The 99,232-nt window shown below is 60.1% G+C and carries 107 protein-coding genes and 4 pseudogenes; 57 read left to right on the top strand and 54 right to left on the bottom strand.

Annotation, left to right across the window (positions count from 1 at the left end; genetic code table 11):
• Positions 1-271 precede the first annotated feature (271 nt).
• From WA237_RS16395 to WA237_RS16470, 16 genes are all read right to left on the bottom strand, one after another.
• Positions 272-562, bottom strand: coding sequence for a type II toxin-antitoxin system RelE/ParE family toxin (locus tag WA237_RS16395; protein ID WP_263046752.1), 291 nt, complete (start codon positions 560-562; stop codon positions 272-274).
• Positions 549-848, bottom strand: a complete 300-nt coding sequence (locus WA237_RS16400; RefSeq protein WP_074838673.1) for a type II toxin-antitoxin system RelB/DinJ family antitoxin — start codon at positions 846-848, stop codon at positions 549-551. The genes WA237_RS16395 and WA237_RS16400 overlap by 14 nt, the downstream gene beginning before the upstream one ends.
• A 104-nt stretch (positions 849-952) precedes the next feature.
• A complete protein-coding gene (locus WA237_RS16405; protein ID WP_336098925.1) occupies positions 953-1,609 on the bottom strand; it encodes a DUF6927 domain-containing protein in 657 nt (218 codons plus the stop codon).
• Positions 1,609-2,202: a regulator gene (locus WA237_RS16410; RefSeq protein WP_114865679.1), complete on the bottom strand. Its 594-nt coding sequence runs from the start codon at positions 2,200-2,202 to the stop codon at positions 1,609-1,611. The genes WA237_RS16405 and WA237_RS16410 overlap by 1 nt, the downstream gene beginning before the upstream one ends.
• A 74-nt stretch (positions 2,203-2,276) precedes the next feature.
• Entirely contained in the window at positions 2,277-4,259 is a 1,983-nt protein-coding gene (locus WA237_RS16415; RefSeq protein ID WP_336098929.1) for a ParB/RepB/Spo0J family partition protein, read from the bottom strand.
• A gap of 155 nt (positions 4,260-4,414) precedes the next feature.
• Positions 4,415-4,804: a DUF3768 domain-containing protein gene (locus WA237_RS16420; protein WP_336098930.1), complete on the bottom strand. Its 390-nt coding sequence runs from the start codon at positions 4,802-4,804 to the stop codon at positions 4,415-4,417.
• Positions 4,805-4,892: 88 nt separating this feature from the next.
• Complete coding sequence (locus tag WA237_RS16425; RefSeq protein WP_336098931.1) at positions 4,893-5,102, bottom strand: DUF6330 family protein; 210 nt, start codon at positions 5,100-5,102, stop codon at positions 4,893-4,895.
• 23 nt (positions 5,103-5,125) lie between these two features.
• Positions 5,126-6,064 (bottom strand): ArdC family protein, encoded by a 939-nt coding sequence (locus tag WA237_RS16430; protein ID WP_336098933.1) that lies wholly within the window; start codon positions 6,062-6,064, stop codon positions 5,126-5,128.
• A gap of 40 nt (positions 6,065-6,104) precedes the next feature.
• Positions 6,105-6,575, bottom strand: coding sequence for a hypothetical protein (locus WA237_RS16435; protein ID WP_336098934.1), 471 nt, complete (start codon positions 6,573-6,575; stop codon positions 6,105-6,107).
• A gap of 345 nt (positions 6,576-6,920) precedes the next feature.
• Positions 6,921-8,015, bottom strand: coding sequence for a Fic family protein (locus WA237_RS16440; RefSeq protein WP_336098936.1), 1,095 nt, complete (start codon positions 8,013-8,015; stop codon positions 6,921-6,923).
• Between the two features lie 144 nt (positions 8,016-8,159).
• Entirely contained in the window at positions 8,160-9,455 is a 1,296-nt protein-coding gene (gene repC / locus WA237_RS16445) for a plasmid replication protein RepC (RefSeq protein ID WP_336098938.1), read from the bottom strand.
• A gap of 240 nt (positions 9,456-9,695) precedes the next feature.
• Entirely contained in the window at positions 9,696-10,667 is a 972-nt protein-coding gene (gene repB, locus WA237_RS16450) for a plasmid partitioning protein RepB (RefSeq protein WP_267160402.1), read from the bottom strand.
• Positions 10,667-11,851 (bottom strand): plasmid partitioning protein RepA, encoded by a 1,185-nt coding sequence (gene repA, locus WA237_RS16455; protein WP_203199954.1) that lies wholly within the window; start codon positions 11,849-11,851, stop codon positions 10,667-10,669. The genes repB and repA overlap by 1 nt, the downstream gene beginning before the upstream one ends.
• A gap of 648 nt (positions 11,852-12,499) precedes the next feature.
• Positions 12,500-12,889, bottom strand: coding sequence for a DUF4143 domain-containing protein (locus tag WA237_RS16460; RefSeq protein WP_336098939.1), 390 nt, complete (start codon positions 12,887-12,889; stop codon positions 12,500-12,502).
• A 30-nt stretch (positions 12,890-12,919) separates the two neighbouring features.
• Positions 12,920-13,804, bottom strand: a complete 885-nt coding sequence (locus tag WA237_RS16465; protein WP_336099028.1) for a recombinase family protein — start codon at positions 13,802-13,804, stop codon at positions 12,920-12,922.
• A gap of 438 nt (positions 13,805-14,242) precedes the next feature.
• Positions 14,243-15,370: a tyrosine-type recombinase/integrase gene (locus WA237_RS16470; protein WP_442970276.1), complete on the bottom strand. Its 1,128-nt coding sequence runs from the start codon at positions 15,368-15,370 to the stop codon at positions 14,243-14,245.
• Between the two features lie 126 nt (positions 15,371-15,496).
• Between WA237_RS16470 and WA237_RS16475 the strand changes: the two genes are divergently transcribed.
• Positions 15,497-16,381, top strand: coding sequence for a DUF1403 family protein (locus WA237_RS16475; RefSeq protein WP_336098941.1), 885 nt, complete (start codon positions 15,497-15,499; stop codon positions 16,379-16,381).
• Between the two features lie 3 nt (positions 16,382-16,384).
• Entirely contained in the window at positions 16,385-16,984 is a 600-nt protein-coding gene (gene scpB / locus WA237_RS16480; RefSeq protein ID WP_336098943.1) for an SMC-Scp complex subunit ScpB, read from the top strand.
• On the opposite strand, the gene WA237_RS16485 is transcribed toward scpB, so the two are convergent.
• The 3 genes from WA237_RS16485 to WA237_RS16495 are packed head-to-tail and all read right to left on the bottom strand — an operon-like array spanning position 16,968 to position 20,516.
• On the bottom strand, positions 16,968-18,002 hold the full coding sequence (locus tag WA237_RS16485) for a TniQ family protein (RefSeq protein WP_336098945.1): 1,035 nt from the start codon (positions 18,000-18,002) through the stop codon (positions 16,968-16,970). The genes scpB and WA237_RS16485 overlap by 17 nt on opposite strands.
• A complete protein-coding gene (locus WA237_RS16490; RefSeq protein WP_336098946.1) occupies positions 17,999-18,880 on the bottom strand; it encodes a TniB family NTP-binding protein in 882 nt (293 codons plus the stop codon). Before WA237_RS16490 ends, WA237_RS16485 begins: the two co-directional genes overlap by 4 nt.
• Before the next feature lies 1 nt (position 18,881).
• Positions 18,882-20,516, bottom strand: a complete 1,635-nt coding sequence (locus WA237_RS16495; protein ID WP_336098947.1) for a transposase — start codon at positions 20,514-20,516, stop codon at positions 18,882-18,884.
• A 144-nt stretch (positions 20,517-20,660) separates the two neighbouring features.
• On the opposite strand from WA237_RS16495, the gene WA237_RS16500 reads away from it, so the two are divergent.
• The 6 genes and pseudogenes from WA237_RS16500 to WA237_RS16520 form a co-directional block, all read left to right on the top strand.
• Positions 20,661-21,650, top strand: coding sequence for a hypothetical protein (locus WA237_RS16500; RefSeq protein ID WP_336098948.1), 990 nt, complete (start codon positions 20,661-20,663; stop codon positions 21,648-21,650).
• A gap of 212 nt (positions 21,651-21,862) precedes the next feature.
• A complete protein-coding gene (locus tag WA237_RS16505; RefSeq protein WP_083780975.1) occupies positions 21,863-22,453 on the top strand; it encodes a L,D-transpeptidase in 591 nt (196 codons plus the stop codon).
• Positions 22,454-22,536: 83 nt separating this feature from the next.
• Positions 22,537-23,115: a L,D-transpeptidase gene (locus WA237_RS16510; RefSeq protein WP_009815505.1), complete on the top strand. Its 579-nt coding sequence runs from the start codon at positions 22,537-22,539 to the stop codon at positions 23,113-23,115.
• Positions 23,116-23,127: 12 nt separating this feature from the next.
• Positions 23,128-23,862, top strand: a complete 735-nt coding sequence (locus WA237_RS16515) for a DsbA family protein (protein ID WP_336098952.1) — start codon at positions 23,128-23,130, stop codon at positions 23,860-23,862.
• 135 nt (positions 23,863-23,997) lie between these two features.
• Positions 23,998-24,096, top strand: a complete 99-nt coding sequence (locus WA237_RS18680; protein ID WP_083780974.1) for a cation transporter — start codon at positions 23,998-24,000, stop codon at positions 24,094-24,096.
• Positions 24,097-24,378: 282 nt separating this feature from the next.
• Positions 24,379-24,657 (top strand): annotated as a pseudogene (locus WA237_RS16520) (hypothetical protein); the annotation flags it as partial.
• Between the two features lie 337 nt (positions 24,658-24,994).
• Here WA237_RS16520 and WA237_RS16525 read toward each other — a convergent pair.
• Positions 24,995-26,176 carry a metal transporter gene (locus WA237_RS16525; protein ID WP_009815502.1) on the bottom strand — a complete coding sequence of 394 codons (1,182 nt, stop codon included), beginning with the start codon at positions 26,174-26,176 and terminating at the stop codon, positions 24,995-24,997.
• The gene (locus tag WA237_RS16530) at positions 26,173-27,381 is read right to left on the bottom strand and encodes a multicopper oxidase domain-containing protein (protein ID WP_336098954.1); all 1,209 of its coding nucleotides are present in this window, start codon (positions 27,379-27,381) and stop codon (positions 26,173-26,175) included. Before WA237_RS16530 ends, WA237_RS16525 begins: the two co-directional genes overlap by 4 nt.
• Before the next feature lie 116 nt (positions 27,382-27,497).
• Between WA237_RS16530 and mntR the strand changes: the two genes are divergently transcribed.
• The gene (mntR, locus tag WA237_RS16535) at positions 27,498-27,950 is read left to right on the top strand and encodes a manganese-binding transcriptional regulator MntR (RefSeq protein ID WP_009815500.1); all 453 of its coding nucleotides are present in this window, start codon (positions 27,498-27,500) and stop codon (positions 27,948-27,950) included.
• A 122-nt stretch (positions 27,951-28,072) separates the two neighbouring features.
• Here mntR and WA237_RS16540 read toward each other — a convergent pair.
• Positions 28,073-28,449 (bottom strand): annotated as a pseudogene (locus WA237_RS16540) (transposase); the annotation flags it as partial.
• A gap of 248 nt (positions 28,450-28,697) precedes the next feature.
• Here WA237_RS16540 and WA237_RS16545 point away from each other — a divergent pair.
• Positions 28,698-29,363, top strand: a complete 666-nt coding sequence (locus tag WA237_RS16545) for a L,D-transpeptidase (RefSeq protein ID WP_040618651.1) — start codon at positions 28,698-28,700, stop codon at positions 29,361-29,363.
• Between the two features lie 25 nt (positions 29,364-29,388).
• Here the strand turns inward: WA237_RS16545 and WA237_RS16550 are convergent, their stop codons facing one another.
• Positions 29,389-29,673: a hypothetical protein gene (locus tag WA237_RS16550; protein WP_040618662.1), complete on the bottom strand. Its 285-nt coding sequence runs from the start codon at positions 29,671-29,673 to the stop codon at positions 29,389-29,391.
• A gap of 182 nt (positions 29,674-29,855) precedes the next feature.
• Here WA237_RS16550 and WA237_RS16555 point away from each other — a divergent pair, with 182 nt between their 5' ends.
• From WA237_RS16555 to WA237_RS16565, 3 genes are all read left to right on the top strand, one after another.
• Positions 29,856-32,210, top strand: a complete 2,355-nt coding sequence (locus WA237_RS16555) for a heavy metal translocating P-type ATPase (protein ID WP_040618650.1) — start codon at positions 29,856-29,858, stop codon at positions 32,208-32,210.
• Between the two features lie 34 nt (positions 32,211-32,244).
• The gene (locus WA237_RS16560; RefSeq protein ID WP_009503851.1) at positions 32,245-32,532 is read left to right on the top strand and encodes a TFIIB-type zinc ribbon-containing protein; all 288 of its coding nucleotides are present in this window, start codon (positions 32,245-32,247) and stop codon (positions 32,530-32,532) included.
• Between the two features lie 182 nt (positions 32,533-32,714).
• On the top strand, positions 32,715-33,227 hold the full coding sequence (locus tag WA237_RS16565; protein ID WP_040618649.1) for a L,D-transpeptidase family protein: 513 nt from the start codon (positions 32,715-32,717) through the stop codon (positions 33,225-33,227).
• A 219-nt stretch (positions 33,228-33,446) separates the two neighbouring features.
• Here the strand turns inward: WA237_RS16565 and WA237_RS16570 are convergent, their stop codons facing one another.
• From WA237_RS16570 to WA237_RS16630, 13 genes and pseudogenes are all read right to left on the bottom strand, one after another.
• The gene (locus tag WA237_RS16570) at positions 33,447-34,448 is read right to left on the bottom strand and encodes a cytochrome c oxidase assembly protein (protein ID WP_009815494.1); all 1,002 of its coding nucleotides are present in this window, start codon (positions 34,446-34,448) and stop codon (positions 33,447-33,449) included.
• The gene (locus WA237_RS16575) at positions 34,445-36,382 is read right to left on the bottom strand and encodes a penicillin acylase family protein (RefSeq protein WP_009815493.1); all 1,938 of its coding nucleotides are present in this window, start codon (positions 36,380-36,382) and stop codon (positions 34,445-34,447) included. The genes WA237_RS16570 and WA237_RS16575 overlap by 4 nt, the downstream gene beginning before the upstream one ends.
• Before the next feature lie 24 nt (positions 36,383-36,406).
• A complete protein-coding gene (locus WA237_RS16580; RefSeq protein ID WP_009815492.1) occupies positions 36,407-36,574 on the bottom strand; it encodes a hypothetical protein in 168 nt (55 codons plus the stop codon).
• Positions 36,565-38,178 (bottom strand): apolipoprotein N-acyltransferase, encoded by a 1,614-nt coding sequence (lnt, locus tag WA237_RS16585; protein ID WP_336098960.1) that lies wholly within the window; start codon positions 38,176-38,178, stop codon positions 36,565-36,567. The genes WA237_RS16580 and lnt overlap by 10 nt, the downstream gene beginning before the upstream one ends.
• Positions 38,145-38,603 (bottom strand): signal peptidase II, encoded by a 459-nt coding sequence (gene lspA / locus WA237_RS16590; protein WP_009815490.1) that lies wholly within the window; start codon positions 38,601-38,603, stop codon positions 38,145-38,147. Before lspA ends, lnt begins: the two co-directional genes overlap by 34 nt.
• A 28-nt stretch (positions 38,604-38,631) precedes the next feature.
• The gene (locus tag WA237_RS16595) at positions 38,632-39,414 is read right to left on the bottom strand and encodes a ZIP family metal transporter (protein WP_088716098.1); all 783 of its coding nucleotides are present in this window, start codon (positions 39,412-39,414) and stop codon (positions 38,632-38,634) included.
• Between the two features lie 12 nt (positions 39,415-39,426).
• Positions 39,427-39,882, bottom strand: a complete 456-nt coding sequence (locus tag WA237_RS16600; RefSeq protein ID WP_040618648.1) for a DUF411 domain-containing protein — start codon at positions 39,880-39,882, stop codon at positions 39,427-39,429.
• Positions 39,883-39,885: 3 nt separating this feature from the next.
• Entirely contained in the window at positions 39,886-41,259 is a 1,374-nt protein-coding gene (locus WA237_RS16605) for a M23 family metallopeptidase (RefSeq protein WP_009815487.1), read from the bottom strand.
• Positions 41,256-41,882, bottom strand: a complete 627-nt coding sequence (locus WA237_RS16610; RefSeq protein WP_009815486.1) for an SCO family protein — start codon at positions 41,880-41,882, stop codon at positions 41,256-41,258. The genes WA237_RS16605 and WA237_RS16610 overlap by 4 nt, the downstream gene beginning before the upstream one ends.
• On the bottom strand, positions 41,882-42,349 hold the full coding sequence (locus tag WA237_RS16615; protein ID WP_040618647.1) for a copper chaperone PCu(A)C: 468 nt from the start codon (positions 42,347-42,349) through the stop codon (positions 41,882-41,884). Before WA237_RS16615 ends, WA237_RS16610 begins: the two co-directional genes overlap by 1 nt.
• A 23-nt stretch (positions 42,350-42,372) precedes the next feature.
• On the bottom strand, positions 42,373-43,032 hold the full coding sequence (locus WA237_RS16620) for a DsbA family protein (RefSeq protein ID WP_009815484.1): 660 nt from the start codon (positions 43,030-43,032) through the stop codon (positions 42,373-42,375).
• Entirely contained in the window at positions 43,029-43,451 is a 423-nt protein-coding gene (locus tag WA237_RS16625) for a disulfide bond formation protein B (RefSeq protein WP_009815483.1), read from the bottom strand. The genes WA237_RS16620 and WA237_RS16625 overlap by 4 nt, the downstream gene beginning before the upstream one ends.
• A 5-nt stretch (positions 43,452-43,456) precedes the next feature.
• Positions 43,457-43,886 (bottom strand): annotated as a pseudogene (locus tag WA237_RS16630) (SCO family protein).
• Between the two features lie 207 nt (positions 43,887-44,093).
• Here WA237_RS16630 and WA237_RS16635 point away from each other — a divergent pair.
• The 21 genes and pseudogenes from WA237_RS16635 (at position 44,094) to WA237_RS16735 (ending at position 59,441) form a co-directional block, all read left to right on the top strand.
• Entirely contained in the window at positions 44,094-44,522 is a 429-nt protein-coding gene (locus tag WA237_RS16635) for a MerR family transcriptional regulator (RefSeq protein ID WP_009815481.1), read from the top strand.
• A gap of 103 nt (positions 44,523-44,625) precedes the next feature.
• Positions 44,626-45,204, top strand: coding sequence for a cation transporter (locus WA237_RS16640; protein WP_009815480.1), 579 nt, complete (start codon positions 44,626-44,628; stop codon positions 45,202-45,204).
• A 95-nt stretch (positions 45,205-45,299) separates the two neighbouring features.
• On the top strand, positions 45,300-46,055 hold the full coding sequence (locus tag WA237_RS16645) for a transglutaminase-like domain-containing protein (RefSeq protein WP_009815479.1): 756 nt from the start codon (positions 45,300-45,302) through the stop codon (positions 46,053-46,055).
• Positions 46,045-47,010 (top strand): cation diffusion facilitator family transporter, encoded by a 966-nt coding sequence (locus tag WA237_RS16650; protein WP_336098967.1) that lies wholly within the window; start codon positions 46,045-46,047, stop codon positions 47,008-47,010. Before WA237_RS16645 ends, WA237_RS16650 begins: the two co-directional genes overlap by 11 nt.
• 55 nt (positions 47,011-47,065) lie before the next feature.
• Positions 47,066-47,342: pseudogene (locus WA237_RS16655) on the top strand (STAS/SEC14 domain-containing protein).
• 665 nt (positions 47,343-48,007) lie between these two features.
• Positions 48,008-49,447: a multicopper oxidase family protein gene (locus WA237_RS16660; RefSeq protein ID WP_442970277.1), complete on the top strand. Its 1,440-nt coding sequence runs from the start codon at positions 48,008-48,010 to the stop codon at positions 49,445-49,447.
• A 38-nt stretch (positions 49,448-49,485) separates the two neighbouring features.
• Positions 49,486-49,941 carry a DUF411 domain-containing protein gene (locus WA237_RS16665; RefSeq protein WP_040618661.1) on the top strand — a complete coding sequence of 152 codons (456 nt, stop codon included), beginning with the start codon at positions 49,486-49,488 and terminating at the stop codon, positions 49,939-49,941.
• A gap of 66 nt (positions 49,942-50,007) precedes the next feature.
• Positions 50,008-50,142, top strand: coding sequence for a hypothetical protein (locus WA237_RS16670; protein WP_009503829.1), 135 nt, complete (start codon positions 50,008-50,010; stop codon positions 50,140-50,142).
• A 202-nt stretch (positions 50,143-50,344) separates the two neighbouring features.
• Positions 50,345-50,722, top strand: a complete 378-nt coding sequence (locus WA237_RS16675; protein WP_237267629.1) for a c-type cytochrome — start codon at positions 50,345-50,347, stop codon at positions 50,720-50,722.
• Entirely contained in the window at positions 50,719-51,312 is a 594-nt protein-coding gene (locus tag WA237_RS16680; protein ID WP_009815473.1) for a DsbE family thiol:disulfide interchange protein, read from the top strand. Before WA237_RS16675 ends, WA237_RS16680 begins: the two co-directional genes overlap by 4 nt.
• Positions 51,309-51,821, top strand: a complete 513-nt coding sequence (locus WA237_RS16685; protein WP_009815472.1) for a TlpA family protein disulfide reductase — start codon at positions 51,309-51,311, stop codon at positions 51,819-51,821. Before WA237_RS16680 ends, WA237_RS16685 begins: the two co-directional genes overlap by 4 nt.
• An 81-nt stretch (positions 51,822-51,902) precedes the next feature.
• Positions 51,903-52,184, top strand: coding sequence for a hypothetical protein (locus tag WA237_RS16690; protein WP_009815471.1), 282 nt, complete (start codon positions 51,903-51,905; stop codon positions 52,182-52,184).
• A 40-nt stretch (positions 52,185-52,224) separates the two neighbouring features.
• A complete protein-coding gene (locus WA237_RS16695; protein ID WP_156783514.1) occupies positions 52,225-52,497 on the top strand; it encodes a hypothetical protein in 273 nt (90 codons plus the stop codon).
• Positions 52,498-52,558: 61 nt separating this feature from the next.
• Entirely contained in the window at positions 52,559-53,254 is a 696-nt protein-coding gene (locus WA237_RS16700; protein WP_040618643.1) for an SCO family protein, read from the top strand.
• Entirely contained in the window at positions 53,251-53,742 is a 492-nt protein-coding gene (locus WA237_RS16705; protein ID WP_009503822.1) for a hypothetical protein, read from the top strand. The genes WA237_RS16700 and WA237_RS16705 overlap by 4 nt, the downstream gene beginning before the upstream one ends.
• Positions 53,739-54,479 carry a cytochrome c biogenesis CcdA family protein gene (locus WA237_RS16710; protein ID WP_009503821.1) on the top strand — a complete coding sequence of 247 codons (741 nt, stop codon included), beginning with the start codon at positions 53,739-53,741 and terminating at the stop codon, positions 54,477-54,479. The genes WA237_RS16705 and WA237_RS16710 overlap by 4 nt, the downstream gene beginning before the upstream one ends.
• A gap of 275 nt (positions 54,480-54,754) precedes the next feature.
• A complete protein-coding gene (locus tag WA237_RS16715; RefSeq protein ID WP_009815466.1) occupies positions 54,755-54,955 on the top strand; it encodes a heavy-metal-associated domain-containing protein in 201 nt (66 codons plus the stop codon).
• 204 nt (positions 54,956-55,159) lie between these two features.
• A complete protein-coding gene (locus WA237_RS16720; protein ID WP_254655714.1) occupies positions 55,160-55,576 on the top strand; it encodes a hypothetical protein in 417 nt (138 codons plus the stop codon).
• 294 nt (positions 55,577-55,870) lie between these two features.
• The gene (locus WA237_RS16725) at positions 55,871-57,334 is read left to right on the top strand and encodes a TolC family protein (RefSeq protein WP_040618642.1); all 1,464 of its coding nucleotides are present in this window, start codon (positions 55,871-55,873) and stop codon (positions 57,332-57,334) included.
• A gap of 11 nt (positions 57,335-57,345) precedes the next feature.
• Positions 57,346-58,704, top strand: coding sequence for a multicopper oxidase family protein (locus tag WA237_RS16730; RefSeq protein ID WP_152334942.1), 1,359 nt, complete (start codon positions 57,346-57,348; stop codon positions 58,702-58,704).
• 47 nt (positions 58,705-58,751) lie between these two features.
• Positions 58,752-59,441: a copper-binding protein gene (locus tag WA237_RS16735; protein ID WP_040618641.1), complete on the top strand. Its 690-nt coding sequence runs from the start codon at positions 58,752-58,754 to the stop codon at positions 59,439-59,441.
• Positions 59,442-59,684: 243 nt separating this feature from the next.
• Here WA237_RS16735 and WA237_RS16740 read toward each other — a convergent pair whose 3' ends face one another.
• Positions 59,685-61,943, bottom strand: a complete 2,259-nt coding sequence (locus WA237_RS16740; protein WP_336098980.1) for a heavy metal translocating P-type ATPase — start codon at positions 61,941-61,943, stop codon at positions 59,685-59,687.
• A gap of 271 nt (positions 61,944-62,214) precedes the next feature.
• Here WA237_RS16740 and WA237_RS16745 point away from each other — a divergent pair, with 271 nt between their 5' ends.
• Complete coding sequence (locus WA237_RS16745; protein WP_198011701.1) at positions 62,215-62,961, top strand: hypothetical protein; 747 nt, start codon at positions 62,215-62,217, stop codon at positions 62,959-62,961.
• Positions 62,962-63,081: 120 nt separating this feature from the next.
• Here WA237_RS16745 and WA237_RS16750 read toward each other — a convergent pair whose 3' ends face one another.
• The 3 genes from WA237_RS16750 to WA237_RS16760 form a co-directional block, all read right to left on the bottom strand.
• A complete protein-coding gene (locus WA237_RS16750) occupies positions 63,082-63,309 on the bottom strand; it encodes a hypothetical protein (protein WP_009815553.1) in 228 nt (75 codons plus the stop codon).
• A 167-nt stretch (positions 63,310-63,476) separates the two neighbouring features.
• Complete coding sequence (locus WA237_RS16755; protein ID WP_009815552.1) at positions 63,477-63,734, bottom strand: helix-turn-helix domain-containing protein; 258 nt, start codon at positions 63,732-63,734, stop codon at positions 63,477-63,479.
• A 124-nt stretch (positions 63,735-63,858) separates the two neighbouring features.
• Entirely contained in the window at positions 63,859-64,110 is a 252-nt protein-coding gene (locus WA237_RS16760; RefSeq protein ID WP_336099034.1) for a hypothetical protein, read from the bottom strand.
• A gap of 210 nt (positions 64,111-64,320) precedes the next feature.
• On the opposite strand from WA237_RS16760, the gene WA237_RS16765 reads away from it, so the two are divergent.
• Genes WA237_RS16765 through WA237_RS16835 form a run of 15 tightly spaced genes read left to right on the top strand, consistent with a single transcriptional unit; the run spans position 64,321 to position 75,807 of the window.
• The gene (locus WA237_RS16765) at positions 64,321-64,689 is read left to right on the top strand and encodes a hypothetical protein (RefSeq protein ID WP_009815550.1); all 369 of its coding nucleotides are present in this window, start codon (positions 64,321-64,323) and stop codon (positions 64,687-64,689) included.
• A 43-nt stretch (positions 64,690-64,732) separates the two neighbouring features.
• Positions 64,733-65,353 carry a lytic transglycosylase domain-containing protein gene (locus WA237_RS16770; RefSeq protein ID WP_336098981.1) on the top strand — a complete coding sequence of 207 codons (621 nt, stop codon included), beginning with the start codon at positions 64,733-64,735 and terminating at the stop codon, positions 65,351-65,353.
• A complete protein-coding gene (locus WA237_RS16775) occupies positions 65,350-65,643 on the top strand; it encodes a TrbC/VirB2 family protein (protein WP_009815548.1) in 294 nt (97 codons plus the stop codon). The genes WA237_RS16770 and WA237_RS16775 overlap by 4 nt, the downstream gene beginning before the upstream one ends.
• A complete protein-coding gene (locus WA237_RS16780) occupies positions 65,636-65,914 on the top strand; it encodes a type IV secretion system protein VirB3 (RefSeq protein WP_009815547.1) in 279 nt (92 codons plus the stop codon). The genes WA237_RS16775 and WA237_RS16780 overlap by 8 nt, the downstream gene beginning before the upstream one ends.
• Positions 65,904-68,279, top strand: coding sequence for a type IV secretion system protein B4 (locus WA237_RS16785; RefSeq protein ID WP_336098983.1), 2,376 nt, complete (start codon positions 65,904-65,906; stop codon positions 68,277-68,279). Before WA237_RS16780 ends, WA237_RS16785 begins: the two co-directional genes overlap by 11 nt.
• Positions 68,276-68,443, top strand: coding sequence for a hypothetical protein (locus WA237_RS16790; protein WP_009815545.1), 168 nt, complete (start codon positions 68,276-68,278; stop codon positions 68,441-68,443). Before WA237_RS16785 ends, WA237_RS16790 begins: the two co-directional genes overlap by 4 nt.
• Complete coding sequence (locus WA237_RS16795; protein ID WP_336098985.1) at positions 68,433-69,587, top strand: lytic transglycosylase domain-containing protein; 1,155 nt, start codon at positions 68,433-68,435, stop codon at positions 69,585-69,587. Before WA237_RS16790 ends, WA237_RS16795 begins: the two co-directional genes overlap by 11 nt.
• Positions 69,587-70,396: a type IV secretion system protein gene (locus tag WA237_RS16800; protein ID WP_040618660.1), complete on the top strand. Its 810-nt coding sequence runs from the start codon at positions 69,587-69,589 to the stop codon at positions 70,394-70,396. The genes WA237_RS16795 and WA237_RS16800 overlap by 1 nt, the downstream gene beginning before the upstream one ends.
• 17 nt (positions 70,397-70,413) lie before the next feature.
• On the top strand, positions 70,414-71,067 hold the full coding sequence (locus WA237_RS16805; protein ID WP_009815542.1) for a virB8 family protein: 654 nt from the start codon (positions 70,414-70,416) through the stop codon (positions 71,065-71,067).
• 11 nt (positions 71,068-71,078) lie between these two features.
• The gene (locus WA237_RS16810) at positions 71,079-71,765 is read left to right on the top strand and encodes a TrbG/VirB9 family P-type conjugative transfer protein (protein WP_009815541.1); all 687 of its coding nucleotides are present in this window, start codon (positions 71,079-71,081) and stop codon (positions 71,763-71,765) included.
• Positions 71,762-73,144, top strand: a complete 1,383-nt coding sequence (locus WA237_RS16815; protein WP_336098988.1) for a TrbI/VirB10 family protein — start codon at positions 71,762-71,764, stop codon at positions 73,142-73,144. Before WA237_RS16810 ends, WA237_RS16815 begins: the two co-directional genes overlap by 4 nt.
• A 4-nt stretch (positions 73,145-73,148) precedes the next feature.
• Positions 73,149-74,135: an ATPase, T2SS/T4P/T4SS family gene (locus WA237_RS16820; protein ID WP_336098990.1), complete on the top strand. Its 987-nt coding sequence runs from the start codon at positions 73,149-73,151 to the stop codon at positions 74,133-74,135.
• Positions 74,132-74,320, top strand: coding sequence for a hypothetical protein (locus WA237_RS16825; protein ID WP_336098992.1), 189 nt, complete (start codon positions 74,132-74,134; stop codon positions 74,318-74,320). Before WA237_RS16820 ends, WA237_RS16825 begins: the two co-directional genes overlap by 4 nt.
• Positions 74,317-74,721 (top strand): hypothetical protein, encoded by a 405-nt coding sequence (locus tag WA237_RS16830; RefSeq protein WP_336098994.1) that lies wholly within the window; start codon positions 74,317-74,319, stop codon positions 74,719-74,721. Before WA237_RS16825 ends, WA237_RS16830 begins: the two co-directional genes overlap by 4 nt.
• Before the next feature lie 6 nt (positions 74,722-74,727).
• Positions 74,728-75,807 (top strand): type IV secretion system protein, encoded by a 1,080-nt coding sequence (locus tag WA237_RS16835; protein ID WP_009815563.1) that lies wholly within the window; start codon positions 74,728-74,730, stop codon positions 75,805-75,807.
• Between the two features lie 136 nt (positions 75,808-75,943).
• Here the strand turns inward: WA237_RS16835 and WA237_RS16840 are convergent, their stop codons facing one another.
• From WA237_RS16840 to WA237_RS16855, 4 genes are read right to left on the bottom strand one after another with little or no spacing between them, the layout of a single operon-like run.
• Positions 75,944-76,417: a hypothetical protein gene (locus tag WA237_RS16840; protein WP_009815562.1), complete on the bottom strand. Its 474-nt coding sequence runs from the start codon at positions 76,415-76,417 to the stop codon at positions 75,944-75,946.
• Positions 76,417-77,616, bottom strand: coding sequence for a nucleotidyltransferase domain-containing protein (locus WA237_RS16845; protein WP_009815561.1), 1,200 nt, complete (start codon positions 77,614-77,616; stop codon positions 76,417-76,419). The genes WA237_RS16840 and WA237_RS16845 overlap by 1 nt, the downstream gene beginning before the upstream one ends.
• Positions 77,613-78,638, bottom strand: a complete 1,026-nt coding sequence (locus WA237_RS16850) for a CBASS cGAMP-activated phospholipase (protein ID WP_233486458.1) — start codon at positions 78,636-78,638, stop codon at positions 77,613-77,615. The genes WA237_RS16845 and WA237_RS16850 overlap by 4 nt, the downstream gene beginning before the upstream one ends.
• A gap of 26 nt (positions 78,639-78,664) precedes the next feature.
• Positions 78,665-78,889: a DUF2188 domain-containing protein gene (locus WA237_RS16855; protein ID WP_009815559.1), complete on the bottom strand. Its 225-nt coding sequence runs from the start codon at positions 78,887-78,889 to the stop codon at positions 78,665-78,667.
• Between the two features lie 108 nt (positions 78,890-78,997).
• Between WA237_RS16855 and WA237_RS16860 the strand changes: the two genes are divergently transcribed.
• Positions 78,998-80,077: an XRE family transcriptional regulator gene (locus WA237_RS16860; protein WP_050754196.1), complete on the top strand. Its 1,080-nt coding sequence runs from the start codon at positions 78,998-79,000 to the stop codon at positions 80,075-80,077.
• Positions 80,074-80,580, top strand: coding sequence for a type II toxin-antitoxin system VapC family toxin (locus WA237_RS16865; protein ID WP_336098999.1), 507 nt, complete (start codon positions 80,074-80,076; stop codon positions 80,578-80,580). Before WA237_RS16860 ends, WA237_RS16865 begins: the two co-directional genes overlap by 4 nt.
• 155 nt (positions 80,581-80,735) lie before the next feature.
• Here WA237_RS16865 and WA237_RS16870 read toward each other — a convergent pair whose 3' ends face one another.
• From WA237_RS16870 to WA237_RS16900, 7 genes are all read right to left on the bottom strand, one after another.
• Positions 80,736-82,736, bottom strand: a complete 2,001-nt coding sequence (locus WA237_RS16870; protein WP_336099035.1) for a type IV secretory system conjugative DNA transfer family protein — start codon at positions 82,734-82,736, stop codon at positions 80,736-80,738.
• Positions 82,737-82,744: 8 nt separating this feature from the next.
• A complete protein-coding gene (locus WA237_RS16875) occupies positions 82,745-85,078 on the bottom strand; it encodes a relaxase/mobilization nuclease domain-containing protein (RefSeq protein WP_336099001.1) in 2,334 nt (777 codons plus the stop codon).
• Positions 85,065-85,658, bottom strand: coding sequence for a transposase (locus tag WA237_RS16880; RefSeq protein ID WP_336099002.1), 594 nt, complete (start codon positions 85,656-85,658; stop codon positions 85,065-85,067). Before WA237_RS16880 ends, WA237_RS16875 begins: the two co-directional genes overlap by 14 nt.
• A 562-nt stretch (positions 85,659-86,220) precedes the next feature.
• Positions 86,221-86,427 carry a hypothetical protein gene (locus WA237_RS16885; RefSeq protein ID WP_336099004.1) on the bottom strand — a complete coding sequence of 69 codons (207 nt, stop codon included), beginning with the start codon at positions 86,425-86,427 and terminating at the stop codon, positions 86,221-86,223.
• A 538-nt stretch (positions 86,428-86,965) separates the two neighbouring features.
• Complete coding sequence (locus tag WA237_RS16890) at positions 86,966-87,895, bottom strand: DUF2493 domain-containing protein (RefSeq protein ID WP_336099006.1); 930 nt, start codon at positions 87,893-87,895, stop codon at positions 86,966-86,968.
• A gap of 593 nt (positions 87,896-88,488) precedes the next feature.
• Positions 88,489-88,974: a hypothetical protein gene (locus WA237_RS16895; protein ID WP_132998367.1), complete on the bottom strand. Its 486-nt coding sequence runs from the start codon at positions 88,972-88,974 to the stop codon at positions 88,489-88,491.
• Between the two features lie 7 nt (positions 88,975-88,981).
• On the bottom strand, positions 88,982-90,043 hold the full coding sequence (locus tag WA237_RS16900) for a helix-turn-helix domain-containing protein (protein ID WP_336099009.1): 1,062 nt from the start codon (positions 90,041-90,043) through the stop codon (positions 88,982-88,984).
• Positions 90,044-90,224: 181 nt separating this feature from the next.
• Here WA237_RS16900 and WA237_RS16905 point away from each other — a divergent pair, with 181 nt between their 5' ends.
• Genes WA237_RS16905 through WA237_RS16925 form a run of 5 tightly spaced genes read left to right on the top strand, consistent with a single transcriptional unit; the run spans position 90,225 to position 93,731 of the window.
• Positions 90,225-91,130, top strand: coding sequence for an AAA family ATPase (locus WA237_RS16905; protein WP_336099012.1), 906 nt, complete (start codon positions 90,225-90,227; stop codon positions 91,128-91,130).
• A complete protein-coding gene (locus tag WA237_RS16910; protein ID WP_336099014.1) occupies positions 91,130-91,600 on the top strand; it encodes a hypothetical protein in 471 nt (156 codons plus the stop codon). Before WA237_RS16905 ends, WA237_RS16910 begins: the two co-directional genes overlap by 1 nt.
• On the top strand, positions 91,597-92,100 hold the full coding sequence (locus tag WA237_RS16915; RefSeq protein WP_336099015.1) for an HORMA domain containing protein: 504 nt from the start codon (positions 91,597-91,599) through the stop codon (positions 92,098-92,100). The genes WA237_RS16910 and WA237_RS16915 overlap by 4 nt, the downstream gene beginning before the upstream one ends.
• Entirely contained in the window at positions 92,097-92,996 is a 900-nt protein-coding gene (locus WA237_RS16920; RefSeq protein ID WP_336099017.1) for a CBASS oligonucleotide cyclase, read from the top strand. The genes WA237_RS16915 and WA237_RS16920 overlap by 4 nt, the downstream gene beginning before the upstream one ends.
• 12 nt (positions 92,997-93,008) lie before the next feature.
• Positions 93,009-93,731: a DUF6602 domain-containing protein gene (locus tag WA237_RS16925; RefSeq protein ID WP_289085232.1), complete on the top strand. Its 723-nt coding sequence runs from the start codon at positions 93,009-93,011 to the stop codon at positions 93,729-93,731.
• 157 nt (positions 93,732-93,888) lie between these two features.
• Here the strand turns inward: WA237_RS16925 and WA237_RS16930 are convergent, their stop codons facing one another.
• The 3 genes from WA237_RS16930 to WA237_RS16940 form a co-directional block, all read right to left on the bottom strand.
• Positions 93,889-94,617 carry a DUF736 family protein gene (locus tag WA237_RS16930; protein WP_336099021.1) on the bottom strand — a complete coding sequence of 243 codons (729 nt, stop codon included), beginning with the start codon at positions 94,615-94,617 and terminating at the stop codon, positions 93,889-93,891.
• Positions 94,618-94,741: 124 nt separating this feature from the next.
• Positions 94,742-95,044, bottom strand: a complete 303-nt coding sequence (locus WA237_RS16935; RefSeq protein WP_336099023.1) for a hypothetical protein — start codon at positions 95,042-95,044, stop codon at positions 94,742-94,744.
• 13 nt (positions 95,045-95,057) lie between these two features.
• Positions 95,058-99,232, bottom strand: a 4,175-nt coding sequence (locus WA237_RS16940; RefSeq protein ID WP_336099026.1) for a strawberry notch-like NTP hydrolase domain-containing protein, incomplete at its 5' end; no start/stop codon positions are given.

Consider the following 99,232-nt stretch of genomic DNA (forward strand, 5'->3'; position numbering starts at 1 on the left):
GGCGCCCCCGGCATCGCTGCCATGAAACGTCTCGCGCATGATGCGCGCGAGAGCTGAACTGCGCAGGGGTTGGAGGTCGACCTCCGCGCCGATCTGCGCGAGGGCAGAGGCGAGGTAAGCTGCGGAAATTGAGAGAGCCGTGTTTTCCGGATTTGGCTTGGACATGGAGATTTCCTTTGGATCAGGGTCTGAGTTCCAAAGGACAAAAAGCCCGCTCTACACTTTGAAGGGGTAGAGCGAGCAATTTCTTAGCGGAGGGCCTGCACGCCGATCATGGCCACTGCTGCGCAGCATGAAGTACGCGCAGAATGGTCACCATCTCAGGGCTTTCAGCATAAACCACGATGTAGTTTGGCCGAACAACCATCTCCCGGGTCCCATCGACACGGCCCGCGCGGTACATTTGAGGGCGTTCTGGAAGGAGGGACGTCTTGTGTTCAATCTCGTCTTTGAGAACTTGAGCGGCATCCGGGTTGTCATCGGAAATGTAGTCAATGATTGCCAACAAGTCGGCGATGGCCGTGGCTTTCCATTCAAGATCGGGCCCATCAAGATTTGGCAAGGCGCTTCCCGTCAATCAATGCCTGGGCGTCTTGCATCGCCTTGGCATGGGGCGTTGTGGGGCTTGGATCGTCCAGCGCTTCCTGTACCTTCGCCCGGAACCAGGCGTCATAGGCATCCGGATCAGCGGTCAATCCGGCAGGCAATCCGCCTTCTGCGGCCACGCGGGTCAGAAGAATACGCACCGCATCGGAGAGCGTCAGACCGACGCCCGCAAGTGCGTCCGAAGCCTGTGCTTTCAGCTGATCGTCAACACGGACATGAAGCATGGATGTTTGGGCAGGCATGGATGGTCCTCCAGTTGATGGGAGTGATGTATCTCATTTGAGATACGAATTCAAGTCGGCAGTATGTGCGCGCGTGGTCCCGTGGTGTTGTCTCAGCGGGAAACTCAGCCACCCTGCCCCGCCAGGAACTCCGCCAGCACAGGACTGGCCTCGCCTTTTGCGGAGCTGAGCAGCTCCGAGCCGGCAAGTGAGGCTTTCGACAGACGCACGAGCCCGCCGGTTTCTTCGATGCGGTAGCAGCGGCGCTTTTGCCGACCCCGCCTGTAGTGCGTCGCGGTGACGATCTGGCAGGTGGTGCCATCGGTGAGCGTCACAGGGGTGGCGAGCCTGATCTTGTCGCCTTCCTCGTAGTCCGGGATCGCAGCCCAGTCCCGGCAGCGCTGACGCCAGTGCTGGGCGTAGCTGTCCGGGTCTTTCAGATCGGAGAGGAGCTCGATCAGCCCAAGGGGAGCACGAGACTCGTTCGGGCCGGCACTTTCCTCCATGTCCTTGTAGCCCCAGCAGCCGTCATCGTATCGGGCGAGGAAGACGGCCCCGAAAGTGATCGAGCCGTCAGGATCGGTGACATGGGTCGCGTCTTCGACAGGGGTGCCGTCAATATTGGTTACCCTTGCCGCCACATACCAGGTGGAGGCTACCTTGCAGGCCTTGACCAGTTCAGTTTTGCGCGTGTCGCCATGAGAGGTGCAGAGCCGGGCGATTTCCGCTTTCTCATCCGCGTAGGTCTGTATGCGGCGATCAGTGTAGAAGAGCCAACCCATCACGCCGCCCTCCGATCATCGAGTTCCATCAGCGCATCGAGTGGCACGCGGTAGGGCTGCATAGCATCGAAATCCTCGCAATTGCCGCAGTTCTGCACGATCGCGAAGGTGTCGCAGGCATCCTTGAGGATGACCCGGAAGGTGCCGCCGAGGCCCGAGGGCACTTCGTAGGTTCCGCCGATGAGATAATCCGAGGCCCGGCGCACGAAGACGCGGATGCTGTGGCCATCGGTGGCGAGGCGGATGGCCCCCTGCCCCCGGTCGATAAGCACCTGCACATCGTCGAGGATGTCGGTGTAGAACTGGCCGGTCAGATCGCGAAACGCCATGCGGCGCTGCGCCATCCAATCGGTATCCCGAAACGGGTTCATGCCATCGGCGAAAGCGAAGGACGGATCGGCCTGCTCGGTCGTGACGATGCGGGTGGTCGTGCCATCGATGCCATTCGAGCGCAGATGCACGCCGTTGCCGACGATGAGGATCAGGGCCGGCCTGTCCACGGGCCCGTTCCAGTTGGGCAGGAAGGTTTTGCAGGCGCGCGCATGGGCGATCTGCGCCGCCACGGCGGAGGCGGAGAACTTGAGAATAGCCATGGGGATGTCTTTCCGTTGGGTATGAGAAGATAGACCCGCGCAGGCGAAAGGGCTTGCGCGGGTCGCGTGAGGACTCAGGCCGCTTGCGCGATCTCGCTGTCAGGCTCCGGGGTTTCCGCAGTGGTCTCCGCCTCATCAAAGGCGACACCGTTGGTCTGCATCATCGGCGGGCACCAGGCGGCCACAGCAGCGCGCTGCGCGTCGGTGAGGGTGGCGAAGGGTTCGGCGAAGAGCTTGTCGCAGAAGGCGACGATCTCTTTCTTGCTCGACGAGGCGAGCGTCACCGCCTCCTGGGCGAGACCAAGATCCTCGTCGAGGATCTTCAGGAGCCAGGCCTTCTTGAAGCGGTTGAAGAGCGCCGCATTCGGCGTCCAGTGGGCGCGAATGTCGGGCATGATCTCGATCTCGAAGTCATGCATCAGGCTGTCGCGCCGCGGGTCCCGCGCGAAGCAGGACTGCGTCGTGCTGGCGGTCGCATAGGCCACGAGCTTCGTCTTCTCGCCTGCCGCCAGCGCGCGAAACGCCGCGAACTGATCGGCGGGCGGGCGGCTGTCATCGAGCCAAGACAAATCAAGCGCATCATGTGCCGCCGCCACCTGCTCGAGCGAGGTCTCGTCGATCTCGTCCATCTTGGCATGGCTGCGGTATTCCTTGCGGGCATCGATCTTGATCGCCTGCGTGACACTCATGCCGCTGGCCAGAACGTCACTGACCAGCTTGAAGAGCGTCAGATCGAGCGTGGCCTCCGGATGCAGCGCCATCGCAGCGCCAAGGGCCATGGCCCGCTCGGTCTTGAGGTCCTCAGCCAGCGAGGCCGGGTAGGTGATCTCGCCGGCGTCCGGGGCCTCCTCTCCGGTCGGGCTAGCCGAGGAGCCGCGCGCGCCCTCCTCTTTGACGGTGTCTTCCGGGCGGACGAGGCCCACATGGAGCGTGATCTGCCCACCCTGCCACGACGCGATCACCCCAGACCGCGCGAGGTCCTCAGCGCTGTAGGCTTCCTGCAGATCGCGCGCTTCCTCTTCCAAGGCGTCCACTCGCTCGTAAAGGGCATTGTAGGCACCGTCCTCGAGCCCCTCATCTTCCATCTCGAACTGCAATTTCTCAAGCTCGGCGGTGATCTCATCGATGCGCTTCTGGGCAGCCTCATCCGGCTCGATCGGGCCGGGATAGACGCGGCCGTAGTCGGCCATGGTCGCGTAATCATAGCGGACCATCGCATCGGCCCAGGCAAACCCCAGCCTCATACGGGCCTCTTCGGCAGCGGCACCGAGCTTTTCAAGCAAGATGGTCTCGACCAGCGCCGCATCCTCCAGCACGGAATGCTCTTCCAGGAGATCGGCCGCGATGGCCCCACCCCGCGCTTCGTAGTCCTCGCGTACAAAGGCCCCGATATCATCGCTGACCTGCACCCCCCGGGATTTGAGCGCTTGACGCACGGTATAGGCCTGAAGGTAGCTGTCCTCCTTGGTGAGCGCCTTGTAGACCTCCTTCTGCACCTCCTGGCTCGGGTGCTCGGCAAAGGCCTTCATCGTGTCGAGCGTGATCGTCTTGGCCCGGGCCGCGGCGCGGATGTCGGGGTGGATTAGGCCATAACGCAACCGGCCTTTGACGGCGGCAACCGTCGTGCCGAAGGTCTTTGCGATGGTCTCGGGCGTCTGACCGTCGACTTCCATCATCCGCGCGAAAGCCTCGAACTCGTCAATCGCGTTCATCGGCGCTTGCGTGATGTTCTCAGCGAGCGACAGCGCTGTGGTCACATCGCAATCCTCGGGCACGATACGGCAGTCGATCTTGGTCTTGGCGGTAAAGCCCTTCGCGGACTTGTCCGAGATCAGCTCCTTCAGCGCGGCGTGACGACGACCACCCGCCAGTACGGCGTATTTGCCGTCGAGTTTCTGGACCAAGAGCGGCTGGAGGAGACCCAGCACCACGATGCTGGCTTTCAGATGCGCGATGTTCTCGGGGTCGTAGGTTTCCGGCGAGTTGCTGCGCACATTGGCAGGGTGAGCTGTAAGATCGCAGACTGCGACGGCGACGGGTTTGAAACTTGCGGTCATTGGATATCCTTCTCGATGGCTGGAATGCGGTCCGCGCGATCCTCCGCACGGCCAATCCCCGAAACCGGGGATCACGACGACAAAAGGCCCACTCTCCCTTTGAGGGGTCAGTGGGCCTTCATCGCCTGGGGTGTCGGGAGGGGGTGTCCCCTGCCCTACCAGTCGCGCGCCAGCATGATGGTCAGCACGCGCATGGTGGTAGCGGGATTGTCCGGGGCCTCAGCCCCGTAGCGGAAGTCGGAACCCGCTTCGTACAAATCCAGTTTCCAGAACACGGTTTCGCCGCGGATCTCGACCGCCCCGAAATCATGCCATCCTTCGGGATCGTTCTCGGGCTCGAAGGTCTCGAACATGCCCGTGGCCTTTACCGCCTCGGCCATGAAGCCGTCACCAGCCTCCATAATCGAACGGGTGACATGCATCCGGCCCTGGATGGGTTGCGCGGGCGGCACCCCAAGGCATGCAAGTTTGCGAAACGCGTCGTTCTGCACCGCGATCACGGTCGGGTCCGGACGGTCTGGCAGAGGTTGAACAGTCATGGACATGGGGATCTCCTTTGAGAGGTTTGAAACACCCTTCTCAAAGCCCGCTTTTTCTTTTCCGCTTGGCGGATGAATCGAGGCCGAAGGCGCCCTACCCGAACAGCCCTTTGGGTCTGTAATTCGGGTTGGGGATGGTTTCGATACAGCCGCCCTGGTCCGTGAAGCTCTCGAGCGCTGCCGAGAGCGGATAAGCGCCCTCGGACGGGCTCCACCAATAAGCCCCGCGTTTGAAGGTGATGATCTTGCGGCGGCCACCTTCGAAGCAGGCCACCCGCAGCGTCTTGGGTTCCTGACCTGACATGTGGGTTTCCGTTCTCCGTGTGTTCAGGCGGCCTCGGCACTGCGCCCTGCCCTACCCGCCTCTGATCTGGCGATCAGATAGTCGCAGGCGCGCTGCGCATCGGCGGCATGGCGGAAGATCGCAGTCTTGTCCGAACGCAAAACGCGCAACCAGTTGTGGAGATAGGCTGCGTTCATCTCGAGCGTATGCGCCGTGAAGCCAAGTTCCTGCCCCAAAAACACCGACGTCAACTCCGCCACGATTTCCTCGCGCGCGTAAGAGGTATTGCCGAACTTCGAGAGCCCGAAATCGCGGTTCAGTCGATGCCGGGCTTTTGTGGCATGGGCCAGCTCGTGCGCCCAGACCCCGTAAAAATTCTGCGGGTTCTCAAACTGCGTGATCGACGGCATGAAGACCTTATCCACGGGCGGCAGGTAGTAGGCTTCCGTCCCCGTGAAGACGGTTGTGATGTCGATGGCATCGAAAAACGCCTGCATGTGCGGGATGGGCTCGGAAGGCGGATGTTCAGGCACTGGCTCCGGGTCCGGATAGAAGCTATCAGGCAAGCCCTCGATCTGGCAGGCATTGAACACGCGGTAGGATTTCTGGAAGCGAAAGACGCGGGTTTCCTCAGAGCTATCATCCCCATCGCTGCGGTCATCCTCCCCGCCGGCGTCTTTCCGGCTTTGGCCGTAATACACCACGACGGAGGACTTCTCGCCCTTGCGCACCTTTGCGCCGAGGGCATTCGCCTGCGGAATGGTCATCCAGAAGGGCGAGGTATGGCCTACCATCACCGTCCGCATGGTCAGCAGGAAGTTGTTCACCCCTTGGTAGGGTTCACCGCCCACGCGCAGGGGACGTGAGCTGCCGCCTGCCGTCCATGGCTTGCGCCAGGGCAGGACGCCGCGCTCAATGATGCGGATGATTTCGCTGGTGATGACCTCGGAGGCATCGAATTTGGTCGTGCGGGATCGGGCCATGTCTGGCCTCCTTTCGAGTTTTGGTGAGAGGGAATGGTGATCAGATTGACTGACGGGGCCTCGGATCGTTGATGATCCTGGCAGCGAGGGCTTCGACCGTGTCGATGTAGTTGGTCAGCGAGACGGACCTGCCAAGGCCCCAGATTTCAGAGTCGTCCGATACGTCCCGCGCCACCCGCGGTAGGTTCGCGAAAGCGATGACATTGGTGACGGGTCGGATATCGATGAACGGGGTCCCTCGTGCGACTGCAAGAGCGGCCAAGGGAAAGCGCTCGATCGGCGCGAAGGTTGAAACGGTGGTCCAACCGATATGGAGGAAAGTCCCACCCTCTCCGCAAATCACATGCGCGTATGGCAATGACGCGGCCTGCTTGAGATAGCCGAGATCGCGGAGAACGGCCGTCCGCTCGAGCTGCCGTGCCAGCTCCTTCTCGCCGGTTCGGCGCAGCTCTCTGTGCCGCCACCAAGAGGCAGCGGTCGCGCGCAGCACGCGCAAGACACCTGGTTGCATGTGAATGCCCTTCATCAGGAACGGCAGACCGGAACCCGGCCCGGACCCGTCCGAGGCACCCCAAGGTCCCTCAACTGTCAGTCACAAAACCCGAAGGACACTTTCCCTTTCTGCTACCCCGGAGGCACAGGCCGAGGACTTCCAAGGCCGTCAGAACCGCGTTTCATCTTCATTGCACTCAGCACCTCAAGATCGGCAACATACATCGGCAAATAAGTCCTTAAACCTTCTGACTTACAAGCTTTATCAAAGACTTAGGTTTGCCCCAAACCGGCAAGCCTCACTGGTGCTTGGCTGATACTTCCTTGGAGCCAGCGTTTCGGGCTTCCCCTGAGATGAGCCTTTTTAGGTTGCCGTCAGGGAATAGCTGGTGCTACGTCCACCAGCCTCATCTTTCGCCAGGGCGCCCAAGCCGATGAGATCGAGGATGTCGCGATATGCCGTATCTTGTGAGCACTTTTCGATTTTCGCGTATTTCGACGTTGTGAGTTTTCCGTCGAACCCATCCAAAAGGCGGTTGAGCATGTCCCGCTGCCGGTCGTTAATGTTCGCCGCTCCATATTTCTCCCAGAACCGCGCCTTCCTGAACACGGCCTCAAGGATGATCTCGGCACCATCAAATGCGCGGTCAAGGCAAGCCAGAAACCAAACGAGCCACGCCGTGACATCAAGCCCCCCTTTTTGCGTCGACTCGAGCATGTCGTAATAATCGCTCCGCTCCTGTCGGATTTGCGTCGACATGCTGTAGAACCGCTGCGCGCTGCCTTCGGATCGCGCCAAGGCCATGTCTGCGATCGCCCGCGCGATGCGGCCGTTGCCATCATCGAAGGGGTGGATGGTGACAAACCACAGATGGGCGATGGCGGCATGTATGACGGGATCCGCCTCGGAGGACTGATTAAACCAGGTCAGGAAGCGCGCCATTTCAGGGTCTAACCGTTCGGCGTCTGGCGCCTCAAAATGCACGCGTTCGCGGCCATAAGGTCCTGATACAACCTCCATGAGACCGTCACGCCACCCCCCTACCCTGATCCGAGTCATTCCGCTTCGCCCGGTTGGAAAGAGAGCCGCATGCCAGCCGAACAGACGCTCCGCATCCAGTGGCTGGTCATACGCTTGGGTTGCGTCCAGCATCATCTCGACGACACCATCAACATGGCGATCAGGCGGGATCAGTCCGCCAATTTCCAGACCCAACCGCTTTGCGATAGATGAGCGAACCTGATCCTTGTCGAGCGTCTCCCCCTCGATCTCGCTGCTTTTGACGACATCACTGGTTAGTGTTCTAAGCATCGCCTCGTTGCGAAGATCGAAGCCAAGACCCTCCATGCGCCCCAAGAGTTTGCCTTGGCGGTGACGGACCGCAGCAAGTTGTGACGACAGTTTGGGCTTATCCCAGGTAAACTGGGGCCAATCAGGGTGTTCGTGAATGTAAGTCATATTTTACGCATTCCTTGCGGAGATTATACGGCACAATCTCCGCAAGACAACGACAAACACCGCAGAAGGCGCGGAGAATAAGGGCGACAATCTCCGCATACCCGATCTGGAAGGTCAAACGCAGGACAACTGCTTCACTTCCCATTACGCCGCCTGTCCGCTCAACCGGCCATAGAAACTGCGCTCGAGATGCAGCTCCCCTGCCCCGGCCTTCTCGACCATACCCCGCAGATATCCACCCGGAGACGCCACTTCGCCGGCACAATGCTTGTCAAACGTGAGAACGAGCGCTGCTGTCGCGATCTGGGGACCGAGACGGTCCTGTGCGAGGTTCCAAGCGTGCTCTGAGACACCGATCATCGGCCTGAGCTGCCCGACAACGCGATGAAGATCGCCCCAATCCTTCAAATACCCGCCCATATTGCGTGCCCAGGACGCGAATTCAGGACAAGCCTGCATCACAGTCGGCAAATCAAGCGCTGCACCTCGTTTCTTACGTGTTTCAGCTACCCAGTCTTCTAGCTCCCTATCCACCCTCTCTTCCGGTGGCGCATTTGGCACCACGCCCGCCGCGTTCTCTTTTTCAGAGGACTTACAGATTACAGGATTGAGTTGATTTGTAGTTAGTATATGAGGTTCAGAAATGACCTCCCTGGGGTCCATTTCTAGAGTCTTTTCACTGACTTGTTCGGTGGATTCGGCGGTGTTTTCCACAACGTCATCCGCTCGAGATGCCTTGAGATAGGTCACTTCGACACGCTCCTGAAGTTCCCTGAACCATTCTAGGAGCCGCGCAAGCACCTCAGAGGCCGTGTTCCGGCGTGGCAAGCGGTCCAGAAGATCCTCAAAGAGGCTTGAGAGCTGTGTCCAGGGGCCACTCAGAGCGCCACCTTGGGCCGCTTCGATCCTCGCGCGGATCATTCGGCGCGCAACTGTGATCTGGCGCTTCAGGCGCTGGCAGAGTTCACGTTCAGCCTGCAGTTCAGCATGTAACCGCTCAAACTCTTCGGCGCGAGCCGAAAGCGGCGATAAATCAAAGCCATAGGCCTCGATGATACGGCCGTCAGCGTCCCTGTGGCCCCACCGCTTGCCATTGGGGCTGTCCTTGAAGGCAATCACGCCGATCTCGGTCAGACGCCGGGAATGGCGCTTGAGCGCCGAGAGCGAGAAGCCTGTTCGCTCCATCAGATAAGAGTTGGACGCCCAGACGATCGGACGCTGTCCCTCTTCCCAGTCCTGGGCTTGCGTGAATGCCCCAAGCGTGTCGAGAAGCAGCATGTCGCCAGCCTTGAGGCCTATATGCGCACCAACGCGTTTCACGGCGACAAAGGCCTGTGTTTTGGGCACGGCTGCTCTTTCACCAGCTTGTGCGTGCTGTTCAGCAACCGCCAGTCCGGCCGTCGCTTTGCGCCACCCCGAGGGTTGGCTAATATTGGACATACCTCCGCCGTTCTGAGGCATGACTGTCCCAGTCGCTCCATGCGGAGCATCACTCAATTTTGTCATTTTATGTAAGCGGCAAAGAAATCCCGTTCGCTCAGAAGCGTTTTCTCTTGTGTGGTGATTCGTTGGCTGCTAGATTCTAGGTGTCTAATCTAAGAATTGCGCTCTGCGCAGCAGCCCTCGAAGCTCCGGTTTCGGGGGTTTTCTTTGTTTGCCGTTCCTCCTTTCTGCTCGTCCTCAGTTGTCATCCACTGAATTTACATCCGTAAATTCAGCATAGGATTGCTTGATTATTTCCGCGAGATTACTCTCAAGCCAGGTTGCAAACTCAGCGTTTGCGCCAGACTTCTTCACCGAAAGTGACAGTGTTGCGCGACCAGCTTTGATCGTCACTCCCTCTAAGGGTGTGATCTCCCGAGTTTCGCGCGAGTTCTTCGCGCCGCGCTTAGTCGCTTCCTTAATGAGCAATTCAAGGCGCTCGTCTGAATTCGATGTTGCCCTGATCTTAGCCAAGATATCGAGAGCCGTACGTTCAGTGAGCTTCCTAGAGAGAAAGAGCTCGGCCAACTCCGTCCACCTCGGGCGGCCGGATTTTGGCGCCGCGCCAATGAGGTCACCGATCTTGACTGGGACATTCTGCGTCACCTTCGTAAGGTGTGACTGACCTGACGCCGACAGGTTTAGAACCTGCCGAACAGTTGCTCCATCGTGGCCGGCATTTTGGATGGCCTCGGCGAACCTTGCCTTCTCGTAGAAAGACAGGTTGCGGCGCGCTGCATTCTCCAATCCTTTCGCCAGCAAGGCCGTAGCATCATCAATATCTTGGACGTTTGCACGTACCTTCATGCCGAGTTCGCGACAGGCCTTTAAGCGGCGCCTCCCGTAGATTGCTTCAAAGCGCCCGTCAGCGACTTTTGACCGCCGAACGAGTATAGGCACTTGCTGCCCGCCTTCGCGAATGCTGCTCTTTAATCGTTCGAAGCTCTCGTCGTCGTCTTCGACGTTTACAGCTGTAAACTCCTCAAGCCGGTCTACTGGCCCCCAATCGTCGATCAGATTGGGATCAATCTCACGGATAGATGCCAGAGAGCCTTGAAGAGCCCCCAAAGCCGGAGCGCTGGTCTTTGGCGGTCTCTCTGGCTGTGATCCGCCGGAACGGGCGATTGTGTTGGCAATTCCCGACATATCGCGAAGAGATTTCCTAGCCATTACTTACGCCCCCACGAATGATGGATCATCGTTTCCACTTCGAGCCCGACCGCATCCATCGAGCCCTTGGCCCGATCATATGTGGCGCGTGTCATCTCCGAACGCACCACTTCGTAAATCGACTGCTTAAGCATGGTGGCATCACTGATTGCTGTGCTCTTCAAAGCAGTTGCCGACATGACCCGGTCTTGAAACAGAGCCCGCATGAAAGAGGTCAACTGCTGAGAAGGTACGTCGGTTGGTTCGTCGCGGGTGATGAGAAACTTAAAGAAATCATACTGCAGAGATGCGCCAGCATCTTCGATCACGCCCATGTAAGCCCCAGCCAGCTCGAGAAACTGAGCTGTTGAAGAAACGTCCAACATCGATGGAGTTAGAGGAACGATAAGGGAGCTGGCGGCAGCCATCCCTGCGATGGTCAAGAAACCCAGTTGTGGCGGGCTATCCATGAGTACAATGTCAAAATCATCCTCGACCTGCGCCAAGGCATTCCGGATGCGGGTAAAGAATGGTTGGTCCGGGTTCGAATGAACGGCCGACTCCGTCTCAAATTCCGACAACATCAAGCGTGAAGGCGCAATCGAGAGCCCGGGAAAGTATGTCTGAACAACAACGTCCGCCATGCTGACCGGATCGTCGTAGCGGATCGCATCATAAACGGTCAGTCCATCAAACTCGATCTCGGGGCTAATCCCACACATTGATGTGAGCGACCCCTGTGGATCCAGGTCCAACGCCAAGACCCGGTAGCCCCGAAGAGCAAGGTAGTGAGCGAGGTGGACGCTCGTTGTGCTTTTACTTGAACCGCCTTTGAAATTCATCAACTGCCAAATCTGCAGCTTTTCCTCGCCGGAGCGGCGAGGCATATACCGCCCCTTCTTCCGAGAGGTTTTTTCCAGGATTTCGCGGGCATTCCATATCTCTTGGGCTGTGTAGTAGCGCCTGCCACCCCGGATGTCTTCGGGCTCCGGAAGTGTCCCTTCGGCGTGGACCTTTCGCATGAATTGCCCGGACACACCCAAGAGTTCAGCAGTTTCTGGGGCTGAAAAAGAACGTAGCGTTTTTGAATTGTCTGGGGCAAAAGCAGATAGTAGGTGCTCTCTGATCGCAGCGTTAAGCCGTTCGGATATCTCGGTCGCAAGTGCCGATGGGCGCTCATTTGCCAATGGTGTCACGGGAATCATCTGGTTGCCTCAATTTCCAAAATGTGGCCTTTTTCACGCCACTTGAGGATAAAAGGAGCGATTCACGCGGCTAAGTCAAGATTTTTCCTCTATTTAGTGTCTAAACATACGGCAGGGAACTATATCCACGAACGCAATCTAGGCCGAGTTTACAGCTGTAAACGTGGTGACAACGAGCATTCGTACCTTATCCTATGCTCCCTTCCTCGAGATCAGCATCGAGATGCAGACGCCAAACGTGGTGAAAACGATCTCTCCACCTTCTGTCATCGACCTGGTCGCACATCGGTTCCAGGTCGACGTTGAGCAGCCAGGTAGCTGAGTAAACATGAGCCACACCGGACACGAAGCGCCGCGGGGCAGGGGAGGGGAGTCGACGACAATTGACTAGGAAGTGTCGACTCCTGCCACATGCAAATGATGCGCCCTAGCTACATCGGAAGACACACCGAAGACCAGGCTACCGTCCACGAGCGACTGCCATTCATTCGGCCATCTTGCTGAGTAGCGGAAACTCATTCAAGTGCTGAGCCTGGTACACCATAGACAAGCACCCAATGGGGAGAACCTGCGCTGCCATAAAGTCTTCTCAGCACCTCGATTCCGTGTTCGCGAGACATTGCCCGAATGCCTTCGGTTACAAGGACGTCATGCCCGCCAGCGTAGATCAGTAGCTGCGGTACGCGTTGATATCTTCCGCACCCATATGGAAGTCGCGAGTGACCTTCTGTGTCGTCGTACGTTTGATTTCGATGGCCCAGATGTCGCCATCCGGCGGGCGAAGGACCGAATCAAGTTGAGCCCGGCAGAGGAGCGATAGAAGAATTGTTCTGGATCAGAAGGCACTGTGGCAAGATGAACTTCGATGCAAAAGCCTTCCCGATTGCTGCCAAGGACCGGGTGCCCAAGTACGCCCGCCGAAGTTCCGATATTCAATCGGGCGTGCACGATCCCGCTGTCCCGGACATAGACCTCTGGGAATTTCACAAGGAGCTTCCCGACATTTTCATACCAAGGTTTTAGTTGCCGCACTAGCATAAGGTCGACGAGCAGGCTTTGCGCCGAAATTCACCCCAACAGCCCCAGCCTTTCCGCTCGTTCAAGCAACATTTTAACCGAGGATGGCTGCCAACTGGATCGCCCACGAGGGGTGCGCTCGCGCATTGCCTCCAATCGGTCGCAGATCGCCTGCAACGTGATGTCTGGGTCCGCTCCTTTGATGCCGGCGACGATCGCGGGGAGGCGGTCGTCCGTTTCGCGGCGTCCTGCACGGCCCAGCACATCAGCGGACAGAAAGCCGTCGCGGACGTAGGCCTTAACGGCGCGCAGCAAGCGGCTTTGGGTCCAATGGCGATCTGGGGGCAGGGAGCCATTGATAATCCGCAGGACGTCTTCCCAAGCCATATCGGGACGTAAGCGGCGCACATGGGGCACCCAGTCCTGCGCGGTCTCGTTCAGGCGCTCCATGTAGCCGTCCTGTCGCGCAAGCCGCACCTTGCGCAACGCGGACGGGTCTTTGGCCCGAAGCCCAGGGTTGCCGCCAACGCGCCCTTTGGCGCGTGCCGAGGCAAGCCCGGCCTTGGTACGCTCGCGGATCAGGGCACGTTCGAACTCGGCCGCGGCGCCCAGAACCTGCAATGTGAATTTTCCTTGAGGGGAGGCGGTGTCGATGGGGTCCTGCAGCGAGCGGAAGAAAGCCCCCTTCGCCTCCAGGCGCTCGATCACCTCCAGCAAGTGCGACAGAGATCGCGCAAGCCGATCGATCCGAACGACAACCAGCGTGTCGCCCTTGGCAACTCGCTCTAGTACGCGGGCAAGCACAGGCCGCGCACGATTTCCACCTGAGGCGTGTTCTTCGAAAATCTCGGAACATCCCACAGATTGAAGGGCCTCTGACTGGGGCAGGGGGGTCTGATCCTCTGTGGATACGCGCGCATAGCCTATCAGGGGCATGAAAACGGGGCCGTTTACAATTTGAGGTATCGCTAATAAACGACCGTTTGTAAACGAATGCAAGTAGGTACTCTCTCGTCGCGCTCGTCTAAAAACCTTTGGTTTCCTTGCGCTGAGCGCGATCTGAGAGGTTTCACCGGCAGTCGCGCGCGCATACTATATAAAGAGCGAAGGCAACCGCCACAAAATCACTTGGGTAATGTGCAAAAGAACAGTATTTTGCACATATGAAGACCCACGCATCTGCTTTGACTGATAATTTCGATGACCCCCTCATCACCATCGAGGCGGATGAAGAGGCTCATGAAGACGATCTCTGGTTTCTACCTGGGCCTTTATGTCGCGTTTTGTTCCCGATTTCAATTGAAGCGGTAAGCTGGAACCCAAGCGTCCAGATTTCACCTTAGCGTTTCACTAAGGCAGCAAGGATCGAAAGCTTCAAAGCCCAGCAGCCTTGGTGAGGTTGACCCGGAACCTGTCGCGCCTGCGCTGGTACCGGCGCGTCATCTCGGCCGACGTATGGCCGAGCTGTTTCTGGACATAGCGCTCATCGACTTCCGCGGAAGAGGCGAGCCCGGCGCGTAAGGAATGGCCCGAGAACATCGCCAACCGCTTGGCTTTCGGCAGATCCGAACGGACATTGCTCTTGAGGACGGTTGTCTTGATCAGCCGTGCGACGTGTTTGTCGGAAAGCCTGTTTTCCAATGCCCGTTTGCCATCCCGAGAGGTGCGCACAAAGACCGGCCCGAAATTGATCTTCGCGAAGTGCAGCCATTGCTCCAGCGCGCGCACCGGGCAGGTCAGGTCGGTTGAGCCGCGACCGATCTCGACCTCGCGCCATCCGGTTTTGCCTTGCAGCGTGACGATTGCGCCCTGGTCCTGAACCGTGACCCAACCGCGGCCATCGTCGGTATCGTCGCGGTTCACATCAAGGGCCACGATCTCGGAACGCCGGAACCCGCCAGCATAGCCCATGAGCAGAATGGCGCGATCCCGAAGCCCGCGCAGATCATGGGGCAGGGTGGCGGTCATGGCTTTGACGTCGTCGGCGCCGATGGCGTCTTTTTGAACCGGGGGGCGGGCGTGTTTGCGTTTGATACCTGCAAGCACCGTCGCGATATGCCTGTTCTTGCGGTCCAGCGTGAAACCCCGTTGCGCATAGGTCCAGGCCAAGCCCGACAGGCGCCGTTCGATGGTGCTGACCGAAAGCGCTGGTGCGCCATTGGTCGGGGCTGCCAGTTCGGTCAGGTAGAGGCCGATCAGCGGCGCGTCGGGGCAGGGGGCTGACAAAGGGTCGGTGCCATGGCGGCGGCACCACCGCGAGAAGTGTTTCCAGTCCGCGGCGTAGGCCTTGTTGGTGTTCTCGGCCGTCGAGGCCCTGGCATAGTCGCGGGCGTTCTCGACCAGTCGGTCAAGCGTGCCGGAGCCGGCGACATGAGAGGGCAGGGCGATCGGATTGCCGTCCGAAGACTCTCTCTCGTTGCGCTCGTCATCGTTCATCGCGTCATGGGACGTTGAGGTCGATTTCTCAGGCTTTGGGGGCCGGTTTTCGGGTGTTTCGCTCATGTTTCCAAGCCTATCCCGAATATGTCCGATAAGGCAAACTTATTGGACATCTAAAGACTCGGCAAAGAGGGGCGGTTTCTACACTATGTAGTAGTCAAAAGCGCCGCCGCAAGATAGTGTTGTGGCATGACATATGCCCGCTCAACCTTCGACAGCGACCCTGATAGCCTACCCCGGATGCCGCCCTGGGTCACCTCGGTACGCGCCGAAGCCCTTGAAGATGTGGCGTTTTTGTCGGGCGCAGCACTGAGCCACCTGCATCTTGCGTTAGGATACGATCCTGTCCCCCAGGCCTTGCTGCGGGACCGGCTCGCGCTGCGCGCGACGGAGGCTTGTGTCGCGTTTTCGGGTCGCCCGGAGCGCGCAGGGGAGCTGCGCGACGTGGTGCATCTGCTACGCCCCGGCGACATGCCCGGCCCGGCAGGCGAAACCTGTCTGGCGTGGCGTCGCGCCACGGAAAGGCTGGTGACCGTGCAAGCTCTGGTCCGGGCGCTGCCTGAACTTCAGGGTGATCAGATCGCGAGTTGGCTCGATGCCGGGCAGGGGGCACCGGTCAGTCGCGCGGCAATGGTGCTGGAGGCGGTACTAAACGATGCCCCCCGTGCCGAGGTGCCCGCACTCGTCCTTGCTGACGCGACCCTCGCTCAGGCGCTTGGTTGGGATCATGTCGTGCCGCTTCTGGCCGCAGGCCTGAAGCGCGCCGACATGCGCAAGCGAGGCGAAGACCTACGCTCGGCTTGTCATCGTGCGCTCGTCTCATCGGCGGTCGACGCCGTGCGTCTCTCAACTGACCTCGCGCGGCGGGCAGCGCATCTCAAATCGGTCGCGCCGAAGCTGCGCGCCAAAGGCGCAGAGGCCGCCGTCGCGATGTTCCTGACCCAAGATGCCGTCGCGCCTGCAGCCCTCCCACTACCGGACCGGTCTGCACGGCGGCTCTGTGACCGGTTGGTCGATCTCGGCGCGGTGCGCGAACTGACCGGCCGCGACACGTTCCGGCTCTACGGGATCTGAGCGATGGCCAAGGATCACGCCGAAACTGACCTCGACCGGGAATTGGACGATCTGCCGGCCGAATTGCGCTGGCGCGAATGGATGCGGCGGATTGAAGCCGTTCTCTTCGCCAGCGCATCGCCGGTGCCGCGCGAGGACCTGGCTCGGGTGGTAGGGCAAGGAGCTTCGGTTGAGCTTCTGATCGAGGACCTGGCAGCTGACCTTGACGGCCGATCATTCGAAGTGACAAAAGTCGCCGGCGGTTGGATGCTGAGGACAAGGCCCGCCTACGCCCCGGCGATCCGGACCGCCGCTGATATAGGTGAACAGGATCTCGATCTGCGCGAGTACGATGTCGCTGTCCTGGCCGCCATCGCCTACCACCAGCCGATCACACGGGACGGCCTGAAAGACATCTTCGGCAAAGAGATCAGCCGAGATCTGATCGGAAGATTGCATGCGCGTGGATTGATCGTCACCGGGCCACGGTCGCCGCGGCGCGGGGCACCCTATACCTATGTGACGACGGAGCAGTTCCTGGTCGCGTTCGATCTGGAGTCGCTGGAGGACCTGCCCGATCGGGAGCAGATGGAAGATGCAGGTGTCATCAATTCGCAGGCATAGCCGTTGCCAATGATGTGCGGCGGTTTGAATGAAGGCGAACGATGACCTGTTGTAAGTCCGCCAAATCAGGATGTCTGGAGCGCGTCTTTGTTCCCGGTGTGATCTGTGACGTGATCTCTGCACTCAATGACGCCACCAAGTCGGAATGCTTGGGCGCAGCCCGTGCAATGCAGGTCCAGAGATCAATTGCAGGATGCACGGAACGTTTTTGGAGGTGCGTCATTCCATCGGCCAACTGGCGGAACAATATGTAGCGGACCCGGTGCGGCAAGCGCGAAATTGACGTCGGCTGGCCATTGAACGTGAAACAAGCCGCCCCAAGTATGGCGGGCAGGGATGTCTTTCCATGCCGTCCATGTCCTGCAACATGCATTCGAAGCAAATCGTCGATGAGCCGTTCGAGACGCTGCACATCATACTCGGCGGGCAGGGTGGGTTTTCGGAGATCAGCATCACACCAGACGCAGAAATGTTGCGGCAGAAGCCGGTTTTGTCGTGAAGGCGCAATGCCGCCGCCGCAGGCAGGGCATTGGTCGCGCAAGCGGCATCCATGCCGAAAGCAGGAAACGCGCGTCGCCAGGCTCCAGCCGCGCCGGAAGAACGGTGCGCGATCCTCTTTCAGGCATGCCGGGCAATATTGCAGGCGATTAACCCGGGCGGTCGATGCGCGGGCATCTCCTGATCCTGTGGTCTGCCGCATGCGCAACCTGGTCAGTGGGTCGCGGATCAGAGTCAGGCCATCAATGTCCTCGGTAGGCAACCGCGTTCGCTCGACCAGCAAATTGAGGATTCGCCCGGGAAGTTCTCGGTCAAGCTTCGCAGACCAATCTCCACCTGCGACATCCAAAACCCGCCCAAAATATTGAGGTGGAATTCCATTGGCCATGGCCAGCCGATGCAGCCAGCTCGACAGAAGCTCTCCGGGTGCCGGTGCAACAACGACGGGCCAGCCTTGCCCCACCTCATTGCCGTAGTCGCGCGCAGGTGTGACTGTGATCTCGGAAGCAGACTGGGTCACATCATTTCGCGGCGCAAAGGCGCATTTCGGCGTTTCGACAGGGGCGTGTAACCAAGAGAGGTGATGGTCGCTTCAGAGATGTGTTCCTCGCCGCTCCTTATCGCCGTGATAGCCGCGTTGCTCACGATATCGACGACCTCTCCGATCAAGCCCTCTGACAATTCATGGATGATCTCAGCCAGTGACGGTCGCGACAGGTCCGAGGCTCGGGCGAGAGGCATACTGGTCTCAAGACTATCGAGGAGCGTCGCGAAATCCTCGTCATACGCCCATCTGGGAATAGGGATCGTATCGAACCGCGAACCCATTTCCTCGGTGTCGTGTACCGCGTCATAGACCGCAACCTCGCCGACCAATACGGGCGAGATGTCATGGACACGTGCGATACGGCGCAGGAACGAAAAGATAGCTTTCACGTCCTGTCGGCGCCCTCGAAGGGCGCTGTGAAACTCATCGAAGATGAGCAGGCGGGGTTTCAAGCTGTCCAGCAAATGATCCACCTGCTCGCCCGCGCGCGACAGGCTTCGCCAACCAGATGCCTGAGGCGCGCGCAACCCGGCAAGAATGCTGGCATAGAAGTGAGACATTCCGGCACCTTCTCGGGTCTGGATCACCCAGATACTTTGACGTTCTGACTGACGCAAATGTTCGATCGCGAAGCGTTCGGCGATCATCGTCTTGCCATTGTGATAGGGGCCCGTCAGCAAGAGCCCTCTGGGGCGCAAAGTTACTGGCCGATCGAGTAGCAGACGCATGGCGTTATGGGCGCGACTTGCAACCGGATGGCTGATCCAACGGGCCGTCCGGATATGGGCGATGCGGCACGCGTCACCGGCATCGAGAAGTGATGCGGCGGAGTCCAGGAGGTGATCCGTCATTTCACCAATCCTCAACCGGAAAGACGCGGCGCGGGCGCTCAGGGTCAGGCGTTTCGCGGATTGGTGTCGGGGAAGAAGTGAGGCTCTGGTAGGGTTTCGGCGCATTAGTCGCATGCCTGGCCCGTGCGATTTCCTTCAGCCTTTGCTTCTTCGTTGCTGAGGCATCCACGGTCGCCGCGATTTCGCGGCGGATCGCGGTCTTCTCCTCAATCGGGCGCCGACCGGTTTCGCGCGCTCGGCTTCTCTCGGCCCTGTGCTGCCAGAGGGTGACCCCTTCAAGCAGTCCATCCCGACGCGCCACAGGGCGCCAGGCTCCTGTATCGGGATCCTTGATGTAGATGTGGCTAATGTCCCGAGGATCATAACGAACATCGAGAGCATCCAATCGATCACGGCGGGCGACCAATGGACCCAGCCATGGATCGAAATAGTCGTTGGCAAACAGGCTGACACCTTGAGGAGAAATCCTGCGTGTCTTGTTCGGGAAAAAGCTGAGCAATACGTCGAAAGGGCTGTCTTCCGGGCCATCCGGCTGACGGCATTTTCGTATCCATTCAATGGTCGGGACCGTCAGCTTGCGTTCATTCTGGCTAAGATTGTGATCGATGATCGCCAACGCGATACAGCGTTCGAGGTCTGCAAAGCTGAGCCTCGCACGGTCTTCGGACAGATATTCACCCCGATCCGCGATGGAACGCCCGGTCTTGCCAGGCAGGGAGCGCAGCACCGTATTCACCTTGCCGAGAAGCCGTTCGACAACCCCGCCACGATGGACGGTCCCCTTGTTCCGGCTTTGAATTGCAATCCCGTACTCGGCACAACCCCGGATGAAACTGGTGCTTCTGAATTCCATGGCGGAATCCACGACGACCTTCTTCGGGCGGCCAAACATCGGCCAGGAATGATTGATGTCGCGCGCTGCCAGCCAGTCCTCCTTGCGGCACATCGCCTGCGCCAGACAGAGGGCGACCGACAGGCGTGAAGGCTGTTCAAGGGTCAGGCAGAAGCCGATAATCGCGCTTGTTGCAACATCGGCTGCGATAGTGAGATAGGGGCGTCCGATATAGATGCCCTGACCATCGATGACTTCCACAAACTGGATGTCGGCGGGGGTATGGTCTATCTGGACGACATCGAGTGCGTGGTTGGCCCGGATATAGCCTGGGCGGGGTTTCAGACGCCGCAGGCTTTTCCCTCCTGAATGTCGCCGTCGGGCAATCTCCTCGGGCGAGAACAGGCGCGGGATACGCTTGGATACGGTGACATAGGCAGGCGGATCAAGACCCTCGCTGACACAACGGGCACGGATTTCATCGACAATCGGCGCAAGGTCCGGTTGCTCGGGCTGAAGCCACATCTCCCGAAGGGTTGCCGAAATGATTTCCTCAACAGCCGGGCTGATCCTTGCGCGCCTAGCTCCACCTGTCTTTGGCAACAGCGAAGACACCCGACGTTCGGTACGATATCGGCGCAGGTGGTTGTAGACTTGGCGCGTCGAGAGACGCAATTCGGATGCGGCCCGAGAAACTGCGGTGCGCATAGGCTCTTGCCCGTCCAAAATGCGATCCAGCTCTCGCGCGATACGCGTTGCCTTGGCCCAAGCCTCGTCAGACGCTTCATTTTCGCGCAGCGTCATGAACCCGCCGCTCCACGGTTTCTAAACCCCATCTTCTGCCCCATGTTCTCGCTTGTTGAAACGCGAGCTAAAAATTGAAATCGGAACATAAAATACCACGTCGGATTACGCTTCATCCTACTGAAATCCTGTAAGAACTTTTTGATGAAACGGCAAAGCAATTGCGACACTTTAGAAAGAGAACCGGATGATTTGCCTCCCGGGCCGCGGGCAGAACCGCCTGACACTGCTGTCATCGAAGACTGGGCAAAGGCAGAAGGCGTTCACTCTGCGCGACTGGCAAGAGTGGCTGGACGCCTGGGAGCTCTAGATGACCGGCTGCTGCGCGGCCCGGAAGGCTGGCGGCATCGGCTCGCTTTGATTGAGGCAGCGGACCTCAGCTGGCTCAACGGAGATCGGGTGAGAGCTGATCGTCTGGCGCTCTGGATATCGATGCGGTTGTCAGGCGCACAGGATAACCCAAATGCACTGGCAAGAGTTGGATGGGCTGTTCGGCGCCTGACAGGCGGTCCCGGGCCGGAGGCTGACTTGGCTGCCTTCCTGGATCGCCGCGATCCCGAGAACATTGAAGACAGCGCTGAGCGGCTCAAAGATCGCGCCGGCGGATGGCTGGAAGTCATGACAGCCTCAACCGATCTCCACCCGATCACCAGGGCTTGCATGGGTTTTCATCTCTGGAGTCTGGCGGGCCTCGGACAGCACGGCGACCAGATCGAAGCCGCCGCCACCGCGTCCAGGATTGCGGCGAGCGATGGAAGCGGCGCCATCTTCGCGCCGCTCGCCATGGGCGGGGCAGGGGGGCTGTGCGTTTCGGGTTCGCCAGCCGAACGCTTGGCCCGCTGGCTAGATGGGATGAACAGTGCAATTCTGACGGCGATGCGAACACTTGATGATATTGAAGCGTGGACCGGGCGGGCAGAAAACGTCATGGCGCAATTATCTGGCCGCACGCCGGTTGCCTTGCGAAAGGTTTTCACGGAATGGCCCTTGGCCTCCGCCCCGATGGCTGAGGCCATGACCGGAGCCAGCCGCGCCGCCGTTCAGCGCAATCTCGCATGGATGGAGGCAAGCGGTTTGATCCGCGAGGTGACGGGCAACGGGAGGTATCGCATGTGGAAAGCTGACCTAGTATAGGTCATTTGTCGAGGCTGACACAGGCTTGACCTGGCACGCTTTAGTGCCGCCCCAGATGATCGTTTAAGCCACTTTCCGTTCGAATGCGACAGGGCTTTTCCAGCCCAAAGCGTTCGTTCGCCATTCGTCTCACGTTTTTGTGACAATTGATCGCTTGAAGCTCCAGTGGGTGAAGGTTGCAAACAGACGGAGGCACAACCGAAGGATTGATCATGAAGCTAATTAAGGACTCATCTATCTCACGTCGCGGAGCGCTGCTCGGTGCGGCCGCAAGTGGGGTGTTCCTAGGAGCAGGCGTTGCAACCGCGCAAACCACAGCACCACTTGGTACACCACCAGTGCGCCGCAATATTTCATCCTTCAGCACCTCAAACTGGCGGGATCACTTCGATAATCTAAACCACGGTGCAATCCTGTGCGACATTGATTCCCGAGCGGTGCAATATTGGTCAGAGGATGAAAGTGTCTATAAGCTGTATCCGTCGAGCGTTCCGGAATCCGAAGAACTGACAAAACGCGGATACACTAGCGTTATCAAGAAAGTGGAAGGACCAAGCTGGCGCCCCACGCCTTCGATGAAGATCCGCAATCCGGATTGGCCAGACTATTTTCCACCCGGTCCAGACAACCCCTTGGGCACACACGCCCTCTACCTTTCATGGCAATATTACCGCGTCCACGGAACGGGCGACACGCGGAAAATTGGCCGCCAATCGTCGAACGGATGCATCGGCCTTTACAACGAACATATCAAAGAACTGTTCGCTTTGGCTGAGGTAGGAACACAAGTGAAATTGTTCTGATCGCGCACCCAGCATGACTTGTTGAAGTCTTTTCTCGTGTACCGGCGTTCATTCAACGTTCACCGTTCGAAAGCCACAGCTTCATGAATCGAAGAAAATTCCTCCTTGCCGCCGGGGCTGTTGGCACTTTGGCCAGTCAGCCAGTTTCAGCCCATGTAGTGCTGCCAAAGTATGATTTACCGCCGGAGTATTTACCTCAAGTAGTGAGCATTCCAGAGGGCTCCGCTCCATACGAAATCCATGTTGTTCCAAGCCAGTTTGCCCTGTTCTGGACCCAACCCGATAACACTGCAATTCGCTACGCTGTCGGGATCGGTCGCCCGGGCCTTTACGAGGCAGGCGAATTCTATGTGGGGGCAAAGAAGGAATGGCCCAGCTGGACACCGACCCCGGGCATGTTGCGTCGTGAACCGAAGAAGTATGGACCGTTTCGGAATGGAATGCCTGGCGGTCTGAGCAACCCTCTAGGTGCGCGGGCCCTCTACCTTTTTCAACCGGGACGCGGGGATACCTTTTTACGTGTGCATGGCACAAATGACCCAAGCACTATTGGCAGTGCCGTTTCAAACGGATGCGCCAGATTGGTGAACGATCAGATTGTCCAGTTGTATGATATGGTTCCGCTGGACACGCGTGTGATCCTGTACCCCGCAACTTTCTAGGAAGTATTTAAGATGTTATCAGCGCGACGCGACCTTTCAAAAATTGTTCTTGCAACAGTCTTCACTGCATTTTCTTTCACTACTGTGGCCGCACAAGAACTCAATGAGGCAGATATTAAGCGTCTGGCGCTTGAAGCGATCTTGGAAAAACCCGAAATCTTGATCGAAGCGCTCTCAATCCTACAAGAACGTGAAAATGCAGCACTTGCTGAAGCGCAGTCTACAGCTTTAACTGAATTGCGCGACGACTTCGAACAGAACGCTCCCATCTTCGGAAATCTGGATGGTAGCGTCACGCTAGTCGAATTTTTTGACTATAACTGTGGATATTGCCGCCGCGCAGCACCTGAAGTCAAAGCCGTGCTGGAGACAAGCAAGGATGTCCGCATTATTTATCGTGAATTTCCGATCCTAGGGCCCGGTTCCGAAATTGCGGCGCGCGCGTCACTTGCCGCGAGAAACCAAGGTAAATATCAGCAGTTTCACGAGGCAATGATGGCATTGAACGGGCAAGCCGTTGAAGCAAGCGTTATGAAAGTTGCAGGCGATGTGGGGCTCGATCTCGAAGTTTTGAAAACAGACATGCAATCAGATCCGGTGAACGATCACATTGCTGGCTCTCTGCGTCTGGCAGAAGCTTTGGGTATAACTGGAACGCCGACGTTCGTATTGGGTGATGAAATAATCCCCGGTGTGATCGAGCGCGGCACCTTTCTTGAAAAGATTGCAGCCCTCGTCCCCGAGTGAAACGGACGACGATTGTGAAATCGCACCTTAAAGTCCTTGACCTTCCGCCTGCTGGACCCTCTATCTCTGAAGTTGTCCGGAGCAAGAGGTCTCAATATCGAAAACGAAAAATCATTCACGTACGGCACTCAAAAGATGAGTTGTTCATCTTGTGTTGGCCGTGTGGAAAAGGCTTTGAGCGCGGTATTGGGTGTCTCTGAGACGCACGTAAATCTGGTGTCGCGTAGCCCTTAACTGTGAGATGAGAAATCCAACAAGATCAACGGCTGTCCTTTGCCCCTGAATATGAGATTTTGCTTTTTGCTCCGATATTCTTGCCCTTAATCCTGAGACAGAGTTCACAGACTTGTGCGGCAGATATCGATGGAGAATGATGGCGACGACTCTGTTGCCGATGGTGATGAGGAAGCGCGCGGGGCGGCCGTTTTGCGTCCGCTTGTTCAGGTATATCTCAAAAGAACTGGCACCAATTGGGCGGCCTTGGGTCACGCTGGCGATTGACGTCGCAACGCCGATATGGAAATAGCATGCCTGACCGCGATGCGGCACCTCGACGATATCCAGGCATGGTCAGCGCGGGCGGAAACCATGATGGCCCCGCTTTCTGGCAAGACACCACCAGCATTGCGCGCGGTGCTGACCGAATGGCCCGTCGTCTCCGCTCCAATGGCCGAGACCCTGACCGGTGCCAGCCGGGGCGCCGTCCAGCGCAACCTTGCTTGGATGGAAGCACAAGGTCTAATCTGCGAGGTGACCGGAAAGGAATGTTTCCGCATGTGGCGGGCGATGCCATGAAACACCTCTAAAGAAGCACTCGTTTTGGTGTGTAGCATCTGTTGATAGTTCAACGGAGGCCCAGAATCGTGACAGAACAAAAATATCAGACAGTCGATTTCGACGGCGGCTCAGCAATAGTGGTCAGATGGATTTGCAGTGTTTTCACCTATCTGTGATATCTAGGTGGATCCTCGAGTCGCTCTAGCCTCAAATTCTTCATTTCGAAATCACGAAAGAATAAGTCTCTTGGGCGCACAAACTGGGGCACGAAAATTGCGATTTCCCCGTGGACAAAACGGGGTCAGTTTATGGTGCTGGGCGACCGCCCCATGAGGCCGAAACAGCCGATCACCGCTCAGATCTTGATCAATGCCGCCGTCGCATACATGAAGGCGATGCCGCCCAGAAACCCGACCAGTACGGCTGGTGACATCAGCGCCGCCTGCCTGTCGGCGTTTTGACGTACAAGGTAGGCGCTGACCTCGACCATGACTTGCAGAATGGCACCGGCTCCGACAGCGAGCGCCAGTGCCGACCATTGCGGCGCATAGGCGAGGCTGCCCGCCCACATTCCGAGGATGGCCGGGCCACCGGCGAGCAGGGTAAGGGCGGCAAACGTCCAAAGCGTTGGCCGGGCACGAAGCATCGGGGCGGCGATGCCGATGCCCTCGGTGACATTGTGCAAGGCAAAGCCTAGGACGAGGAAAGTGCCAAGCCCGGCCGACCCGGCAGCGAATGCGCCGCCGATTGCCAGCCCTTCGCCGAAGTTGTGAAGCCCGATCCCGAGGGCAATGTAGAACGCAAGCGCGATGCCTTCCGGATTGCCGCGCCAGCGCCCGATAGCCATCAATAGAAGAAAGCTTGTAAGCGCCGCCAGCCAGACCATGGCAGAACCTTGGAATATCGCGGCCGCTTCTGCCGATAGCTCCAGTGCCTCGGATATGGTGTCGATCAGCAGGAAGGCCAGCAACCCGACCGTCAGCGCCAGCAGAAAGTTCATCCCCCTTCGCCCGACGCCCTTCATGGCCGGATAGAACATCAGGCCAAGCGCTACCGGCAAAAGGCCGACGATCGCCCCGATCACCGCCTGGAGCCGAAGTTGCCCCCAGGTGGGGCTTGGCGTCGAAACAGCAACCGCGATCTCGTGCCCAAAGGTCGCGCCTGTGTTCGTCAGCAGGTTGACATGGTGGGCCTCGCCAATAACCCACGGATAGGGAATACGCAGCCAGACCGCGTCGCCTCGGGCAATCGGCCCCGCCGGTTCCTGCGTGAAGGTCCAGTAGGCATCGTCGACTGCGACCTGCGCGACCACCATCGGCTCCGATCCGCCGGCGCGCGCCCTGAGCGATATCCCCGACCCATCGAGGATCGTCCGTTCGACGGTCAGCGCCTCGACCGGGGGGGCGCCGTTGTTGAAGCCGCGCAAGGGATCGAGCGAGGCGATCCAGACAAAGGCGCCCAGCATGACGGCCAGCGGCACGAGGACGAGAAGCAGACGGGTCATTGGCGGGCGGCTGCGTTGAATATGATCGGTCATGCTCCGGCCTCCCGCAAGTCGAAAAAGCCCATCCAGCCAAGTTCGGTGAACTCGGCCTGGTGCGCATGGAACATATACATCCCGTCCTCGTGATCGGCGAAGCTGAACTCGAGGATGCCGCGCTGCGCCTGACACTGCATGATCACATCGACCGTGCGCAGGGTCGGCGTGAGCTGGGTGCCGGTGTCGTAATAGTCGAAGAAATTCCCATGCAGGTGGAACGAGTTGATCGGATCGAACTCGGTCGCATTCATGAGGTAGATACGTACCGGGCGCGACTTGTCGATCCGGATCGGCGCGTTCATGTAAGCTTGGCCGACCGTGTTTACGGCATAGACCTCGTTCTCACCATCGAAATTGGTGTCAAAGCCGTTCATCACCATCGCCAGTTCCTGCCATTCGGCGTTTTCCGGGCTGCCCAGCACACGCGACGCCGCAACGGCCGCAAATTCGGGGTGGCGCGCCGGATCCGGATCGACCACGAAAAGGCCGTACATGCCCTTGTGCATGTGCCGTTTCAGTGGCAGGGCATGGCAATGGTAGAGGTGGCAGCCGAAGGGCTTGGCATCGAATTCGTAAACGAACTCCTCGCCCGGATCGATCAGCCCGGCGCCTTGAACGCCGTCCATCCGCGCCGAGTGAATGCCGTGAAAATGCATGGAATGCGGGTGTGACCCGAGGTTGCGAAAGACGATCCTCAGTCGTTCGCCCTCCTTCGCTCGCAGGGCGGGGCCTGGCACGCGGCCGTTGAACGTCCAGGCGGGAAAGAAAACGCCGGGAGCGATCTCGATCTCCACGTCGATGGCGTCCACCTCGAACGTTCGCAACGTGCGCCCATCCGGCAGGACTTCGGTGCGACCGGTCTCCCAGTCGGTCAGCATGGCCGTCGGGTCGAACCCGTTCCGGGCGTGGTCGACCTGGCCGACCATCGTCATGTTGCCATGCGCCATGCCACTGTCATGGGCCGAATACGGATCGACCGCCCCGCCGGGCATAGCATGCCCCGCCATCGGGTCGGGCGTTGCCTGGGATTGCGCGCGGCTCGCGGCCACGGCCGCTCCGCCGGCAGCCACCAGACCGCCGACCAACAACGCGCGTCGCGACGCCGATACTGGCTCCGTGACCATCGCAGGTGGCGCTGTGGGCCGAGATGTCTCCACGGCGGACGACACATCGCGCCCTCGCTTGCTGGTATCGACAGGCATGGACGTTGTCCCCTCAGATGACACGCAGGCCAAAGTCCCGGCGCAAAAAGTTAGCTTCGGCTAATAATCATCGCTTAGGCTTTACGAGTCAATCCCGATCGTGCGAGGGTGACGGCATGACGGATGATGAGAACCTTGATTCAACCGAGGCAGAGGCACGTGCGGTCGAATCACGCGCCGAGGCCTTCATCGGTGTGCGCGAAGCGCGGCGCAGCGAAGTGGCGGAAGATTATGTCGAACTGATCGCCGAACTCATCCACGAGAACGGCGAGGCCCGGCCGGTCGATATCGCGACACGGATGGGCGTGACTGCGCCGACGGTCGCAAAAACACTTGGCCGTCTGGCGCGGGACGGCTTGATCACCCGTGCGAAGTATCGCTCGGTCTTCCTGACCGAGGAAGGCCGGGCGCTCGCCAAGGAATGCAGGCACCGCCACGAGATCGTCTTGCGGTTTCTCCTGAGCCTCGGGCTCGACCCCGAGACGGCTGAACGCGATGCCGAAGGCATCGAGCACCATGTCAGCGAACGGACGCTTGCGCTGTTCGCGGCGTTTTCCCAGCGGTCATAGTCGGGTGGTTGCCGTTGAAGTAAGCGGGTTGACCTTAGACTTTAACTTACCAATCGAGGGGTCCTCGATGCAATGTTCTACAAATAGGCTGATAGGCGGTGTTAACCATTCTCCGGACGGACTTATTCCAAAGCTTCTGTGACGGGGATGCCAAGGGCGGTGTAGCTGTTGACGACTGCTAAGCGGAACTGAAGCTTCGCACCATGGCGGCCAAAGTCCGACGCGATGAGCGGCTGACCAAGCAGTTTCACACATTGCATCTTCGTCTCGGCGCGGCTTCGGCGGGGATATCCGCTCCATTGTCGCCAGAGCGCACAGCCCAGATACTGCGATGCCCGTATGGCCTAATTACGAGCCGCCGCTACAGCTATGATCTCCATCCAAGCTTTGCGTTCTTACGGGGTGAAATAACGGAATGAGAGCCGGAGCCAGAGATGGCATCGTAGTATTTGCGAGTGGCGTAAGTTCCGTGTGCCGTGACGCTCCCGATCTCATGGTCGCGATATCGAAGCCGCTGTGCCTAAATTTCCAGACAATCTGCGATTTCACGAAGTGTCGCTGCGCAACTTCGGACCAGGTATCGTGCGAGCAGTTTTCTCCTCCCAAGCAAACTGGAAACTGCCAGGATCGCATGTTTGCTCACGAAAATTTGCCCTTGAACCTCTAGCCACTAGAAGTCCTATCTATTCAATGAGAACACATACCGTTCTTGCCATCAATCGCCGGCGGGAACCGAAAGGGTACAAAATGCTGACAAGACGACACTTCATTCAGACAACAACGGCGCTTTTTTCGGTGACCGGTCCCGGTATGGCTTTTGCCGACACTTGGCCCACCGAGGCTCAGAAGGCTGAATGGGACGCACAGGTGACGCCTCAGGATTATGTTGCCGAGACTTCCAACCCATGGGGATTGCACCCGCGGTTCCTACCGCAACGTGTGGTCGCGAAGGCCGGTCTCGTGCCGGGAGATATCCATGTCGACGCGGTCGCACGATATCTCTACCACATTGAAGAGGGTGGAACCGCGATGCGCTACGGCGTGGCCATCGCGCGGGGGAACCTCTATGAGCCGGGTGTCTATATCATCAAGCGCAAGGTCAGGTGGCCGCACTGGCAACCGACACAGAGCATGATCAATCGCGACCCCGAACTTTATGCTGACATTGCCGATGGCATGGAACCCGGACCGGAAAACGCGCTTGGTTCAAGGGCGCTGTATCTCTACGTCGGGGATCGCGATACCCTTCTGCGCATCCATGGCACTCCGAGCCCACGGAGTATCGGTGGCCGCGCAAGTTCGGGCTGCGTACGGATGGTTATGGCCCATATCAATGACCTTTACCTGAACGTCGAAACCGGCTCTACGGCCTATCTTTACTCGGCAGAGGACAGCGTCACTGCCCGCAGCTAAGCCAAGCAGCGGTCGGCAAACGTAGCTAAGTTTCGCGAGGGGTGCAGATACGATTGCCGTTCGCCGTGCGCAGCGGCAGCAAGGTCGTTTCGACGGGGCCGCTGTGTTCGTACCAATAGCAGCCGTCTTCCGGCACCAAGCGCGCGGTCGCAACATTCTGATCCGGGGCAGCCATCGCAATCACGGCTTCGGGAACGTTGCCCGGCTGGTCTGCCGCGTCGCCCGGTCCAGTCGGCTGGACTGCGCACCCGGCCGTAAGCGACAGCGCCACTGCGACCATCATTTTTTGCTTCAGCATCAAAACCCGCATCAAGCTTCCTTTCATGTCTGTTTTTCTTTGCAGCGGCTGTTCATGCCTCAAGGCGTGATGGAGCCGGTCACCGCATCCTCTAGCAATAAATCAAACTGAATTACCACCGTATTTTGCTCTTGAAGCTCTAGCTACTGTAGGGGCTATGTCATGGTAAAGCACCCGAATCCAGAGGTCCATTCATGCCGTCCGACACCCATCGTCACGACCACGATCACGCCGAAGATGCCCAGACAAGCGGCGGCAGCTGCTGCGGGAGCGCCGGAACGTGCGGCGACACCGTTCCGGCGACCCCCGCGCCAGCGGGCGGGCGCAGTTTTCAGGTGTCCGGCCTCGATTGCGCCGAGGAGGTAGCAATCCTGAACAAGGTGGTCGGCCCGAAGATCGGCGGGGCCGAACATCTTGCGTTCGACGTGATCAATGGACGGATGACTATTCTCGACAGCGCCAAGAGTGTATCGAACGGCGAAATTGCAGAACTGGTCGCAAGCACCGGCATGACCGCCAAGCCTTGGGATGCCGAAAACGCGTCGGTCGACCAGGCGGCCCATCTTGCACGCCAGCGGCTGTTTACGGCGCTCAGCGGCGGCTTCTGGGCCGCGGGATTTCTGTGGCACATCATCGAGACCGGCATGGGGGGGGCACTCGGCCTCTTCGCAGGGCACGGCGAAGCGCCGATGCCACTGGTCGAGGCAGGGTTATTCGCGGTTGCGATCCTGTTCGGTGTTTGGCTCGTGGCGCCCAAGGCATGGTCGTCCGCACGGCGGCTGTCGCCCGACATGAACCTGCTCATGGTCATCGCAGTCGCGGGTGCAATTAGCCTCGGCGAATTTTTCGAGGCGGCGACGGTTGCGTTCTTCTTCTCGCTCTCGCTTTTCCTCGAAAGCTGGAGCGTCGGGCGTGCGAGGAATGCGGTTTCAGCTCTGCTGGACCTGGCGCCGCCGACGGCAAGAATTCTTTATGATGACGGTTCGGAAGCGGACGTACCGGCTTCCGCGGTTGCTATCAACGCACGTTTCGTCGTGCGCGGCGGAGACCGCATCCCATTGGATGGTGAGGTTGTCGATGGGGCAGGGGCCGTCGATCAGGCGCCAATCACCGGAGAGAGTGCGCTGGTCCCAAAGGAACGGGGCGACGAAGTCTATGCCGGTACGATCAACGGCGAAGGCACACTGACGGTGCGCGCCACGAAGGCCGCCTCGGACACCGTATTGGCCAAGATCATCCGCATGGTCGGTGACGCCCATGCCCGCCGCGCGCCGGTGGAGCAGTGGGTGGCGAAATTCGCCCGCATCTATACGCCTATCGTCATGGCTCTCGCCATTGCAATTGCCCTGCTGCCGCCGCTCATTTTCGGGGGGGCCTGGGATTATTGGTTCTACAATGCACTCGTGCTGCTGGTGATCGCTTGCCCATGCGCTCTGGTCATCTCGACACCGGTCTCCATCGTCGCTGCACTCACCGCCTCAGCGCGGGCCGGGGTGCTGATCAAGGGCGGTGCATATGTTGAGGCACCGGGCAAGACCACTGCACTGGCCATGGACAAGACCGGCACGATCACCATGGGCGAGCCCGAGGTGGCGGCGGTGCATCCGCTGGGCAAAGCATCGGCGCAAGATCTGATGACCCTCGCCGCTGGGCTGGAGGCACGTTCCTCGCATCCCTTGGCGCGCGCCATTCTTGCGCGGGCAGAAGCCGACGGCATCAAGGTATCCGCCGCGGAAGATACCCGAACCGTTCCGGGCAGGGGACTTGAAGGACGCACAGACGGCCGGTCGATCTGGCTGGGGTCGGACCGGTTTGCCGAGGAGAAGGGTTTCGGCGACGCCATTCCGAAGGATTTGCGCGACCGCATCGAAGGGGCTGGCAGCACCCTTGTTGCCGTGGGCGACGACACCGGTGTCACCGGCATCTTGGAATTGCGCGACCGTATCCGCCCGGATGCCAAAGGCATCGTGGCGCAGCTTCACGCGCAGGGTGTGAAGACCATCGTCATGCTGACCGGTGATAACGAGCGGACAGCGCGCGCTGTTGCAGCCGAGGTCGGCATCGACGAGGTCCGTGCCGAGCTTCTGCCCGAAGACAAGGTGACTGCCATCGAAGAACTGGTCGAAACGCATGACATGGTGGCCATGATCGGCGACGGGGTCAACGACGCCCCGGCCATGGCGCGCGCGCATTACGCCATCGCAATGGGTGCCGTTGGTTCGGACGCGGCAATCGAGACGGCGGATATAGCCCTGATGACCGACGATCTCGGCAAGGTGCCTTGGCTGATCGGTCATTCGCGCCGGACAATGTCGATTATCCATCAGAACATCGGTATTTCCTTGGCGACCAAGGGCGTTTTCGTCGTCGCTACTGCGTTCGGAGTGGCATCGATGTGGGGCGCTATTGCAGCCGATGTAGGAGTGTCATTGCTGGTGGTGGCCAACGCCCTGCGCCTGCTGAACAGCCAAGAGGCCAAGGCACCGCCGTCCGGCGGTGAGCAGGTTGGCGAAGGCTTGGCCAAAGGGGCGCTGGCACATGGTCATTGAACTGGGAGAACCCGGAAAGGAGCCGAGACGAGACATGAGCGTGAAGGGCAGGATGATGTGTCCGGTTTGCGAGGTGCCCTTGAGCATGACCGACCGCCAGGGGATCGAGATCGACTTCTGTCCCGATTGCCGGGGTGTCTGGCTAGACCGGGGCGAACTGGACAAGATCATCGAGCGTTCGGCACCCGATGTGGCGCCTCAGCGGGTGCCTGAGCCGCGCGGCTACGACGATGATCGCGGCTACCGGCGCGGAAAGCACGGCGGCGGCGACGGCAAGCACGGCTATCGCCGCAAATCCTGGCTTCACGAGTTGTTCGATTAAGGCTTGCCGTGGCCTCCCTGCCGGTCGCCCTCAAGGCGCTGCGGTAGGCCCGCAAGGCATTCAGCGGTGAGCAGGTTGGTCCAGAGATGGCAAAGGCCGCGCTTGCCCACGGACATTGATCACGCAGCATTTGCAAGGTAACGTAATGTCCATATCAGACCTCACGAAAGAGGCATCGAGCAGTGAAAACCATCCGATTTCCCCGCCGCGCCGTCCTGTTGGGCGGGTTGGCAGCGTTTTTGTCTGGCTGTGCCAGCAAGTTCCGCAGCTATGGCGGACCCGAGGTGACCCGTGTTCGGCTTTACAAGGGGCAGCGTTTGCTTGTTCTGGACGGAGCCGATCGCGTATTGCAAACCTATCCGGTCGGGCTGGGTTTCGCTCCTGAGGGTCACAAGCAATTCGAGGGAGACGGCCGGACCCCTGAGGGCGCTTACGTAGTCGATAAGCGCAACCCCGAAAGTACGTATCATCTTTCGGTTGGCATCTCCTATCCGAATGAGGCCGACATCGCCTTTGCTGAAGCGCAGGGCCTTTCCCCCGGCGGCGACATCTTCATCCATGGTGGTCCACGCCCAGGCATCGACCCAACGGACGTCCGCGACTGGACAGCTGGCTGCATCGCGGTCACAGATCGGCAGATCGAGGACATCTATGCAATGGTGAAAGACGGAACACCGATCGACATCTACGCCTGATGGGAGGAGATGATCTTCCGTCAGATCAGGCAAATCGTCGGCACAGGGCCACGTTGATCGCTTCGATGGCGATCACGGCCAAAGTGACGCTCGCCGCCGTGGGCCAGCGCAAGCACCCGGTACGCGTAAGGACACTACAATATGTGTCCAGCCGTGGCAGTGGCGAAACAGGCGGGCCCTAGCGGGGAAGAATACGTCTGGTATCATGTCGAATTCAATCTATCCGAGGGCATAGACGATGGTCACGACGGTAATCATGACAACCATGAACATGGCGAATGCGCCAAGGGCGAGGGTACGGCCCATGTCCCGGTTCGGCTTCTCTACTTTCAGACGCAGTTCCTCCGCGGTTTCCGGAAACTCGAGCGCCGCCGCATTCGATTGGCGCATCAGGTCGTAGCGGGACGTCCAGCGCCGTTCCTCCGCTGCGTTCCAGCCGTTCAGCACCAGGATGATTGCCACGATGAGAACCATCGACGACGGGACCCAGATTACGTAGCCGCCGATTGTCTCGTCAGCCAGGGCGCGAAGTCGACCACCGCTCGCTGCGATGATTTCTGATCCATAGAGGGGCACCTCCTTGAGCGTTGTCAGGGAGCCCAGAAAGATGTTGGAAACGATCACCACGAACCCTGACATCAGTCGAGCACCGCGCCGCGCTCCTTCAGGCGGATCACGCGGATCGAACAGCATAGCAAAGTACCAAAGCCCCGCCAGCACCATAGACAGATGTGCCAGCGCTTCCATCGCCGCAATACGTTGTGTAAGGGCGTAGATCATCGGGATCTGCCAGACGAAAAGCGCGCCAATCAACAGGGAGGTGGCAGATGCAGGAAGCGCCAAGAATCGCGGGATGCGCGCACGCCCAATCGCGGCAAGGCGTCGGCGCCATTCCCTTTTCAATCCGGCTTGAAGGCCAAGCCAGGGCTGAGAAACCGCGATAAGAAGCGGTCCTACCAGTCGCAGAAGAAGATGCTCGACCTGATGTACAGAAAACAGACTGTGCCCCAATGGCGGGAGCGGCCCATTCGTCGCGACGAGGACGACTGCGAGGCCGACAAAGAAGACGGTTCGACGCCAGCCAGAAACCCTTCCGAGACAGCGAACGTGTATTTTGAGCCCACGCAAAAACAGCCATGCTGTAAGGCCGACAACAATGAGCGACACCGGTGACAGCGCATCGCCGAAAGGGTCGTAAAGAAAGAAGAGGTTCGTGATCATTCGCTCTGGCCCTCGCTCATCCGAGGACTGTCCGAGGTAGCCGGTGTGAGTCGCGAGATCCCGGAAGCGCCGCCACGGGCCAGTGACAGATCGGTCGACATGGCCAGGTATTCGCCTCGTATCCAGGAGGGAAAGAGATTGTCGTAGAATCGAGATAGCGGATGTCCCGACTGTCCGGTGGGCGAGATGTAGTATGATCCCGCTGCTTCCGATATCGACATGACCGCCTGAAAATTGCTTCCGGCACTCACAAGGAATGGACGGTCTTCTTCGACACCAAATGATGTCAAGAATAGCGTATACGGATCGCCTGAAATCGGCGCTTGAAGGGACAGCAGGTCGGTCAGCAACCCACGTGAACTGATTGGCGACCACTGCATGTCCAATCTATGCTCCTCCCCCCAGGTCCACGTCGAGGGATCGCGCCCATATCGATCGACCAGCCAGCCAAGGGCATCATCCAGGGCCACGCGAACCTGCTCCTCACATGTCTCGCGAGGTGAGGATAGGCGGATGTCGCACCAGATCGCGCTACCGCGACGATCGCTGAGTACCGCATAAAGAAAGTTTGGGTTCGGACGGGTCCAGAGTTGCTCCGCTGTCGGAAACTCGTCCTTCAAAATGCGCTGCTGCAAAGCCCGGACCCAGGTCCAGAACAGCAGAGGTTCCGGTGAATAGCGATCCATTTCGCCATTCCACGAGGCAAGCCTGTCCAGAAGCTCACGACGAAGGCTGTCCGCATCGGTGCCTTCGATGCTGTCTCTGGACTGCACGAACCAAAGCTCTTTCGCCATCAGGGGCAGGAGGGTTCGCGCCACGGAACTTACGGTGTCCCTTTGAACACCGATGGCGCCTTCCGTCGAGAAGATCGATTGCCGCGCTTCAAGCTCCGCCAGTCGAATGTCGCGAAAAGACGACGCCCGTACGGCCTCCGCTCTTGGCCATCGGGCAACGGTCTCTCGGTCAATGGCCAATGCCTCCATGCCCTTCGGCAACATGTCTGCGGCAACTCCGATGGCATCGATCGCGTCGGCCGAACGCGCGAACAGCTCCAGCATCGTCAGGAAACCTGCCGCCCGCACGGGTGACGGCCCCCTTGGTGCCTCCTCGTCTGGCACGGGAAATGACCGGAAGGCCCAGGCGACGCGCGCATTGCGACCGACAATAACGAAAGGTACGCCCGGTATTGTGGCCCCTATGGCCGGCCCTGTCGAAAATTGAAGATCTGCGAGATACCATTCCGAGGGAAGCGACAGGGAACCGCTGATATCGGCGGCTAGAATTGGCGTTCCGGTCGCTGTTCGGTCGCCGTCGATCGCCCATGCATCAAGGCGCTGCTCCGGATCAGTCGCAAACAGTTCGGGCACTCTCAGGCGATCCGCCGGTATAATGGCACCTGATATACTCGGCATTCCTTCCCGTGCGCTTCCCGGTCGCAGGCCATTCAGGAAAGACCGGGCAATCCTCAGGCTATCGCCGGGTGTCCAGGCCGCGATCGACCGTTCGTCTGCGATCAGCAGCTCCGGAGAGCCTCGGCCACGCCCGCCTTCCGACACTAGCTCCAGCCACGCATTAACGCCGGCGGCATAGGATGCGAGCGCGTCTGAGACCGCTGGCTCAAGGTCCAAGATCTCATCCGATGGCCACGAAGCTTCCGCTTTTCGCCTTGCCCTTAACAGTTGACCGAGCCTGTCTTGGGCGTGAACGAAGCCGGTCGCGAAGTAAACATCCGCAGCGGAAGCTGCGGAGATGTGCGGGACTGCCGAAGAATCTCGCAGAATGTCGACCGGTCCGCCTAAGCCTGCGACCGTGAAGTCCTCGTCGTAATCGGGAACGGATGCGCTCAGCAGAAAATAGACCAACCCGGAACCAACCGATACCGTGATGCAGATTGCCAGAAACCCGTACAGCAATATGTTGAAAAGCCGTCTCATGTCGGTGCTGTTTCGAAACCCTTCTTAAAAAAAGATGCGCAAGAGGACCACCGATATGAAATAGGTGAGAAGACCGAAGGCGATCGCCGAACTCGCCGCATACTGGAGGATATCCAGCCGGTTTCCTTTTCGGCGTCGCGCCAGATATCCACCCCAGATCGCACCCGCGACAATGCCCGCGATTACCAGCATGACTTTTTCTCCGTTCTTGTTCTCTTGTTGCACCGGTGTGTGCCGACCAGACCTGCAGCCAGTCCCACGGCCCAAGTAGTGAAGATGAGAGCCAGCAGCGCCCAGTCGCCGAAGCGCGCATAGAGCGTTGACGGATGAGCAGAGGGCAGAGCCGCATCTATGACACCGGTTTCTCCGTTGCCGAGCCGCGCGACGAGGTCACCGTTTGCGTCGATGATCGCGGAGATCCCTGTGTTTGCGGCCCGGACGATGGGAAGCCCTTCCTCGACAGCGCGCATGCGTGCGGAGGCGAGATGCTGCTCCGGTCCAATGCTGGTTCCGAACCAAGCATCGTTGGTCGCATTGAAAATCCAGTCCGGCCGGAACAGGTCGTCGACCACATGCCCTGGGAAGATGATCTCATAGCAGATCGCCACGGCGACCAGCGGCACACCCGGAAGCGCAAGCGTTCGCGGGCCCGGTCCGGGCGTAAAATCGCCCAGACCCGCCGTGAGCCGCTCGATGGGCAACCAGCCGCGGAATGGCACATATTCGCCGAAGGGTACGAGATGGTGTTTCGCGTATCCGGTCAGGATTTTGCCGGTATCGCCAAAAGCCTGGACCGTGTTGAAATATCGGGTGCCATCCTCGCTCGGTACACGGTCCGGCACTCCGGTGAGCAGCACGCTGCCTTCCGGTAGCGCAGTGGCAATCCGGGCCCGCGCCCTCTTATCCTCATCGAGGAAACCCGGAAAGGCGGTTTCCGGCCAGAGAAGAACGTCGAAATTGCCGGGGCGGGAAGAAAGTTCGAGATAGCGCGCGAAGGTCGCCTCGCGGTTCTCGGGCGCCCATTTCTCTTCTTGTGGAATGTTGCCCTGGACGATGCGCAGGTCGACACCGGGTGGCTGTTGTGCATCCGACTGGAGGCGAAGCGTGCCGACAGCCCACATCGTCGCGATGCCCGCCAGTGCCATGAGCGAAACGGTCAATCGTTGCCGCCCGGACGTCATGACAGCCGCGCCGGGAAGTGCCGCGACGAACACGCTGAGAAAGCTTAACCCATAGCTTCCGACCCAGGCGGCGGTCTGGCGAAGGGCGGCGTAGTCTACAAGTGCGTAACCGGCCAAGTTCCACGGAAACCCTGTCAGAACGTGACCACGCAACCACTCTGCCACGGTCCAGGAGGTCGCGAACGCGAGGCAGGCCAAGAGACTGCCCATGGCTCCGCGCCGCGCGATTTCGGCGAAGAGCGCTGCGGCAATGGCCGGGAAAATCGCGAGACCTGCGGACAATCCCCCGACGGCCGGGATTGCCATCGCCCCAAACCGCTCGGCCTCGACGTAGAAACTCTCTGCAATCCACGAAATCCCGAAACCGAACTGGCCGAGACCAAATGCCCAGCCGACGAGGAAAGCACGCCCGAAGGAGAGATCGCGAAGACCGACAAACAACGCGGAATAGGCAACGGGAACAAGAAGGAGAAGCGAGAAAGGCGGGAAAGTCAGAACCGTCAGCGCACCGGCGGCGAAACCAAGCGTCATCCGCGAAAGCAGAGGTTTGCGCAGAGCGATGCGGTTCAGAATTTCCATCTTCACGACTTGATCGGACGCCGCGCGCTGATCCATGGCGCGGCGAGCAAGAGCCCCACGCCACTGACGACAAATACATCGGCCATGTTGAAGGCAGGCCAATGTGTTGTGCCAATGTAGAAATCGAGAAAGTCTGTCACAGCCCGATACCGCACACGGTCGATGACATTGCCCAGGGCTCCGCCAATGATCGCGCCATAGGCAAGTGTTTCGACCGCATTTTCGGCGCGAATCAGCATAACCCCCAGCCAAACACAGATGGCAAGAGCGAGAGCGATGAGGCTCCACAACGGCGCGCCGCCCAGCATCCCGAAAGTCACGCCATCATTACGATAAAAGACGAGGTTGAATCCCGGAAACACGGAAATCCCGGCGCTTAAAGTGACGGCATTCGCAACGACAATGGCTTTGGTGATCTGATCGATCGCGAACGCAGCAAGCGCTGCAAAGACGCCGATCATCGGAGATACTTTGTATGATGACATTGCCTCATCCCAACCAGACATCAAGGAACAGCATCAGAACGAGCCCGACTGCGAGTCCGAGCGTTGCCCTGTTCTGATGGCCGCTGCGATGCGTTTCGGGGATAATCTCGTGGCTGATGACGTAGAGCATTGCGCCCGCGGCAAAGGCCAGTCCCCATGGAAGCAGCGGTTCCGACAGTGTGATGATGCCGGCCCCGAGCAGACCGCCAATCGGCTCGACCATGCCCGTTAGCGCCGCAATGCCCCAGGCGCGCAGCTTCGGATATCCCTCGCCCAGCAGAGATACAGCGACGGCCAATCCTTCGGGCGCATTCTGAAGCCCGATGCCGACAGCAAGCGGCAGACCGCCCTCCATACCTCCGGATCCGAAGCCGACCCCGACCGCGAGGCCTTCGGGGAAGTTGTGGATCGTGATCGCGATGATGAACAGCCAGACCCGCCGCAAAGACGCCGCTTCGGGCCCTTCGCGTCCCGTCTTGAAATGCTCGTGCGGCAGCTTTTCGTTCATCAGGGCGACAGCGCCCATGCCCAGAAGGATCGAGACGCATACGATGGCCGCAGGCATCGCGCCGTTTTCGAACATCGGCTCTGCCGCATCCAGTGCCGGGATAATCAGCGAAAAGAAGGAAGCGGCCAGCATGACACCGGCAGCGAAGCCGAGCGACAGATCGCGCGTGGCCCGGGACGGGATGCGCCCAAACAGCACGGGAGCTGCTCCGACTGCCGTGAGCGAACCGGCGGCGAGACTTCCGAGAAAGCCGAGCATTATCGGAGACAGATTTTCCATGGGCGGGCCAGATTATCCTTCGGCGTAGCTCGAAAAGACTTCCGTCGACCCGTCCTTGCGGATGAGGAAGACATCATAGGCCTCGCGGTCGTCTTCTGGCCCCATGCCGGGCGAGCCATAGGGCATCCCCGGAACGGCGAGGCCGACGGCGTCCGGGCGCTCCTCGAGAATGCGGCGGATGTCAGCGGCCGGGACATGGCCTTCGATCACGTAGCCATCAATGAGCGCGGTGTGGCAGGAGACCATGCGCTGCGGCACGCCGTTGTCGAGCTTGAAGCGAACCAGCGACCCACCGAACATGTTCTCGCCCGTCGGCGCAAACCCGTTTTCTTCGAGATGGTTCATCCAAGACAGGCAACAGCCGCAACCGTTCGTCTTGCGGACGTCGATCGCCGTTGCCTCTGCGAGGGCCTTTGCCGCTGGTAACAGGGCGAGGGTGATTGCCAGAGCTTGGGTCATGCGTTTCATGGGTCAGAGCCTTTCGGTTGTCGTTTCGGCAATCTCGCTGCCGAGGTTTTGATTCAGAAGCGCGCGCGCCTCGGCCAGACGCGAGAGCGCGGCGGTATCATCCGCTTCGCTCTCAGCTGCTTCGGCGAGCCGGTCGTCAGCGAGGGGGTCAGTCGGGCGCCCATCCACGAGGACTTCGTAGTGTAGGTTCGGACCTGTCGCCGTGCCAGTCGCGCCGACGCGGCCGATCACATCTCCCGCCGCAACGCGTTGGCCTTGTGCCAGGCCATCCGGCACGGCGCTCAGATGCGCATAGCGCGTCATGGTGTCGGAGCCGTGGGCGATTTCGACCACTCGACCATAGCCGCCTCGCCAGCCGATGAAACTGACCCGCCCCGGTGCCGTCGATTGAACCGGTGTCCCACGTGCCGCTGCGAAATCGACGCCGGTGTGCATCCGGACGTTGCCAAAGACCGGATGCGTGCGGCGTCCGAACACCGAGCTGAGGCGCGCACCCTCGACCGGCTGTGCGAAGACGCGCAGCACCTCGCCATCGACGTAGATCGTCGCCTGACCGCTGCCGTCGTCCGGCCATACGATCTCGTAAAGCGAACCGCCGATCTCCAATGCGGCAAAGGCAAGATCGGGTTGTCCGATCCTGTCCTCGCCCACACGCGCCTCGCGCCAAAGAAGCCTTAGTGTCTCGCCACCGGCCAACTCGCGGCGGAAATCCACGGTCCCACCCAGCATCTGCGCAAGGTCCACGGAAAAACGGGCGGGTATGCCGGCTTCGTCGAGTGCCGCGAAGATAGAGCTGTCGATCACGGCTTCGCCGGCAAGGGTTACGATCTCCGGATCCGGAGCCACTACCTGCGTAGACAACTGCTCGCCGAAAACCACCTCGATCCGAACCCCGTCCTCGACGGCGAGTGAGACGGTGCGGGGGCTGCCGTCCACGGTCGAAGCGACAGTGACCGAGTGCCCCGGCCGCAGCCGTCGCAGATCGTATTCCGCGCCAAGCGCGAGGGCAACTTCGGCTCTGTCAGGTGCCGCAAGTCCAGCTTCGGACAGCAAGAAATCGAGCGTCTCGCCAGGTGCAATGTCGCGCGACCACGTCGACAGCGGTGGCTCGATCGCCCTTACCGGCCTGTCGGCAAACGCGACCTGCAGAAGGGGCAGGGGGCCGAGGTCGGGTGCATCCTCTGCCCATGCCGTCGCGGGCAGCGTCACCAGGATGTCAACGTTTCTAGGGGCTTCAGGACCTTGGGGCATCCAGCTACCTGCCTGGGCAAGTTCCGGCGGCACGGGTTCTTTCGACATGAAATCAGAGATGGCGATAGCCGCTCCCGAAACCGTCCCCGCAATTGCGACACCCGCCGCCAAAGTTCTGAGCCTCATGTCGCCCCCTCCATTTCTTCTGCCAGCGCGCGGCGAATTTTCGGCACCGCGTATTCTCTGGCTTCGTGATAGTCGATCATGGTGACGAACCGCCCAGAGGCTGCGAACAGGAAGACGCTCGCGGTGTGGTTCATCGTGTAATCGCCGCTCTCCGTCGGTACTTGCTCGTAGGTGGCGCGGAAGCCGTCCGCGACGCGCGCTATCTGCTCCTCCGGCCCCGTCCAGCCGCGGATCGCCGGATGAAAGTAGCTGACATATTCGGCCATCGCCGCGACGGTATCGCGCTCAGGATCGACCGTGATGAAAACCACGTTCATCTTGTCGGCCTCGTCTCCCAGATCGTCGAGCCATCCCGAAATGTCCGAGAGCGTGGTCGGGCAGACATCGGGACAGTAGGTGAAGCCGAAGAACGCCATCGTCGGTCGCCCGATCAGGGTTTCCCGCCCGACCGCGTTGCCCTCATGATCCGTCAGACGAAAATCCATCTCGGTCAGGGCCACAGGCCGCTGCCCGACAGGTTCGGGTCCACCGGGTCCATCGACCTGCCACCAACCGACGAAGAGCATCAGGGCGACCGCCCCGACACCAGCCGCCCCGTACCCCAGGATCGCCCGTCGCCGCATCAGTCCTCAGGCCCCCGCGCGGCGATTCCGAGGATCGGCACCTCGACCGTCACTTCGCCTCCGTCGTCGAAAAGCAGGGTCAGCGGAAAGGTGTCCCCTTCCGTCATCAGTTCTTGCAGCCGCATCAGCATTGCGTGCAGGCCCCCCGGTTCGAGCGCGACGCTCTCGCCCGGGGCGATCGCGATCTCCCCCGCCGGGCTCATGGAACTCACACCTTCGGCATTTGTCTTCGTCTCGTGAATTTCGGGCATCATCGCGAGCGGTGTTGTAAGACCGATCAGCGTCACCGGCTCGTCGCCAGTGTTGCGGATCGTCATGTAGGCGGCCCCGGGACGGTTCATCCCGATGGAGGCGCGGGACCACGCGTTCACGACGACAACATCCTCGGGTCCGGCCAGCGCGGGCACCGAGAGCCCTCCAAGGGCAAAAAGCGCCGCCAGTGTGCTGGTCAAAATATACTTTCTCATCGTTCTGATCCTGCCCTTTCCATTCAGCTTTGCACTGCAGCGACTTCGGCGGCCACTAGGCGACGCAATTCTGCCTCTCCGAATGGATCGAGCGGCGTGCCGTTCACGAAGAATGTGGGCGTCTGGCGAATTCCCACGGTCTCGACGTCGGCACGATCCTGGTTCAGAATTGCTACGACATCCGGTGCCAGCATTTGCGTGCGCGCGGCGTCTGCATCGAGCCCGGCCGTGGCGGCGATCTGAAGGATTAGGCCGGGCTCCGGGGCACCGTGCGCCGCCCATCTCGGCTGTTCCCGCAGAACGGCCTCGAGCACCGGCACGTAAACGTCCTGCATACGCGCCGTCTCGAGCACGCGGATCGCTTCCTCGGATGCCGCGCCGTGGAAGGGCGTGTAGCGGATCACGACGCGGACAGCATCCCCATGCTCGGCCATGATGTCCTTCACGATGGGATGAAAGGCGCGACAGGCCTCGCAGGCCGGATCGAAGAATTCGACGATCGTGACGGGCGCTTCCGCAGGCCCGAGGATGGGCGAGTAGGGGCGGATCATCGCGTCCGCGAGTTCCGGCGCAACGGGCTCGGCTTCGGCCAACGGGCCGGGGCGGGTTGCAAACCAGGTCGCTCCGCCGAAACCGGCGACGCCGAGGGCGAGAACGGACAGGATCAGGCCGCGTCGGTTCATGTTCGTGTGTCCTTCAATGAAAGGGCCGACAGCGCTCCGATCAGCGCGAAGGCGGCGAGCGCCATCAGCGGGATCGGGATGCCGAAGACCAGTTGGTTGTCATCGGTGCAAGAGGGGCCGGTGGCCGTGCAGGGCTGGATGCGTTCGGGAACAAGACCGACGTACAGCCCCATGTGCCAGAGGGCGACTGCGCCGCCGCCAAGCGCCAATGCGATGCCGTAGCGCCCCACACGGCCGTCCCGCCACCAAAGGCCGAGCCCGAGGACAATGGCCAAGGGGAACATGAAGGCGCGCTGGAACCAGCACAGCACACAGGGCGTCTGCCCCAGCACCTCGCCGATGAAAAGCACGGCAAGTGAGGCGACGAGCGCGATGATCCACGCCAGCCCGAGGGCTGTTTCTCCGGATATGCGGTTCATGTCAGTCAGATCCTCTCTTCCAGATCGGCGAGGATCTCTTCGGCGGAGGTGCCGTAGGGCCAGGAGTCGGCGAAGCCCGCGTCGGGATCGAAGAGGAACAAATGCGACGTGTGGCCCATCGTGTAACCATCCGGCGCTGCGGCCTCTTCGACGCGCTCAAATCGGCTGGACCTTGGCGGCATCGTCGCCCAGACCGTCCATCACTGCCGCGACCTCAGACAGTGTCGTCGGGCAGACGTCGGGGCAGTTGGTAAAGCCGAAAAAAACCAGCATCCAGCGCCCTGCAAAGCCCTCCTCGGTTTGAACCATACCCTGGTGGTCCGTCAGTTCGAACTCAGCGAAAAAAGGCGGCTCGGCGTCAGTTCGGGCGCTATCGGCACGATAATCGGACCAGAGCAAAAGCCATACGAAGGCAAGCGCTGCCACGCCTGCCAAAACCCAAAGAAACTTCTGTGCTGATGTAAGGGACAATCCTGTTCGCCTGCTTTTGATTCTTATTGCATGTGCGGATACATCCTCTAGCAGCTAGAGGTTCAAGCGCGAAATCATGGTATAGCTTGAACTCACGCGTCTGTGAATCCGACACTTGTTTATTCCGACGGCAAAACCTACACAGACTGTATCTTTTTCATGGAGGCTAAAATGCTCACGATCGGTACTCTGTCAAAGAAGACTGGCACAAAAGTGCAGACCATCCGGTACTACGAACAGATCGGACTCATGCCCGAACCTGGCAGAACCGAAGGCGGACAGAGGCGCTACGACAATGCACAGCTCGATCGACTGTCCTTCATCCGCCACTCGCGACAACTCGGTTTCTCGCTCGATGCGATCCGCGAGCTGCTCGACCTCAGCGACCATCCCAACCGGTCCTGCCACGAGGCCGATGCCATCGCGCGTCGCCAGCTCAAACAGGTGGACCAGCGCATGGCGCGCCTGAAGGCGCTGCGCACCGAACTGAAACGCATGGTTCACGAATGCAGCGGCGGGCGGACGGGAGACTGCAAGGTGCTTGAGGTGTTGCGGGACCATTCGGAATGCCTGACCGAGCACGAGGAAATCGGGGCCTGAAGGAATTCAGCCAACATTCCGGCTGGAACGCAGATCAGCCGCAGAAGTTAATGTGTCGTACAACACAGGCTGGAACCACAAAATGGCTGCTAGACAAAATTCAATGGAGAGACGGACGCTTTGGATCGTTCTGGCGCTCAATATCGGTTTGGCCGTGGCCTTTTTCGCAACAGGCGCCTTCGGCGACTCAAGTGCCCTGATCGCCAACGGGCTCGATAACCTCTCCGACAGCTTCGTCTACGCGATCAGCCTTTTCGCTTTGTCCCGATCCGACAAATGGAAACGCGGGGCGGCGAACGTTTCCGGCGGGCTGCTGATCCTGTTCGCCGCTGGTATCCTCTACGATGCATGGCGCCGCTACATCGGCGGGTCAGATCCGCTCGGGACGATCATGATCGCCATGGCCCTGTTTGCGGCGGCGATCAACGCAGTCTGCGTCTGGCTGCTCGCTAAACTCAAAAATCCGGACGTCAACATCCGCGCGGCCAACACCTTCAGTTACAACGATTTCGCCGCGAACCTCGGAATCGTCTTGGCTGGCGGCCTCGTCGCCTGGCTGGGAACCAACTGGCCGGACCTCGTCGTCGGCGTGATTGTCGCCGGGATCGCGGCCTGGGGCGGTATCGATATTCTACGCGACGCCCACGGCGAACACCACAAAGCGGTTCACACGGGCAAATAGTTGCGGGAGATTCTTTCTAAAGTAAGGGTTGAAGCTATAGTGACTATAGCAATTAGGTTTGTTCCAAGACGATTCGAGGAGCGACTCCGTTGCAGATGACCGACCCTTTACTTGCACCCACCAAACTACTGGATTTTGAGGCCGCGCCTCTTGCGCATCTAATTGAGACCCGCGGCTGGCGCGGCTTATCCGAATACGATCGGACCGGAGCTGCCTATGATTTCGTTCGGAATGAAATCGCGTTCGGATACAATCGAGCCGACGACATCCCCGCCTCGGATGTGCTTTCCGACGGCTATGGGCAGTGCAATACCAAAGGGACGCTCTTGATGGCGCTGCTGCGTGGTGTTGGCATTCGTTGCCGGTTGCATGGCTTCACGATCCACAAAGGCTTGCAGCGCGGTGTTGTCCCTGAGCTGGTGTATCCGCTTGCTCCGCAGGAAATTCTCCACTCATGGGTCGAGATCGAATTTCAAGGTGCCTGGATCAACCTTGAAGGCTTCATCCTGGATGACGCTTTCCTCGATGTCCTGCAAACGTCATTCTCGAACACAGAAAGTCTCTGCGGTTATGGCGCGGGCACGGATTGCCTTGGCGCGCCTCCCGTCGCCTGGAACGGAGAAGATACCTACATTCAGAAAACCGGCATTGTGCAAGATTTTGGCGTGTACGATACGCCGGACGCCTTCTATTTGTCCCATGAGCAATCCTTTGGATGGCTGCGTGGCGCCCTTTACCGTCATATAATACGCCACTGGATGAATGCGCGCGTACGTGGTTTCCGCAGCGGCCGCCTGAAGACTGACCGACGCGCGACACACGCGCACGCGGAGCCTGCCAATGCCACATGACCACGGGCACGCGCATATCGATCCGAATTCTGGGGACCGGCGGGTTGCCATCGCCATCTGGGCAAACGGGCTACTTACCGTTGCGCAAGTCGTCGGGGGCATATTCTCGGGCAGTCTGGCACTGATCGCCGATGCGCTGCACAACTTTTCCGATATGGCCTCGCTTGTCATTGCCTTCGCCGCACGCAAGATCGCGCGCCGCCCGGCCGATGAGCGCATGACCTTCGGCTATGGCCGGGTCGAAATCGTCGCAGCCCTGATCAACTACACCACCCTCATCTTGATCGGCTTCTATCTGATCTACGAAGGTGGCATGCGCATGATTGATCCACCCGAAGTCATGGGGTGGACCGTCGTCATTCTCGGTGGAATCGCGCTTGTGGTCGACACGCTGACCGCAATGCTGACCTACTCGATGCAGAAGGGGAGCGTGAACATCCGTGCGCTTTTTCTCCACAACCTTTCGGATGCGTTGGCTTCAGTGGCCGTGATAGTCGGCGGGACGCTCATTATACTCTATGAAATGCGTTGGGTTGATCCGGCCATCACCATCGGCATCGCGCTCTACATCCTGTATCTGTCCTTCACCGAAATAGGCGGCCCAATCCGAACCCTGATGCTCGGGAGCCCGCCGGACATCGACAACGAGGCCGTCGTCGAAGCGATGAGGAAAGTCGAAGGCGTCGCCGACGTCCACCACGTCCATCTCTGGCAAATGCAAGAGCACGAGGCTGCGCTCGACTGCCATGTCGTCGTGGCAACCGAGGGCTGGTCGAAGATCGAAGAGATCAAGAGCGCGATCAAGAAGCGGCTGAAGGAAGAGTTCGGCATCAGCCATTCCAGTCTCGAATTTGAGCATGAGGATCGCGCTCATCAGAACGCCGATCTCTACGGTCACGGCAACGCAAGTGAAAAGGAGAAGACCAATGTTCAAGGAAACGCTGACCGAGCATGATGATGTCATCGGGCTCGTCTGCGAAGGCAAGTTGACAGAGGCAGACTTCAAGAAAATGCACGCGCTGCTTCATGAACGTCTTGGAACAACCGATAATCCGGGTCTGGTTCTCGACCTTACAAGTTTCGAGGGCTACGAAGAGCCTTCGGCGATCCTGGAAGTTCTGAAGATCGACACTACACGTGAACGATTTCTGTCGCATAGCGGTTGTCGGAGAACGCAGATGGATGGAATGGGGCGCACGGGTGGTCAACCTACTGACGGGCTCCGAGATGCAGTGGTTCGAATCCAGCGATACCGAGTCCGCACTTGCGTGGGCGCGTGACGGGTAGCCAACGATTCTGCAAGAAAAGGACTAACTGAATTGGATATGGAATAATGCTTCTGGCGAATCCGGACCTACTACGTAGCGACTTTAACCGGGTACTGTGCGCCGATGTGCGATTCGAGTGAAATGACATCCGCCTCAAGATCGTGAGGCTACAGGGACATCACGTCCAAGTTACAGAATATCGCTTGACCTCCCCTTACTGGAAGGTTGTAAAAACTGTTTATGTTCCGCGTTTTTCGCCTTGTTTTGATTCTCATGCTGACCTTCGGTGCAGTGACTGCGCCGGATGTGTCGTCGGCCAGTATGTCGGTCACGGCTATGGCGCAGATGGACCCCTCCGAGAGCGCGGATGGCCGTTGCGGCGGGTGCTATCCCACCGGATTTGCTGAGGGCACTGCCTGTGAAGGTGGGTGTCCTGTTCCTTGCGGCTCCAGCGGTACTTCTGGCCTCCTTGTCAATATGCCGTCAGCGCGGCTCACGAGGCCTTTTGGTACTGCCGTCCTGGGTGCCGAACCTCTGATCTCACTCGGCACGAATCCGTCGCTTGATCCATTCCCTCCCAAACTGCCTGTCTGAACCTGAAACCGGCCTCGCCTGCTGCGAGGCCTGATTGTTGCCTTGGCCGAAGCTGGCTGAGTGCGACCCTTTCAGATCAAGGCAGTTGCGATGATTCTCCACAGACCGACTTCACGAAGGCGCGTGCTTCGCACAGGTGCCGCATTCACAGCCCTATCCGCTCTGTCACCTGCACGAATGGCGATGGCCGATCCAACTGGGGACCCATTCGTCCTACGCGCGGCATCCGGACAGGCCGCCCTGCGCCCGTCACCATACGGCCCGACTAATGTCTGGAGCTATAACGGGTCCGTCCCCGGTCCTGAAATCAGGGTCCGGCAGGGCGACCGATTGCTGGTTTTGGCTCAGAATGGGTTAGATGAAGGGACCACAATCCACTGGCATGGCATCCGCACGCCCAATGCGATGGACGGAGTGCCGTTCCTCACGCAGGACCCGATCCCGGTTAATGGCAATTTCCTGTACGAATTCGATGCACTGGATGCGGGCACGTTCTGGTATCACCCGCACCAGCGCAGTTCGGAACAGGTCGGACGTGGACTCTACGGGCCGCTGATCGTCGAGGAGGTGGACCCGATCCGCGTGGATCGTGACCTGACCTGGATGCTGGACGACTGGCGCATGACGCGGGCGGGGCAGTTGTCGGATGACTTCGGCAACCGCCATGACGCGATGCACGGCGGTCGTATTGGCAATTCCGTGACCATCGACGGTGAGATCCCCGAACGGATCTCGGTGCAATCCGGTGAGCGCATCCGCTTGCGGCTAATCAACGCGGCGAACGCGCGGATATTCGGGCTGGATTTTGGAGATTTTGAACCAGTCGTGGTCGCGCTGGACGGTCAACCCGTGACGCCCCATGCCCCTGACGGCGGGGTCGTGGTGATCGGCCCGGCGATGCGTGTCGATCTGGTAATCGACATGACCGGCAAACCCGGAGAGGCCGTCACGGTCACCGATGTCTTTTACGAAGGCCTCGAATACCGTCTGGTCGATCTCGTCTACGGGCCTGACAGGCTGCGGGACAGTGTGCCGGATTGGTCGATGGACCTGCCGCCCAACCCGCTGGCCGAACCGGACATGGCGTCGGCCGCGCGGCACCAGATCGTCTTCAATGGCGGAATGATGGGGCAGATGATGATGGGTGGCGACATGGGGTCGATGATGGATCAGATGCGCGAGGGCAACATGTGGTTCATCAACGGCGAAGCCGCGACGGGGCATATGATGGATCCCTTGCTCGTCCTGCCGCAGGGCACGTCGCACGTGTTCGAGATGGATAATCGCACCGCTTGGCACCATCCGATCCATTTTCATGGGCATTCGTTCCGTGTGATCGCGCGCAACGGGCAACCGACACAATATCGGGAGTGGCAGGACACCGTCCTGATGGCACCCGAAGAACGGGTCGAGATCGCCTTCGTGGCGGACAACCCCGGCGACTGGATGTTCCACTGCCACATCCTGGAACACCAGGCGGCGGGCATGATGGGCGTCATCCGCGTCGATCCCGGCACGACCAAAACCTGAAATCTCACAAACCAATGACCACGAAAAGGAACGAACCGATGGAAAAGATACTTGGATTTGCCAGCCTCGGCACAGCTGGAGTCGCCGCCGTCCTTGCGATGAGCCTGCATGCAGCCCCAGCCTCAGCGCAGGAGGCCACGCTCTACAAGAACCCGCAATGCGGATGCTGCGAAAGCTACGCGGATTATCTGCGCGAGAACGGTTTCACGGTGGAGGTGAAGCCGACCCACGATCTGGCGCAGATCAGCCGCGATGCGGGCATCCCGGATGACTTCCAAGGCTGCCATACAGGCTTTTTGGACGATTACGTCATCAGCGGCCACGTGCCGATTGATGTCGTCAACAGGCTGCTGGAAGAGCGCCCGGAAATTGCCGGCGTGACTCTTCCCGGCATGCCATTGGGGTCGCCGGGTATGGGCGGCGCGAAACAGGAGCCCTTCAAGATTTACACCGTCGAGGAAGGTGTGAGCCCGACCGTATATTCGGTCGAATGATCAATCGCGCGGTCTGGTGCGAACCCGTGCCAGACCGGTTTCAAGGGAAAACAAAGGATGGAATGCATGATGATGGACGGTGGAATGATGGGCGGCGGCATGATGATTGCGATGGGCCTCGTCTGGTTGCTGATCGTGGGTGTGCTGGTGCTCGCGGCGATCGCCTTGGTCAAATACATCCGCTCGGACAGCGGAAAATAGAAATGTGCCAGAATGCGGATTGAGGGTGCCAGCAGCGGCGATAGCCTGTTGTCGATGGGGTTGGTCTGGGCGCTTTGCGTCCTGCTCGTCCTGTCGTCGCTCGCGGCACTAATCGTCCTCTGTAGGTGGCTCGTAACAAGAAGGCGGAAACTTAGTGAAAAACACGATTAGGCTCTCGGCTGTCCTGCTCGCCACGACGGTTTTGCCCGTAGCGGCGCAGAGCGACGTGCTCATGGGCGAGCGCCTTTATCAAGAGAATTGTGCCAGTTGCCATGGGGCAAACCTGGAGGGGCAATCAGATTGGCGCACACGATTGCCGAACGGCAGGTTGCCTGCCCCGCCGCACGACGCCTCCGGCCATACCTGGCATCACCCCGACCGCGTATTGCTCGACATCGTGAAACGCGGACCGGCGGCGATTGTCGGGAACGGGTACGAAAGCGACATGCCCGGATATGAGGATGTGCTGACAGACGATGAGATCACGGCGATCATTGACTACATCAAGAGCACATGGCCCAACCGGATCCGCGCGTCGCAGGAAAGCCGATCCCTTGCCGATGAGCAGGCGCAGCCATGACGGAAGAGGTCGAGGGAAATGCCGACCCTGTGTCGCGACGCAGTATCTCCGGGTTCGTGCTGGTTCCGCTGATAGCTTTTGCCCTCATGGTCCTGTTCGGTTGGGGGCTTTTCAGGGGTGGCGACGACTTGCCGTCGGCACTTCTCGGCAAACCCGTGCCCGACTTCGCGCTGCCCCCGGTGCTCGGCCGAGAAGAAGGTCTTTCGACGCAGGACCTGATCGGACACGTGTCACTGGTGAACGTCTTCGCCTCGTGGTGTGTGCCCTGCCGTGCCGAACACCCGTTGTTCATGGAGTTGAGTGCAACCGGTGAGGTGCCGCTCTACGGAATCAACTACAAGGACCCGCCCGATCAGGCGCGCGCCTGGCTCGACGAGTTGGGTGATCCCTACGCGCGCATCGGGGCCGACATCAACGGACGCGCCGGTATCGAATGGGGCGTCTATGGCGTGCCCGAAACCTACGTCATCGCCGATGGCACCATCGCCTACCGCCATGTCGGTCCGATCACGCGAGCGATCCTGCAGGATACGCTGCTGCCGATCGTCCGTGACCTCAAAACCCAATCCGCCAAGGAGACAACGCCATGAAAATTCTGAAACCGGTGCTAATCGCCTGGGCACTGTCCGTCGGCGCGGCGTTTGCCGGGCCGCAGGGGTTTGCACTGCATGACACCCCGCAGCCTGTCGCCAATGTGCGCTACGAGAAAGAAGACGGCAACCGGGGAGACATGGAAGATTTTCGCGGCAAGGTGATCCTCGTGAATGTCTGGGCAACCTGGTGCGTCCCCTGCCGCGAAGAGATGCCGACGCTGGATGCGCTTCAGGCGGAACTTGGCGGCGACGACTTCGAAGTGGTCGCCCTTTCCATCGACCGGGCCGGATCACAAGTGGTTCGGCGCTTCTACGACGAAATCGGTGTTACCAACCTCAATATGTATGTCGATCAGACCATGCTCTCGATGACCGCGCTGCGCACCGTTGGCCTGCCGACGACAATCCTGATCGACGCGCAGGGGCGGGAGCTCGGGCGACTGGTCGGACCAGCCGAGTGGGACGACCCCGAAATGGTGTCCTTTCTGCGCGGATTTATCGAATGAGTTCCCCAGAAGACGTTCCCTCACCCTTGACCTTCCAGTTACTGGAATGACTATCTCACTAACATCGAAAGGATTTTTCGGATGACCGACATATCACCTTCCAGCATTGCGGGTGCCACCGACATTGAAAGCGCAGGCAACTGGCCCCGGTGGCTGACGCGCAGACGATTGCTGTTCGTCGGTGCGGCAACCGTGATGGGGGGCGGCATGGCCCTGAACTGGGGATGGCTCACCGCGATCGGGCTCGCGCCCGTTCTGGTCTCGCTGGCCCCCTGTGCCGCGATGTGCGGCCTGGGTCTGTGCATGAAGGGCGGGTCTGGAAAGGGCTGCTCCAAATCGCCGGACGGGGCGTCTCCCGACTGAGTTCTTTCGATAACCACACGATCAACCCAAGGAGAAAACCATGAGAAAAACACTTACAACTTTCGTCGTTGCGATGGCCCTTACCGCAAGTGCATTTGCCGCCAGCGCCCAGGAACAGACCACCCTGGAAACGGGCGAAATGATGCAGAATGATGATGCCATGCAAAGCGGCATGATGGACGGCGACATGGCGGGCATGATGAAGATGATGGCCGAAATGAAGCCCATGATGGAAGCCTGCACCGAGATGATGGCGTCCATGACCGAGAAAATGGACGGTGGCATGATGCCGTCGGAAAAATCGGACGGCTAGAGTTGCTAATGATGCCTGTTGGTCCACGGATCGGCAGGCATTTATTGTAAGGATATAAGAATTGACAGCACTGACACGGCGCGCCGCCTTGGCGACCATCGCGGCCACGATCTCCTCGCCGGCCTTCGCCAATCATCCGGGGCAAAACCTGGATGCGCGCATGTTCGAGATGGAGCCATACTTCCAGGCTATCGATGCAGCGCAGGCTCCGGGTTTCGAGTTGCAGGATTCCGAGGGGAATCCTGTGCGCCTGTCGGATTTCAGCGACAAGGTCGTCATCCTTCATTTCATCTACGCCGACTGCCCGGATATCTGCCCGCTCCATACGGACAAGATCGCGGCGATTCAGGCCTCGATCAACGACGGTCCGATGAAGGATCTTGTGCAGTTCATCTCGATCACCACCGATCCGGTGAATGACACGCCGGACGTGCTGCGCGATTACGCGGACCGGCATGGGCTCGATCCGAGCAACTGGGTCATTCTGACCAAACGATCCGATCAGGCCAATGACGCGACGCGCCTTCTGGCGCGGGAATATGGGCTGGAGTTCACGATGACCGCCGACAGCGACATGATGATGCACGGAGCGGTCACCCATGTCGTGGACATCGGCGGGCGGTTCGCTGCAAAATTCCATGGCATGGACTTCAAGAACGTGAACCTGATCCTCTATGTCAGCGAGTTGATCAACAACGCCCAGCATCGACGCCGGGAGCCCAGCTGGTGGGACCGGCTGACAGGTGTGTTTCAATGAGTGTCGTCGCGACTGGCGTCAGGCTGTCCTCGACAGACGGAGTTTCCCTGACAGCTCTGCGTCGGTATTTTGCGGTGATCATCCCGGCCAACTTGATCTGGGAGTTCGCGCATATGCCGCTCTACACGATCTGGAACGAGGGCACTTGGGGTGAGATTGTCTTCGCAGCCGTCCATTGCACGGGTGGCGATATCCTGATCGCCATGAGCGCGCTGATGCTTGCCCTCATGCTGTCGGGCCGGGGCTGGCCCCTGGTCGCCTCGACGCGGCGGTCTGTGACCGTCCTGACGGTGGTGTTCGGGCTCGGATACACGCTGTTCAGCGAATGGCTCAACATCGTGATCCGCGCGGCCTGGGCCTATTCGGACCTGATGCCGATCATTCCGATCCTCGATGCGGGCCTGTCACCTGTGTTGCAATGGATCGTGATACCGCTGGTCGCGTTCTGGTGGGTCTGGCGGCCTTTCAACAACGATCGTGATGTATGATGGATATTTCCGGCATCGGCATCTTCGCGGCCTTCCTGGCGGGTGCCATTTCGTTCCTGTCGCCCTGTGTCCTGCCACTGGTGCCTGGCTACGTCTCGTACATCGCAGGGCAACCAGATTTGCGCACGACGCGGTCGGTCGGCTTGCGGGCGCGCGCCGGGGCGCTCGGGTTGAGTGCCTGCTTTGTCCTGGGCTTTTCGACGGTCTTCGTCGCCCTCGGGGCCGGGGCCAGCGCGCTCGGATCCCTGCTGCTGACATGGCGCACCGAGCTGAACTATCTCGGCGGCGCGATCATCATTCTGTTCGGACTGGTCATGCTGGGTGTCTTTCGTCTCAATGCGTTCTCGCGCGATACCCGTTTCAATCTCGACATTCCCGGCGGTCGCCCGTTTGGGGCCTACGTGCTGGGACTGGCCTTCGCCTTTGGCTGGACACCTTGCATCGGTCCGATCCTCGGCGCAATCCTGACGCTCAGTTCGACCTCCGGCGGCATGTCGGACGGCATCTGGCTGCTGTCGATCTATTCCGCTGGACTGGGGGTGCCTTTCCTGCTGGCCGCGCTCTTCACCGACGCCATCGCCGCGCGGGTAAGGCAGATCGGCAAAGCCGGTCGCTGGCTCTACAAGGGCGCGGGTGTTGCCATGATCATCATGGGAGTTGCCATCATGACCGGGCAATTGTCACGGTTTGCCTATTGGCTGCTGGGGACGTTTCCCTTTCTCGCGACGATCGGGTGACGAATCTCGAACCAGCTCTAGGTGTGATGGCTGCAGTGTAGGGATTATCGCCGCCAAAGCCTTGTCCACCCGCCCGACGCAAGAGGCGCAGGACATGTTCTGCAGGGAAAGTCGAAGGGTATGCGAATCCGACATGGGTGACTCCTGATCCTGGTCCTCCGAGAGATAAGGGTTCCATTAGCTGGAAGGTCAACAGATGCATCGAGGAATTTTTTCGGGCATTGACCTTCCCATAGGGGGACGGCCTAGATGGCAGCAGTAAGAAGGAGATCGTGATGATCAGGTTCAGCGTGCCGGACATGAACTGCGGACATTGCACCGCGTCGATAGAGAAGGCCATTGTGACGATAGACCCACACGCGACCGTCACCTGTGACCTGACTGCGCGTTCCGTCGAGGTAGATAGCGCATTGGATGAAAGCGCTCTGAAGGCAGCGATTCACGATGCGGGCTACGGATCGCAAAGACTGAGTTAGTCCCGGCACTTCCAGTCATTACTGAAGTACTCACTACCATTTTCGCGTCTTCTGTCTGACTGGTGAACGTTGCTATGTATCTATTGCGCAACAGTTTTGAGCGCTCGCAGCGAGAATTCGCCTGCCTCGCTAGAATGTGCCAAACCTTCCCGCGCTGTAAGCGTTGACTAATTTGTCAAAACGTCCAAGTTTCCGTTCATGAGAATGCGTGTCGCCACTTCGGTATGGGTGAAATTCCTCACTTGCTTCGCTTTTGCGTTGGCATTGGTTCTGTCTCCACCTTCTGCGGCACACGCGGCCTCGGGAATGCATGATGGTCAGCATTCTGGATCGATCAGCGCCCTTCTCAGCGAACCGACAGTTGGTCAGGGAACTGATATCCACGCCGACCACATGAAACACCCGGCGACAGTTGACGTGGATGACATATCCTCCGACATTGGTGAAACAGAGCATCAATCAACTCAGTGTTGTAACGGAATATGCATTTCTGTCGTCATTCCAGACACAGACTTGGTATTCCCGGATCCTATTGCTGCGAAAGAATATATGATCCTGAGCGGTCAGACGCATTCCGTCGAAACATCAGGGTTTCTGCGGCCCCCTCGATTCCTGATCTGAAACGGCGCCCAATCCGGGTGTGAGCCTTGCGCAGACTCTGCGTGAGACATCGTTCATCAATCAGGTTACCTTCATGAAAATTCATCTACTTATGGGGGCTTCGGCCCTCGGGCTTGGCGCATGCGCCTATGAGCCTACCCCTTTGCCCTCCGTTGCGACACAACAGGCTGTCGTCAACGCGACCGTTTCGTCTCCGATCAGCTATCAAGATCCATTGGCTGGCTACACCTATCGTGGTCCGACGGGTCCCCGTGATTGGCGTTCCGTCAATCAAGAGCAGACGGAGGGCAACTGATGCGGCTATCGAAATTTCCTCTGCTATTCGGCTTTCCGCTAATTTTGGGTGCCTGCGCAACCGCTGTACCGGGCATCTACACGGAACCGAAAGCCGGCTTCGCTAACATTTCCAGCCAAGTCACACCGGCCATCGGCAAACGGACGGTCTTCGCCGAAACCCAGGCCGAAAACGAGGCTTTGAAAAAGCAGGTGCATGCGATGGTGCATCGCAAGACCATTTCGGCGGACACCGCCGTTCAGGTCGCGCTCCTGAACAATAAAGGTCTGCAAGCGTCTTACGCCAATGTTGGCCTGTCGGCCGCTGAGGCCTGGCAGCAATCGACGCCGGAAAACCCGATCGTATCAATTGGTGTTTTGGGAATCGGTGCGCCTGAGCTCGGTGCCTACAGAGCGATCGAAGGGCTGATCCGGTCGAACGTCCTCGATGCCACCACGCGCAAACAGCGCATGGCCATTGCTGATGCAAGCTTCCGGCAGGCTCAGCTCAATGCCGTGAACGACACACTTGCGCTGGCCAATCAGACGCGAAAGGCATGGGTCGATGCAGTCGCCGCCTTCGAGGCAGTGAGCTATCTGCGGCGCGCGAAAGCGACCTCTGACGCCGGCTCTGAACTGGCGATGAGGTTGGGCGAGACCGGCGCACTCAACAAAGCTGGGCAGGCCCGCGAACAGGCATTCAATGCCGAACTGGCGGGGCAACTTGCACAGGCACGATTGAACGCCACTCGGTCCAAGGAGGCTTTGACCAGGTTGATGGGTCTCTGGGGCACCGAAGTCGATTACTATGTGCCAGATGCCCTTCCTGCACTGCCGCGTTCTGTCGGCCGTGTGACCGACATCGAGGCCAAGGCGCTCCGAAACCGGGTGGATCTGCGTGTTGCCAAACTTGGCCTGGAAGCGCAGGCCAAGGCGTTTGGGCTGACCGATCAGACCCGCATTGTCAGCGATCTTGAGTTCATTGCCGGGTTCGAGGCGGAGCGGGAAATTGAGGACGGAGAAACGGAAACCGTGACCACCCCTCAGGTGGAAGTGGAGTTCGCGATCCCGATCTATGACACCGGCAAGGCCCGGATGCGCAAGGCGGAATTGTCTTATCTACAAGCGGCCAACGTGCTCGCAGAGAAGGCCGTGAACGTCCGGTCCGAAGCGCGCGGTGCTGAGACTTCCTATCATGCCGCATATAAAATCGCGCGCCACTACCGCGACGTTCTGGTGCCGCTACGCACGACCGTCGAAGAAGAGGGTTTGCTGTCTTACAACGGCATGATCACCAACACTTTCGAGCTGCTGACTGACGTGCGCGAGAAACTTGGCGCATCCCTGGAAGCGGCAAATGCAAAACGCGAATTCTACATGGCACAGGCCGATCTGACCGCCGCGATCTATGGCGGCGGCGAAGGCGGCGGTGGTGCTGGTGGAGAAGGCGCAACGCTTGCCGCCGGTGGCGGTGCAGGACACTGAAAGGAACTGACATGTTGAACAGACGTCAATTACTCGGAGCCGGCGCGGCAGGCGCAACGCTGGTCTCTTCAAAAGCCTGGGGTCAAACCCTGAACATGGGCCTACCCGAAGCCGCGCAGATGGACAGTGCGGCAACGGCGATTACGGCGCGTCCGTCGTCGGGGCCGGACTACACACCTGTGGTCACGCTGAACGGGTGGACCCTGCCGCACCGGATGAACAACGGGGTCAAGGAATTTCACCTCGTCGCCGAACCGGTAGAGCGCGAACTTGCCGACGGCATGATCGCGCATTTGTGGGGTTACAACGGCCAGTCCACCGGCCCAACGATCGAAGCAGTCGAAGGCGACCGGGTCCGCATCTACGTCACCAACAAGCTGCCGGAAGGCACGACAGTGCACTGGCACGGGCTCATCCTGCCTTCGGGCATGGATGGGGTCTCCGGGTTGAGTCATCCCAGCATCCCGCCAGGCAAAACGTTCATCTACGAGTTCGACTTGGTGAAATCAGGAACCTTCATGTATCACCCCCATGGCGACGAAATGGCGCAGATGGCGATGGGGATGATGGGCATGTTCGTGGTCCACCCCAAGGATCCCACGTTCATGCCGGTGGATCGCGATTTTCTGATCATGCTGAATGCCTTTGACATCGATCCCGGCACATATGTGCCGCGCATCATGACGATGACGGACTTCAACCTGTGGACGTGGAACAGTCGGATCTTCCCCGACATCGATCCGCTGGTCGTGAACAAGGGCGACAAGGTGCGAGTACGCGTCGGCAACCTCACGATGACAAACCACCCGATCCACATGCACGGCTATGACTTCAAGGTCACCTGCACGGATGGTGGCTGGGTGCCGTCAGAAGCGCAATGGCCGGAGGTCAGCATCGACATCCCCGTGGGCGGGATGCGCGCCTATGAGTTCGTCGCAGACCATCTGGGTGACTGGGCGATTCACTGCCACAAGTCGCACCACACGATGAATGCCATGGGTCACGATGTGCCGACGTTCATCGGGGTCAACAAGAAGCCGCTGACCCAGAAGATCCGTCAGTTCCAGCCGGAATACATGCCCATGGGCATGTCCGGCATGGGGGACATGGCGAAAATGGAAATGCCGCTGCCTGACAACACGATCCCGATGATGACGGGTTGGGGGCCCTACGGCCCCATCGAGATGGGCGGCATGTTTTCGGTCGTAAAGGTGCGGGACGGCATCGACGCGGACGATTACTCCGATCCCGGCTGGTACGAAAATCCTCCGGGCGAGATGGCCTACGAATGGACTGGCGAATTGCCCGAGTTTGCCTCGAACAACAGTCCCAAGACCATTCTCACACCAAAACCAAACTCGAAGGGCTGAACGGCCCTTCGTCGACTCCAACCAAACCAAACCTACAGGAAAACCAAATGAAAAAACTTCTTCTGAGCACCTCTCTCGTCCTTTTCGCTTCAACGGGGGCTTTCGCTGACGTTGGTCATGCCAAAATGGCCATCGGTATGCCCGGCCATACGGCAAAAGTCGACCGGACGATTGATGTAACCCTGCTTGAAAACGACGAAGGCGAAATGCTGATCGAGAGTGAGGAGATGACCATCAAGCAGGGTGAAACCATACGCTTCAACATCACGAACAAGGGTGAGCTGGAACACGAGTTTGTTCTCGACACGCTGGAAAATAACGCCGAGCACAAGATCGAAATGGCCAAGATGGACATGGAACACGACGACCCGAACCGTATCCGTCTTGATCCGGGTGCCACGGGCGAGGTCGTCTGGACGTTCGCGAATGCTGGTACGTTCGAAGCCGCGTGCCTAATCCCGGGTCACTACGAATCCGGCATGCACCGTGCGGTCTCGGTGGGGGACCAGATGGCTCAGGCTGACGTGGAATACACGAGCGGGACCATAAAGAAGATCGACGCCAAGGCCGGCAAGGTCACAATCATCCACGGCCCTCTGGTCAACCTCGATATGCCCGCGATGACGATGGTATTCCGCGCGGACGAAGCGATAATGGCCAAGATGGCAGAAGGTCAGGACATCGAGTTTGTTGCCGACCGGGTCAAGGGCAAGCTTACTGTCACGCAGATGAAGTGAAGACTGACCTTGGGGCCGAGGCGTACATGCCCGGCCCCAACGCTTTGAGGCAATTAAATCAAGCGCTACGGAGGTAGCCGAGCATTATGAATTTCCTGATAACCTGCACATGCGCCCTTGCGCTCGTCTTTCCGGCTTTCTCAGTGAACGCTTCCAGTGGCAAAGGTCAGCAACCTCATGCAGCAATACATGTTTTGCTGAAATAGAAGTATCGTCCAGCTTCACGTTCAATACGCGGATCGTCTAAAGCCTCAATCGCCGTAGTCTGAGCGCGTTCGCGATGACCGAGACCGACGAGAGGCTCATTGCGGCGGCGGCGAACATGGGCGACATCAACAGCCCGAATACCGGGTAGAGCACGCCCGCAGCTAAGGGCACACCGAGCGTGTTGTAGGCAAAGGCCCAGAACAGGTTCTGGCGTATGTTACCGATCGTCGCCACGGCCAGCGTCCGTGCCTTGACGATACCGTTCAGATCGCCGCTCAAGAGAGTGATGCCCGCGCTTTCAACCGCCACGTCCGCACCCGTGCCCATGGCCAGGCCGACGTCCGCTGCGGCCAGAGCCGGTGCATCGTTGACACCATCGCCGGCCATGGCGACCTTTTTGCCATTCGCGTGCAGCTCGTCCACCAGCGCCTTCTTGTCTTCCGGCAGAACTCCAGCCCGGACCTCGTCGATGCCGAGGAGCTGCGCCACGGCCCTTGCAGTGCGTTCGTTATCCCCCGTAGCCATGATTATCCGCAGGCCCGCCTCGTGCAGTTCCTTGATGACCTCGGCCGTCGTTTCCTTGATCGGGTCGGCGACGGCGACGATGCCGGACAGTTTTCCTTCTATGGCCACGAACATGGCCGTCTTGCCTTCGCTGCGCAGAACGTCTGCCGCCTCCTCTGCTGCGGAGGTGTCGAGGGACATGTCGCGCATCATCGCGGTGTTACCAAGCGCGACGGCGTGGCCCGAGACGGTTCCGCTCACACCCTTGCCGGTCACGGCTTCGAAGTTCTCGGCATTGCCGACTTTGATACCTCTCTCTTTCGCGCCTTCGACGATGGCCTCTGCCAGCGGGTGCTCAGAGCCTTTTTCCAAGGCAGCCGCGAGGCTCAGAATGGTTTCTTCGGTCTCGTCGCCCAGAGCGTTCACATCGGTCAGCTTCGGCTTGCCTTCGGTCAGGGTGCCGGTCTTATCGACGATCAGCGTATCGACCTTGGCCATGCGTTCCAGCGCTTCGGCATCCTTGATCAGGACACCCGCCTGTGCACCGCGCCCTGCAGCCGTCGTGATCGAGATCGGCGTCGCAAGGCCCAATGCACAGGGGCAGGCGATGATCAGCACTGACACCGCCGAGGCGATGGCAAAGACGAGCGCAGGTTCGGGCCCGAAGCCTAGCCAAGCGGCGAAGGAAAGGATGGCGACCACGACAACGGTCGGCACGAAATAGGAAGAAACCTTGTCCGCAAGCCCCTGGATCGGTGCGCGGGATCGCCGCGCGTTCGCGACCATCTCGACGATCTGGCTCAGCATCGTGTCGGCACCTACACGAGCGGCTTCTATGACAAGGGAGCCGTTCTTATTGATTGTGCCGCCGGTGACCGTATCGCCCGGACCTTTTTCGACCGGCAACGGCTCGCCAGTGATCATGCTCTCGTCGATTGATGACGTGCCGTCGACGACCTTGGCATCGACGGGGACCGCGTCGCCGGGGCGCACCCGCAACCGGTCGCCCTCCACAATGTTTTCCAGCGGCGCGTCATATTCCGTGCCGTCGGGCAGGATGCGCCGCGCCGTTTTCGGGGCCAGATCGAGCAGTGCCCGGATGGCATCGCCGGTCCGTTCCCGCGCCCGCAATTCCAAAACCTGTCCGACGAAAATCAGAGTGATGATAACGACGGCGGCTTCAAAATAGGTGCCGACTCCCGCGCCCATCCGGTAAGCCTCCGGAAACACGCCCGGAAGGAATGTGGCGACCAGCGAATAGATGTAGGCCGCGCCGACACCAATCGCGATCAGCGTCCACATGTTGGGCGAGCGGTTCACGATCGACGCCCATCCCCGCACGAAAAACGGCTTCGCTGCCCACAACACGATAGGCGTCGCCAGCAGGAACTCGATGTATGTCGCCAGCCGATGTCCGATCAAGTCCCGGACCGGCAAACCGACCAGCTCTCCCATAGTCAGGATAACCAGAGGAACGGCTGCGGCGGCACTGATCCACATCCGGCGGGTAAAGTCGGTCAGTTCTTCGCTGGGTTCATCCGACGGCACCATCGGTTCAAGCGCCATGCCGCAGATCGGACAGGCGCCGGGCTCGTCACGAACTATCTCGGGGTGCATTGGGCAGGTGTACTGAGTTCCGGCTTTCGGGGTCATGCTGTGATCCGATGCCGTACCTGAGGCATAGTAGATCGGATCGGCCTCGAACCTGGTCTGGCACTTATCGGAGCAGAAGTAGAAGGTTTCACCGTCATAATCCGCCTGACGGGCCTGCGGAGACATAGTGACGGACATGCCGCAAACTGGATCCTTGGCCTGATCGGATGACCGCTCTCGCGGGTGCGGTTCTGTTACCTGTATCATGCTCTTGCCCTCCAAAATGATGCCAATTCCTAAGATGGGGCTTCCAGCAACTGGAAGGTCAAGCTTGGATTGCTGATTAGCGAAGGAAAGCTGATTGATACTGCCAATATATTACATAATAAATCTTACCGGCCCAAAATCTTAGTGTTGCGATAGTATATTATCGTAGATATGCTGAGCCTAGTCACAGAGGGCCCTCAGCATGCGTCATCTATTTAAGAAGCTCCTCCCGTCGGTCGCAGTCGCTTTGACTGTGACAAGTTCTTTGCTGCCGATGCCCGCTCGCGCGCAGACATACCCGATCGATTGCGCGATCCTCTTGTGCTTGTCTGGCGGCTGGCCTGCTTCCGTTCCTTGCGCCCGAGCACGCGCCGAATTCATCCGACGAATTACGCCTTGGCCGGTGGAGCCTCCGCTTCAAATCTGGCGCTGCCCTATGGGCGCTTCCTTTGAGACCGCTCCAGCACCAAACAGTTCAGACCGCATCTTTGAAGCGTTCTTCCAGTACAACAGCACTGGTCTGCGACAATCCTTTCCAGCGCGCGATACCGCTGACCCAATTGCGGCCGCTTGGCGCACCTCAGAAACCCCAGACTACCTTGTTCCCGCCGAGCAGGCCCTCGGGCTCGTTCGAGATCGCGCGGACATCGATATCAGCGGACCTGAGTTCAACTTCGTGCGGTCCATTCGCGTCTTTGATGTCCGGTATGCGCGACAGCACGAATCCGGACGCGACGGCGACTGCAACCGTAGTGCCACCGTGGTCCTCGGCACATATGGAACGCAAGGTGACTTCGCCTGGCAGAGGTCCTCCATAACCGCCCTACCAGCCGCCCATGCCGGTCTCGAACGATGGGGCCAGAATTGCCCCGGTATCTATCATCGATCCGTTTTCGTCGACTGGCGTGACTACGAGGGCAACTACGGCTTTGAACAGGTGAACTACTGAACTGACGCAAAATGGCTCGGACTGTAAGATTGGTTTCGCGGACATGTGCAGTGCCACCTCGCGCGCCTAGTCGTCGCAGTGCAGTTTGGCATTTCGGCAAACGCCGCAGGGTAGCCCTCCTCACCCGCCCTCGTCTCTTCCGATCCGCATGAGCGCATCGAAGTCGATTTCTTGCTTCTGTTCGTCACTTATATCCGGCTGGATTTTCGATACCGGCTGGGGTCCATGGACGTCCCACATCACCGCGTGCGCGCCTGTAGTCCAGCTATAAACCCAACCAACAACGCTGCGCCCGTCGGTCCCGATCAGATTGGCAATCGCGACGCCTTCACCATTATCATCGTCCACTGTTTACTGACTTCCTGCACTTTGGCGCTGCAATCGCGGCATCGTGTTCCCAGGCTTCGCCTGCACAGCATGACGCAATTGGTGGATGTTGGCTAACTGCTCTTCCTTGAGGTAGCGGATTTCACGAAGGGATATCCAAAGCGGTACGCCCCAAATTTGCATTTTTCTCAAATTCTATGGTCGGGCTCCGTGGCGACTTCAACGATCGCGAGAACCTCGTAGGGGTCAAAGCCGATGGCGCGGGCGAGGACGACCAGTTCGACGACGTCGACTCGGCGCTGGCCGCTTTCAAGGCGGGCAATGAGGGATTGGTGGCATCTGAGCTTAGTCGCCAATTCAGCCTGTCCAAGGCCTGCCTTGATTCGGGCGTCGACCAACGCCTGGCAGAGTGCCACCTGTCCCGTGCTTCTGATTGTCTTTGCCACGCGTCACATACCTTTTGTGACGTCGCTAGCGGATGAAATCTATTATCTAAAAAGTAGATATATGAGGGTGTTATCGGCGTCTGGTTTTCATGGGCTACAAGTCTGATGCTCCCGAGGTTGCCCATCAATCCCCTGCCAATTGCAGAAACCGGGCATAGTCCTCGCTGACTTCGCGCGCTTCCTCGAAAGCGCGGGCGCGTTCGCTGTCGAGGCAACGGAAGTAGCTCTGGATATTCTGGATGTAGTCTTCGAAATCGCTACGGATGATGTCCGCATAGTCTCGCGCTGCCTGCGAATCGCTTGGCAGGAAAGGACGGGCCGGGGCGAAGCAGGATTCCGCCAAAATCGGCCCGGGAACGCAGATTAGAAGGACTATAGCTTGCAATGGGAGCAGGCATGTCAACCTTGGGTTTCTCAAACCTGTTATCTCCTTGATCGCAGACACTGGCCGTGACTAGTGTTTGCGTGACCAAACTACAGCTAAAGCACGATATTACATCTTGCGGTTGATAATATACTATCGTAACTCTGGGCTTCAAGTAGGAATGCCCAGGGTTGCGCCATTGGAGAAAGCGTGAGCCGGGCCATGAACTGGGACATCGAAGCACCAAATGTGGTTACGGAAGCCAGGTTCCGCGAGCTCGTGGAAAGCGGCTATAGCGCAGAAATCCTGTGCCAGGAGTCGGCACATAAGAAAGGCCCCAGCTATTACGGGGTCTGGATCATGCGCGTTGTCTCTGATGATGGGGTGGAAAAGCTCCTCGTCACCGCCCGCACGCGGACGACCTACAACGATATCAAGATCCGCGAGTTCAAGACGATCTCCGGCGTGGTGTCTTTCTTCATTGGCCTTGGCTTTGCGCATGTCGACCTGCCGCTTGAGGCGGGTACAAGCCGCACGCATAAACTCGCCCCGCCAGAAAAAGCCCCGTCAGACTTGGGCACTGGCAGCTAACCTCGTCTGTCTCTGGCTGGTCGCCGCGCCAGCCTCAGCGCAAATGGTCCTGGTCATGGAGAGCGACGGCTCTCTGACCTCATCCCGGTCTCAGAGCAGTTTTGCCCGGAACTACAACGACGGCGTTGGTCAGGGATCGGCGTCCGATGGTTTGGCCATTCTTGGTGACACTGAAGCAGCGCTCGAGCCTGACGCACTGAGGTTTGCAGCACTCGCCCAGCCAGCACCCCTGCCCCGCGCAGACGTTCTCTCGGGCATCGAGGCAACAGCCCTGCGTTATGCCGGCCATCCCGGTTTGCGCCGCGCAGGACTGTCCGTCACGGATTGGCTGAGCCTCTACCGCGCCAATATCGAAGTGGAGAGCGCCTACCGGCAGGATGCAATCTCAACTGCGGGCGCTATCGGTCTCGGCCAGTTGATGCCAGCGACTGCACGCGACCTTGGCGTCGACCCGCGTGATCCGCTGCAGAATCTCGATGGCTCCGCCCGATACCTTGCGACAATGCTGGAGACGTTCGGCCATCCGCGTCTTGCCCTGGCAGCCTACAATGCCGGCCCGGATGCTGTGCGCCAGTATGGCGGCATTCCCCCCTACCGAGAAACCCAGAACCACGTGGCCCGCGTCATGGCCGTCGTGGCCCGATTGGAAGGATCAAATTCATGAGACCGATTTCAAACCTCTTTGTCGCCTCGCTGGCGCTATTCCTGCTGATTGCCGAGCCCGCCCTCGCCCAGAGCATCGACCTCTCCCCGATCCAAAGCTTGTTGCAGGGCATTGTCGATGCGCTGACCGGCCCTCTAGGTGTGGTCATCGCCACACTCGCGGTCCTCGGCGTTTTCTTGAGCTGGTTCTTCAACATCATCGATCTGCGCCAGGCGCTTTGGGTGCTTGTCGGGATCGCCGGTGTTGCCGCTGCCCCCACCATCGTTGCCGCGGTCTTTGCCGGTGGCTGAGCGCGCGCCTCTCTTTCTGGGCCTCGTGCGCCCGCCCAAGCTTCTGGGCCTGCCCATCATGTACGCTATGGTCTGGCTCTTTGGCTCGGTGCTCTTGTTCGTCTGGGTCCAGCACATCGCAGTGCTGGGTGTCGCCGCCCTGCTCTATCCGGTGCTTTGGAAGGCCGCGGATTGGGACCCGCGTTTCATCGACGTGATGATGACGGCGCTGCAGGAAACGCCACCCACGCGCAACCGGTCCATCCACGACGGGGACAGCTATGCCCCGTGATGAAGCCCGTGATGCGGCGCTCGACCTCCGCACGATGACGCCGGACTGGTATGCGCGCGAGACCCGCCTCGCGCATATGCTGCCCTATGTGAGCCTCGTCGACGACCAGACCGTGCGGACCCGGGTGAACGAACTCTTCCGCTGCATCCGGCTCGAGGGGATCAACAGCTACACGACGGACGATGCCTATCTCGACAAGGTGACGGCGCTTTTTGCCCGCATCGTCGCGCAGCTGGGGCCGGAGTTCAGCTATTACGTCCACAAGGTCTCCAAGGCCATCAAACCTGATCTCGACCCCATCCGTGAGGACAGCTTCGCGGGCGAGGTGGACCGGCGCTGGAGCGCGAAACTCGAGACCAGCGGGCTCCGCGACAAAACACTGACGCTCACCGTCATTCACCGCCCGCCTCCGAAAAGCCTCCTGCCGTTCCTGAGCCGCAGCGCGCCGGACCGACTGAAAGAGGAGACCCGCAAACGCCTGCAGCGCCTAGGTGAGGCCGTGAACGTCTTCCTCTCGGGGCTTACCGAGCTCAAGCCGCGCCTGCTGTCAGCCGGATCGGGAGAGTTGGTGGGATTTTTGGGCGCGCTCAACACGGGCACCGAGCTGCCGCTCTACCCGGCCAACACCTACGGCTTTCTGTCCTTCAACGTCGCCAATACCCGCGTGACGTTTCACGGCGACCATTTCGAGCTTTCCGAGGGCGTCGTGGGCCACCGCTACGGCAAGAGCTTCACCATCGGAGAATACTCGGAAGGCACCTCCTGCACCATGTTCGACATGCTGAACCTGCCGGTCGACATGATCGTGACGCACTCCTTCACGCCGATCAATTCGAACCTCATGGCGGGCCGCATCAAGCGGCAAAAGCGCCAGATGCAGGCCAGCCAGGACGCAGCCCTCTCGCTCCTGGAAGCCCTCGACATCGCCGCCGATGATCTCGAGGCCAAGCGCCAAAGCTTCGGCGAGCATCACATGGTCGTGACGCTCTTTTGCGACACGCTCGAAGAACTGCAAACCCTCAGCGCCGAGATCGTGAACGCCGCCGCAACCGAAGGCGTGAAGATGATTGGCGAGCGGGTCGCGGCCAAGGCGCATTACCTCAGCAAGCATCCCGGAAACCAACCCAAGCGCGTCCGCGCCAGCGCCGTCACCAACCGCAACTTCGCGGATTTTGCGGCCTTCCACCGGACACAGCTCGGCAAACCTGCAGCACTTACCCCCTGGGGCCGGGTCGTCACATATTTGCCCACGCCGGAGCAGAGCGCCTACCGGTTTTCCTATCACGAGCAGGGATCGCCCGACAAAGAACCGACCAGCGGCCATACCCTGATCATGGGGCGGCCCGGGTCCGGCAAATCGGTGCTGTCGGCCTTTCTGATGACCCAGGCCCGTCGCGCAGGGGCGCGTATCTTCGTCTTCGATTACCGTCTTGGCATGGAGATGGCGGTGCGCGCCAATGGCGGGCGCTACGCCTCCCTGAAAGCCGGCCAGCCCACGGGTCTCAACCCGCTCTGGACAGAGACCGATGCGCGCGGCACCGCCTGGCTCTCGGATTGGCTCACAACCCTGCTCTACCGCGCCGACAAGCCCCTGACCCCGGCGCAGACCAACCGCATCCAGGAGGTCGTGCGCCAGAATGCCCAGGCCACCAATCCGGCCCTGCGGAACTGGCGGGATTTCGCATCGCTGTTTGTGTCCACCGATGATGGCGGCGATCTGCACCAGCGCCTGCTCGAGTGGACCGAAGACGGCCGCTACGGCTGGATCTTCGGGCAGAGCCTCGAGGACACGTTCTCGCTCAAGGGCGATGTCGTGGGCTTCGATCTGACCGGCATTCTCGACAGCGAGGCCGACAAGGAACGGATGGCGGTCCTGTCCTATCTTTTCCGCCGGGTCGAGCGCGAGATCGAGGACCGCCGCCGCACCATCATCGTGATCGACGAGGCCTGGAAGGCGCTCGACAACGCATATTTCGCCGAACGGTTGTCGAACTGGCTCGTGACTGCGCGCAAGCAGAACACCGTCGCGGTGATGATGACGCAATATGCCAGCCAGCTTGAGCGCACCCGGACCGGCAAGACCATTGTCGAAGCCGTTCCGACGCAGATCCTGCTGCCCAATATCCGCGCCAATGCCTCGGACTACGCGATGCTGAACCTCACGGAGAAGGAGCTCGACGTCCTTCTCAACACGGGCAGCAACAGCCGCCTCGCACTGATCCGCGACGATCAGGGCTCAATCGTCGTCGATGCCGATCTGAGCGCCCTTGGGCCCAATCTCACGATCCTTGGCGGCATGGAAAAGGGCGAAGCGCTTGTCGGCACCGATTACCGCGACCGCCCAGATTTTTGGAGGCTTTCATGATCCGTATTCTTATCGCTTTGGCTGCGCTCGGCGCGCTGGCCTCCTGCACCCAGTATCGGGAGCCGCAGGCCAATTGCTTTTCCTTTCTCGCCTCGACGGCAGCGACAGCCCAGGATTGCCACTTCGCACCGCTCGGCGCGCCGGAGGGCGACGTTGAAGTCTAGCCTGCCTCATATCCTCGCGTTTTGCCTGCTGCCCGGTCTCGCCTTGTCTCAAGGCGTGCCGACCAATGACAGTGGGCTGACAGCGCGTGACATCGTCGAGACCGGCGATCGCGAGGCAGACTTGGCTGTTCAGGCCCACAAGCTTGCAGTGCGCGAACTCATCGCCGAGATCGAACGGGAGCAGCTGGAAACCCTCCGACGCATCCTCGATGCCCAGACCAGCTTCGGCGGTCAGGGCCTGCCCGCGATGGTCTTGGGGCTTGAGGACGGTAACGGCGATCCAGACCGCTCGGTCGAAGCGGTCTATGGAAGTGCCGAGATCGACCCCAATCCCGGCGGCGCGCAACTGTTCGGGGATGCGGCAGAAAACATCGAGCAGCTCATCATCCGCGTGGCCCAGGAGACCAGCGGCTTTGCGGGTGTTGGCCGCGCAGGGCTCTCGCCCGTCCAGTGGCGCGCGTTGCTGCAAGCGCTGATCTGGCAGGAAAGCCGGTTTACGATTGGGGCACGGTCTCCCGTCGGCGCCTATGGTCTCACCCAGATCATGCCTGGGACGGCCAGCGATCTGGGCATCAACCCGGAATACTATGACAGCCCCTACCTTCAGGTGCATGGCGGCGCGCGCTATCTCGCGACCCAGCTCAATACCTTCGATGGCAATATCATCAACGCACTGGCGGCTTATAATGCCGGACCCGGTCGCGTGTTCGAATATGGTGGGGTGCCGCCCTTTGCCGAAACCCAGCACTACGTTCAGGTCATCCCCGAACGCTACAATCTCTACCTGAGCCGCATCGGCGGGATCGAAGCGCTCGGCACCATAGACCCCGCACTTCTGGCGAATGCCAACCTCTCGATCACGGGGCACGGCGCGGCGGTCTATGGCAACAACTCGCCTGTCGCGATCCGTCAGGCCGCGCTGCGTATTGCGGATATCGTCGAAAGGATTTCCGAAACCGAGGACGTGCAGGAGAGCGTCGCGCTCAACACTTATGCCCGCGCCGAACTCGTGCGCCTCGTCGCTGCACGCATCCGGCTTCAGGCGGCACACACCCGCGTCCTCTCTGCCGAGGAGCTGGCCCAGGCCAGCGCCCGCATGGCCGAAGGCGCGTTCATGGAATTCACGATCAGGGAGATTGAATGATGGGACATCTGCTCTTGAGGACAGCTTTGGCCACGACACTTGGCGTTGGCTTGCAGTTCAGCGCCCTACCCCCTGCCGCAGCACAAGGTGTACCGGTCGTCGACACCCAGAACATCGCGCAAAACATCCAGCAGTTGCGGCAGATGATCGAAGACGAGATCCTGCAAAACGAGCAGCTGACGCAGCTCCGCGAACAGCTTGCCACACTCACGGATCAACTCGCGGAGCTGCAAAGAACCTATGAAGCGTTGACCCGCCTTGCCGAGCTTCCAGAAATCATCCGGACGGAAATGGAAGACGAGTTGAACGGTCTGCTCGACCAAGAGTTCGGGGACATCCTCGCCACGATTGACGCGATCAAGACTGGGGATTTCTCGGGCCTATCCGGTTCTGGCGCAGGCGAGATCGAAACCCAGATGGACCGGGTGCTGGCCGATCTCGGCTTCGATGAAGACACGCTCTCGGAAATGGCCACCAGCGGCAATCCCGGGGCCAACCGTGTGGCCACGCAGGCAACAACCGGCGCACTCGTCTCAGCCGCCGCCCAGAACAGCTATGAAGATGCCGGCCAGTCGCTCGAGCGGGTAGACCGCCTTGTCGGGCTCATCGACGACATGGAAGAGCTCAAGCAAAGCGTCGATCTCAACACGCGCGTGACAGCTGAATTGGCCATCGCCCTCGTGGCAATGTGGCAGCTGGAAGCGATTCAAACGGTGGGCGATGGCACGGGCGGCGTGATCGATGCCGCCACCATCGCCGAAGAGCAGCGCTTCATGGATTTCACCTTGCCAGACCTCCGGGCAGACTGATCGTGGGGGCATGACGGGTGGCGACTGAACAAGAAATCATCGAGGAAGAACTGGTCTATGGTGCCCTGCGCCGTGAACGGCTTTGGCAGCGTCTTGGCCTGATAGGCCTTGTCTTCGGCATCATCGGCTGTCTGAGCGCGGCAGCTGTCTCGATCCTCGATGTCGATCCGCCCCCCGTCGTTGTCCCCTATGATCCCGCCACCGGCTTTGCACTCCCCGAGGCCTCGGTGGGCGCTTCCTCGGTCACCGCCAACCAGGCGATCATCGAGGCGGAGGTCTTCCGCTATGTGACCGATCGTGAGGTCTACAATCAGCTCGACAACGATTTGCGCATCCGCAGCGTCCTGCGCCGCTCGGATGGGGCCGCCGAGAGCGGGCTGCGCCAGATCTGGAACAGCGCCAACGAGAATTACCCGCCGACGGTCTATGGCCCCAATGCTCGGCTCGACGTGGAAATCCTCAGCATCAACCGGATCGGAACCAACCGCGCGACGGTCCGCCTGCGCAAGCGCCTGACGTCCATTAACGGCATCCAGACCGGCCTCTTCACTGCGACGCTTCTCTTCGAGTTCCGCCCGGAGACCCGCCGCTCCATCGATGAGGTCTGGACCAATCCATTCGGCTTCACCGTCCTCGAATATTCCATCCGCTCCGACAGATTGGAGAACTGACGTTGTTGTTTATGAGATCGCTTATTTTTGTCATTGCCCTGTTGCCCGGCCTCGCCTCTGCCGAAGCCATCCCGCGTGGCGGTCCCAACGACAGCCGAGTGCGCTTGGCCACCTACCAGGAGGGTCAGGTCTACCGTCTCAGCGTTTCGCTCACCCATGTGACCACCATCGAGTTCGGCGAGGGCGAAAGCATCCGCTCGATCATCGCGGGCGACACCGAGGGCTTCGAGATCGACGGCGTCCCGGGCGGTCAGGCCTTCGCGATCAAGCCTGTGGCGCGCGGGGTGCATACCAATGTGACAGTCTATACGAACCGCCGGAGCTACTACTTCAACGTCGAGGAGGTCCGCAGCCCGACCTTCTACGTGGTGCAGTTCCGCTATCCGGAGGACGATGCGCGCCCGACCCGGGCCATCGCCGCCCAAGCGCCGAACTACAATTATGGCGCCAGCGCGCGGACCGAGTTCACGCCAACGCGCATCTGGGATGACGGGACGTTCACGTATTTCGCCTTTCCAAGAAACGCGCCTGTGCCCGCGATCTTCCGCTACGCGGGCGGCCGTGAACGCACGGTCAACACGCAAACCCCTGAAGACGGCGTGATCCGCGTCAGCGGCGTGAACCGTCAATGGGTCCTGCGACTTGGCGAAGAGGTGGTCTGCATCGAGGCGATCCCGCCCGCGGAGGCCGCCTCATGAGCGATACCGGGAACACCGAGCTGGAAAAACGCCTCGCCGCCCTTGAGAAAGGCAGTGCCCGCGCGCCCACAGCGGCGGTGCAGCGCCGGTCGCCCCTTCTCGCGCTGATCGTGGTCATCGTCATCGGCGCGGGTGGTGCCCTGCTTTATCTCCTCTCACAGCCCGACGAAGAGGAAGCATTGCCGACGGCCACCCCGGATGTTTTTCAAAGCGAGGGGGACGGCTTTGGTGCCATCGAGACCTTGCCCCCGCCCGAGCCCGAGGTTGTGTTCGTCGGACCAGACCCCGTCGAGCCCAACGCGGAGCTTCTGGCGCAGATCACCGCCCTGCAGGCCCAGATCGAGGAATTGCGCAACGCCCCCGAACCGGTCGTCGAGGAAGACACCGCCGCCGCAGAGGCGATCGACGCGCTGACCGCTCAGATCGCGGCGCTGCAAGCCGCCTCGGAAGCCGCACAGCAACGATTCCAGGACGAACTGACGGCGCGGGATCGCAGCCTTGAGCAACTCCGCATGGATCTGGAACTGGCCCAACTCGAAGCCAGCCGGCCCCAACCCGCCCCAGCAGGCCCCACGGAAGATGAGCTGCTCGCACGCGAGCAAGAGCGACTGCGCCGCGAAGAAGAAGCCCGGCGCATGGCCGAGCTGGAGCGCCGCGCCGCGGAGGAACGCGCCTTCCAGGAGCGGCGCACCACCTCGCCCACCATAGCTTTTGGCGGTGCCTCCGGAGCGAATGAAACGGCTCTGACCGAACGCACTTTTGGCGAGGTGACGGATTTCGTGCTGAACGGTGCGTTGCCCTCCACCGTGACGCAGGCCGAGGTGATCGCCAATCCCTCCAACACCATCATCCAGGGCACCATGATCCAGGCCGTCATGGAAACCGCCCTCGACAGCTCCCTGCCCGGTCAGACCCGTGCCGTGGTGTCCGAGGATGTCTACAGCGTCGATGGCGCGCGCCTCTTGATCCCCCGCGGATCCCGTCTCATCGGGCGCTACCGCGCCGGCGTCGATATCGCGCAGCGCCGCGTGACCATCGCCTGGGACCGGATCATCCTGCCCGACAACCAGACCGTCCAGATCAGCTCCTTCGGGGGCGATGAACTGGGTCGCTCCGGCGTCACGGGTTTCGTGGACACACGCTTCGCCGAGCGTTTCGGGTCGGCCGCCCTGATCTCGCTGATTTCGGCTGCGCCAAGTGCCGCCGCCTCCGAGGTCCAGGACGAGACTGCCGCCGACGTTCTCGAAGACGTTGGCGATGATCTGGCCGATGCGACGGACAGCGTCATCGGCGACTATCTCTCAATCGGCCCCGTCATCTATGTCGACCAGGGCGCCCGCGTCACGGTCATGGTCGACCGCGATCTGGAGATATTCTGAGCCCATGTCGCTGAGCTATCTCGAAACCTCGCTCGACCGGATCGACGCCGCCGCCCGCGACGATGTCATCGAGATCTGCATCAATCCCGACGGGACCTGTTGGGGCGAATTCCAGGGGGATCACTTCATGCGCGCGCTGGACCAGAGGCTGACGGGCGTTCAGGTCAGGGACCTGGGCAATCAGATCGCCTCCTCGGCCAATACAACGATGAGCAAGGACCGCCCGATCGTCTCGGTCTCGATCACCTACAAGGGTCGCCCGATCCGCGCACAGGTCATCACCCCGCCGGCCGTGCTCTCGGCCATGTCGATCAACCTGCGGTTCTTCTCAAGCCTGCCACTCGAGGGCATTGCGCTCGATTTCCTCTACGGAAAAGAGCGCAAGCTCGAAGACCTGCGCGTCGAAAAAAAGCGCGCCTTGCGCGCAGTGGTGGCCGCGGGTTTGATCGATGATGCGCTGGCCTTCTGCGTCGAGAACAAACTCAACATGATCGTCTCGGGTGGCACCTCCACCGGCAAGACCGTCGCCGCGCGCAAGATCCTCTCTCACGTACCGGCCGAGGAACGCATCGTCACCATTGAGGAAGCCTCCGAGCTTCTGCCGACCCAGCCCAATGTCGTGACCCTCATCGCCAATCGCGACGCGGAGTTCCAAACCGCCGATGTGCTTCTCACTGCGACGCTCCGCATGCGCCCCGATCGGATCATCCTGGGCGAGGTGCGCGGCAAGGAGGCCATGACCTTTCTGGAAGCCATCAACACCGGCCATGGCGGGTCCATGACCACGCTGCATGCCGAAACCCCGCAATTGGCCGTGCAGCGGCTCGCGATCGCTGCACTCAAGACCGAAATCCCGATGACCTATGCCGACATGATCCAGTACATCGAAAATTCCATTGACGTGATCATCCAGGCCGGTCGCCATGACGGCAAACGCGGCATCACCGAATTCTACCTCCCCGGCGCAACTGAGATTGGAGCTTCCTCATGAAAACCTTTGAATATGACATCCTGTTCTTTCCGGTGAAGAAGCAAGAGGACTACGACGAGGTGCGACGTGCTTTGAATGAGCGCGGCGCGGAAGGGTGGGAGGTTATCACCGCCGAAGCCGGCGACTACGGCTACACCACTTTCTTGAAGCGTGAGACTGGTACAATGAAGGCGGCATCGGAATGACACGGGCTATTGCAGTCGCTGGCCTGCTCTTGATCTTTGGCACAACTGCTGGCGTAGCCGAGCGGAACCTGATCCCGACGCTCGACAACCACCCAAATGTTTGCCCAGACCAGCCACCTGAGCCGAAGTGGATGCAGAACATCAATGTGCGCGAATCCTATAAGCGCCTTTTGATCCAACAGATATATCGGGCTCAAAGCATGGAGCGCGTCGTAGACTCGCAAAACTGCGACTGTCCCACACGGTATCCAACTTGGGAGGACGCCGTACGCTTCTACACAGAGCGCTATGCTTCATCTAAATACTGGGACGTTGTCGAAGCGACGTCCGAATACCGACGACAGGCAAATGAACTGCGCCGCGCCGCCATGCCAATCTGCGTAGCAGCTGTCAACTGGTAGCAATCCATGAGTGTCGTCACCTACTTCGTGGAAACGTCCGAAGGGTATCTAGATACCGCTGCCGAAACTCAGTTTGGTGCGGTCGCAGCAACGGTCGGCACGTTGCTGGTTCTGGGCACAACACTAGTTGTCATTCTGGTCTTCATCAACATGATCTACCAATATCGCGCCATGGACGGCCGAACTGCCTTTTGGCTGGCCGTGAAGGTCGGACTTATAGGGGTCTTCGCGGCCAACTGGGTCCAGTTCAATGCGCTTGCCTCAGCAATACTGAACGGAATTGACAGCATTGCCGGGGCACTTGTGGCTTCTGTCGGCGGCGGATCACCTGGTCCGTCCGGTACCTTTGCAGAGGAATTTGACGAACTGATTGCAGCGCTCGGGGACTATCTGAATGCTGCGGGATCTGAGCTGAACTGGATGGCGGGTGCCTTGCTTGACACACTTGGGGTTCTGCTGCTCTCGATTCTTGGCGGGTTGGCGGCGTTCATTGTTGTGGCGTCCCGGCTCATGATCGCTCTGCTAATTGGCATTGCGCCAGTGATGATCTTCTTGACCCTGTTCGAGGTGACCAAGGATTATTTCGCGCGCTGGTTATCCGCGCTCATTTCATTCGCGATGTATCCGATCGTCGTCGCCGGAGTGTTCGCGACGATCACGGGGGTCTCTCGGGCGCTTCTTGCCGAACTTGGCGACCCGGAGGGAGCCTCGAACATAGGGGCCCTTATCCCATTTTTCATGATGGTGCTGATGGCAAAGGGTTTCATCATAGCAACGCCTTTCTTGGTTCGGGCGATTTCCGGAAACATCATGATGCCAGCACTCTCAGCCGGGTTCGGGGGAAGCTATGCCTTCGCCAGAGGGCTTGCAGGTAGCCAACAAGTTTACAATCGCTATGCCATCGGTGGCGCAACTGGGGCTGAATACGCAGCCCTTCGAGCGCGACAATTCTTCGGCGTGCAAGCCTTGCCGAGCCGGCCAAATACTGCTGGAGGGCCAACTGCGGCTCGTCCGGGTGACGCAACCGGAACAGGCGCCCGAATGCTGGCACAGCTTTCGAGACTTGGTAGGTTGGGCAGGCGGTGACAGCCAGGTGCCAAAAACTTGCCAAAACTGCAAAGGTTTCGCCGCGGGTTTTTGTCATTGCTAAACGGTTGATCCCTCGCGACACAAGGCACGTGGCCAAACACGACCGTTTCTGCCACAAGCGGAATCGACAATTTTAGCACCGTGCCACGGCCCTGCGCATCGCCCGATTGCCAACTGGCTCAGGCTCTTCGCCGGGGTGTTGCCCTTCACCTTTCCAGTCGTCTGACCAAAGCCAATCTTCGAAATAATAGAGCCAAAGGTAAGTCCACGGAATGATGGTTTGGTCGATCCGCTTCCGCGCGTCCCATTCCCTGGCACCTGGAAGATAAAGACAAAGGCGCAGCGGATCTCTGTAGACGTGAGGAAAAGGACGCCCTGCCGCCAGCAACTCCAGATCCGGGTCGTCTATCTGAACACCGGGCGTTTGACCCGGCTGAAGCGTGATCGTGGCAAGGTAGGAGCGCGCCAAGGCGGTCGGTTGTATAGGCTCTTGCCATGTCAATTTGTTTGCGCGGACCTGCCCCACACCACTGATAGCCGGGCTTGCCTTCAGGAACAGCAGCTGCTGCGACAGGGTCAGGTCGTATTGCCCGCCTCGTCCTATCATCAATCACCGAAGAACGTATTTGTGGGCACGGTCGTTGATGCTGCGACCTTCGATGTCGTCAGCCCGACCACAGGTGCGACAGAAAGCAGACCCGATTTGCGACCATCCGACACCGCATTGACGCGGTTGCCGAGAACCCGTCCGGTGACACCGGAACCAAACGAACGCTCCATGTTCAATGACACACGGTCCTGACCAACAGCATCGCGAAGGACTTCAAAGTCGGACAGAGCTTGTGCGTGCCACGCATAGAATGCTGGTGCCCGGCGTTCATCCTTGTTCCAATTGTCGGCGAAGTTTTCCCCGTTGGTTGTCTCGTTCAGGATGGCATAGCCCCGCCGTCCGTCCAGAATGGGGCGGTCGATGAAGTGCGGCATCATCCGGATCGTTTCGACCAACAGATCCATTTCGTCATGGAAGACGTGGTTGCGCACGCAATAGGCATAGGACTGCATCGCAAGGGTGGTAATGATAACGGAAATCGGGGCCACGTCTTGCGTGTTGTTCTGATAAAAAACGTCGCGGTGCCGTTTGAGCAATTGCACGATGCGGCGCAGGATGCCTTTCACTGCTTCTCGGACGGGGAACGGCTCCACCGTCGCCTCGTCCCGCTGCATGGCGATAAACTTGCCCACAAAGGTAGGCCGGAGTGCGGCGCGCTCATCGAACAGGGTCTTGTAGGCCCGCGGGTTTGTCGGATGCCATTCCTTCAGAGCCCGGTCGGGCACCAATTCGCCCCGGTTGCCGCAGACCGGGTTTGCTATCGTCGGGGATAGGTCGAGGTGGAAGTCCCCCGCATAGTTGAGACGCCAACAACGCTTTTTTTCTTCGAGAAGGCGCACATAGGTGGCGTGTTCCTTGAGCCGGTTTCCAACCGCCGCCTTCAGGGTCGCTGGTGAGATGCCGGACGCGATACCTGCACAAAAGCAGATCAGATCGACATCGAATTCCCGCCGCCCGATTGGCTTCACGGCCGTTCCAAGCGCACTGGACCCTTGGAGATAGACCAGAACACTGACGAGTAGGGGATCAGTTGAACCGGACAGCCAGTCTCCGACGGCACCATAGCTCTGGCGCGCACGATCAAACTGGGTTTCGGTGAGGTCCAGATCCTCGCCTATCTCGTCCAGGATGGTGAATATCTGCGTGCGCCGCCGAATATCACTGTCGGTCAGCGGCTGTCGCAACATCTGATTCATGCCGCTTTCTCCTTGAGTTGATAGACCGGCACGAAGGTATCGGCAGGCTGGGTGAAAAAGATCGGGGTCAGGTGGGGCTTTGCTTTTCGGGCTTCTGACATACCGAGGCCCTTGAGGCGGCCGATCTTCGTGGTGTCATCCAAGGTAAAAAACCCGCTCGGGACAGACGGCGAAATGCGGTAGATGCGATCCCCATCGTAAGGGTGTCCCGTCAGAAGTTTTGCCATGCCGAGGGCGCCATGTGATTGCCCATCCGCGTAAAGGTTGAGGACTTTGAGGCCGAGTCCGGCAAACCCTGGACTTTCGGGCAGCATGTAGACTTCGTCCAGACACCCCAGGCTCAGAATGCGCAGGTCTGACGGATGCCACCCCAGAAGAGTGATGGCTTCGACGACAGCAATGGCTGTGGGATTGTTGGCCCATGTCCCGCCATCGGTCAGGCCAATATCATCAGCAGTGCGATGTCGCTTGAAATACGTAGGTGCCGCTGCCGTAGCCAGGGCGGCATCAAGCGCAGTCTTGCGATAATCGGTTTGCAGGCGTGTGTGATGCGCGGTCTTGTAGATATAAGGGCTGCGGAGATCGGCATCCCACGCCGGGATCACCAACCGGGTCTGTGATTGCCCGATCAGATCGTTGTTGAGAACGGCCTTGAGTTCACGAGCAAGAATTGCCGCATCGTGCTTTGGACCGACTACGTGCCGACCTGTGGCGGTGAGGGTGCGCCATGCCTGCCGTATCCTCCCCAGCGGTTCATCATCCGCATTGTCCTGACCGAAGATGACAGGCCCGCGACGCTCGTAAAGCTCGAGCAGTTCCTTTGCCGTGCGGCCGAGGCCAAGGCCGAGTGCGATGATGCCACCCGTCGATGTGCCCGCGATGAGATCGAAATAGCGCCCAATGGGCTGGCCCAGATCCTCCTCGAGCCCCGCGAGGAATGCAGCGGGCATCGTGCCCTTAATCCCGCCCCCGTCGATGGAGAGGATGCGACGTATCTGCCTGTTGTTCCCACCGTTGCTCATCCTGACATCCATTCCGCTTATGCCCTTCAGCCTTTCGGCGGATACGGGTCCTTGCCATAGGTGTTGCGCTCGCGGATGCGACCGTTCTCGCCGTGGATCAGCATCTCGCTGCCCTGACGAATGGCGGATTCCCGCGCGGCTGTGATGGCCTCGCGCTGCGTGCCGTGGACGGAAGACGCGCGGGAGTTACCCGCCCCCTTCACTGCCCAACCGCTTTCATGCGGCACAACATGCTGATTTTTCTTAGACATTTCAAGCCTCACGTGTCGATTTCGGTTGACGATGCGACAACCTTATGTTTAAATATACAGGAAGAAACGGCGTTTATCAACCACAACAATAACCGCCGGGAGAGGATCATGTTCGGACAAAGACTCAGGCTTGCCCGCAAGCGGGCGGGTCTATCCATGCAAGCGCTCGCGGAGCGCGTAACCCCAAGCGTGTCAGCGCAGGCCATCAGCAAATACGAGGCGGACAAGATGATGCCGTCCTCGTCAGTGCTGGTCGGCCTCGGCAAGGCGCTCGGCGTGTCACTGGACTTCCTGCTCGGCGGTCAGGTCGAAGCTCTGGAAAGCGTCGAGTGGCGAAAGAACTCGACCGCCTCGGCGCAGGATCGCGCGATGGCGGAATCCATCGTCATCGAGAAGCTCGAAGACTATCTCGCCATCGAGGACATCCTCGATATGCACCCCGCTGAAGACCCCTTCGCCGCGCTGCGCGTGGACATGGTGGCCGATGAAGAGGCCATCGACGCCAAGGCGCGGGACGTGCGGCGCGAGTGGCAGCTTGGGATCGACCCGATCCCGAGTATGACCGCCCTGCTCGAAGACAAGGGACTCAAGGTCATCGAGGCCGATCTCCCGGAACGCATCAACGGGCTGGCCTGTCATGTCGAACGGGCGGAGGGCGCACCGACTGAGGTGATCGTCGTCTCGCGGCACACCAATGTCGAACGCAAGCGCTTCAACCTCGCCCACGAACTCGCGCACCGGATCATCACCGAAACCGGCAATGCCGCACTGAAAAAGGAGCCCTCGATGCACCGCTTCGCGGGGGCGTTCCTCATTCCGCGTGAGCATCTGGAAGAGGAAGCTGGCCGAAACCGTCACGGCATGACCTGGATAGAGATCATGCGGCTCAAGCGCACCTATGGCGTCTCCGCCGCCGCGATGCTCGTGCGGCTCGGCCAGGTGGGCATCCTGTCGAAGAGCGCTGTGGAATATGCGTTCAAGACCTATGCGCGAAGCTGGCGGCGCGAGGAGCCGGAGCCTATCGGTCCAGGCGAGGGCTTTGCGGCCTTCGAGAAGCCGCAGCGCTTCGAGCGCCTCGTCTGGCGCGCGCTCGGCGAGGAGATGATTTCCCCCGTGCGGGCGGCGCAGATGCTCGGGCTCCCCTTGAGCGTTGTCGAACGCGACATCAGGGGGCCTCGTGACCAGTGACCTGGGTTGTCGTCAATGATGCGTCCTGTCTGATCGACTTGAAGAAGGGAGAGTTGCTGCACGTCCTGCTGCGGCTGCCCTATCGCTTCATCGTGCCCCTGCCCATCCGTGAGGAGGAGCTGCTCGATTTCACAGCGCAGGAATGGCGGATGCTCGAAGACGGTGGCCTCGCCACCTACGATCTGCCGGGGGAAGAAGTCGCGCGGGTTTTCGCTCTAAAGCGGGAACATAGCCGCCTGTCGGCCAATGATTGCTTCGCCCTCGTGACGACAACCTGCCAGGAAAACGGCATCCTCCTGACCGGCGACAACCTTCTACGCAAGGTCGCCACCGCTCGCGCGGTGCGCGTTCATGGCGTCCTCTGGATCATCGACGAGCTGCACGCCGCCGAAGCCTGCGATGTCGGGCTTCTTGTCTCCGCCCTGCAAATCTGGCGGGCGGATGAGGCGGTCTTCCTACCCCCCGCCGAGATCGACAAGCGGCTGCGCCGTCTCGGGGCATGATCTGAACAAGGTGGAGATGGCTGGACCCTGCCCACGACGTTCCGAGCGAAAGATCGAACGGTCATGCAAACCAGCCCCTTTTTTCGGCGTCAAAAAGCATCGTTTGTGACATTCAGCGTTACGGAAGCTACGCGCAGGTCGCCATGCCCGCCACCCTATCGCGCAACCAGCCTTTCACCATCCTCCTCTCGCAGCATCGCTTCCATGTCGTCCAAGCCATCGACTGCAGAGCGCATCTGCGCCTCATCAGCTACGCTCGCTGCCTCTGCATCGGCGACCTGGCTTCCAAAATCCATCTCCATCTGGCGCTGTTCCTCGGCGATAACGGTTTGAACGACAGGCGCGGTCTTTTTTGGAGCGACGTCGGTTTGCTTTGACGTTTGGCTGCCAGCATCTTGGTGTGCGGTCTCCACAACGGCGTCAGACCCACCTGGTCCGTTTGAAGGCGGAGTCATCGGCATGGCGCGCATACTCAGCGGCAGTTCACCCTGCGGCCCCCCTCCCCCAGGCTCTGGAAACGGCAACTCGCCCGTCTGTGCCGCGTGGATCTTCTTGAGCAACCGGTCGTCAAAATACTGGATCCGTTTGGCCCGGACGGGCATTTGCGCATCGATTACCATAACGATCTCATCAAGCGGCAGGCGGCGAGCTTCATCTTCAGGCAGCAAAGAGCTTTCCTCGGTCCGTGTGGATTGGCTACGGCCCTCGAAGGGGTTCTTGCCGATGGATTGCGACCGCGTGACCACGGTCTTCGTGGTCTTGCCGACCGCCTTGCTCAGCTCCTCGACGGTCTTTTCATCAGAAGGTGTCAAGTAAAGCTTCACGCCCGCGTTGCCCTGCAGGGCGCGGCGGGTGTTCTCGCCGTAGATTTCATCGAGGGCGGGGATGGTTTGGGTGACCACGGCAAGGTGACCTCGATAAGTGCGCAGGGTCTCGATGCTTTCGACCACGATGGGCATTTTTCCGAGACGGTTGAACTCGTCGAGCATGATCATCACGGGCCACGGCTCGTCGGACCCGGGATCTTTTTCCTGCATGGCGGAAAGGAGGTCGGAGAAAAACAGCCGGATCAGCGGCGCGAGCGGCTTCACCATTAGCGGCTGGACCACGAGATAGACCGAGAAGGGCTTTTTGCGGATCGTCCGGAAATCAAAATCCGAGACTGCTGTCGCCTCATCGATGGCCGGGTTCTGCCATTGATCCAGCCCCGAGGTCATCAGGAGCGAGACATAGGAGGTCAGCGTGTCATTGTTGGTCGAGGCCAGCCGGGTGAAGATCAACTTGGCGGCCCTGTTCTCCACCTCGTGGCCGCGCGCGAAATACTCCTTCTGCTTGTTCCCACCCGAGGCCGCGATGCGGTAGATCTCGCCCAAGGTGGGGCGCTTGCGCTGGAACGCCAGCAGGCCTGCCGCCACGAAGAGATCGATCCCGCCCTTGAGCAGCCCCTGCACCCGGTCATTATCACTTTGCAGAAAAAGCGTCGCCAGGAGCTGCAGTTCCATCTGCTGGCGCGCGGGATCTTTCAGCTCAAAGATGCGCAGGAGCGGGTTGTAACGATGCGTGCGCTTGCCCTCCCAATCGGTAGGGGCAAAGCGATAGACCTTGTCGCCTTGGGCTGCGCGATGCCGGGCCGTGGCCTCAAAGCACTCGCCCTTCACATCGAGCGTCACCGCGGAGCCTTGCCAGGACAGCAAGTTCGGAATGACAAAGCCCGTGGTCTTGCCGCGGCCCGTGGGGGCCACGATCAGCGCGTGGGGGAAGACCTTGGAGCAAATGTAGTTGGCGCGGGAGCCCGGCGGCCCCAGCTTTCCGAGGATGAACCCGGTCCCGGACGCCCCGAAGAAGCCATTGGCCTTCATCTCGCGCGCGGTCTGCCAATGGGTCTGGCCAAAGCGTGTCAGGGCGGACCCTGAGAGGGCGAGGCTCAGCATCAGGCCGGCAGCGGCGAAGCTGCCGATGATCAGGTGAATAAATTGCGCGTCCTCCGGGCGGCGGTCCAGGATCGCCAGATAGTTCTGCGCGATATAGGCAAAGTCGATCTCGGCCCCGAAGCCGAGATCCTGGTAGGTCAGCACCGCCGAGGCGATGGTATAGCCCATGGCCCCGGTCACAAGCGTCACAAGCAGGACGCCCGTGGCGATCCGCGCTTTTCCCATGGCGGCGCTCAATGGACCTGACCCCGCTCGATCTCGCCATCCACGTCAGCGGTGCGGTGTTTTTCATACTCGGCATCGGCGAGATCATCGACCACCTGGCGCAAGGCCTCCGTGTTGGCCGTCGCTGCATCCGATTGCAGGTAGACCTTGGCGACATAGAGCCGGTCGAGACGGTCCTCGAGAACCTTTTCCAGCGCATCGGCATCGCCGGATGTAAGCCGGTCGAGTTGGCGGTTATCAAGCACCCGCGCGATCTCGGTTCGGAAAGCGTCCCGCTCCGCCTCGGTCTCGAAGGGCGCGGACAGCTCCCCGGCCCGCTCATGATCCAGAACACGCGCAAACTCTTCTGCGAGGCGGTCGACACGGTCAGACTGCGGCGCAGTTTCATCGCGGGTCGCGAGGATGTCTTCGCGCGTGCCAGACCCGAGCCCGTCGCGCATCTCGGTTTCGCGGCGGACCTGATTGATGGCCTCCGTGTCGCGTATCTCGACGACGGCGGCATAGGTCGCGCCGAGTCCACGGGCGAGGTGGGACGGCATGTCCGGATAGCGCGCGCGCAAGTCATCCGTGACTGCATCTGCAACGGGCGTGCGGACGTCGCGTCCCTCCATGATGCGGTCGACCTCGCGGGTGATCTCGCGGGCGCGGGCCGCATCGGTAATGGTCTCCCTGTAGGGCTCAGACCGGTCAATCACATCGCCAGGGCGTGCGAGCAGATCCGGGTGTGCCGCGAGATACGCGCGCTGCTCCGTCTCGATCCGGCGCTCCGCCCTTGAGACAACCTCCCAATCCCGGTCCTCGATCTGCTGCGCTGTCAGGCCCTCTGCGCGCATCTCCTGACGGATTGTCCCTTCCATCGCCCGGACCGCGCCCTCATGATAATGGAACTGCTCGCTGACCGGTTCCGCTTCCATGACACCATCCCGGCGCAGCACGTTTTCCCGTTCCAGCAGCGTGCCGAGCGCGACATGCACGTCATTTAGAATGTCGCGCGCCTGTTCCAGATCGGCGCGGCGCTCGAGGTTCAGATCCCGCGCCTCAGCCACTTTGGAGAGATCATTGGCGATCCATTGATGCTCGAGCGCTGCATTTGAGGCGCCCGTCTCGATCCGGGCCACCACTTCCGATGTGCTGATCCCGGTGCCGTGTAGTGCCGCGTCAATGCGCGATCTCAGATCGGGCTCTGCCAGACGCTCGCGCTGGCTGGCGTTGATATTGGCTTCGGAATAGATCCCGCCCTCCGAGGGGGTCTCTGACAGCGCGGATGATCGCAAACCGAGAGGCTGCATGTGCTGGACCTGCGTCTGGATCTCGATGAGGCGTTTTTCCAGCACGGGACGTTCCGCGTCAGACTTCTCGGCGATCATGCCCTGCACCCGCGCGAGCTTTTCCGCATAGAGGCTTCTCAGATCCTCGAAGCTTTGATCCTCGGCCATATACACATCTCCTGTTCGGTCCACCTGCCCGCCATGCGCGAGCACCTCGCCTGCGCGAAAAAGTGCTGCGGCGATATCCTCGCGGGCCTCCCGGGAGGCTTCCGCGGCAAGCGAATGGTAGACGGTTCTGGTGTTGGCGATCTCCGCCAGCGTCCGAGCTAGGTCGGTCCCAACGCGTTCCCGCTCGCGGGGCGCGCGGCCCTCGTCTTTCGCGGCGTAAACCTCGCTGGTGCGGGCTGGGTAATGCACGACGCCGCGATCCACCCGCCGCGTGGCCTCCAGCCGTACACCATACTTTTCCGCCTCCTCGACCATGGCGAGGCGGAAGTCGTCATAGTTGAAGCGGTGGTTGCGCCCCAGAAAGAAGAACTCGCCTTCTTGCGACCGGCGGTTCAACACCAGATGCGCATGGGGGTGATCGCGGTCCTCATGCACCGCGATGATGTAGTCGAAATGCCCCTTATCAGTCTGGAAGAACCGCTCGGCCACGTCCGTCGCGATGTCGCGCACATCCTCCCCACGCGTGCCGATGGGGAAGGACATGAGCATGTGGGTGGTCTGCCCGAGCTTGGGCTTGAAGCCCGCATCCCACCGCTTGGCGAAGCGCTCGGTCAGGTCCTTGATGTCACCCGCCTCGAGCTTCGCCTTGCCATCCAGAAACCCGCTCGAGTCGACGATATGGGTGGACTTGGTGGTGAGGTAATCGAGCTGGTTTGCGAGCTGTGATTTGGTATGCGTACCCCCGCCCCGGATCGCCTTGAAGACCGCCGGACGGTGCCCGGCTGCCGCGCGCACAAGCTGGCTCTGCTTGGCGACATGCAGCCCCTGCATCGAGCCCCGGATCCGGCTCCAGCCATCCCGGAAGACCTCGCCGGTGACAGCGTCGACTGCATCATTCAGCCGCATGGGCAAACTCCCTCAGCGCGGCCGTGGCCTCCAGCTGCATCGCGTCGCGACGGCGCCGCAGGAGCAGGTCGATCTCGTCAGCAGAATCCAGAATGAACCGCGCCAGCCCACGCATCTGCGCAAGGCGCAGTTCCGAGAATTCGGCACCAGTCCCACCATCAGCCCCCTGCCCCTGCCGGTTGGCCTGCGTCATCCGCTTGGCGATCTGCGCGACCCCATTGCCGACCTCGTGCAGAGAGGCCCTGTAGCGCGCCATCTCGGCCGCCATCTGCGCGTCCGGAACGAACACTCCGCCCGCCGCCTGAATGAGCCGCCGCAGCCCTTCGGCTCGGCTCTCGATTCCGGCCTCGGCCAGCACCTCGTCGAGCGCCGCAAGCTCCGCAGCCGTGACTTTCACACTGACCGCTGAGACCGGAATAGCGGCATCCGTCTGGCGCTCGGCATCAGCTTTGAGCGTGTACTGAATCGCCCGCACCGACACGCCAAAGCGTTCCGCCAGCACTGAAGTGGAAACGCCTTCCACGGCTTCGCGAACGATCTCCATGCGGTCCGCATCTGTGAGGCGTTTTGAGCGAGACATGCGAAGAAAGACCCCCTATTTCCTGCCACCTTCCACCAAGGCTGACCCCACCTTACGATAATATAACAAGCTGTCAATTATATACTTACGTCGCATTCAGGCTCAGGCAGCCTTGGTGTCCGCTTGACGCCGCGGCCCGCAGGGACGCGGCTCTGCCGCCCTCACCACCAGCACAGCCTCCAGCTTCAAAGGCCCCTTCTCCAGCACCGCCCGAGGGTCTGGACGAACACGCATGTGTTCGGACGGAACCGCGGGCGGGCGCAAACCCCACCGACAGGGCGGACAGGCAGGGTCAAGGAGGGCCAGATTTGGCTCCGCCAAATCTCTGCCGCAAAAACCGGGAGGCCCTGGCCTGCCTGTTTTTGTGGATGGCCCCCTTGAGGCTGACTGGCCGGTCTGTCGCGGCCTGATCATTCCGGGGGGAGTGCGTCCGTTGAACGCGCAGCGGCCGGCGGCTTCGTGAAGTTGCCTCGGGCGATCTGATCGCCGGACGCGGCATCCCTGGAACAGGGATCGGGCCGCCCCAAGATCGTCCTGGGGCAGCCCATCCTCGTCAGAGGATTCAGTCCTGGGGATCTTTCGTGCTCGGCGGGAACATCACCAGCTCCGAGACCGCGACCGGGAAGTCGAGCTTGAGGCTGAAGAACTCCGAGCTGTCCCCGTTGCGGGTGTTGCGGAACATAGCGCCCACGCGCTGAAAACGGGTGCGCTCTTGGCCATCGGTATCGGTGAACTTGACGGGGACGGTGGCGACGTAGTGGTTGGTCATTTGGGTCTCTCCTTGTTGCGATGGGGATCACCCGGCACGGGGGCAAGAGGGCCGGTCGCAAGCGCAAATGCGGAGGGTCCGCGGCTAGCCGTGGAAGCCGTATTTGTGCTTGCCGAAGCGTGAGCTGAGGGCACGATTGGGCCGACCCCGTGCGATCCACATCTATGAGCAAAAAGGAGAGACTCGGATGACCCTTGCCATCACGCCGCAGCCACCATCCGCGTCCTCGTCTCGCCGAGCCTGGCCGGGGTGCTGACGGAGCCCGCCCGCGTGGATGCGATGTTCCGAAACACGCCCCGAGGGACGTGCAGGTCTTCAGCCTCATGTGCGACGTCTCGACCCCTCGCGTCTTACGCTGCTGAAGATGTGCGTGAGGGGCTCACCATCCCCATCCCGTACCGATGCGGATGGGACGCACTCTGACGGACCGGGTAGAGGGATAACGGTGCTGGCCGCCGCAGACTGCCGATCACGCGTGACCGATCGCACGCGCCATGAGACATGACGAAAGAGCCGCGCCAAGCGCGACCCCCTCTCTTCAATCCTGCGCAGTCTTCTTCGCCGGATCCGCAACCCGCATGACCGTCAGACCTTTCGCTTCCGCCTTCTGCCCGAGGTTCAGCGCGACCCCGTTGCCGCCGAAGAGTACAACCCCCGTCGCCGCGAACTTGTCGTCCAGCATTTCGTCGTTGCACTTGAACGGTGCCGCCCGCCCATGCGCGGACCACCGCGGATCGAAGCGCGCTTGTGCGACCCCGCGTGCCCGGGCCCACCGAGCCGCAATCATCTCCGCCCCGTGCTTGCCACCCTTGTGGCAGAGGAAGATCTCCTGGTTGCGGTTCTGTTTGATCCGTTCGCGAACCTTGTCGAGCGTGTTGAAGATCACATCGACATCGGTCCAGTCGGTGGCGCCTGAGACGATCAGGGGCACCCCCTCGACTTTCGATTTCTCGGCGGTCTCGCGGTCGTGCTGCTCCAGCAGCTGCCGCGCCTCGAAGACCGCCCCGGTCTCCTGCGCCCGGACGCTCGCCCGCGAGCCCGCTGCCGGGATGAAGGCGTGGCCCGTTTCGATCTCGTAGCATTCCGCCGCCGCCTCGCTCATCACCTCGATGGCGCTGACGATCTCGCGCAGCTGCACAAAGCGCGCCTGCGCCTCCTCAATCGCGGTCTCGGCGATCTCCGATCCGTCGTGGGATTTTGCCAGCGCGCCGATCTTGTCGGCGGTGCGGTCGACCTCCTTGCCAAGCGCCACCTTGCGCCGCTGCAGGATCGTTGCGAGCCCATGGGCCAGCGGTTCGATTTCGGCTTCAAGCCCGGTCCCGCGCAACTGCCCGAGCAAAGCCTCGAAGCTCTCGCGGATGATGCGGTCGGTCAGGATATGATCTTCCGGGATCGGGAGCTGTGCGTCCTTCTCGGTCAGTCCGAAAAGTTCGATGGTCTCGTAGGTGTTTGCGGTGTCGTAAGCCATGTCTGGTCTCCAGTGTTCGGTTCCTAGGCCACCACGTGAGTGTGGGGGCATGGCCGAATGCCTGGTTTCCGAATCTGCCCGGGTCAGGGACGGCGCAGCCGCCGGCTTGCCGGGCGCAAAAGTTTTCTGCGCGCGGCACCCGACACATGCGCGCGCTCACGCACGGGACCGCCGCGCGCCACGGGCCCCGCCCTCGCCGAAAAGTTTTGCGATCCTTGACGCGGGCTGATTTGGGGGCCATCCGGAGGATATGCTTCCGCACTCATGTGTGTGTGTTTTGACGGTAGGTTTGCCCGACCCGAGCAGGCAAACGGCCAGACCGGACGCGTGAGACGGATGGAGCGGCGGGATCGTTTTGCCCCGCAAAACAGACCAGAGCGCAATCCGGCGGAGCGGCCGGGGAGGGACGTGCTCGCGAGGCGGGCAAACCGGGGGCCTGGGTGCAACGCCGCGGTGAGGCCGCATGGCCGAATGCGCGACGGACCGAAGGGCCGTTCTCCCCTGCGACACGCGAAGCCGAGCGGGGGAGGCCGGAAGGCTAGATCAAAGAAAAACTTGGTAACGTTTGTCTTTCACCGGAGTGTGAGAACATATTAGTATCGCGCGATGCGCCTATTGATTTCCCTTATGGGAAGTCTGCATCTCGGATGATCACGAACCGCTTCGAGACCCGACTTGAGGAGGGCGGTCGAACAAATCTTGTGACGTTCCATCTCATCGAAGACCCACAGGACGCCGTGCATCGCGATTTCTTGGTGCTCTGCCTCAACCCTGAGCGCACCGTCTCCGGTTAGTAGAACCCAATCCCTTCCCGCCGCCAGACAAAACGCAAAGACATCTGGAGTCGATAGCATTGCTTTCGCCCGCTTCAGCTCAGTCGCGCGTGTGGTTTCTTCTGGAGTGAGCTCTTCCACTCTCAGACCCAGATCGATCAGATCAGGACCCATCCAGTCGAGGAGTTCCGCTTCATAAAGAATATCTGGGACAACAAAATCATAGGGGAGATCAAAGAGCCTCGCCGTCAGCGAGGCTCTTTCAATGTCGATCAGGACGGAGGTATCAGAAACAAGAACTTGCACATGGGCACTATGCCATGTGGTCCAACCGTTCTTCCAGTTCTTTTACTCGTATTTCGAGAAGCTCAGCCGCGCGAGACAATCCAATCAATCCCTCGGAGAGGGCACGAAAACACAACCTCTGAAAGCGGTCCGGTTCTTCTCGCTCCCACGGAATGGAATTTGGCTCCTCGAACGGCTCATCCCGCCAACCACGTTGCTTATAGACCTTGAACAGGCGCACAAAGGTTGCCTGATTGATGATCTCCAAATCTTTGCACCGATACGAAAGAGCTTGAATGCTAACGCCAAACCGGTCCTTCAGACTAATGAGTTCTCCGATGCTTATGTCGGTTCTGCGGGCACCAATTTCCTGCCGAAGCACTTCCGCCGGGACAAGGAACGCACCAGCAAATCGATTTGCGGCGCGTTCGGAATCGCACCCTTCTGCGACTTTGAGCACCATGTGGCCCAGTTCGTGAGCTAAACTGAAGCGTTTCCGCTCAGACCAGGTGTTCTTCTTAATCATGATCACGCGCGCGGAATGCTGTTCTTTTCGACGCACTTTCGCCGCAAGCCCGTCAATCCGATCAACGTCCAAAGACAGCACTTTAATCCCATGCTCCTCGAGGAGTTCCGCAAGCATCGGAACTGGATCGTGACCCAGCTGCCATGAGGCACGCATGTTGCGAGCCGCGTCCTCTGCATCACGAACATCGGCTACCCAGTAAGGCGCTTCGTGCGGAGCATCCCATTCCTGGCTCGAAAGATTCAGCAAGCTTTCGATGGCGAGGTACTTTTCAACCATATTGAGCGTTTTGGCTTCGATCGTCGCGATCTCCTTGGCTGACGAGCTGGCTGACTTGCGAAACTCCACGCCCTCCAACTCAAGCTCGTCATCGCTGAGCAGGAAATCCACAGAAACGTCGAGTGCTCGGGCAAGACTTAGCAGCACGCCCGATCCGGGCATGTCTTCATTGCGCTCGTACTTGCCTATGGCTTGAGCGGATACCTTGTTCTCCATGGCATCGGAAAGTGCACGGAGCGAGAGGCCAGATGCCGCTCGGGCTCCTTTGAGTCGCTTGCCAATCATAACGTCCTCCCAGTGGATGGTTTACATTCCACCCATATTATTGATATTTTGTAAACTTCAACGCTTGAAAGCGCGGCAGATTGTCCCTAAATTGTAACACGAAGCCAAAGCGAAGGCAAATTTGTAAACCGCCAAGCCGCCTGAAGAGGCGCTGAACAGGCAAAGAACCGAGGAAGCAGCCATGAACGCAACGTTTGCTGGCGACCTGCCAAAAGGAATTCAGAAGATCACGGCACTGCCGGATCCGAGTCTGGCAGAACTTTGGGACTCAATCATCGTCGAAGCCGAGATGAAGGAGCGCCTGCTTTCTCAAGCGGTGCTGAATTTCACAATGCGACCAAAGATGAGTCGAACCGTGTTGCCACTCCATGGCGTCCTCCTGTTGGTTGGCGCACCCGGGACGGGCAAAACGTCGCTCGCGCGAGGGTTGGCCAACCGAACAGCGGCGGCTTTCAAGGGGGGAAACTTCCAACTGGTCGAGGTTGAAGCGCATGGCTTGACGAGTTCCGCCATGGGGAAAACGCAGCGGGCGGTTACTGACCTCTTCGCGCAGACACTTTCAGAACTTGCCAATGCAGGCCCGACGATTGTGCTGCTAGATGAAGTGGAAACACTTGCGGTCGACCGATCCAGACTCAGCCTCGATGCCAACCCTGTCGACATTCATCGAGCCACGGACGCTGTTCTGGTTCAGCTCGACCTGCTGGCAGAATCTCACAAGAACCTGCTGATTGTGGCGACCAGTAACTACCCAGAAGCGGTGGACGATGCCTTCGTTTCCCGATGCGATCTGGTGCTTGAAGTACCCCTTCCCGGAAAGGAAGCCTGCAAGACCATATTGCGGGAGTGCCTGTTGGGGCTAAGCAGCACCTATCCTGAGATTGAAGGGCTGACTAGGGACCGTGGCTTCGATACCTGTGCTGGCGAATTCGTCGGCCTTGACGGAAGGACTATCCGAAAAACCGTTGCAAATGCGCTCGCCTCAAACACTCAGGTGGCACTGAACCCCGGCTCGGTAACACTGTCACAGTTGGCAGCAGCCGCGAAATCAGCCCAAACCAACAAAAAAGCAAATCGGGGGAAGTGATGGCAACTGTAACCCGCAGAACATTCCGAAGCTCTCCGCATCGCGACGCATTGGCAACATGGGCCGCCATCAGCGACTTGCTCACCCGTACAAATACCGGAGCGCAGCAAGAACTCAGCAGTGTCGCTGGCATTGCAAGCAGCATAATCGCGGACAAAGCCTGCGAAAACTCACCAATCATTGTCAGCTGTGAAGGGCCGCAGACGCGCATCTACTGCCTTTACGATGACGATGCGATCGACGGGTCGGACGCGAACGAAGACGTGCTCGGGTTTGACCCGCTGAAAGGTGATTGGTCGATTTCACTGCCATGTGAACCCGATGATCTCGGTTGGGTCCAATCTGCGCTGCAACAGAAGAGCAACCGCATCACAGCACGCGACAGAACCGAAACCAAAAAGCAAGACACAGCGAACAACTCGCAAGGTGCTACGCTCGAAATTGATCTCGAGGGGTTGTTGAAACCATGACAACAGTCATCACGTATTCCCGCACCCAGTCTGTCACCTATGTGGCCGATAACATCCTCAAGAGCCTCAAAGACATTATCCGTCTGAGTGGCATGGATCCAACAAATTTCGTGAACGACACGGAAATCAATATGCGCGGAATCAAGGCATGGTTGGAGAGCGAAGACCTCGAGAAGATCACACTCGAGATATACGATCCGGCAACCAATGGACTGATCCTGCGTTGGGATATCGACGTGAACTACAGTTGGTCTGCTGGAGATGGAAACTTCTGGACGGACACCGATCAGCTTCGTTGGGCAATTCGCAAAGCGGGAGTTGCGCCGGCAAGCGCCAAGTATGACCTCCTGCTACGTACAAAGCCGGGACGACCTGATGTCCCGGGTTGGTACCGGACCACCGCCCGATCTACAGACGGTATGGTTCGCCAAAGCCTTGGCTCCACCATCGAACACAACGGTCTGGGAGCGACGGCAGCGTATTGGAGGCAGGCATCATGATTTCACTCCCGGACGCATTCAAAAAGTTCAAGAGCCGAATGGAGTTGAACGAAAGAGAGCAGCAGAACGCATCCAAGCGGCAGAAGGAAGTTCGCGAGCATCTGGATAATGCCTTTCAGATCGACCGTAGCTTTTTGACAGGAAGCTACGCCCGCTGGACCAAGTCCAAACCACTCAAGGATGTCGATATCTTCTTCGTTCTTGGAAAGGACGAGGACCACTATCGAGACAAACATCCTGACAAGATACTGACCGCATTCTACGATACGTTGGTTGACGTTTATGGAAGCAGCGCCGTCAAAAAACAGGGACGCTCTGTGGGTGTGGACTTTGGTGTCGTCGTCGATTCCGACGACAACACAGATTACCGGGTTGTAAGCGTGGATGCAGTGCCCGCATTTGCAAAGGGCGACGACTACGAGATCCCGAACAACACAACCGGGAAGTGGATGGGAACAAATCCCGAAATCCATGCACAGAAGGCTGTTTCGGCCCACCAAGCTTATGGCAATGAGTGGAAGGGCCTGGTGCGCATGGTGAAGTACTGGAACCAAAACAGCCGCCACGGAGAAAAACCTATCAAGCCAGCCTTTCTGATCGAGGTCATGGCGATGGAATGCCTCCATGGTGGATGGGGTGGTTCACATGACCGCGAAATCCAAGCGTTCTTCGCTACGCTACGCGACCGAATTCACGAGGATTGGCCAGATCCGGCCGGGCTCGGCTCTCCTGTTAGCGATCGAATGGACGCAGCGATGGTGAAGCGCGCCCAGACAATTCTGGATCAGGCAAACCGCGACATCGCTGCCGCAATCCACTTGGCGCGCCAGGGCAAGAACGGAGACGCCCTGAAAGCGTGGCGCGCTTTCTTCGGACCAAAATTTCCGCTGTCTTAGAAAGAAGAAACAATGGCTGAATGGTCGCTATCACAACTTCTATCATCGTTGCACGAGGATATTCAGCATCGGCTGTCAACGGCGCGGAAGTCGTTCAAGCATCCCGGTACAAAAGGGGACGCAAGCGAAGCGATTTGGATCGATATGCTCGCACAGTACATCCCTGAGAGATATCAGGTTGCAAGTGCTCATGTCGTCGATAGTACAGGGAATTTCAGCGATCAGATTGATGCTGTCGTTTTTGACCGCCAATACTCGCCTTTCATTTTCACGTACGAAAACCAACTCATTGTCCCGGCTGAGAGCGTTTATGCTGTCTTCGAGGCGAAGCAGACGGCAGACGCCAATCTTGTCAAATACGCACAAGACAAGGTTGCATCAGTGCGAAGACTGCATCGGACCAGCCTACCAATCCCGCATGCTGGCGGCGTCTACCCACCAAAACAACTCATTCCCATCATCGGCGGGCTTTTGACTTTCGAGAGCGAGTGGAAACCTCCCTTGGGGGCATCGTTCGAAAAGGTCCTCGACGGAGGTGAAAATGATAGAAGGCTGGACATCGGCTGTGTCGCTTCTCATGGGCATTTTCTGTTCGACGAGGAAGGCGGGTATGACCTTGTTGAGGGATCGAAACCGGCAACGGCCTTCTTGTTTGCGCTGATCTCACGCCTCCAGTTCAGCGGCACGGTACCAATGATTGATATTGACGCTTACGGAGATTGGCTGACCAAATAGTAGCCGCAAAGTTCGTTTTCGTATTGCTATGCCGTCCAACGCCGAAGGATCCTGCTCATAGAGTAGAGCGATCTTAGACCCAAACAAACACGGCAAAAGGGGAACCGTGTTCCCACGGCTCCCCTTTCGGTGCGTATCGTCTAACCGCGTGCGCTGATCACGCGACTAGCGACAGCCCCGCGCCCGCGTCCTGCGGCTGCTCACCGCTATCGATGAACGGGATGATCGAGAAGGTCTGCCCGCCGCGCTGTGCTTCGTTCTGGACGGCGTTCACGCGCAAGTCGCCATCGGGCGTATTGATCAGCAGCGACAGGTAGTCATTGCCCGTGCGGCTGCTTGTGGCCATCCAGGCCGAGCCGACGCGGATCGGCGTGCCCCGGGGCGAGCTGACCTCGATGCGGTAGTCAGGGTGGGTTTCCTCGGTCTTGTAGCTGTTCTCGATCAGCATGAACTCCAGATCGAACATCATGTTGGCGATGTAGCCGGTGAAGGCGTTGTCCGCGTCCATGGCGGTGAGCTCGCCCGAGATCGAGCCGGACTTCATCAGGCCATTCGAGACCAGCGGGATGATCTCGAATTCGCCGCTCTTGGCCGCGCGCGCTTCCTTCGTCTGCACGGCATTGACGCGAAAGGGGCCCAAGCCGACATCGATCTGCATGGAGATGTAGGGGTTACCGCTGGTATTGCCGGTCTCGTTCCAGGCTGTGCCGATGCGCACCTTGCGGCCAGACTTGTTGACCGCGGTTACGTCGTAATCGGGGCTGCGCGCGGACATCTTCGGGCGGGTTTCAAGCTGGATGGCGATGTCGAAACGCGTCGCGTGGATCATGCCGGTATACTGAGCGGCTGCGGTCTCGACATTGCGGGTAAGGGTTCCTGCGAACATGGGATGGTTCCTTTCAGATTGGTCGGTGCCTGACGTTCTTGCCAGCACATCCGGGATTGCTTTCTCGACCCCTCCTGGGATCACAAATCAGAAAGCCTGCTTTCCTTTCAGCCCCGCCCAAGGGTCAGAGCTGCCGTCCGAGTGGGGATGCCCCCGCGCCTCCGGGTGCTACGCCCCTCCCCTGCACGTCTGGTCTTGATTGGCTGCCCGGATTTTCTGCGGCGTCCTTCGATTGCGCGATGAAGAACTCTGCCGCTTTGCCATTCAACCGGTGCCCGCCCCGGTCGGTCAGGCCGATACAGCTGCCGTTCGGCACATAGGTGATGAGGTACTGGCCGAGCCGGTCCTTGTGGACAACGTAACCGGTATTGGCCCAATGCACGGTCTGGCCGGCATCGACAGCGGCCTTGATTTCATCGAGTGTCATGGGACCCTCCTCGCTATTCTGCTGCCACTGGAGCGGCATCTGGTGCCTGCCCCACGATCCGGGCCAGAATGCCCGCTGTGTCGATTCCGTCCCCATGCGGCAGGAACACCCGCAGCTGGAAGGCGATGATCTCGGTGAAGCAGCCGAGGGCCTTGAGGCCGTCGATCATGCCCTTTTCGGCACCGCCCAACTCAAGACGCATTTCGCCTGCGACCCGGCGACGGGTCAGGTTGAGACCCCGGCCCAGATCGACCGGCGCGGTGGTGCCCATGGCGGCGATCAGCATCTCCTGCGGCGTTTGTGGGTTGGAGACGAGGAAGCGGGCGCGTAGCGCCGCCGCCCCTTCCTCGCTCAGCGTTCGCCCGATCATGGCGGTCGCCCCATCCGGCGTGACGCGGTAGATGCGCTCATTGGTGGTCGGAATGTCCTTCCAGATCGGCAGCAGCAGCCCAGTCAACAGGTAGAGCTTGGTCGTGGTGGTTTTTGGCAGGGACGCAGCCTCGGCATCCCAAAGCCGTGCGAACTCGGGCCTGTCGATCTCTTCCCAGGCCGAGGACTCGAACCGCGTCTCTTCGAGATAGCTCGACCCGTTTGGCCGCACCGCCTTGCGCATCAGCGTGACGATGTCCTCGTCATACATCTGCATGGGGCGCGCCGAGATGAGCGCCGCCCGACCTGAAGCGCGATTGACCATCGGCAGCTTGTCGGGATTGCGCGACTTGGCCTCGTCTGCGCCCAGGACATGGACCGGGTCCGTCACCTCGAGCCCGATGATCCGCGTCACGGCGCCGGATTTCGGGCAGGTCCAGAGATCCTCTGTGGAGACCTGTTCGATCTTCTCGCCGCGCAGGGTTTCGACGCCGAGATCGAGCGTGCCTGCCGCGCGCGCCCGTTCCGTCTGATCGGCAATCCGGCGCATGAACTCGGTAAAGAGCGCGTTCTGCATGTGGATGGGAAGGGCAAGCACCCGATTGAGAAACCGCTGGATAGGGGGAAGCTCTTCGAGCAGCACACCGTCCTTGTCGATCAGCCGCAGGGCTGTCCAGTCGGTGAAGCTTTCGTAGCGCATTGCCTCGGCGCGCCCGGCGGCAAGATCGGCGAAATACCCACGCAGCGCCGCCCGCGCGATCGGGCTTTCGAGATTGTCTTCCTCGCGGAACATACCCTGCGACCCGGTTTCGCGCTGACCCTTGGTCAAAGCCCCCAGCTGGTCGAGGCGTTTGGCTATAGTCGAGGTGAAGCGCTTCTCGCCGTGCACATCGGAGGTGCAGACCCGGAAGAAGGGCGCGCTGACCTGGGCAGAGCGATGCGTGCGGCCGAGCCCCTGGATGGCCGCATCGGCGCGCCAGCCGGGCTCCAGCAGGTAGTGCCGCCGCCGTTTCTGGTTCTTTGCCGTTTGTGCTGCGTGATAGGACCGGCCCGTCCCGCCCGCGTCAGAAAAGATCAGGATATCCTTCTCTCCGTCCATGAAGGCTTGGGTCTCAGACGAATTGCTGCTGGCGCTGCGCTTTTCGATGAAGAGATGACCATCCTCGGCCTTCAAAGGGCGGACTGATCGGCCCGTGACTTCTGCCACGGCCTCGTCGCCAAAGGCCCAGAGTATCTGATCGAGCGCCGAAGGGATTGGGGCGAGCGTCATCAACTCCATCATGGCCGCGTCACGCAGAGCGAGCGCCTCGCGCGAGACGACCAGCGCGCCAGTTTCATCGCGGAGCGGCTCGGCCACCATATTGCTGTCGATCTCCACGAGCTTTTGCGCATGGATCGGGAAGGCCTGTTCGAGGTAGCCCAGCACATAGTCACGCGGTGTCAAGGCACCCTCGACGAGCTCGTCCTCCGGGTCCATCGCCTCAAGCCGACGCTTCAGCAGGCTCTCACCCGTCGAGACCACCTGGATGACGCAAGCGTTGCCTGCCGCCAGATCGTCCTTAATGGCGCGGATGATGGTCGGGGCTTTCATGCCCAGCAGGAGATGGTTGAAGAAGCGCTGCTTGGTGCTTTCAAACCGGGACTTGGCCGAGGCGCGAGCGGCCGAGGCATTGGTCTCGCCCGAGGCATTGTTGACGCCGGTTGCCGTCAGTGCCGCCTCGAGATTGTGATGGATCGTCCGAAACGCGCCCGCGTATGCGTCGTAGATCTCGATCTGGGCTGGAGTGAGCGCGTGTTCGAGCACGTCATACTCCACCCCATCAAAGCTGAGGGCGCGCGCCGTATAGAGCCCGAGCGTCTTGAGATCACGGGCGACCACTTCCATCGCCGCGACGCCGCCGGCTTCCATCGCTGAAACGAAACTCTCGCGGCTCGGGAAGGGGTATTCTGGGCCTTGCCCCCAGAGACCGAGACGCGCGGCATAGGCCAAGTTGTGCACGCTCGTGGCACCCGTGGCCGAGATGTAGAAGACGCGTGCGCGGGGTGCTGCCAGTTGCAGCCGCAGGCCAGCAAGGCCCTGCTGGGAGGGTTTGACCCCCCTGCCCTGCTCGGACCCTGCCGCGTTCTGCATGGCATGGGCCTCGTCAAAGGCCAGCACGCCGTCGAAGCCCTCGCCCATCCAGTCAAGGATCTGGCTCAGCCGCGTGGTGCCGCATTTGCCCGCGGACCGCAGCGTGGCGTAGGTCACAAAGAGGATGCCGTCGCCGATCGGGATGGGCTGGTCCGGTTTCCATTTGGAGAGCGGCTGGATGTCGGCAGGCGAGCCGCCGAGATCGGTCCAGTCGCGGATGGCGTCCTCGATGAGCGTGGCGGATTTGGAGACCCAGATGGCCTTTCTGCGCCCGGCCAGCCAGTTGACAAGGATGAGCCCCGCGCATTCGCGCCCCTTGCCGCAACCGGTGCCGTCGCCGAGGAAATAGCCAAGGCGATAGGCCCGTGCATTGGGGTCATCATCGGCGCGCGTCAGCTTGGTATGGTCCTCATCGATCGTGAACCGGCCCGGCAGGTCACGCCCATGGGCATCATGGGCTATGATGATGGTCTCGAGCTGCGCCTCGGAGAGATGTCCCTCCTCGATCAACCTCGCGGGCAGGCGCAATTCCGCACAGGCCGCGCCTGAGGGCACAGGTGGCGCGACCGAGGCCATGGCGATGCTTTCGACGAGCGGCGTGGGATGTTCCTGCGCGCCCGCAATCTCAATGCGCTGCGGACGGTAGCGCGCATAGATGTCCGAGACGGGCGTGTTGTCGCGCGGGACATCGAAGCTTGTGAAGCTGAGCGGGATGGCAGCATTGGCGCGTGGTTTGGAGGCGGCGACTGTGGCAACTGGGCGCTTGCGCGTGACAGGTACTGGACCGACCGATCGCGCATGAGGGTGTGTCGCCGCCCGTTGGCAGGGGCGCGCTTCGGGCCGGGTCGCGGCCACGGCGTCGACAAAAGGCAAGGCTTCCTCCAGATCATGAACCGTGGCGCGGATCATCTCGCCATCCTCCTGCACCTTGTCGAAGACCATGAGCTGGGTTTCGACAGAGGTGCCGAGCTTGCGGTAGACCTGCCCCGGCATCGTCAACGCCAGTCGCGGCGTCAGGAGGCCGCAGGCGCGGGACCAATGCGCGGCATCGCGTTCGGGCGTGAACCCCGGCGGCATGATCGCCACCAGCCGCCCACCGGGCGCCAGGCGCTTGGCAGCCGCGATGAGATGCTTGGCGGCGATGTGCTTGTCTCGGGAGCGATCCACCGAGGAGGCGAAAGGCGGATTCATCGTCACCACGTCGGGCAGAATCGGTGTCTGCAGCAGATCGTCGATATGTTCGCCGTCATGGCCTGTGACCTGGCCCCCGAAGACGGCGCGCAGGAGGCTCTGGCGAAAGGGGTCGATTTCATTGAGCAAAAGCGTGGCACCGTCCCGGGCGGAGAAAGTAGCGAGAGCGCCGGTGCCAGCCGACGGCTCCAGCACGGTCTCGCCCTTGCGAATGGCTGCCGCCCGCACCGTCAGGGCCGCGAATGCCAGCGGTGTGGAAAACTGCTGCAGCCGGATCTGCTGTTCTGACCGGCGGGTTTCCGTCAGGAGCCGTGAGGCAAGCAGCTTTGCGCTGGCGATGTCATCTGCCGCGCGGTCCCCTCGCAGCAGCACCTGGATGGCCGCGGCCTGCATCAGGTCATAGGCCATGCGCCAGTCCCAGGCGCCCCCGGCATCGCTGCCATGAAACGTCTCGCGCATGATGCGCGCGAGAGCTGAACTGCGCAGGGGTTGGAGGT

Origin of the sequence: Roseovarius sp. CH_XMU1461, from assembly GCF_037027165.1 — a bacterium.
In the GTDB taxonomy this organism is placed as follows: domain Bacteria; phylum Pseudomonadota; class Alphaproteobacteria; order Rhodobacterales; family Rhodobacteraceae; genus Roseovarius; species Roseovarius nubinhibens.

What these genes read in the sequence shown, in the direction of transcription:
- WA237_RS16400 (WP_074838673.1), bottom strand. Translation starts at nt 848, where the DNA reads ATGCCTGCCCAAACATCCATGCTTCATGTCCGTGTTGACGATCAGCTG.
- WA237_RS16405 (WP_336098925.1), bottom strand. Translation starts at nt 1,609, where the DNA reads ATGGGTTGGCTCTTCTACACTGATCGCCGCATACAGACCTACGCGGAT.
- WA237_RS16410 (WP_114865679.1), bottom strand. Translation starts at nt 2,202, where the DNA reads ATGGCTATTCTCAAGTTCTCCGCCTCCGCCGTGGCGGCGCAGATCGCC.
- WA237_RS16415 (WP_336098929.1), bottom strand. Translation starts at nt 4,259, where the DNA reads ATGACCGCAAGTTTCAAACCCGTCGCCGTCGCAGTCTGCGATCTTACA.
- WA237_RS16420 (WP_336098930.1), bottom strand. Translation starts at nt 4,804, where the DNA reads ATGTCCATGACTGTTCAACCTCTGCCAGACCGTCCGGACCCGACCGTG.
- WA237_RS16425 (WP_336098931.1), bottom strand. Translation starts at nt 5,102, where the DNA reads ATGTCAGGTCAGGAACCCAAGACGCTGCGGGTGGCCTGCTTCGAAGGT.
- WA237_RS16430 (WP_336098933.1), bottom strand. Translation starts at nt 6,064, where the DNA reads ATGGCCCGATCCCGCACGACCAAATTCGATGCCTCCGAGGTCATCACC.
- WA237_RS16435 (WP_336098934.1), bottom strand. Translation starts at nt 6,575, where the DNA reads ATGCAACCAGGTGTCTTGCGCGTGCTGCGCGCGACCGCTGCCTCTTGG.
- WA237_RS16440 (WP_336098936.1), bottom strand. Translation starts at nt 8,015, where the DNA reads ATGACTTACATTCACGAACACCCTGATTGGCCCCAGTTTACCTGGGAT.
- repC (WP_336098938.1), bottom strand. Translation starts at nt 9,455, where the DNA reads ATGTCCAATATTAGCCAACCCTCGGGGTGGCGCAAAGCGACGGCCGGA.
- repB (WP_267160402.1), bottom strand. Translation starts at nt 10,667, where the DNA reads ATGGCTAGGAAATCTCTTCGCGATATGTCGGGAATTGCCAACACAATC.
- repA (WP_203199954.1), bottom strand. Translation starts at nt 11,851, where the DNA reads ATGATTCCCGTGACACCATTGGCAAATGAGCGCCCATCGGCACTTGCG.
- WA237_RS16460 (WP_336098939.1), bottom strand. Translation starts at nt 12,889, where the DNA reads ATGCTAGTGCGGCAACTAAAACCTTGGTATGAAAATGTCGGGAAGCTC.
- WA237_RS16465 (WP_336099028.1), bottom strand. Translation starts at nt 13,804, where the DNA reads ATGCCCCTGATAGGCTATGCGCGCGTATCCACAGAGGATCAGACCCCC.
- WA237_RS16470 (WP_442970276.1), bottom strand. Translation starts at nt 15,370, where the DNA reads ATGAGCGAAACACCCGAAAACCGGCCCCCAAAGCCTGAGAAATCGACC.
- WA237_RS16475 (WP_336098941.1), top strand. Translation starts at nt 15,497, where the DNA reads ATGACATATGCCCGCTCAACCTTCGACAGCGACCCTGATAGCCTACCC.
- scpB (WP_336098943.1), top strand. Translation starts at nt 16,385, where the DNA reads ATGGCCAAGGATCACGCCGAAACTGACCTCGACCGGGAATTGGACGAT.
- WA237_RS16490 (WP_336098946.1), bottom strand. Translation starts at nt 18,880, where the DNA reads ATGACGGATCACCTCCTGGACTCCGCCGCATCACTTCTCGATGCCGGT.
- WA237_RS16495 (WP_336098947.1), bottom strand. Translation starts at nt 20,516, where the DNA reads ATGACGCTGCGCGAAAATGAAGCGTCTGACGAGGCTTGGGCCAAGGCA.
- WA237_RS16500 (WP_336098948.1), top strand. Translation starts at nt 20,661, where the DNA reads ATGAAACGGCAAAGCAATTGCGACACTTTAGAAAGAGAACCGGATGAT.
- WA237_RS16505 (WP_083780975.1), top strand. Translation starts at nt 21,863, where the DNA reads ATGAAGCTAATTAAGGACTCATCTATCTCACGTCGCGGAGCGCTGCTC.
- WA237_RS16510 (WP_009815505.1), top strand. Translation starts at nt 22,537, where the DNA reads ATGAATCGAAGAAAATTCCTCCTTGCCGCCGGGGCTGTTGGCACTTTG.
- WA237_RS16515 (WP_336098952.1), top strand. Translation starts at nt 23,128, where the DNA reads ATGTTATCAGCGCGACGCGACCTTTCAAAAATTGTTCTTGCAACAGTC.
- WA237_RS18680 (WP_083780974.1), top strand. Translation starts at nt 23,998, where the DNA reads ATGAGTTGTTCATCTTGTGTTGGCCGTGTGGAAAAGGCTTTGAGCGCG.
- WA237_RS16525 (WP_009815502.1), bottom strand. Translation starts at nt 26,176, where the DNA reads ATGACCGATCATATTCAACGCAGCCGCCCGCCAATGACCCGTCTGCTT.
- WA237_RS16530 (WP_336098954.1), bottom strand. Translation starts at nt 27,381, where the DNA reads ATGCCTGTCGATACCAGCAAGCGAGGGCGCGATGTGTCGTCCGCCGTG.
- mntR (WP_009815500.1), top strand. Translation starts at nt 27,498, where the DNA reads ATGACGGATGATGAGAACCTTGATTCAACCGAGGCAGAGGCACGTGCG.
- WA237_RS16545 (WP_040618651.1), top strand. Translation starts at nt 28,698, where the DNA reads ATGCTGACAAGACGACACTTCATTCAGACAACAACGGCGCTTTTTTCG.
- WA237_RS16550 (WP_040618662.1), bottom strand. Translation starts at nt 29,673, where the DNA reads ATGCGGGTTTTGATGCTGAAGCAAAAAATGATGGTCGCAGTGGCGCTG.
- WA237_RS16555 (WP_040618650.1), top strand. Translation starts at nt 29,856, where the DNA reads ATGCCGTCCGACACCCATCGTCACGACCACGATCACGCCGAAGATGCC.
- WA237_RS16560 (WP_009503851.1), top strand. Translation starts at nt 32,245, where the DNA reads ATGAGCGTGAAGGGCAGGATGATGTGTCCGGTTTGCGAGGTGCCCTTG.
- WA237_RS16570 (WP_009815494.1), bottom strand. Translation starts at nt 34,448, where the DNA reads ATGATCACGAACCTCTTCTTTCTTTACGACCCTTTCGGCGATGCGCTG.
- WA237_RS16575 (WP_009815493.1), bottom strand. Translation starts at nt 36,382, where the DNA reads ATGAGACGGCTTTTCAACATATTGCTGTACGGGTTTCTGGCAATCTGC.
- WA237_RS16580 (WP_009815492.1), bottom strand. Translation starts at nt 36,574, where the DNA reads ATGCTGGTAATCGCGGGCATTGTCGCGGGTGCGATCTGGGGTGGATAT.
- lnt (WP_336098960.1), bottom strand. Translation starts at nt 38,178, where the DNA reads ATGGATCAGCGCGCGGCGTCCGATCAAGTCGTGAAGATGGAAATTCTG.
- lspA (WP_009815490.1), bottom strand. Translation starts at nt 38,603, where the DNA reads ATGATCGGCGTCTTTGCAGCGCTTGCTGCGTTCGCGATCGATCAGATC.
- WA237_RS16595 (WP_088716098.1), bottom strand. Translation starts at nt 39,414, where the DNA reads ATGGAAAATCTGTCTCCGATAATGCTCGGCTTTCTCGGAAGTCTCGCC.
- WA237_RS16600 (WP_040618648.1), bottom strand. Translation starts at nt 39,882, where the DNA reads ATGAAACGCATGACCCAAGCTCTGGCAATCACCCTCGCCCTGTTACCA.
- WA237_RS16605 (WP_009815487.1), bottom strand. Translation starts at nt 41,259, where the DNA reads ATGAGGCTCAGAACTTTGGCGGCGGGTGTCGCAATTGCGGGGACGGTT.
- WA237_RS16610 (WP_009815486.1), bottom strand. Translation starts at nt 41,882, where the DNA reads ATGCGGCGACGGGCGATCCTGGGGTACGGGGCGGCTGGTGTCGGGGCG.
- WA237_RS16615 (WP_040618647.1), bottom strand. Translation starts at nt 42,349, where the DNA reads ATGAGAAAGTATATTTTGACCAGCACACTGGCGGCGCTTTTTGCCCTT.
- WA237_RS16620 (WP_009815484.1), bottom strand. Translation starts at nt 43,032, where the DNA reads ATGAACCGACGCGGCCTGATCCTGTCCGTTCTCGCCCTCGGCGTCGCC.
- WA237_RS16625 (WP_009815483.1), bottom strand. Translation starts at nt 43,451, where the DNA reads ATGAACCGCATATCCGGAGAAACAGCCCTCGGGCTGGCGTGGATCATC.
- WA237_RS16635 (WP_009815481.1), top strand. Translation starts at nt 44,094, where the DNA reads ATGCTCACGATCGGTACTCTGTCAAAGAAGACTGGCACAAAAGTGCAG.
- WA237_RS16640 (WP_009815480.1), top strand. Translation starts at nt 44,626, where the DNA reads ATGGAGAGACGGACGCTTTGGATCGTTCTGGCGCTCAATATCGGTTTG.
- WA237_RS16645 (WP_009815479.1), top strand. Translation starts at nt 45,300, where the DNA reads ATGACCGACCCTTTACTTGCACCCACCAAACTACTGGATTTTGAGGCC.
- WA237_RS16650 (WP_336098967.1), top strand. Translation starts at nt 46,045, where the DNA reads ATGCCACATGACCACGGGCACGCGCATATCGATCCGAATTCTGGGGAC.
- WA237_RS16660 (WP_442970277.1), top strand. Translation starts at nt 48,008, where the DNA reads ATGATTCTCCACAGACCGACTTCACGAAGGCGCGTGCTTCGCACAGGT.
- WA237_RS16665 (WP_040618661.1), top strand. Translation starts at nt 49,486, where the DNA reads ATGGAAAAGATACTTGGATTTGCCAGCCTCGGCACAGCTGGAGTCGCC.
- WA237_RS16670 (WP_009503829.1), top strand. Translation starts at nt 50,008, where the DNA reads ATGATGATGGACGGTGGAATGATGGGCGGCGGCATGATGATTGCGATG.
- WA237_RS16680 (WP_009815473.1), top strand. Translation starts at nt 50,719, where the DNA reads ATGACGGAAGAGGTCGAGGGAAATGCCGACCCTGTGTCGCGACGCAGT.
- WA237_RS16685 (WP_009815472.1), top strand. Translation starts at nt 51,309, where the DNA reads ATGAAAATTCTGAAACCGGTGCTAATCGCCTGGGCACTGTCCGTCGGC.
- WA237_RS16690 (WP_009815471.1), top strand. Translation starts at nt 51,903, where the DNA reads ATGACCGACATATCACCTTCCAGCATTGCGGGTGCCACCGACATTGAA.
- WA237_RS16695 (WP_156783514.1), top strand. Translation starts at nt 52,225, where the DNA reads ATGAGAAAAACACTTACAACTTTCGTCGTTGCGATGGCCCTTACCGCA.
- WA237_RS16705 (WP_009503822.1), top strand. Translation starts at nt 53,251, where the DNA reads ATGAGTGTCGTCGCGACTGGCGTCAGGCTGTCCTCGACAGACGGAGTT.
- WA237_RS16710 (WP_009503821.1), top strand. Translation starts at nt 53,739, where the DNA reads ATGATGGATATTTCCGGCATCGGCATCTTCGCGGCCTTCCTGGCGGGT.
- WA237_RS16715 (WP_009815466.1), top strand. Translation starts at nt 54,755, where the DNA reads ATGATCAGGTTCAGCGTGCCGGACATGAACTGCGGACATTGCACCGCG.
- WA237_RS16720 (WP_254655714.1), top strand. Translation starts at nt 55,160, where the DNA reads ATGCGTGTCGCCACTTCGGTATGGGTGAAATTCCTCACTTGCTTCGCT.
- WA237_RS16725 (WP_040618642.1), top strand. Translation starts at nt 55,871, where the DNA reads ATGCGGCTATCGAAATTTCCTCTGCTATTCGGCTTTCCGCTAATTTTG.
- WA237_RS16730 (WP_152334942.1), top strand. Translation starts at nt 57,346, where the DNA reads ATGTTGAACAGACGTCAATTACTCGGAGCCGGCGCGGCAGGCGCAACG.
- WA237_RS16735 (WP_040618641.1), top strand. Translation starts at nt 58,752, where the DNA reads ATGAAAAAACTTCTTCTGAGCACCTCTCTCGTCCTTTTCGCTTCAACG.
- WA237_RS16740 (WP_336098980.1), bottom strand. Translation starts at nt 61,943, where the DNA reads ATGTCCGTCACTATGTCTCCGCAGGCCCGTCAGGCGGATTATGACGGT.
- WA237_RS16745 (WP_198011701.1), top strand. Translation starts at nt 62,215, where the DNA reads ATGCGTCATCTATTTAAGAAGCTCCTCCCGTCGGTCGCAGTCGCTTTG.
- WA237_RS16765 (WP_009815550.1), top strand. Translation starts at nt 64,321, where the DNA reads ATGAACTGGGACATCGAAGCACCAAATGTGGTTACGGAAGCCAGGTTC.
- WA237_RS16770 (WP_336098981.1), top strand. Translation starts at nt 64,733, where the DNA reads ATGGTCCTGGTCATGGAGAGCGACGGCTCTCTGACCTCATCCCGGTCT.
- WA237_RS16775 (WP_009815548.1), top strand. Translation starts at nt 65,350, where the DNA reads ATGAGACCGATTTCAAACCTCTTTGTCGCCTCGCTGGCGCTATTCCTG.
- WA237_RS16785 (WP_336098983.1), top strand. Translation starts at nt 65,904, where the DNA reads ATGCCCCGTGATGAAGCCCGTGATGCGGCGCTCGACCTCCGCACGATG.
- WA237_RS16790 (WP_009815545.1), top strand. Translation starts at nt 68,276, where the DNA reads ATGATCCGTATTCTTATCGCTTTGGCTGCGCTCGGCGCGCTGGCCTCC.
- WA237_RS16800 (WP_040618660.1), top strand. Translation starts at nt 69,587, where the DNA reads ATGGGACATCTGCTCTTGAGGACAGCTTTGGCCACGACACTTGGCGTT.
- WA237_RS16810 (WP_009815541.1), top strand. Translation starts at nt 71,079, where the DNA reads ATGAGATCGCTTATTTTTGTCATTGCCCTGTTGCCCGGCCTCGCCTCT.
- WA237_RS16815 (WP_336098988.1), top strand. Translation starts at nt 71,762, where the DNA reads ATGAGCGATACCGGGAACACCGAGCTGGAAAAACGCCTCGCCGCCCTT.
- WA237_RS16820 (WP_336098990.1), top strand. Translation starts at nt 73,149, where the DNA reads ATGTCGCTGAGCTATCTCGAAACCTCGCTCGACCGGATCGACGCCGCC.
- WA237_RS16825 (WP_336098992.1), top strand. Translation starts at nt 74,132, where the DNA reads ATGAAAACCTTTGAATATGACATCCTGTTCTTTCCGGTGAAGAAGCAA.
- WA237_RS16830 (WP_336098994.1), top strand. Translation starts at nt 74,317, where the DNA reads ATGACACGGGCTATTGCAGTCGCTGGCCTGCTCTTGATCTTTGGCACA.
- WA237_RS16835 (WP_009815563.1), top strand. Translation starts at nt 74,728, where the DNA reads ATGAGTGTCGTCACCTACTTCGTGGAAACGTCCGAAGGGTATCTAGAT.
- WA237_RS16840 (WP_009815562.1), bottom strand. Translation starts at nt 76,417, where the DNA reads ATGATAGGACGAGGCGGGCAATACGACCTGACCCTGTCGCAGCAGCTG.
- WA237_RS16845 (WP_009815561.1), bottom strand. Translation starts at nt 77,616, where the DNA reads ATGAATCAGATGTTGCGACAGCCGCTGACCGACAGTGATATTCGGCGG.
- WA237_RS16850 (WP_233486458.1), bottom strand. Translation starts at nt 78,638, where the DNA reads ATGAGCAACGGTGGGAACAACAGGCAGATACGTCGCATCCTCTCCATC.
- WA237_RS16855 (WP_009815559.1), bottom strand. Translation starts at nt 78,889, where the DNA reads ATGTCTAAGAAAAATCAGCATGTTGTGCCGCATGAAAGCGGTTGGGCA.
- WA237_RS16860 (WP_050754196.1), top strand. Translation starts at nt 78,998, where the DNA reads ATGTTCGGACAAAGACTCAGGCTTGCCCGCAAGCGGGCGGGTCTATCC.
- WA237_RS16870 (WP_336099035.1), bottom strand. Translation starts at nt 82,736, where the DNA reads ATGGGAAAAGCGCGGATCGCCACGGGCGTCCTGCTTGTGACGCTTGTG.
- WA237_RS16875 (WP_336099001.1), bottom strand. Translation starts at nt 85,078, where the DNA reads ATGCGGCTGAATGATGCAGTCGACGCTGTCACCGGCGAGGTCTTCCGG.
- WA237_RS16880 (WP_336099002.1), bottom strand. Translation starts at nt 85,658, where the DNA reads ATGTCTCGCTCAAAACGCCTCACAGATGCGGACCGCATGGAGATCGTT.
- WA237_RS16885 (WP_336099004.1), bottom strand. Translation starts at nt 86,427, where the DNA reads ATGACCAACCACTACGTCGCCACCGTCCCCGTCAAGTTCACCGATACC.
- WA237_RS16890 (WP_336099006.1), bottom strand. Translation starts at nt 87,895, where the DNA reads ATGGCTTACGACACCGCAAACACCTACGAGACCATCGAACTTTTCGGA.
- WA237_RS16900 (WP_336099009.1), bottom strand. Translation starts at nt 90,043, where the DNA reads ATGATTGGCAAGCGACTCAAAGGAGCCCGAGCGGCATCTGGCCTCTCG.
- WA237_RS16905 (WP_336099012.1), top strand. Translation starts at nt 90,225, where the DNA reads ATGAACGCAACGTTTGCTGGCGACCTGCCAAAAGGAATTCAGAAGATC.
- WA237_RS16910 (WP_336099014.1), top strand. Translation starts at nt 91,130, where the DNA reads ATGGCAACTGTAACCCGCAGAACATTCCGAAGCTCTCCGCATCGCGAC.
- WA237_RS16915 (WP_336099015.1), top strand. Translation starts at nt 91,597, where the DNA reads ATGACAACAGTCATCACGTATTCCCGCACCCAGTCTGTCACCTATGTG.
- WA237_RS16920 (WP_336099017.1), top strand. Translation starts at nt 92,097, where the DNA reads ATGATTTCACTCCCGGACGCATTCAAAAAGTTCAAGAGCCGAATGGAG.
- WA237_RS16925 (WP_289085232.1), top strand. Translation starts at nt 93,009, where the DNA reads ATGGCTGAATGGTCGCTATCACAACTTCTATCATCGTTGCACGAGGAT.
- WA237_RS16930 (WP_336099021.1), bottom strand. Translation starts at nt 94,617, where the DNA reads ATGTTCGCAGGAACCCTTACCCGCAATGTCGAGACCGCAGCCGCTCAG.
- WA237_RS16935 (WP_336099023.1), bottom strand. Translation starts at nt 95,044, where the DNA reads ATGACACTCGATGAAATCAAGGCCGCTGTCGATGCCGGCCAGACCGTG.